Source organism: Vibrio sp. YT-15, from assembly GCF_033337445.1.
Taxonomy (GTDB): domain Bacteria; phylum Pseudomonadota; class Gammaproteobacteria; order Enterobacterales; family Vibrionaceae; genus Vibrio; species Vibrio alginolyticus.
Window position 1 is genome coordinate 1 of record NZ_JAWOQR010000010.1, and the last position, 115,343, is coordinate 115,343.

General features: G+C 45.9%; 99 protein-coding genes and 5 tRNA genes (1 of these 104 running past the window's edge). 65 read left to right on the forward strand and 39 right to left on the reverse strand.

The genetic code is table 11. The features are described 5' to 3' along the window. Window positions 1-162: 162 nt before the first annotated feature. On the reverse strand, window positions 163-1,053 hold the full coding sequence (ilvY, locus tag R7D93_RS17455; protein WP_005379097.1) for an HTH-type transcriptional activator IlvY: 891 nt from the start codon (window positions 1,051-1,053) through the stop codon (window positions 163-165). Between the two features lie 143 nt (window positions 1,054-1,196). Here ilvY and ilvC point away from each other — a divergent pair, with 143 nt between their 5' ends. Then, entirely contained in the window at window positions 1,197-2,681 is a 1,485-nt protein-coding gene (gene ilvC / locus R7D93_RS17460) for a ketol-acid reductoisomerase (protein ID WP_005379098.1), read from the forward strand. 278 nt (window positions 2,682-2,959) lie between these two features. Here ilvC and ubiK read toward each other — a convergent pair whose 3' ends face one another. From ubiK to R7D93_RS17480, 4 genes are all read right to left on the reverse strand, one after another. Continuing rightward, window positions 2,960-3,211, reverse strand: coding sequence for a ubiquinone biosynthesis accessory factor UbiK (gene ubiK, locus R7D93_RS17465; protein ID WP_005379099.1), 252 nt, complete (start codon window positions 3,209-3,211; stop codon window positions 2,960-2,962). Window positions 3,212-3,342: 131 nt separating this feature from the next. Next, window positions 3,343-6,465: a multidrug efflux RND transporter permease subunit VmeD gene (gene vmeD / locus R7D93_RS17470; RefSeq protein WP_005384257.1), complete on the reverse strand. Its 3,123-nt coding sequence runs from the start codon at window positions 6,463-6,465 to the stop codon at window positions 3,343-3,345. A 12-nt stretch (window positions 6,466-6,477) separates the two neighbouring features. Then, the gene (vmeC, locus tag R7D93_RS17475; protein WP_005379101.1) at window positions 6,478-7,584 is read right to left on the reverse strand and encodes a multidrug efflux RND transporter periplasmic adaptor subunit VmeC; all 1,107 of its coding nucleotides are present in this window, start codon (window positions 7,582-7,584) and stop codon (window positions 6,478-6,480) included. Window positions 7,585-7,602: 18 nt separating this feature from the next. Next, window positions 7,603-8,184, reverse strand: a complete 582-nt coding sequence (locus tag R7D93_RS17480) for a TetR/AcrR family transcriptional regulator (RefSeq protein ID WP_005384254.1) — start codon at window positions 8,182-8,184, stop codon at window positions 7,603-7,605. A 170-nt stretch (window positions 8,185-8,354) separates the two neighbouring features. Between R7D93_RS17480 and rep the strand changes: the two genes are divergently transcribed. Next, a complete protein-coding gene (gene rep / locus R7D93_RS17485; RefSeq protein ID WP_005379104.1) occupies window positions 8,355-10,370 on the forward strand; it encodes a DNA helicase Rep in 2,016 nt (671 codons plus the stop codon). 73 nt (window positions 10,371-10,443) lie between these two features. Here the strand turns inward: rep and R7D93_RS17490 are convergent, their stop codons facing one another. Further along, window positions 10,444-10,857 (reverse strand): c-type cytochrome, encoded by a 414-nt coding sequence (locus tag R7D93_RS17490; protein WP_005384252.1) that lies wholly within the window; start codon window positions 10,855-10,857, stop codon window positions 10,444-10,446. Between the two features lie 335 nt (window positions 10,858-11,192). Here R7D93_RS17490 and R7D93_RS17495 point away from each other — a divergent pair. From R7D93_RS17495 to R7D93_RS17515, 5 genes are all read left to right on the forward strand, one after another. Beyond that, window positions 11,193-11,269 (forward strand) — tRNA-Arg (locus tag R7D93_RS17495). 33 nt (window positions 11,270-11,302) lie between these two features. Continuing rightward, window positions 11,303-11,378 (forward strand) — tRNA-His (locus tag R7D93_RS17500). Window positions 11,379-11,447: 69 nt separating this feature from the next. Further along, window positions 11,448-11,524 (forward strand) — tRNA-Pro (locus tag R7D93_RS17505). A gap of 48 nt (window positions 11,525-11,572) precedes the next feature. Continuing rightward, a tRNA-His gene (locus R7D93_RS17510) sits at window positions 11,573-11,648 on the forward strand. Between the two features lie 64 nt (window positions 11,649-11,712). After that, window positions 11,713-11,789 (forward strand) — tRNA-Pro (locus R7D93_RS17515). Between the two features lie 197 nt (window positions 11,790-11,986). Here the strand turns inward: R7D93_RS17515 and R7D93_RS17520 are convergent. After that, a complete protein-coding gene (locus tag R7D93_RS17520; RefSeq protein WP_005379107.1) occupies window positions 11,987-12,712 on the reverse strand; it encodes an HAD family hydrolase in 726 nt (241 codons plus the stop codon). Window positions 12,713-13,373: 661 nt separating this feature from the next. Between R7D93_RS17520 and R7D93_RS17525 the strand changes: the two genes are divergently transcribed. The 5 genes from R7D93_RS17525 to R7D93_RS17545 all read left to right on the forward strand — a co-directional run bounded on the left by R7D93_RS17525 (window position 13,374) and on the right by R7D93_RS17545 (window position 19,984). Beyond that, entirely contained in the window at window positions 13,374-15,089 is a 1,716-nt protein-coding gene (locus R7D93_RS17525) for a dipeptide ABC transporter ATP-binding protein (RefSeq protein WP_005379108.1), read from the forward strand. Window positions 15,090-15,181: 92 nt separating this feature from the next. Next, on the forward strand, window positions 15,182-16,735 hold the full coding sequence (locus R7D93_RS17530; protein ID WP_005379109.1) for an ABC transporter substrate-binding protein: 1,554 nt from the start codon (window positions 15,182-15,184) through the stop codon (window positions 16,733-16,735). A 147-nt stretch (window positions 16,736-16,882) separates the two neighbouring features. Then, window positions 16,883-17,860, forward strand: coding sequence for an ABC transporter permease (locus R7D93_RS17535; RefSeq protein ID WP_005379110.1), 978 nt, complete (start codon window positions 16,883-16,885; stop codon window positions 17,858-17,860). A 2-nt stretch (window positions 17,861-17,862) separates the two neighbouring features. Continuing rightward, window positions 17,863-18,813: an ABC transporter permease gene (locus R7D93_RS17540; RefSeq protein ID WP_005384239.1), complete on the forward strand. Its 951-nt coding sequence runs from the start codon at window positions 17,863-17,865 to the stop codon at window positions 18,811-18,813. 157 nt (window positions 18,814-18,970) lie between these two features. Then, window positions 18,971-19,984 (forward strand): SPOR domain-containing protein, encoded by a 1,014-nt coding sequence (locus tag R7D93_RS17545; protein WP_186584562.1) that lies wholly within the window; start codon window positions 18,971-18,973, stop codon window positions 19,982-19,984. 74 nt (window positions 19,985-20,058) lie between these two features. Here R7D93_RS17545 and R7D93_RS17550 read toward each other — a convergent pair whose 3' ends face one another. From R7D93_RS17550 to R7D93_RS17575, 6 genes are all read right to left on the reverse strand, one after another. Beyond that, a complete protein-coding gene (locus R7D93_RS17550; RefSeq protein ID WP_012841245.1) occupies window positions 20,059-20,202 on the reverse strand; it encodes a hypothetical protein in 144 nt (47 codons plus the stop codon). Continuing rightward, entirely contained in the window at window positions 20,192-22,513 is a 2,322-nt protein-coding gene (locus R7D93_RS17555) for an acid phosphatase (RefSeq protein WP_225497006.1), read from the reverse strand. The genes R7D93_RS17550 and R7D93_RS17555 overlap by 11 nt, the downstream gene beginning before the upstream one ends. A gap of 262 nt (window positions 22,514-22,775) precedes the next feature. Further along, window positions 22,776-24,344: a hypothetical protein gene (locus tag R7D93_RS17560; protein ID WP_042523865.1), complete on the reverse strand. Its 1,569-nt coding sequence runs from the start codon at window positions 24,342-24,344 to the stop codon at window positions 22,776-22,778. 2 nt (window positions 24,345-24,346) lie between these two features. Beyond that, the gene (locus R7D93_RS17565) at window positions 24,347-24,919 is read right to left on the reverse strand and encodes a sigma-70 family RNA polymerase sigma factor (protein ID WP_005379118.1); all 573 of its coding nucleotides are present in this window, start codon (window positions 24,917-24,919) and stop codon (window positions 24,347-24,349) included. 2 nt (window positions 24,920-24,921) lie between these two features. Beyond that, complete coding sequence (locus R7D93_RS17570) at window positions 24,922-26,394, reverse strand: hypothetical protein (protein WP_042523863.1); 1,473 nt, start codon at window positions 26,392-26,394, stop codon at window positions 24,922-24,924. Between the two features lie 13 nt (window positions 26,395-26,407). Continuing rightward, window positions 26,408-27,760: a serine/threonine-protein kinase gene (locus R7D93_RS17575; protein ID WP_005384231.1), complete on the reverse strand. Its 1,353-nt coding sequence runs from the start codon at window positions 27,758-27,760 to the stop codon at window positions 26,408-26,410. A gap of 219 nt (window positions 27,761-27,979) precedes the next feature. On the opposite strand from R7D93_RS17575, the gene R7D93_RS17580 reads away from it, so the two are divergent. From R7D93_RS17580 to R7D93_RS17595, 4 genes are all read left to right on the forward strand, one after another. Continuing rightward, a complete protein-coding gene (locus tag R7D93_RS17580; protein ID WP_005379123.1) occupies window positions 27,980-28,987 on the forward strand; it encodes a substrate-binding domain-containing protein in 1,008 nt (335 codons plus the stop codon). Window positions 28,988-29,042: 55 nt separating this feature from the next. Next, window positions 29,043-29,978 carry a LysR family transcriptional regulator gene (locus R7D93_RS17585; protein WP_005379132.1) on the forward strand — a complete coding sequence of 312 codons (936 nt, stop codon included), beginning with the start codon at window positions 29,043-29,045 and terminating at the stop codon, window positions 29,976-29,978. A gap of 269 nt (window positions 29,979-30,247) precedes the next feature. Further along, complete coding sequence (locus tag R7D93_RS17590; protein WP_005379135.1) at window positions 30,248-30,652, forward strand: SMR family transporter; 405 nt, start codon at window positions 30,248-30,250, stop codon at window positions 30,650-30,652. Then, a complete protein-coding gene (locus R7D93_RS17595; protein WP_005478614.1) occupies window positions 30,649-30,978 on the forward strand; it encodes an SMR family transporter in 330 nt (109 codons plus the stop codon). Before R7D93_RS17590 ends, R7D93_RS17595 begins: the two co-directional genes overlap by 4 nt. Before the next feature lie 1,605 nt (window positions 30,979-32,583). On the opposite strand, the gene edd is transcribed toward R7D93_RS17595, so the two are convergent. Beyond that, window positions 32,584-34,380 (reverse strand): phosphogluconate dehydratase, encoded by a 1,797-nt coding sequence (edd, locus tag R7D93_RS17600; RefSeq protein WP_213877225.1) that lies wholly within the window; start codon window positions 34,378-34,380, stop codon window positions 32,584-32,586. Next, complete coding sequence (locus R7D93_RS17605; RefSeq protein WP_005467756.1) at window positions 34,380-34,904, reverse strand: gluconokinase; 525 nt, start codon at window positions 34,902-34,904, stop codon at window positions 34,380-34,382. The genes edd and R7D93_RS17605 overlap by 1 nt, the downstream gene beginning before the upstream one ends. Window positions 34,905-35,057: 153 nt before the next feature. Between R7D93_RS17605 and R7D93_RS17610 the strand changes: the two genes are divergently transcribed. Continuing rightward, window positions 35,058-36,434 (forward strand): GntP family permease, encoded by a 1,377-nt coding sequence (locus R7D93_RS17610; RefSeq protein WP_012841240.1) that lies wholly within the window; start codon window positions 35,058-35,060, stop codon window positions 36,432-36,434. Window positions 36,435-36,443: 9 nt separating this feature from the next. Further along, on the forward strand, window positions 36,444-37,055 hold the full coding sequence (locus R7D93_RS17615; protein ID WP_025624148.1) for a bifunctional 4-hydroxy-2-oxoglutarate aldolase/2-dehydro-3-deoxy-phosphogluconate aldolase: 612 nt from the start codon (window positions 36,444-36,446) through the stop codon (window positions 37,053-37,055). Window positions 37,056-37,160: 105 nt separating this feature from the next. On the opposite strand, the gene xapA is transcribed toward R7D93_RS17615, so the two are convergent. Continuing rightward, a complete protein-coding gene (gene xapA, locus R7D93_RS17620; RefSeq protein WP_064368884.1) occupies window positions 37,161-37,985 on the reverse strand; it encodes a xanthosine phosphorylase in 825 nt (274 codons plus the stop codon). A gap of 121 nt (window positions 37,986-38,106) precedes the next feature. Here xapA and R7D93_RS17625 point away from each other — a divergent pair, with 121 nt between their 5' ends. Continuing rightward, window positions 38,107-39,012, forward strand: coding sequence for a LysR family transcriptional regulator (locus R7D93_RS17625; protein ID WP_225497004.1), 906 nt, complete (start codon window positions 38,107-38,109; stop codon window positions 39,010-39,012). A gap of 81 nt (window positions 39,013-39,093) precedes the next feature. On the opposite strand, the gene gorA is transcribed toward R7D93_RS17625, so the two are convergent. Continuing rightward, window positions 39,094-40,449 (reverse strand): glutathione-disulfide reductase, encoded by a 1,356-nt coding sequence (gene gorA / locus R7D93_RS17630; RefSeq protein WP_225497002.1) that lies wholly within the window; start codon window positions 40,447-40,449, stop codon window positions 39,094-39,096. 259 nt (window positions 40,450-40,708) lie between these two features. Next, complete coding sequence (locus R7D93_RS17635; RefSeq protein ID WP_005379158.1) at window positions 40,709-41,548, reverse strand: 23S rRNA (adenine(2030)-N(6))-methyltransferase RlmJ; 840 nt, start codon at window positions 41,546-41,548, stop codon at window positions 40,709-40,711. A gap of 399 nt (window positions 41,549-41,947) precedes the next feature. Between R7D93_RS17635 and prlC the strand changes: the two genes are divergently transcribed. Next, complete coding sequence (gene prlC / locus R7D93_RS17640; RefSeq protein WP_017635033.1) at window positions 41,948-43,990, forward strand: oligopeptidase A; 2,043 nt, start codon at window positions 41,948-41,950, stop codon at window positions 43,988-43,990. Window positions 43,991-44,056: 66 nt separating this feature from the next. Here prlC and asnC read toward each other — a convergent pair whose 3' ends face one another. Next, window positions 44,057-44,521, reverse strand: a complete 465-nt coding sequence (gene asnC / locus R7D93_RS17645; RefSeq protein WP_005389595.1) for a transcriptional regulator AsnC — start codon at window positions 44,519-44,521, stop codon at window positions 44,057-44,059. A 113-nt stretch (window positions 44,522-44,634) separates the two neighbouring features. Between asnC and R7D93_RS17650 the strand changes: the two genes are divergently transcribed. From R7D93_RS17650 to R7D93_RS17660, 3 genes are all read left to right on the forward strand, one after another. Then, the gene (locus tag R7D93_RS17650) at window positions 44,635-47,760 is read left to right on the forward strand and encodes an EAL domain-containing protein (protein ID WP_225497000.1); all 3,126 of its coding nucleotides are present in this window, start codon (window positions 44,635-44,637) and stop codon (window positions 47,758-47,760) included. A gap of 89 nt (window positions 47,761-47,849) precedes the next feature. After that, window positions 47,850-48,629 carry a class I SAM-dependent methyltransferase gene (locus tag R7D93_RS17655; protein WP_025768285.1) on the forward strand — a complete coding sequence of 260 codons (780 nt, stop codon included), beginning with the start codon at window positions 47,850-47,852 and terminating at the stop codon, window positions 48,627-48,629. Window positions 48,630-48,815: 186 nt separating this feature from the next. Next, window positions 48,816-49,388, forward strand: a complete 573-nt coding sequence (locus R7D93_RS17660; protein ID WP_017821113.1) for a hypothetical protein — start codon at window positions 48,816-48,818, stop codon at window positions 49,386-49,388. A gap of 69 nt (window positions 49,389-49,457) precedes the next feature. On the opposite strand, the gene R7D93_RS17665 is transcribed toward R7D93_RS17660, so the two are convergent. Continuing rightward, on the reverse strand, window positions 49,458-50,336 hold the full coding sequence (locus R7D93_RS17665) for a carboxylate/amino acid/amine transporter (RefSeq protein WP_017635030.1): 879 nt from the start codon (window positions 50,334-50,336) through the stop codon (window positions 49,458-49,460). A gap of 64 nt (window positions 50,337-50,400) precedes the next feature. Next, window positions 50,401-50,826: a universal stress protein UspA gene (gene uspA, locus R7D93_RS17670; RefSeq protein ID WP_005379165.1), complete on the reverse strand. Its 426-nt coding sequence runs from the start codon at window positions 50,824-50,826 to the stop codon at window positions 50,401-50,403. Window positions 50,827-51,108: 282 nt separating this feature from the next. Here uspA and ftnA point away from each other — a divergent pair, with 282 nt between their 5' ends. From ftnA to R7D93_RS17685, 3 genes are all read left to right on the forward strand, one after another. Next, on the forward strand, window positions 51,109-51,636 hold the full coding sequence (gene ftnA, locus R7D93_RS17675) for a non-heme ferritin (protein ID WP_005379167.1): 528 nt from the start codon (window positions 51,109-51,111) through the stop codon (window positions 51,634-51,636). A gap of 91 nt (window positions 51,637-51,727) precedes the next feature. Further along, window positions 51,728-52,051, forward strand: coding sequence for a universal stress protein UspB (uspB, locus tag R7D93_RS17680; RefSeq protein ID WP_005379169.1), 324 nt, complete (start codon window positions 51,728-51,730; stop codon window positions 52,049-52,051). 180 nt (window positions 52,052-52,231) lie between these two features. Continuing rightward, window positions 52,232-53,425 carry an NAD(P)/FAD-dependent oxidoreductase gene (locus tag R7D93_RS17685; protein ID WP_225496997.1) on the forward strand — a complete coding sequence of 398 codons (1,194 nt, stop codon included), beginning with the start codon at window positions 52,232-52,234 and terminating at the stop codon, window positions 53,423-53,425. Between the two features lie 93 nt (window positions 53,426-53,518). Here the strand turns inward: R7D93_RS17685 and R7D93_RS17690 are convergent, their stop codons facing one another. Further along, entirely contained in the window at window positions 53,519-54,862 is a 1,344-nt protein-coding gene (locus tag R7D93_RS17690; protein WP_017821110.1) for a sigma-54 interaction domain-containing protein, read from the reverse strand. A 436-nt stretch (window positions 54,863-55,298) separates the two neighbouring features. Here R7D93_RS17690 and R7D93_RS17695 point away from each other — a divergent pair, with 436 nt between their 5' ends. From R7D93_RS17695 to R7D93_RS17715, 5 genes are all read left to right on the forward strand, one after another. Further along, window positions 55,299-55,850: a BON domain-containing protein gene (locus R7D93_RS17695; RefSeq protein ID WP_017821109.1), complete on the forward strand. Its 552-nt coding sequence runs from the start codon at window positions 55,299-55,301 to the stop codon at window positions 55,848-55,850. Window positions 55,851-55,895: 45 nt separating this feature from the next. Beyond that, a complete protein-coding gene (locus R7D93_RS17700; RefSeq protein WP_005379177.1) occupies window positions 55,896-56,072 on the forward strand; it encodes a DUF1328 family protein in 177 nt (58 codons plus the stop codon). 8 nt (window positions 56,073-56,080) lie between these two features. Next, complete coding sequence (locus R7D93_RS17705) at window positions 56,081-56,278, forward strand: hypothetical protein (protein WP_017821108.1); 198 nt, start codon at window positions 56,081-56,083, stop codon at window positions 56,276-56,278. Window positions 56,279-56,382: 104 nt separating this feature from the next. Then, window positions 56,383-56,814: a hemerythrin domain-containing protein gene (locus tag R7D93_RS17710; RefSeq protein ID WP_017821107.1), complete on the forward strand. Its 432-nt coding sequence runs from the start codon at window positions 56,383-56,385 to the stop codon at window positions 56,812-56,814. A 144-nt stretch (window positions 56,815-56,958) separates the two neighbouring features. Next, a complete protein-coding gene (locus R7D93_RS17715; protein ID WP_062730778.1) occupies window positions 56,959-58,623 on the forward strand; it encodes a diacylglycerol kinase family protein in 1,665 nt (554 codons plus the stop codon). 201 nt (window positions 58,624-58,824) lie between these two features. Here the strand turns inward: R7D93_RS17715 and R7D93_RS17720 are convergent, their stop codons facing one another. Then, on the reverse strand, window positions 58,825-59,223 hold the full coding sequence (locus R7D93_RS17720; protein ID WP_005379193.1) for a hypothetical protein: 399 nt from the start codon (window positions 59,221-59,223) through the stop codon (window positions 58,825-58,827). A 148-nt stretch (window positions 59,224-59,371) separates the two neighbouring features. Then, complete coding sequence (locus R7D93_RS17725) at window positions 59,372-59,809, reverse strand: DUF2383 domain-containing protein (protein ID WP_005379194.1); 438 nt, start codon at window positions 59,807-59,809, stop codon at window positions 59,372-59,374. Between the two features lie 360 nt (window positions 59,810-60,169). Here R7D93_RS17725 and R7D93_RS17730 point away from each other — a divergent pair, with 360 nt between their 5' ends. Genes R7D93_RS17730 through R7D93_RS17745 form a run of 4 tightly spaced genes read left to right on the forward strand, consistent with a single transcriptional unit; the run spans window position 60,170 to window position 62,411 of the window. Then, window positions 60,170-60,418: a hypothetical protein gene (locus tag R7D93_RS17730; protein WP_005379196.1), complete on the forward strand. Its 249-nt coding sequence runs from the start codon at window positions 60,170-60,172 to the stop codon at window positions 60,416-60,418. 48 nt (window positions 60,419-60,466) lie between these two features. Continuing rightward, a complete protein-coding gene (locus R7D93_RS17735; RefSeq protein WP_005379198.1) occupies window positions 60,467-60,979 on the forward strand; it encodes a phage holin family protein in 513 nt (170 codons plus the stop codon). Further along, on the forward strand, window positions 60,969-61,295 hold the full coding sequence (locus R7D93_RS17740) for a hypothetical protein (RefSeq protein ID WP_005379200.1): 327 nt from the start codon (window positions 60,969-60,971) through the stop codon (window positions 61,293-61,295). Before R7D93_RS17735 ends, R7D93_RS17740 begins: the two co-directional genes overlap by 11 nt. A 45-nt stretch (window positions 61,296-61,340) precedes the next feature. Continuing rightward, window positions 61,341-62,411 carry an AI-2E family transporter gene (locus R7D93_RS17745; protein ID WP_005379202.1) on the forward strand — a complete coding sequence of 357 codons (1,071 nt, stop codon included), beginning with the start codon at window positions 61,341-61,343 and terminating at the stop codon, window positions 62,409-62,411. 18 nt (window positions 62,412-62,429) lie between these two features. On the opposite strand, the gene R7D93_RS17750 is transcribed toward R7D93_RS17745, so the two are convergent. After that, window positions 62,430-64,877, reverse strand: a complete 2,448-nt coding sequence (locus R7D93_RS17750) for an EAL domain-containing protein (protein WP_258457220.1) — start codon at window positions 64,875-64,877, stop codon at window positions 62,430-62,432. 194 nt (window positions 64,878-65,071) lie between these two features. Beyond that, complete coding sequence (locus R7D93_RS17755) at window positions 65,072-65,977, reverse strand: DMT family transporter (RefSeq protein ID WP_225496993.1); 906 nt, start codon at window positions 65,975-65,977, stop codon at window positions 65,072-65,074. Window positions 65,978-66,145: 168 nt separating this feature from the next. Between R7D93_RS17755 and rmuC the strand changes: the two genes are divergently transcribed. The 7 genes from rmuC (at window position 66,146) to tatC (ending at window position 72,334) form a co-directional block, all read left to right on the forward strand. After that, a complete protein-coding gene (gene rmuC / locus R7D93_RS17760) occupies window positions 66,146-67,678 on the forward strand; it encodes a DNA recombination protein RmuC (RefSeq protein WP_033905890.1) in 1,533 nt (510 codons plus the stop codon). Window positions 67,679-67,755: 77 nt separating this feature from the next. Next, window positions 67,756-68,535 (forward strand): bifunctional demethylmenaquinone methyltransferase/2-methoxy-6-polyprenyl-1,4-benzoquinol methylase UbiE, encoded by a 780-nt coding sequence (gene ubiE / locus R7D93_RS17765; RefSeq protein ID WP_005379210.1) that lies wholly within the window; start codon window positions 67,756-67,758, stop codon window positions 68,533-68,535. 11 nt (window positions 68,536-68,546) lie between these two features. Further along, window positions 68,547-69,182 (forward strand): SCP2 domain-containing protein, encoded by a 636-nt coding sequence (locus tag R7D93_RS17770; protein ID WP_005379213.1) that lies wholly within the window; start codon window positions 68,547-68,549, stop codon window positions 69,180-69,182. Next, window positions 69,179-70,813 (forward strand): ubiquinone biosynthesis regulatory protein kinase UbiB, encoded by a 1,635-nt coding sequence (gene ubiB / locus R7D93_RS17775; protein WP_005379226.1) that lies wholly within the window; start codon window positions 69,179-69,181, stop codon window positions 70,811-70,813. Before R7D93_RS17770 ends, ubiB begins: the two co-directional genes overlap by 4 nt. A 52-nt stretch (window positions 70,814-70,865) precedes the next feature. After that, on the forward strand, window positions 70,866-71,111 hold the full coding sequence (gene tatA, locus R7D93_RS17780) for a Sec-independent protein translocase subunit TatA (RefSeq protein WP_005382958.1): 246 nt from the start codon (window positions 70,866-70,868) through the stop codon (window positions 71,109-71,111). Window positions 71,112-71,114: 3 nt separating this feature from the next. Then, window positions 71,115-71,513: a Sec-independent protein translocase protein TatB gene (gene tatB, locus R7D93_RS17785; RefSeq protein WP_033905892.1), complete on the forward strand. Its 399-nt coding sequence runs from the start codon at window positions 71,115-71,117 to the stop codon at window positions 71,511-71,513. A 68-nt stretch (window positions 71,514-71,581) separates the two neighbouring features. After that, on the forward strand, window positions 71,582-72,334 hold the full coding sequence (gene tatC / locus R7D93_RS17790) for a twin-arginine translocase subunit TatC (protein WP_005379234.1): 753 nt from the start codon (window positions 71,582-71,584) through the stop codon (window positions 72,332-72,334). Between the two features lie 460 nt (window positions 72,335-72,794). On the opposite strand, the gene R7D93_RS17795 is transcribed toward tatC, so the two are convergent. Next, the gene (locus tag R7D93_RS17795) at window positions 72,795-73,556 is read right to left on the reverse strand and encodes a TatD family hydrolase (RefSeq protein ID WP_115385649.1); all 762 of its coding nucleotides are present in this window, start codon (window positions 73,554-73,556) and stop codon (window positions 72,795-72,797) included. Between the two features lie 184 nt (window positions 73,557-73,740). Between R7D93_RS17795 and hemB the strand changes: the two genes are divergently transcribed. The 3 genes from hemB to polA all read left to right on the forward strand — a co-directional run bounded on the left by hemB (window position 73,741) and on the right by polA (window position 78,770). Beyond that, entirely contained in the window at window positions 73,741-74,802 is a 1,062-nt protein-coding gene (gene hemB / locus R7D93_RS17800) for a porphobilinogen synthase (RefSeq protein ID WP_031777176.1), read from the forward strand. A 127-nt stretch (window positions 74,803-74,929) separates the two neighbouring features. Next, window positions 74,930-75,364, forward strand: a complete 435-nt coding sequence (locus R7D93_RS17805; RefSeq protein WP_005379245.1) for a GNAT family N-acetyltransferase — start codon at window positions 74,930-74,932, stop codon at window positions 75,362-75,364. 619 nt (window positions 75,365-75,983) lie between these two features. After that, window positions 75,984-78,770, forward strand: a complete 2,787-nt coding sequence (gene polA / locus R7D93_RS17810; RefSeq protein WP_225477623.1) for a DNA polymerase I — start codon at window positions 75,984-75,986, stop codon at window positions 78,768-78,770. Window positions 78,771-79,517: 747 nt separating this feature from the next. Here polA and yihA read toward each other — a convergent pair. Next, window positions 79,518-80,177 (reverse strand): ribosome biogenesis GTP-binding protein YihA/YsxC, encoded by a 660-nt coding sequence (gene yihA, locus R7D93_RS17815; RefSeq protein ID WP_017635019.1) that lies wholly within the window; start codon window positions 80,175-80,177, stop codon window positions 79,518-79,520. Window positions 80,178-80,336: 159 nt separating this feature from the next. Between yihA and R7D93_RS17820 the strand changes: the two genes are divergently transcribed. The 5 genes from R7D93_RS17820 to hemN all read left to right on the forward strand — a co-directional run bounded on the left by R7D93_RS17820 (window position 80,337) and on the right by hemN (window position 85,045). After that, window positions 80,337-80,954, forward strand: a complete 618-nt coding sequence (locus R7D93_RS17820) for a c-type cytochrome (protein WP_005379248.1) — start codon at window positions 80,337-80,339, stop codon at window positions 80,952-80,954. A gap of 838 nt (window positions 80,955-81,792) precedes the next feature. Further along, a complete protein-coding gene (locus tag R7D93_RS17825; protein WP_005379250.1) occupies window positions 81,793-82,431 on the forward strand; it encodes a class I SAM-dependent methyltransferase in 639 nt (212 codons plus the stop codon). Beyond that, a complete protein-coding gene (gene yihI / locus R7D93_RS17830) occupies window positions 82,431-82,973 on the forward strand; it encodes a Der GTPase-activating protein YihI (protein WP_005379252.1) in 543 nt (180 codons plus the stop codon). The genes R7D93_RS17825 and yihI overlap by 1 nt, the downstream gene beginning before the upstream one ends. A gap of 7 nt (window positions 82,974-82,980) precedes the next feature. Then, the gene (locus tag R7D93_RS17835) at window positions 82,981-83,469 is read left to right on the forward strand and encodes a DUF2489 domain-containing protein (RefSeq protein WP_005379254.1); all 489 of its coding nucleotides are present in this window, start codon (window positions 82,981-82,983) and stop codon (window positions 83,467-83,469) included. Window positions 83,470-83,653: 184 nt separating this feature from the next. Next, on the forward strand, window positions 83,654-85,045 hold the full coding sequence (gene hemN / locus R7D93_RS17840) for an oxygen-independent coproporphyrinogen III oxidase (protein WP_017635016.1): 1,392 nt from the start codon (window positions 83,654-83,656) through the stop codon (window positions 85,043-85,045). A 69-nt stretch (window positions 85,046-85,114) separates the two neighbouring features. Here hemN and add read toward each other — a convergent pair whose 3' ends face one another. From add to glnA, 6 genes are all read right to left on the reverse strand, one after another. Further along, window positions 85,115-86,119 carry an adenosine deaminase gene (gene add, locus R7D93_RS17845; RefSeq protein ID WP_005382965.1) on the reverse strand — a complete coding sequence of 335 codons (1,005 nt, stop codon included), beginning with the start codon at window positions 86,117-86,119 and terminating at the stop codon, window positions 85,115-85,117. A 147-nt stretch (window positions 86,120-86,266) separates the two neighbouring features. Further along, window positions 86,267-88,813 carry an EAL domain-containing protein gene (locus tag R7D93_RS17850; protein WP_138939675.1) on the reverse strand — a complete coding sequence of 849 codons (2,547 nt, stop codon included), beginning with the start codon at window positions 88,811-88,813 and terminating at the stop codon, window positions 86,267-86,269. A gap of 102 nt (window positions 88,814-88,915) precedes the next feature. Then, a complete protein-coding gene (gene glnG, locus R7D93_RS17855; protein ID WP_005379267.1) occupies window positions 88,916-90,319 on the reverse strand; it encodes a nitrogen regulation protein NR(I) in 1,404 nt (467 codons plus the stop codon). A gap of 57 nt (window positions 90,320-90,376) precedes the next feature. Beyond that, window positions 90,377-91,423 carry a nitrogen regulation protein NR(II) gene (gene glnL, locus R7D93_RS17860; protein ID WP_017821940.1) on the reverse strand — a complete coding sequence of 349 codons (1,047 nt, stop codon included), beginning with the start codon at window positions 91,421-91,423 and terminating at the stop codon, window positions 90,377-90,379. Between the two features lie 132 nt (window positions 91,424-91,555). Continuing rightward, window positions 91,556-92,137, reverse strand: a complete 582-nt coding sequence (locus R7D93_RS17865; RefSeq protein ID WP_025768298.1) for a DUF4124 domain-containing protein — start codon at window positions 92,135-92,137, stop codon at window positions 91,556-91,558. A 195-nt stretch (window positions 92,138-92,332) separates the two neighbouring features. After that, on the reverse strand, window positions 92,333-93,742 hold the full coding sequence (gene glnA / locus R7D93_RS17870) for a glutamate--ammonia ligase (protein WP_005379275.1): 1,410 nt from the start codon (window positions 93,740-93,742) through the stop codon (window positions 92,333-92,335). A gap of 530 nt (window positions 93,743-94,272) precedes the next feature. On the opposite strand from glnA, the gene typA reads away from it, so the two are divergent. Both typA and R7D93_RS17880 read left to right on the forward strand, forming a co-directional pair. Beyond that, complete coding sequence (typA, locus tag R7D93_RS17875) at window positions 94,273-96,102, forward strand: translational GTPase TypA (RefSeq protein ID WP_005379276.1); 1,830 nt, start codon at window positions 94,273-94,275, stop codon at window positions 96,100-96,102. A 72-nt stretch (window positions 96,103-96,174) separates the two neighbouring features. Then, window positions 96,175-96,717 (forward strand): AAA family ATPase, encoded by a 543-nt coding sequence (locus R7D93_RS17880; protein WP_065275007.1) that lies wholly within the window; start codon window positions 96,175-96,177, stop codon window positions 96,715-96,717. Between the two features lie 31 nt (window positions 96,718-96,748). Here the strand turns inward: R7D93_RS17880 and R7D93_RS17885 are convergent, their stop codons facing one another. After that, the gene (locus R7D93_RS17885; RefSeq protein ID WP_005382972.1) at window positions 96,749-97,390 is read right to left on the reverse strand and encodes a DUF2959 domain-containing protein; all 642 of its coding nucleotides are present in this window, start codon (window positions 97,388-97,390) and stop codon (window positions 96,749-96,751) included. 34 nt (window positions 97,391-97,424) lie between these two features. Between R7D93_RS17885 and R7D93_RS17890 the strand changes: the two genes are divergently transcribed. From R7D93_RS17890 to R7D93_RS17900, 3 genes are all read left to right on the forward strand, one after another. Then, window positions 97,425-98,369: a virulence factor BrkB family protein gene (locus tag R7D93_RS17890; protein ID WP_033905908.1), complete on the forward strand. Its 945-nt coding sequence runs from the start codon at window positions 97,425-97,427 to the stop codon at window positions 98,367-98,369. Beyond that, window positions 98,341-98,775, forward strand: coding sequence for a D-aminoacyl-tRNA deacylase (dtd, locus tag R7D93_RS17895; protein ID WP_005379282.1), 435 nt, complete (start codon window positions 98,341-98,343; stop codon window positions 98,773-98,775). The genes R7D93_RS17890 and dtd overlap by 29 nt, the downstream gene beginning before the upstream one ends. Window positions 98,776-98,881: 106 nt before the next feature. Next, a complete protein-coding gene (locus R7D93_RS17900) occupies window positions 98,882-99,799 on the forward strand; it encodes a bifunctional GNAT family N-acetyltransferase/hotdog fold thioesterase (protein WP_005379283.1) in 918 nt (305 codons plus the stop codon). On the opposite strand, the gene R7D93_RS17905 is transcribed toward R7D93_RS17900, so the two are convergent. The 4 genes from R7D93_RS17905 to hslR all read right to left on the reverse strand — a co-directional run bounded on the left by R7D93_RS17905 (window position 99,785) and on the right by hslR (window position 105,351). Next, a complete protein-coding gene (locus R7D93_RS17905) occupies window positions 99,785-101,902 on the reverse strand; it encodes an AsmA family protein (protein ID WP_225496989.1) in 2,118 nt (705 codons plus the stop codon). The genes R7D93_RS17900 and R7D93_RS17905 overlap by 15 nt on opposite strands. A 190-nt stretch (window positions 101,903-102,092) precedes the next feature. Then, window positions 102,093-103,721, reverse strand: a complete 1,629-nt coding sequence (gene pckA, locus R7D93_RS17910; RefSeq protein WP_005379288.1) for a phosphoenolpyruvate carboxykinase (ATP) — start codon at window positions 103,719-103,721, stop codon at window positions 102,093-102,095. 336 nt (window positions 103,722-104,057) lie between these two features. Next, on the reverse strand, window positions 104,058-104,933 hold the full coding sequence (hslO, locus tag R7D93_RS17915; RefSeq protein WP_031780788.1) for an Hsp33 family molecular chaperone HslO: 876 nt from the start codon (window positions 104,931-104,933) through the stop codon (window positions 104,058-104,060). Between the two features lie 31 nt (window positions 104,934-104,964). After that, on the reverse strand, window positions 104,965-105,351 hold the full coding sequence (hslR, locus tag R7D93_RS17920) for a ribosome-associated heat shock protein Hsp15 (RefSeq protein ID WP_005379292.1): 387 nt from the start codon (window positions 105,349-105,351) through the stop codon (window positions 104,965-104,967). 253 nt (window positions 105,352-105,604) lie between these two features. On the opposite strand from hslR, the gene gspC reads away from it, so the two are divergent. The 10 genes in view from gspC to gspL are tightly spaced (at most 59 nt apart) and all read left to right on the forward strand, a layout consistent with a single transcriptional unit that may run on beyond the window. Beyond that, the gene (gspC, locus tag R7D93_RS17925) at window positions 105,605-106,531 is read left to right on the forward strand and encodes a type II secretion system protein GspC (protein ID WP_115385654.1); all 927 of its coding nucleotides are present in this window, start codon (window positions 105,605-105,607) and stop codon (window positions 106,529-106,531) included. Between the two features lie 36 nt (window positions 106,532-106,567). Continuing rightward, window positions 106,568-108,586, forward strand: a complete 2,019-nt coding sequence (gspD, locus tag R7D93_RS17930) for a type II secretion system secretin GspD (RefSeq protein ID WP_005379295.1) — start codon at window positions 106,568-106,570, stop codon at window positions 108,584-108,586. Next, window positions 108,586-110,088, forward strand: a complete 1,503-nt coding sequence (gene gspE / locus R7D93_RS17935) for a type II secretion system ATPase GspE (protein ID WP_005379296.1) — start codon at window positions 108,586-108,588, stop codon at window positions 110,086-110,088. The genes gspD and gspE overlap by 1 nt, the downstream gene beginning before the upstream one ends. Then, on the forward strand, window positions 110,088-111,305 hold the full coding sequence (gspF, locus tag R7D93_RS17940) for a type II secretion system inner membrane protein GspF (RefSeq protein WP_033905910.1): 1,218 nt from the start codon (window positions 110,088-110,090) through the stop codon (window positions 111,303-111,305). Before gspE ends, gspF begins: the two co-directional genes overlap by 1 nt. Before the next feature lie 59 nt (window positions 111,306-111,364). After that, on the forward strand, window positions 111,365-111,808 hold the full coding sequence (gspG, locus tag R7D93_RS17945; protein ID WP_005379298.1) for a type II secretion system major pseudopilin GspG: 444 nt from the start codon (window positions 111,365-111,367) through the stop codon (window positions 111,806-111,808). A 29-nt stretch (window positions 111,809-111,837) separates the two neighbouring features. Further along, window positions 111,838-112,437 carry a prepilin-type N-terminal cleavage/methylation domain-containing protein gene (locus tag R7D93_RS17950; protein WP_017635010.1) on the forward strand — a complete coding sequence of 200 codons (600 nt, stop codon included), beginning with the start codon at window positions 111,838-111,840 and terminating at the stop codon, window positions 112,435-112,437. Continuing rightward, entirely contained in the window at window positions 112,424-112,813 is a 390-nt protein-coding gene (gspI, locus tag R7D93_RS17955; RefSeq protein ID WP_017635009.1) for a type II secretion system minor pseudopilin GspI, read from the forward strand. Before R7D93_RS17950 ends, gspI begins: the two co-directional genes overlap by 14 nt. Continuing rightward, window positions 112,800-113,477, forward strand: coding sequence for a type II secretion system minor pseudopilin GspJ (gspJ, locus tag R7D93_RS17960; RefSeq protein WP_047103742.1), 678 nt, complete (start codon window positions 112,800-112,802; stop codon window positions 113,475-113,477). The genes gspI and gspJ overlap by 14 nt, the downstream gene beginning before the upstream one ends. Continuing rightward, window positions 113,470-114,480: a type II secretion system minor pseudopilin GspK gene (gene gspK / locus R7D93_RS17965; protein ID WP_005382999.1), complete on the forward strand. Its 1,011-nt coding sequence runs from the start codon at window positions 113,470-113,472 to the stop codon at window positions 114,478-114,480. Before gspJ ends, gspK begins: the two co-directional genes overlap by 8 nt. Beyond that, window positions 114,449-115,343 carry the 5' portion of a type II secretion system protein GspL gene (gene gspL / locus R7D93_RS17970; RefSeq protein WP_213867102.1) on the forward strand. 308 nt of this gene lie beyond the right edge of the window, so 895 of the gene's 1,203 nt are visible here — the first part of the coding sequence; it begins with the start codon at window positions 114,449-114,451; the stop codon falls past the right edge of the window. Before gspK ends, gspL begins: the two co-directional genes overlap by 32 nt.

The following is a 115,343-nucleotide window of genomic DNA, read 5'->3' on the forward strand; positions in this document are numbered from 1 at the left end:
TCAGAAGTGAAACGAAATAGCGCCGATGGTAGTGTGGGGCTTCCCCATGTGAGAGTAGGACATCGCCAGGCTTTAAATTTAAGAAGCCCGCTCGAAAGAGCGGGCTTTTTTGCATCTATAGAGTTTTAAAATTAGCTCACTTTATACCTAAAAAGTGTTCATCTAAGGTGCGATATACTTGCTCTCTGCAACCTTCCAAAAGGCTTTAACAAGCGGATTCTCCAGCTGAGTTTTGTTGCAGCAAACACCAAGTTTAAAAGGTTTAATTGGTAAGACTTTTAAACGATTTATCTTTTCTCTTACCGGACTGTTGTTGATTACAACATCAGGTGCGATACCTACTCCACACCCCAATGCAACCATACTTACGATGGCTTCATGTCCGGAGGTTTGTGCGTAGATCTTTGGCTTTATTTTCATTTGTTTGAGCCAAGTATTGGCCCTGTCCCTTGCCGTTCCTGCTTCTGGGAGTATGAATGGAATGACCGACCAGTCTGGTTTTTCTTTTTGTAGCTCTTCAGCAAACGCACTAACCCCAACAGGTACGATGACAGAAAGTGGGATTTCACTGATCGTTTCAAATGCGATTTTATTTGGCATCTGTTCTGACTTGGCTGATATGGCAATATCGGCTTCATCTGCTAGTATTTTGTCGATCGCTTGAGCTGGATCGCCGGTTGATAGTTTGAACTCAATGAAAGGGTTCTGAATACGAAAGTCAGAGATTAGCTCCGGAAGATGGCTGTAGCTTGCAGTAACAGAACAAAAGAGACGGATTTCTCCTTTCAATTCATCCTCGGTTCCCTTCAGGTGACTCTGATACTGCTGCCATTCGCCAAGAATCTTTAAGGCTACTGGGACTAGCTTTTTACCTTGGATAGTTAAATCAACGCTACGGTTGTCGCGTAAAAACAATTGTTGGCTGGTTTCCTCCTCTAATTTTTGTATCTGTCGGCTTAAGGCTGAAGGGCTAATATGCATTGCCGCTGCGGTCTTGGCGAAACTTTTACTCTCACAGAGATGAATGAAAAGTTGCAGGCTTTTGATATTCATTAAATTTTCATTTCCATGTTGCATAAATTGCAATAACTAATTGTGAATATATCACTTTAAGCAATCTCATGTCTGTTTTAGTATGAAGTTATTCGGTAAGGCAATTACTGACCTCAATGGAAGAATCTCAAAGGAGCACCCAGATGGCTAATTATTTCAATACCCTAAACTTGCGCGAGCAGTTGGACCAATTAGGTCGTTGTCGTTTTATGGACCGCAGTGAGTTCGCTTCAGAAGCGGATTATCTGAAAGGTAAGAAAGTAGTCATTGTAGGTTGTGGTGCTCAAGGTCTTAACCAAGGTCTGAACATGCGCGACTCTGGTCTAGACGTTGCTTATGCGCTTCGCCAAGCCGCGATTGATGAGCAACGCCAGTCATTCAAAAACGCAAAAGACAACGGTTTTGAGGTAGGTAGCTACGAAACGCTAATTCCACAAGCTGATCTAGTAGTAAACCTTACTCCAGATAAGCAGCACACAAACGTTGTTGAGACGGTAATGCCGTTGATGAAAGAAGGCGCAGCACTAGGTTACTCTCACGGTTTCAACGTTGTTGAAGAAGGCATGCAAATCCGTAAAGACCTAACGGTAGTAATGGTTGCACCTAAATGTCCAGGTACGGAAGTTCGTGAAGAATACAAGCGCGGTTTCGGTGTACCGACTCTTATCGCTGTTCACCCAGAGAACGACCCAAAAGGTGAAGGTTGGGATATCGCGAAAGCTTGGGCAGCAGCAACCGGTGGTCACCGTGCTGGCTGTCTAGAGTCTTCTTTCGTTGCTGAGGTGAAATCTGACCTAATGGGTGAGCAAACTATCCTTTGTGGTATGCTACAGGCTGGCTCTATCGTGTGTTACGAGAAGATGATTGCTGATGGTATCGATCCTGGCTACGCTGGTAAGCTTCTTCAATACGGTTGGGAAACCATCACTGAAGCACTGAAGTTTGGTGGTATCACTCACATGATGGATCGCCTAACTAACCCTGCAAAAGTGAAAGCATTTGAGCTTTCTGAAGAGCTAAAAGAACTGATGCGTCCGCTATACAACAAGCACATGGATGACATCATCACCGGTCACTTCTCTAGCACTATGATGGCTGACTGGGCAAACGACGATGCAAATCTACTAGGCTGGCGTGCAGAAACAGGTGAAACTGCTTTCGAAAACTACCCAGAAACTGACGTAGAAATCTCTGAGCAAGAGTACTTCGATAACGGTATCTTGATGGTTGCTATGGTTCGTGCGGGTGTTGAGCTAGCATTCGAAGCGATGACGGCATCTGGCATCATCGATGAGTCTGCTTACTACGAGTCTCTACACGAGCTGCCACTTATCGCAAACACTATCGCACGTAAGCGTTTATACGAGATGAACGTGGTTATCTCAGACACTGCGGAATACGGTAACTACCTGTTCGCTAACGTAGCAACGCCGCTTCTACGTGAGAAGTTTATGCCAGCCGTAAATACTGACGTAATTGGTAAAGGTTTAGGTGAAACGTCTAACCAAGTGGATAACGCGACTCTTATAGCTGTGAATGAAACAATCCGTAACCACCCTGTAGAGTACATCGGTGAAGAGCTACGTGGTTACATGACTGATATGAAGCGTATCGCGGTGGGCGGCTAAATGACTGGCCTTAAGGCTCCATTTCGGTGTCGAAGGTGCTCGTTTACTATCGTAAAGTCCGCGCCTTCTCCTAGAAATGAAACCTTAATACAGCGTAATTTACTTAGTCTCAAGTAACGCAGTAGATAAACTCCAGGCAGACTGGAGTGATAAATACAAAATAAAACACAACATCTAATCAAAAGGCTTGGTCGCCGTTGACCAAGCCTTTTTGTTTTTAGCCGATTTATCTGCGCGCCGATAAGAAAAACGCTCCTTTGTGAGGAGCGCTTTGATACTTATTTTTCAGCAAGCTTTTCTTCAAGTTGCGCCAACTTCTGTTCCATTTCTGTTAGCTTTTGACGTGTACGTAGTAAAACTTGAGTTTGAACATCAAACTCTTCGCGACTTACAACATCTAGCTTGTTTAGCTGGCCTTGGATTACTTGACGAACTTTCTGATCGACATCAGAGCCCAACTCTTTTACAGGTTGAGGCATTGAGTCGTGAATCTGTTTAGCAATTTGCTCTAATTTCTTTGGGTCAAACATAGTGGCTAAAACTCCTTTTGATTTGTCCTCATTTTAAGTAAATGATACGTGAAAGTCGCCACTTAGATGGCAAAAAAGAGAGCGGCAATAAAAAAGGCCACCGAAGTGACCTTTTTGAATGCCTTAATAGCTTATCTGTTATCCGCTAATTCACGATGAGCTGCTTTCGCTTCGTCAACTCGCGCTAACTTCTCCAAGTCTTTGTCTTCAACAAATACTGGCAGAGGTTTGTGTTTTTCAGCTAGGTAGCTGTAAATCACAGGTAGTACAAATAGTGTGAACAGTGTACCGATTGCAAGGCCAGCAACGATGACGATACCGATACTGAAACGTTGCGCGGCACCTGCACCTGTTGCGTACATCAGCGGGATAAGACCTGCGATCATCGCAGCAGTGGTCATTAGGATAGGGCGAAGACGCACTTTCGCAGCTTCCATCACCGCATCAATACGAGACCGTTTATTATGTAACTGCTCTTCTTTGGCTACTTCACAGATCAAGATACCGTGCTTGGTTATTAGGCCGACCAGCGTGATCAAACCAACCTGCGAGTAGATGTTCATCGAGGCTGTACCCCAGGCCAATGCGATCAAGGCACCACAGATTGCCAGAGGTACAGATACCATGATGACAATAGGGTCGCGGAGTGATTCAAATTGAATCGCCAGAACGAGGAAGATGATCGCAAGTGCAAGACCGAAGGTTGCATACAAGGCACTACCTTCCGTTACAAACTGACGAGATTCACCCATGTAATCGTGGTTATAGCCTGCAGGCAGCTTGGTTTGTGCAATATTCTCAAACCAGTCGATTGCGTCACCCATAGCAACACTAGGCGATGGTACTGCACCCACAGTCGCTGAGTTTAGCTGGTTGAAGTGTGGCAAAGAGCGAGGCTCAGCCACCACATCAATGGTAATCAGACTGCCTAATGGAACCGCTTTACCATCCACAGAGCGTACATAGTAGTTCTTCATCGATTCTGGGTTTAGACGCCATTTACGCTCAACTTGAGGGATCACCTCATACGAGCGGCCATTCAGGTCGATTCGGTTTACATAACCATCTGCCATCATCGTGCTGAGGGTGATGCCAATGTCTTGCATAGTCACACCGTAGGCACCCGCTTTGTCTTTATCGATCTTGATCTTCATCGTTGCTGAATCGTAGTTCAAATCCAGGTCGGAATAGACAAACATTGGGCTACTTGCAACATCGGTTAGAATATCGCTAGCGATAGTAAACAAGCTCTCGAAGCTATTTGGTGTTGTAATTACAAACTGAACAGGTAGACCTGAGCCTGCACCTGGAAGCTCTGGCATTTGGAATGCAGTGACAGACATACCAGGTACACTTGATACTAGGCCACCCACACGTTTCGTGATTTCAGATTGGCTTGCCTCTCGTTCACTCCAAGGCTTCAATGTTGCTAGGCCAAACGCTTGGTTTGAGTTTGGTACACCATTAAAAACCTGTGCGTATTCCACTTCCGGTTGATCTGAGAGTATTTGGTTTACGTCATCCATGGTATTTTGGATATAGTCCAAGTTCGCGTTTGATGGGGCGGTACCCATCAGCATGACCACACCTTTATCTTCAGATGGTGCTAGTTCGCTAGGAATAAACTTGAACAAGACCGGTAAGCTTGCAAATACAATGATTGCAAACGCAATAACAACCGGACGATGAGCCATTACCGCTTTCAACATGCCTTCGTAACGAGTGGTCATGCCATCAAGGATATGGTGAACTTTTTGCTCAAACTTGCTTGGCTTCTCGTTCGCTTTCAGCATCTTCGAACACATCATTGGTGATAGTGTCAAAGCGATGATGCCGGATACGAATACTGAACCTGCCAGTGTCAAAGCGAACTCTTTGAACAATGAACCGGTGATACCACCCATCAATGCGATTGGCGCGTACACTGCACCTAGCGTCAATGTCATCGCGATAACTGGAACCGCAATTTCACGCGTACCAATGATTGCAGCTCGGAATGGCGATTCCCCTTCTTTGATGTGACGGTCAACGTTTTCTAGTACAACGATCGCGTCATCCACCACTAGACCGATGGCAAGCACCATCGCCAGTAGCGTCATCAAGTTCCAAGAGAAACCCATTGCCTGCATCACCATTGCCACACCAATCAATGAAAGTGGGATGGTCACGATAGGAATGATTACCGCGCGGAATGAACCTAGGAACAGTGTGATAACCACAAGTACGATTACTGCTGCTTCAAGAATCGTTTTCACTACTTCATGAATCGATTCGTTGATGGCGATAGTTGAGTCGTACATTACGTTCATTTTGATGTTACTTGGTAGGTTGCGCTCGAGCTGAGGCAACAGTTCAAGTACGTCTGCTGCAATGTTGATTGGGTTAGCACTTGGCGCTGCGTTGATCGCTGCAACCACAGCTTCTTGACCGTTTGCACTTGCGCGATAAACGTCGTGACTCTTCTCTAGCGTTACTTTAGCGATATCACCTAGGCGGATGACATCCCCTTCACCAGTTTTCACGACCAATGCTTCAAGTTCAGCAACGTTTGATACCTGAGTATCTGCGCTACCGTTATAAAGCACGAACTCACCCGTCGCTTGACCGGTTGCAGATTGGTAGTTGTTGGCGTTAAGAACGCTCATCACATCGGTTGCGGTCAACTTCAAAGCGCCCATTTTGGCAGGATCTAGCCATACGCGCAGTGCGTACTTCATACCACCATACAGGTCAACTTTGGACACACCGTTTACGGTGAACAACTGCGGGTTGATTACACGCTCAAGGTAGTCAGTGATCTGGCTTGAAGATAACTCGTCACTCGTAAAGCCGATGTACAGTACCGCCGTTGTCGAACCTGTCGACATGGTTACGGTTGGGTCTTCGGCTTCTTTTGGTAGCTGTGAACGTACCGAGTTGGTTTTCGCCAGAATGTCAGACAACGCCGCATTTGGATCAGTATTCAACTTCATGTTGACAGTAATGGTCGATTTACCCAGTACCGATTGCGAAGTCATGTAATCAATATTATCGGCTTGCGCTACCGCTTGCTCCAATGGCTGAGTAATAAAGCCTTGGATCAAGTTGGCACTTGCACCGTAGTAACTGGTGGTCACGGTGACCACCGTATTCGTCATTTCAGGGTATTCACGAACCTGCATTTTGAACACCGCTTGCAAACCAAGCAATGCAATCAAAAAGCTGATCGATACCGCTAAAACTGGACGTTTTATAAAAACATCTGTAAAGCGCATGATGCCTCCAACTTAAAGCATTGGTGTTTCAGCAGGTGGGGTAGTTGCATCGCTTTCGACAATGCTTACTTTCGCATGGTTACTCAAACGGACTTGACCCGATGTCACCACTACATCACCTGGCTTCACGCCTTCTAGAATGTGTGCGATATCTTTAGAGCGTTCGCCAACTTTTACCACATGCTGCTTAACGCGTTTTTCGCCATCTTCTTCTGTTACGATGTAAACATTGTCGCCATACAGCGTAAATGTGATCGCGGTTTGAGGTAGCGTGACCTGATTTTCTAATTTAGGCAGAATGATGTTTGCACGCGCGAACATACCACTACGTAGTTTGCCGTCACTGTTAGGGATATCCGCTTGAACCTGAATCAAGCCACTTTGTACGTTTACAGCTGGTTCAATCGCAGAAATAGACCCTTTGAAAGGTTGGTCTGGATAAGCGTCAACAAAGATATCCACTTCTTGATCGATATTGATACGTGAAATATCGGTTTGTGGCACGGTGAAGCGCAAGCGCATCACGCTGGTATCTTCAAGGCGAACAATATCGGTGCCCGCCTGTAGGTACTGACCGAGGTACACGTTACGAATACCTACCACACCATCAAATGGCGCTTTGATTTCGCGTCGGTCGATGGTTGCTTTCAGGCTTTCAATATCCGCTTTTAAGGAGAAGTAGTTTGCTTCTGCTTCGTCATACGCTTCTTTAGAAATAGAGCCTTTTTTGAATAGGCCTTGGTAGCGTTTGTATTTCGCTTCTGCCGCTGGCAACTTAGCTTGCGAGCTCTTCAAATTTGCTTTTTCGACTTCAGAATCAAGCAACACTAATGGCTGACCCGATTTAACTTGAGTACCGGAATCAAACGCGATTTTATCGATAACACCGCTCGTTTCGTTCGCTACCGTCACGCCTTGGTTTGGCTCGATAAAACCAATTGCCTCGATGACTGGTACCCAATCCACCGCTTGCACTTCTGTCACGGTTACTGGGAACTCAGGTTCAGGACGGTTTGCCATGTATTCAGCGATCTTTTGTTGCTTAAATAAATTGAAACCTATCACGCTGCCGAACAAGAGAACGGCGATAAGTAACATAAAGAAAGTCCACTTTTTCATTCTATTAAGAACTCCAAGTTAGTGTTTAATAATTGCATCCCAACTGGCTTCAATAGCGGCCTCTAATGCCGTCTTATCCAGTTGATAAAATCCCAAAGCGTGTTTCCGAGCAAGTGCAACACTTGCCTCAAAACTTAATCCAGAAAGTACTTCGTTATCGAGAAGCTTGAATACTCCCTCGTCTTTACCCTGATTAAAAAGAAGATCTACTTGGGCAAACATTTGTCTCTCAAGTTCCCGAGCTTTGCTACTATTTGAACAGGGTAAAGATTCATATTGGACTCGGTTGCTGATCGCACTTAAGTTCGAGCTCGCTAGATTCCAAATATTGAGCCACATGGTTCGATAACGCTGTTTTAAAGGCATCTCTTCACTAACACCTAGTTGCACCGCAGTAGCAACACGCTTAGCAACGTTAAGGCGTAGTTCCTCTAAAAGATGTTCTTTATCTGAGAAATAACGGTAAATCGTCCCTGCTGCGACACCTGCCTCATTGGCGAGCTTTTGCATGGAAAGCCCTTGAAAGCCAGATTCAGCAATGAGTTGTTCAGCAGCGACTAAGATTTGTTCTCGTTTATCTACAGCAGGGTTATCCTTCATAATGTCACCCTTTAGTGAATGAACGTTCATTCATTATAGCTTAAATACCCGCCATTTATGCAACAGAATATTGCACTTAATTGGTGTGAAAATTACAAGAAATCAGCATAGCTTTCACGAGGCCACCCCTTTATCATAGGCGCCACATTCATCACCCGCAGAGAATTTCTATGAAGCTGAACCCTAGTCAAGATGAAGCCGTGAAATACGTGTCTGGTCCATGCCTAGTGCTAGCTGGTGCTGGCTCGGGCAAAACTCGTGTTATTACCAATAAAATCGCTTATCTGGTTCAGCAATGTGGTTACAAAGCGCGTAACATTGCGGCGGTGACGTTTACCAACAAAGCAGCACGTGAAATGAAGGAGCGTGTAGGTCAAACGTTAGGGAAAGGTGAGTCTAAAGGTTTGATGGTATCAACATTCCACACTTTAGGATTGAACATCATCAAGCGTGAGTACAAGCATTTAGGGTTGAAAGCGGGCTTCTCACTGTTTGATGACCAAGACCAGCTAGCGCTGCTCAAAGAACTTACCGAAAAGCAGCTTGATGGTGATAAAGATCTGCTACGTCAGCTTCTGAGTTGTATTTCCAACTGGAAAAACGACATGTTGACGCCAGAGCAAGCCAAAGCGCGTGCGCAAGGTGAACAGCAACAATTGTTTGCGTTCTGTTTTGATATGTACCAAAAGCAAATGAAAGCCTATAACGCGCTCGATTTTGATGACCTAATTTTGATGCCCGTTTTACTCTTACGTAATCATGAAGATGTTCGTCAGCGTTGGCAGAATCGTATCCGTTACCTACTGGTTGACGAGTATCAAGATACCAACACGAGTCAGTATGAGCTGGTCAAATTAATTGTCGGAGAACGTGGGCGATTGACTGTTGTAGGGGATGACGATCAGTCTATTTATTCATGGCGTGGTGCGAAACCTCAGAACCTCGTGTTGCTGGGTGAAGATTATCCGAATTTGCGTTTGATTAAGCTAGAGCAAAACTACCGTTCAACGAGTCGAATCCTGCGTGCGGCCAACATTTTGATAGCTAACAACCCTCACGTCTATGAGAAGTCCTTGTTCTCTGAAATTCCTGACGGTGAAAAACTCAAAGTGTTGTTGGCTAAAAATGAAGAGCACGAAGCGGAGCGAGTAACGGGTGAACTAATTGCGCATAAGTTCCTAAACCGTACCGAATATAAAGATTATGCGATTCTATATCGTGGTAACCACCAATCACGTTTGATTGAAAAGTCTCTGATGCAAAACCGCGTACCGTATAAAATTTCTGGCGGCACCTCGTTTTTTGCGCGCGCAGAGATTAAAGACATCATGGCGTATTTGCGCGTTTTGGTTAATCCGGATGACGACAATGCATTTTTGCGCATTGTGAATACTCCACGACGTGAAATTGGCCCAGTAACGTTAGAGAAGTTAGGCAGTTATGCCAATATGCGAGGGAAGAGCCTGTTTGAATCGAGCTTTGAAATGGGGCTCGAACAGCACCTAACGGGACGTGGTCTAGAAAACTTGCGTCGTTTCACCCAATGGCTAGTGGCGATTGCTGATCAAGCTGAGCGTGGTGATACCGTCGAAGCGGTTCGTTCGCTAGTTCGTGATATCCATTATGAAGATTGGCTATACGAAACTTCAGCAAGTCCAAAAGCCGCTGAAATGCGAATGAAGAACGTTTCTGACCTTTATTCATGGATAGTGGCGGACCTAGAGGGTGACAACTACGATCAAGAAGAGAAAACGTTAAAAGAAGTCGTTCAACGTTTGACCTTGCGTGACATGATGGAGCGCGGTGAAGAAGATGAAGACAGTGATGCAGTACAACTGATGACCTTGCACGCCTCAAAAGGCCTTGAGTTCCCATATGTATACTTAATTGGGTCCGAAGAAGGTATTTTACCGCACCAAACCAGTATTGATGAAGATAACGTGGAAGAAGAACGTCGCCTGATGTACGTTGGTATTACTCGCGCGCAACGTGAACTGACTTTCACTATGTGCAAAGAGCGTCGACAGTTCGGCGAGTTGATCAAACCGACTCAAAGCCGCTTTTTGGATGAGTTACCATTTGATGACGTTGAATGGGAAGTAAACAAAAAGCCAGTATCAGCGGAAGAACGTATGGCGAAAGGTCAAGCACACATTGCCAATATTCGAGCAATGTTTAAGAAGTAAAGTAACCTTGTTCTCACTGATTAAAAACAAAAAGGCTTGCCAACTGGCAAGCCTTTTTCGTTGATGTCTTTACTTATAGACCTTCAATCATGTGGTCAATTGCTGCGATGATTTCATCGTCAGAACAGTCCATACAGGTTCCTTTGGCTGGCATCGCATTGAAGCCTTCTAATGCGTGCTTCACTAACGTATCTTTGCCTTGTGCAATACGCGGTGCCCAATCATCGGCATTACCTGTTTTAGGTGCGCCGTTTACACCAGATGCGTGACAAGCAATACAAAAAGTACCATAAACTGTGGCGCCATCACGTGGACCGGTTGGTTCTTCTTTCACTGGCTCAGAACCTGCTAGATAAACATCACCGACAGGTTGGATGCGTTCTGCGATCGCATCGTATTCAGTTTGGCTGATGTCAGAAGCTAAAGCTGCCGTAGAAAACGTTAAGGCAGCGAACAAAACGCTAATCATTTGTCGAGACATATCCATTAAACCCACTTCACATTCCCGAGGTAAGTGACTTACCTATTTATATAGTTAGAGTATTAATGCCGAGCAGAGAAATCATTAAATTCCACTGAATGGCATAGAATGATTAGACAACTTGGTTGCAGCTGTTAAATCAATGTAAATAATGGGTGATTATATCCCGATAACTTGTTGCAATAAACAACAAGTTATCCATGACAGGGCGTGAATCACATCAAAAATCCACTTTAACGGAAGATAACTGTCGAAAAAGAGACCAAACGATAAAAAAAGTAAAAAAAGTACTAGACGGCATAGTGTGATATCCGTATTATTCCACTCCGCCGATAGGGCATGCGCCCGTAGCTCAGTTGGATAGAGCGTTGGCCTCCGGAGCCAAAGGTCGAAGGTTCGAATCCTTTCGGGCGTACCATTGCCTCGGAGGATACATCGGTAAAAATCAGTGGTGGCTATAGCTCAGTTGGTAGAGCCCCGGATTGTGATTCCGGTTGTCGCGAGTTCAAGTCTCGTTAGCCACCCCATTCTTTCTTTTTTAGATTGAATGCGGTAGCATTGCTCCCAATCTTGATTCAATCAAGATAAAACATCGTCGGTGAATAGCGCAGCTTGGTAGCGCATCTGGTTTGGGACCAGAGGGTCGGGGGTTCGAATCCCTCTTCACCGACCACTATTTAGTTTATGGCTCTAATAGAGCGGTAAACAGCAAAAATTGATGGTGGCTATAGCTCAGTTGGTAGAGCCCTGGATTGTGATTCCGGTGGTCGCGAGTTCGAATCTCGTTAGCCACCCCATTAATTAAGGTGACTTCTTAGTTGAAGTGTCCTGTCTGATTTGAGAAAATCAGCAAATACAGTTCGGTGAATAGCGCAGCTTGGTAGCGCATCTGGTTTGGGACCAGAGGGTCGGGGGTTCGAATCCCTCTTCACCGACCACTATTTTTAAAGCCTCAGTCGAAAGACTGGGGCTTTTTTGCATCTCTCCTGAAAAGAATCGGCATTCCATTTCAATTTTCCCCAAAAGTGTACAGCTCTAGGGGCTTTTGACCACCTATGATCCAAATGCTTTTCGAGCTGACAAAATAAACCCCAGAGCAGTGTCTGGGGTTTTGTAGTTTTCTAATCCGCTGCTTTTATTGGGCGAGTGTTTTAAGGATTTCTTTCAGTTCTACCGTTTCTTGGATTTCAAAACTTGGCGTTATATCCGTTGAGTTACTTGCGCCTGTCGCATTCACCCACACACTCAAAATACCCATATTGTTAGCGCCAGCAATGTCAGCAGGTAAAGAGTCGCCCACGTGTAGAGCCTCTTCTGGTTTTACTTCGACCAAGTCGAGCGCTTTTTGGAAAATACTTGTAGCAGGTTTCTCTTCTGGCTCTTCTCCTCCCACAATAATATGGTCCACCCAGTTGCTCATTTGTGTCGCGTTTAATTTAGGGTGTTGAGAAAAAATCGGACCGTTAGTGATCACGACGAGTTTGTAATGTTGACGAAGGTCGCTGAGCATTTCTTTTACACCAGGGAAGAAGGTGAACGCGCCCATACGTGCAGAGTCAAAGTAGTCTTGAGCTTGTTGAGCCTCTTTTGCAGTGATGCTGACGCCTTGCTCCGCCAAGATGTTTTGGATCAGGCCACAACGGAAGGCATTTTCATCGGGTAGCAGAGCCACAAGGTGAGGGAACTCAGCATTCAGCTTTTTGTATACACCCTGTAAGTAGCGCTGCAAAAACGCTTTTGGCTCAGTCACTTGTGGGTAGGTTTTATGAATCCAAGTTGTAAACGCTTGTCCTGCAACTTTATCGGCTTGTGACGTTGCACATAAAGTCTCGTCCATATCAAAAAAAATCGCTTTAAGCACAGGAGCTCCTTTTATTTACGGCTTGGCTTTGACACTGTTCATCTATTATCCCACTCTCAATTGTGTCGTAAAGGGTTAAAATCGGCGAGTTTTCTTATGACGTACGAATGAGGATAGCGGTACTTTCCTTTGCTTAGTCAATAAACCGCTTAAGTGGCGCATAATCTGCGTTGGAGCAGGATTTGTGTGGTTTTGCTGTTTTGTTCACGTTTTGACCTATCCTTTCTCTTCCTAAGTTTGGCTTTTTGTATTTGCCGACTATTTTATTAATAGTTTTTTATGTTGAAAAAACACTTTTTGCATATGATATTGTTTGTTAAATGTTAATAAATGCACATGAATAATATGGTTAATGATCTTGTTTAGCTCATGTTTACTTTTAGAGCATTTTTCTAGTTTTATTGGTGCATGACGCACAAAAATAGTGTGATATGAAAATGGTTAAATACTTGTTAATGCATTTTTATTCGCTAATTGTGCGTTTATTTAATGTTTTTTCGGCGGAATATACTTTAATTGTTGCTTTTTTGTGTGATTTTTGCCAAATTATTTCCGCATTAAGATTTCAGAGTATTATTCTGAATTTGAACGGATTCATTCAGGTGATGAATGGTGCCTTTGGCATGATTCGATACCACAGACAAGGCAGTAGAGGTCTGAAATGTCACTATTAGAAGTGAAAAACCTTCGTATTGAATACCCATCCCGACACGGCGTTCACGCTGCCGTGAAGTCACTTTCTTTTCATATTGAACGTGGTGAAATCGTGGGTGTTGTTGGCGAATCAGGTGCGGGTAAATCCACCGTTGGTAACGCTGTTATCGATTTGCTTAGCCCTCCAGGTCGCGTTGCTAGCGGTGATGTATTCCTGGATGGAGAAAAAATTTCTGGCCTATCACCAGAAGCGATGCGTAAGGTTCGCGGCTCGAAAATAGGTTTTATTTTCCAAGATCCGATGACCTCGCTCAATCCACTTTTTACTGTTGAGCAACAGCTGAAAGAGACGATCCACGCCAACATGAAGGTCTCTGATGAAGAGGCGTATCAGCGCGCGCTTTCTCTTATGCAGCAGGTTGGTATTCCTCAACCAGAAAACCGCTTAAAGCAGTACCCGCATCAATTCTCTGGTGGTATGCGTCAGCGTGTTGTCATTGCCATTGCTTTGGCTGGTGAGCCTGATCTCATCATTGCGGACGAACCAACTACGGCGTTAGACGTTTCTATCCAAGACCAAATCCTCAACTTGATCCGCGAGCTGTGTATCAAGAACAATGTCGGCTGTATGTTGGTTACTCACGATATGGGGGTAGTCTCCAACGTCACCGATCGCGTGGCGGTAATGTATCGTGGTGACTTGGTGGAGTTTGGACCAACAGCCAAAGTATTGGGCGATCCTGATCACTCTTACACTCGCAGTCTAATTTCAGCGGTACCACGTTCAGACAGAAAGTTAGATCGTTTCCCGTTAGTAAGCTATATCGAAGAAGCGGCGGAAATGGAGCCACTCGATATCAAGAACCACTGGTTAGGACAAAGCCAAGATGAGCGTGAGTACACTGGCCCGCTTTTGGACGTGAAGAACGTCAATCTTCGCTTTGTGACCAAAGACTCTTTGTTCGAGAGCCGCCGAGAATACGTGCAAGCATCTAATAATGTGAGCTTTGAAGTGCACGAAGGCGAAACCTTTGGTTTGGTGGGCGAGTCTGGTTCAGGTAAATCGACCATTGCACGTGTGATTGCTGGTTTATACCAACCTAATTCTGGTCAGGTGAAATTCGAGGGCATTGACCTGACCGCTTTAACCTCTGAGAAAGAGCGCCGCCCGATGCGTCGTCAAATGCAGATGGTGTTCCAAAACCCATATACTTCAATGAACCCTCGTATGAAGGTATTCGATATTATTGCTGAGCCAATCCGTTTCCATAAATTGACGAAAAACGAGTCGGAAACTCGCCAAATCGTGAATGACCTATTGGATCATGTTGGTTTGGGTCGAATGGCTGGGCTTAAGTACCCTCATGAATTCTCCGGTGGTCAGCGTCAGCGTATTTCTATTGCGCGTGCGTTGGCGACTCGTCCTCGACTTTTGATTTGTGATGAACCGACCTCAGCACTGGACGTATCGGTACAGGCACAAATTCTAAACTTGCTGAAAGATCTGCAAAGTGAGCTGAACTTGACTATGTTGTTTATCAGCCACGATTTACCTGTTATTCGTCAGATGTGTGACCGAGTAGGTGTGATGCAAATGGGTACACTTTTAGAAGTGGCACCAACAGAACAGTTATTCACGGCACCTCAACACGAATACAGCAAAAAATTGATTTCTCTGATGCCGGAGTTTACTGGCTTGCGAGAAGAGATCGAAACGGCATAAACCAAGCAATTCGCTTGGCTAACCTTTAGTCATAACAAAGACGCAAACACAACAACAAGGGATCCGTATCCCCGCATGAAGGAGTTATGCAAATGAAAACCATGAAAAGCAAATTAGCAGTGGCGCTAATGGCTGCGGGCCTAAGCTTTAACGCAATGGCAGCAGATATCAAAGTTGGCTATGCAGCTGACCCAGTATCGCTTGACCCACATGAGCAGCTATCAGGTGGCACACTGCAAATGTCACACATGGTATTTGATCCGTTGGTTCGCTTTACTCAAAAAATGGATTTCGAGCCTCGCCTAGCAGAAAGCTGGGAACGTATTAACGATACGACTGTTCGTTTCAAACTACGTGAAGGTGTGAAATTCCATTCTGGCAATACTCTAACGGCTGACGACGTCGTGTGGACGTTCCAGCGTTTACAAAGCTCTCCTGACTTTAAAAACATCTTCGACCCGTACGAAAAAATCGTCAAAGTTGACGACAACACGTTCGATCTTGTAACTAAAGGTCCTTACCCACTAGTGTTGCAAACCGCAACGTACATTTTCCCAATGGACAGCAAGTTCTACACTGGCAAAACTGCGGACGGCAAAGACAAGTCTGAGTTAGTGAAGCACGGTAACTCATTTGCATCGACTAACGTATCTGGCACGGGGCCATTCATTGTGACTTCACGTGAACAGGGCGTAAAAGTGGAATTTGAACGCTTTAAAGATTACTGGGACAAAGAGTCGAAAGGTAATGTTGATAAGCTAACACTTGTGCCAATCAAAGAAGACGCAACTCGTGTAGCAGCGCTGCTTTCTGGCGGTGTAGACATGATTCACCCTGTAGCGCCAAACGACCACAAACGCGTTGAAGATGCTGACGGCATCGACCTCGTCACGCTGCCTGGTACTCGTATCATCACGTTCCAACTAAACCAAAACAGCAACGAAGCATTGAAAGACGTTCGCGTTCGCCAAGCGATTGTTCACGCAATCAATAACGAAGGTATCGTGAAGAAAATCATGAAAGGCTTCGCAACGGCTGCTGGTCAGCAAAGCCCGGCAGGTTACGTAGGTCACGATGACAAGCTAGTACCTCGCTACGATTTGAAGAAAGCGAAAGAACTGATGAAAGAAGCGGGTTACGAAAACGGCCTGACGCTAACGATGATCGCACCAAACAACCGTTACGTGAACGATGCGAAAGTAGCACAAGCGGCGGCGGCAATGTTGTCTAAGATCGGTATCAAGGTTGATCTGAAGACCATGCCAAAAGCGCAGTACTGGCCTGAGTTCGACAAGTGTGCGGCAGACATGCTGATGATCGGTTGGCACTCAGATACAGAAGACTCAGCGAACTTCAACGAGTTCCTAACTATGACTCGTAACGAAGAAACCGGTCGTGGTCAGTACAACTGTGGTTACTACTCAAACCCAGAAATGGACAAAGTGGTTGAAGCTGCGAACGTAGAGACGGACCCTGCGAAACGTGCAGAAATGCTGAAGGGCGTAGAAGCGACACTATACAACGACGCAGCATTCGTACCGCTACACTGGCAAAGTGAAGCATGGGGCGCGAAGTCTAACGTGAAAGCGGCAGATATCGTTAACCCAATGGTAATGCCTTACTTCGGTGACCTAGTGGTTGAATAATCACGGTTAGTCTACTTTGAGGAGGGATGGATTTCCCTCCTCAACTTAAAGCACTCGACTCAATTTTGTTTCAGTCGGATTGAGTTGGTTATTTAGACTGAATTTTCTCTCTAATTTAGAGATCTATGGATAGTTAAGGGGCAAGGAATGTTTTCGTTTCTGGTCAAGCGCCTGTTTCAGGCACTGATAGTGATGTTTGTGATCAGTTTGGTGGCGTTTGCCATTCAGGACAACCTGGGTGATCCGCTGCGTGAGCTTGTAGGTCAGTCGGTTTCGGAATCGGAGCGTCAAGCGCTACGCGACGACTTAGGCCTGAACGATCCCTTTATCACAAAGTATACGCGCTTTGTGGGTAATGCACTGCAAGGTGATTTGGGTACCTCATATTTTTTCAAGCGACCTGCGGTTGAGGTGATTCTCGACAAGCTGGTGGCTACATTAGAGCTCGTGTTTGGCGCGACGCTTATCATCATTGTTTTCTCTATTCCGCTTGGGGTGTACTCTGCGATTCATCCTAAGAGTGTTTTTACCAAATTTGTCATGGCGATGAGCAGTGTCGGTATCTCGATTCCGGTGTTCTTAACCGCAATCATGCTGATGTATGTCTTCTCCATAGAACTCGGTTGGCTGCCTTCCTACGGGCGGGGCGAGACCGCTAATGTGCTCGGTTGGGAATCTGGCTTCTTTACCATTGATGGTATCAAGCACCTCATCCTACCTTGTATTGCGCTAGCGTCTATCATGTTGCCGTTGTTCATCCGCTTGGTGCGTTCAGAAATGCTGGAAGTTCTGAGTTCGGAATACATTAAGTTCGCCAAAGCAAAAGGTTTGAACTTACAAAAGATTTATTACCAACATGCACTTAAGAACACCATGCTACCAGTATTGACAGTAGGTGGTGTGCAGATTGGTACCATGGTGGCCTACACCATTCTTACTGAAACCGTGTTCCAATGGCCGGGCACTGGCTTCCTTTTCCTAGAGGCAATCAACCGTGTAGATACACCGCTGATCACTGCCTACGTTATCTTTGTTGGTCTGATCTTCGTGGTAACCAATACCATCGTTGACTTGCTATACGGCATCATCAACCCAACTGTGAACCTAACTGGAAAAGGAGCTTAATCATGAGCCAATCAAATTTAACACCAGCTCCTGCTCCATCAGCGTGGCAGCGTTTCAAAGAGTCAGATTTTCTGTATTATTTCAAACGCGACAAAGTGGCGATGGCGAGTTTTACCGTCTTTATGATGTTCTTAGTATTGGCATTGGCTGCACCGATTCTTGCGCCAACAGACCCGTACGATCTGACGTCTATCGACATCATGGATTCTGAGTTGCCACCTTCGTGGATGGAAGATGGCGATGAACGCTTTGTGTTGGGTACTGATGAGCAAGGCCGTGATATTTTATCGACCATTCTTTACGGTTCTCGTTTGTCTTTGACGATCGGCTTTTTAGCCGTCGGTCTTCAGTTGATTCTGGGTATCATCATTGGTTTGTCGGCGGGTTACTTCGGTGGTCGTATCGATAGCTTCTTGATGCGCTTTGCGGATGTTCAACTATCGTTCTCAACCATGATGGTGGCGATCATCGTATCGGCCATTTTCAAAGCCAGCTTTGGCAGCGATTTTTACAGCCAATACGCAGTGGTGATGCTGGTGGTGATCATCGGTGTGGCTGAATGGCCGCAATACGCACGGACTATTCGTGCCTCGGTATTGGCAGAGAAGAAGAAAGAATACGTCGAAGCGGCGCGTGTGATGGGCTTTAAAGCTCCGCGAATCATGTTCCGTCACATTCTGCCAAACTGTCTATCGCCAATCTTGGTTATCTCGACGGTACAGGTAGCGAATGCGATCATGTCGGAAGCGGCACTGTCATTCCTAGGTTTGGGTCTTCCTGTTGATCAGCCGTCACTGGGTGCGCTAATCAGCATCGGCTTTAACTACATCTTCTCTGGTGCATGGTGGATTACTGCTTTCCCTGGCATCGTGCTAGTAACATTGGTTTTGGTTATCAACCTGTTGGGCGACTGGCTACGTGATGTATTCAACCCGAAACTGTACAAAGGATAAGAATTTTCCCACCAAGCGTTGTAAATTCACTTAATTCCTTCCTAAACTGAGAGCCGGATGCAAATTCCGGCTCTTTTTTTGCTAGTTATTCTTTGTTCACATTTTTTTGGCGCTTTTCCGCCATGATGACCTTACCCACTAATTTAGAGTGAAGTGTATGGAAATGAAGAAGGCCCAACGCCCATCTAACGTCTTCCAAGCAAGCCTGGCTTTGGGTTTGTTGCTGGTATGCGCCCAGTTTTCTAATCCAGTTGAGGCGGAGGAGTTCCTTTGCCAAGCCACTCAAGCCAGCGAGAAAGAATTACCGATGCTTGAGAAAACATGCCCAATTGGTAACGGAGTATGGGGAAAGAAAGTGCCGCAAGGAGGCAACTACCTCTACTGGATTCAATGCGGATTACTACCAAAGCCTATGTCACTCGCGAAAGCAAAGCCGCTTTACAGCAAGATTACGACCGACGTGTGGATGAAGCCTGAATCCAAAGGTTATCGCTGTTTGATTGGGCCTTACAAAGATCTGTCTGATGCGAGGGGAGATTTGCGAGGAGTCAAAACCTTGTCGAATTACAAAGAGGCGTTCATCCGCGTGGTTGGAAAAGAGAATAAACAGTCTACGACACTATCTAAACCCGCTGTGCCGTCGAAATCAGCCGCATCTTCGGTTAAGCCAACACCGACGGTGACCCCGAAACCCGCGCCAGTTCCTGCTGTGCGAGCTGATACCGACGCCTTTAAAGCGCGGGCAGAGAAGCCAGATACCAATGCAAAAAGTTCGCGTGATAGCTCTTCGTCTAAGCCTGTTGCTAAGACCAAAGCGAAGCCAATTGTCACTGGAAATGATGACATTGAAGTTCGGTTGAGAACTTCAGTACAGGGCAAAACGTACGTGGTCCCATATTTACTCGATCACCATAATCAGTTTTACATGGAACATGGTAAGCCGTGGAACCGCCTCAACTACGAAAACTCGCACAAAGTATGTCAGCAACTGGGTATGAGCTTAGCCAACCCTGCAGAGTTTAAAGCGCTGAGGGCGTCTGGGGTGATGGAAAAAAATCAATGGCCACTGCAACTGCCGTATTGGGGCAAAGATAAGAAAGGTTTGTTCGCCGATCGTGAGCCCAATCAGCTCACCGGGACCTCATTATTGAACGTGGTGTGCGTGAAATAACGACTCAGATATTGCGGTCAAAATATAGAAGAAAGCCCCGAGTTCGGGGCTTTTTGCGGTCTCAAATATTATCGCTATTTGAGTGGCGTTTCTTTGTGACAGTTAGAGCAGATATACACTTCTTTGATGCCGACCAATCGTTCCCAAAGTGTTCTGCGTCTTCTACGCAAATGCACGCTATCACAGCAAGGGTTAACGATGGTTGCTTTAGTCATCATCACCAGGCTCCAAAATCGGTAGTGAACTCGCGATGCTTGTCATGGCTTCTTTGCTGTTAGAGTACAGACCATATTCCGGCGCGGATTCATGACCGTTTTGTTCTTTACTCCAACGAATACCGATATAAAAATCACCAAAATCGCGGTTAATGTAACGATGACGAGTTTTGTAATCTGACTCTGAGCCCGTTTCTTCTAGAATCAGCAGTTCACGGTCTTCAGCATTCTGGATTTCCCAATTACCTGGAGTTTGGAATCCTGTTGGCATGAACGAAGTGTAGTTGTAAGTATCAGTGTCGTATTCGTACGCACCTGACGAGTATTTCAGGACTGTGTCGTCGCCTGTGCCATTACTTTCTACCATCAAGTCATGCTCTACCGTGCCGTGTTTGATGTGTTCTGCAACCGAAAGTGATTCTGCAAATGGGGTATTGCTTGAGTCCATCCAGAACAGCTCATCATCTGATATTTTAACGATCATTTGAGTGCCGTTATGCTCGGTTTTGTGCTGGTACAACATTTCATACTCGTCGCCGTAGCTGTTGTATAGCTTACCGTCTTTCAGCTCAACGTCGTTACAGTCTTTATTGTTGTATTCCGTGTAACCAGTTTGTTGGTCCAGATCGGCAAGAATGGCGTAAGCATCGTGTTCCCATGTGTCTTTTAGGAAGTCACTGATGTTCGCTTTGTACTCTTGATTCATCTCATCGTGGTTTGAACCCCAGCAGAATAGTAGGCCTTCAGAATCTTGCATCAACATGGCGTAGCCAATTTCACCATCTTTCTGTGCAAAGCTACCCATTTTCCATTCTTGACCGTTGAAGTGCTCGTGAGTGAAGCCCAAAGTCGGTACTACTGGTGGTGGCGTGACGCCTTCGATAACCGTTGGCATGCTGAGCGCAATTTGTACCGCGGTATGGCCATCTGTTGCGCTAATCGCAAGTACTGCTCCAGCTTCACCTGCTTTTGTTGGTGTGCCTTTAATGGTGATAATTGCATTACCATCCTCAGATACTGTTAGACCTTCAATGTCTACATAGTCCGCTGAGTAGTCGGTAATTTGACCGTCTTTATCTTGGAACAAACCAGAAATATCGAGTGTTTGTTCAAACACTTCACCTTGTTGTAGGTACCAACCATCAACGATGGACTGCAGACGCGCTTGTTCTGTTTCTACAACCATTGGTGGTAAGTTTGCCGATTCGATTTCGAACTGAAATACGGTGCTTACTGTACCCAAAACCTTACCTGACGAATCAATGTCTTGCGCCGTTAGAACAATCTCAAAATCACCAGCTTTCTCTACGATTGCTGTTGGATGTAGAACAATCAGGTTGCCAGTTTGCACAACTTCAATGCCTGTGCCTGCAAAGTTGTGCGTCAGTTTGGTTGTCACAAGGTTTTGGTCTTTGTCTGCAAATAGACCTTCAATGTCTAGCTCTAAGCCATCAAAGTCCACGCCTTGTACGATTTTTGGTAGTTTTTCTAGCTTATCTTTAGCTGCCTTTTCGACGATTTTGTTTACGGTTAGCTTGTTATTAACTGCCGTTTCAGGTGCTAAGGTGTCGCTGTGTGGGGTCGCGTCAGTGATGATTGGACGTAGATTTGGGTCATTGATGTTTTCGCCAGATGTAACAAGACGTTCCACTTCTTGGTTTGCCGCTTGAGCAAACTCCGTGGCTTTTTTCTCGTAATTCGTTGGGTTTTGTGCTTTCGAGTCGGTCAGAATCTGAGCGGTTTTATGTAGTTCGGCGTTTTTTGTCGCACCTTCAACAAAATCACTGTACAGATCAATTGGTGCTTCTTCTGAGCCTCCTAGCGCTTGGTTTACTTTCGCTTTCGCGTCTTCTTCACTAATGGCTGGATCTTTTGCCATTTCAATCGCCACAAGATCCGTGATAGGTGAAATCACGTTTGATGATGTTGGTGCACGGAATACGATTTCGTGCGCCATAGCTTGGCCTGGATGATCCATATCTACCGTGTATTTGCCAGCGTACTCTTTCGCATCCAAGGCGATGAGCTGTTTCTGCTTTGAACCGTTTGGTGTGATGGTCTGTAGCGCTAGAGTGCTTTCTGGTTTTGCATCCAATTTCAGTTGACCTTTCTCATCGGTCAGACCAAGGAATGTTTCTTGAGTGTCCCATTGGCCGTTGTTGTTCGTATCTTCAAAAACAACGGCATGCTTGAAGTAGCCGTCAAAACCTGTGATCACAACGCCGTCGTTAGCACTGTTTGAACCACCATCTGAACCGCCACAGCCTGTAAGAGCGATAGCCACTGACGCTGCTAGTAAACTCACCTTATTCATTATTTATTTGTCCTTGTTTCGTTTCCGAATGAGAAAGTCGCTTTTTTTATTCTTTTTTTCTTTATATCTCACTAGTGAGATATAAGAGAGTGGTGTCTTTTTAATGACTATTGAGCTTAGGTTCAAGACACGAAAATCCGCACAAAACCCGTAAAATTTATTTCTATTTTTTGTCTATGATGGAAAATTTATAATTTGATCACGGTTCCAGTTTTATTTTGGAAATGATTGTTTTGTTAAAATAACCACCTGTAAAAAAGGTTTATTGGGTGTCGCTAAGGACAGGGGCGTGATAAATCATGTTGATCTTAAATTCCTCAACGCGATCAGCGAGCTCAGGTTTTGGACGTAAAATGTAGCTATACACCTCGCCATCAAGTAGCTCGTCGTAAGGGGAATAGTTAAGATCAAACGATAACGATTGTTGTCCAGTAGCGGGGGTGCTGATGAACTCGTGGCAATCAATTTGGTAAGTCGGATCGTCTGGGTTAGGGTCTGATATGATGTCGATTTGATAGTCTCCTTGACCAGCAATGACATGGCTGTGATACCAAATGGCGACATCGCTACAATACAGGTTAGGACCATAAGTGTGTAAATTGAAATCGGATTCGATGCTTTCACCATGAGGACCAATGACTTGAGTACCATAGTGATAAATATAATTGCCAACTTCAGCAACCAGATACCCCCCACTTGGGAGAGGTAGCAAATAATCAAAAAAGGAGATTTGATGCAGATATCGTCCTGTCGGTGCATTGATGCGCTTTTCCATGGACTGCTTGTTCTTTTGCATGGTATAGCTTTCGAATTGTTTACCATCAAACACGGTGGTGAAGTAGTTCCGAGTATCTTCATGAACCTGAGATGGGTATTCTTTTTTGATGGTCCAAATTTGGCGTACACCTTGGACATAAACGATCAACGAGTCATCACTGATTTTGTACTTGCCCACTTTTTTCAAGTCTCCCTTTTCAGGACACTGGCGTTTGTTGTGTGAGGCGGCATAACTTACTTCGCCCCCCTCAAACTGAAAGGCCTCGCAATACACCACTTCATACGCGTACGCGATACCGGCAAGATTTTGTGTCGTCTCTAGGCGATAAACTACATCGCCAACTAACGGATGTTCTGTGTCATTTTGATCGGGTGTGATAACGGGTAACTCAAAGCGCGTTGTGACCCATGCATGATCGCTATTACCGTGATAATCATCGCGCGCTGCTACCGCCAAATATGTGGTGGTTTTTATTTCCTCAGGCGCTCCTTGTACCATCATTTGTCCTTGGTTGAGGACTCTTAACCCATTGGCGTTTTCAAGCCAAATCTGAGTGGTGAGGAGATCGCCATCTGGGTCTTCAAAAAGCTGGTTAAGGTTGAGCGAATAACTCACCGGAGAGTTTTGTTTCAGCTCCCAAGCATAAATAATGGTTTGTAGCTGCTGTTCCACAGTGAGGTTGATGATGGGTTTATTATTCTCTGATGGGTCCTCTTGTGGTCGGCTGTTCTTATCACCCAATGCTGACTCGTAAAACGTGTTGTCTTCTGTGGTATGAAATGGATTCGTAACAGGGCCAGGTTGTCCTAAAAGGGCGGAGTTAAATGCGTCATCTCCCGTCTTTTTAGGAGTGCGATCCAACGCAGAACCTGTCAACGCTTGCTTTACTTCAACTAAAGATGTGCGCTCATATTGACGATGTGCTTGCTGGGTTGACTTGTCGGCGTTGTCTGACGAGTCTTTCACAGATGCCAAATTGTGTTTGTTTGAAATGAAGTAAATACCGAACAAACCGACGCATACTGCGCCGATTATCCAAAGCTTTTTGTTCATGATTACGTGTGCGCCATTCGTGATTGTAGCCAACTGCGAGAGAACTTGAGGTCTTTCTCTATCAGGCTTGCGCTGCACTCGAGTAGCTCACTGATTTCTTGGTTTTTCATGCCCATTAAATACTTGAGTTTGAGTGCGCTCGATTGGCGTGGATAGCGGCTACTGAAACTATCCAGAGCTTTATCCATGATAATCAATTGCTCGAAACGATCTTCTTCATCTCTCATCAATGTAATGTGTTGACGCTTTTGTGCTTGGTGCGAGCGTGCGTTGTCGATCAAGATTTGACGCATCACTTTGGCGGCCATCAAAAAGAAATCGCGCTTTGTTTCAATTTCACTCATGTCGCAGTTGGACATTTTCAGGTAAGCATCATGAATTAATGCCGTGGTGCTGTTGACGCTGTCTGCCAGTACTTTGTTGTCGGTGCCGTACTTTTCTGCATTTCGTTCACGCTCGTGCTGGGCGATCTTACGCAACTGTAAATAAGCAAACTGATAGAGCTCGCTCTCAGCTCGTTTATCACCAGATTGCCATTGTTGAATGATTTGTGTCAGTGCTACTGCTGTTGCCATGGTTATACATCCTCGCTCACTTTGACAAATTCAGAAATGGTGTGGGTTTCAATGCGATCGGAACCGTCTTGGTTGCGCAGAACATTTTGTTGATAGCGATATAAAATGCCTTGCTCCCAAGTTGCACCAGCTGGCAAGTATTCCCAGGTGGTGTAATTGATTTCAGATGGGGTTGTTGACCAACGTACCATGACGTTCATTTGCGCGAGTTCGGCTTTGGGGGCGCTATTGTTGACCCACCACATGTCGGCAAATTCGCGGGTAACATCTTGGGTGTACAGGCTTGTATCGGTTGGGCAGGTGTCCGTATTTTGCGGCAGTCGCATGACTTGTTGATGGCGCATCAATAGGCACGATTGTGTCATGGACTGTTGGTGGTATTCGGTTTGCTGCCACACACCGAGGTAGTCAATATCGTGTTCGCTAGTATTTGGATACGTAAACCAGAGCATTTCTGTGCGGTTATTGTGTTGGATGTTTTTTTTACGCCCGAGACCTTGTACTTTTTCCATCAATAACTCGGTGCTCGGATCAAAATTGAGGGCAACGGAGCGGTACTTCCAGTCACCTTCATCATCGAAGTCTTCGAGAGAGAAGCCATTCAAGTCGTTGCGGGTGCACCCTGTGATTGAACAACCAACGATATTAAACCAATCCGCAAACTTGCTTATCGGTTCGACGACATCTTCCGTGATAGGGCGCTTCATCGAGAGGAAGCAGCCTTGAAAATGGTCGCCAATGCTTGGGTGTTCAATCAATGAGTCTTTGGTGATAGTGAATCGAGTTTCACCAATAGGAGGACGATATTTGGGATGATGCTGATAGCGTAGATCGTAAGCACAAGCGCGGCCTTGCCAATCCTTCTTTTTGATGACGATGTTTTTGAACGTCATGTCGCGAGGTTCAAAAATGATCTCATCAGAGGAAAAGTTTTTTTCAATGTACTGCTGGCTTTCGTTTAGGTGCTCAATCGCCTCATTGACAGATACCCAATCGAGATTGAGGTAGCGTTTAGCGTCATCCAGGTAATTGAGATCAAGGCCTTTGAGCTGGCTTTGAAAGTGAGGATCAGAAAGCACACGGTTTGCTAGGACAATTTCCTCACGATTCTCAGGCGTGCTGTCGAGAGAAAGCAGCAGACGCGTCATATTGATGCTGCGGCTAGGTTTGGTTGTCGCCATCGTCGGCGTCAGCACTTCTTGGCTTGATAAGGTCGTCAGCAGATAACCTTTATCATCGTTACCAAGGAAGAAGCTAATTACATCACCGGGTTGGTAATGAAATGCACCTTGCTGAGTGACGCCAGTGATATTGGAACTGGTTTTGTAATACAGGCCAGTCACTGGGGCGTCGATAAAGTAGCCTTGCTTCAAGGTTGAAGCTGGTGGGTGTGAAGTGGCAACTGAAACGTCTGCTGCCAACGTGGACGTAGCCGTCAATGCAGACAGCCAAAATACCACTGAACGTGTATACATCTTGTTTTAAGCCTTATTGGTTGGTGCTGTCCTTAGACGCACAATTTGGCTGACAACTCATTGGTGTAGTTAGGTGCTTCTCTGGCACCGGTGTCATCATCGCCAACAACATTTTTTGTTTTATATGTTTGGGGATATCTGGGTTAGAGAGTATCCGCCTTCGTGTTAACTCCATCATGGAGTTCACTGAGAGATGTTCGACATTTTGCCCCTTCGCGTGGAAGATGAGGCGAGTCATTTCGTACATCATATCTTCTGCAATCTTCTTCTCTTGTTGCAGCTGGATATTCTTTTGCATCATGGCGCTGCCAAATAACACACCAGAGAGCACAATGATGCCTGACAATACCGAAGCAAGGGGACGTCGCTGTACCAAGCGAAAGGCGCTATACAATGGCCAGTTTTTTTTCTGCTCGATTGGGCGGCGTTCGATAATTCGTTCGATATCAATGCGCAATGCTCTAGCATCGGTATATCGCATTTGAGTGGCAGGACGCGTTGCGCGTCTTATCACCCAGTAAACATCAGACCAAATTGTTGGTGATGGAAACATCAAAGCGAGAATTTTGCCCAAGGAGTACACGTCGCTTTGCTCTGTTAGAACCTGTCCTGCTTGCTGCTCTGGGCTGGCAAAATTTTGGCTAAAAGCAATCAGCGCTGAGGGTGAGTCTTCTCGGTTGGAGTGCGCTTTTTGAGTCAAGTTGAAGTCAAGCAGCTTGGGACGCTTGCTACGATCAATCAGTATATTTTCTGGTTTTAGATCGGCATGCAAAACCTGGTGTTGGTGGGCGTGCTCCATCGCCTGACAGATCTGCTTAAACAGCAGCAGCTTCTCCGTTTTTTCTAGCTTATTTTCAGATAGGTACTCATCTAAAGTTTGACCAAACACCCGCTCCATCACGATGTAAACCGAATCTTGATGGAGACCGCCGTCAAACACTTTCGCGATGTAAGGATGGTTTAGACGCGCGAGCAGTTGAGCTTCATCGAAGAGTGCGCGTTGCCCTAACACATTACTCAAATTGCTTTGAATAAACTTGATAGCCAGATCTTGCTCGAACGTTTCATCTGCACGTAGAGCTGCGTATACGACACCCATGCCACCACGCCCCAACTCATGAGTTAGGCGGTACTTACTGATGATTTCTCCGCTTAGATCGACGTCTTGGTTCGTTGCCTGATGAGCACCAAAATAAAGTAACTGCGTTAGTTGTTCTTCCGGTGTCTCGTTGGCTAAAAGAGGAACGAGTTGTCGATACAGCTCAGGTTGACTTCGTTGCAATGCTTGGAGGTATTGCTGCTTTTGGGAGTCGTCCAGATCAAGCAGGTGGTAGTAAATCTGGGTTTCGCTAGAGCCTAACTGCACTGTGACTAATGTCTTATTCTTTTAGGTACGGCATTTTATAAGAACTTTGATATAAATGTCATTTATTTATTCGGTTTTGATTCACAATCCATGAAACGCAATTTGATGGCTAATGGAGTAATAACGTCATGATTTTGCGAATTATTTTCACTGAGCTTGTCGGCAGAGAGTCTATTCGTCATAATGTTACTTGTAACATTACTGATAAATCACATATTTATGGCTCAACAGAATAAGAAAACGCGTACGACATTGCAGGATGTCGCAGACCAGGTTGGCGTCACGAAGATGACCGTTTCACGCTATATGCGTAACCCTGAGTCGGTGGCAGAAAAGACTCGGGCTAAGATTGCGACTGCGATTGAAGAGATGGGTTACATCGAAAACCGTGCACCGGCGATGTTGTCAAAGTCCTCCAGTAAAGCCATTGGTATTTTACTGCCGTCTTTGTCCAACCAAATTTTTGCTTCCTTTGTTCAGGGCATAGAGATGGTGACCAAAGCCAATGGCTATGAGACGCTTTTAGCGCATTTTAGCTACGATGAGCTTGAAGAAGAGCGCAAGATCGCGTCATTACTCTCTTATCAAGTCGATGGACTTATTCTAACTGAAAGCCATCACACGCCGCGTACATTACAGATGATCAAAAATGCGGGCATTCCGGTGGTCGAAACCATGGAACTGCCATCGGAGCCGATTGATATGGCGGTTGGACTCGATCATGAAGATGCGTCGTACACCGTGGTTAAGCAGATGCTAGATACGGGGAAGCGTACAATCGTCTATTTTGGCGCGCGTCTGGATACGCGAACCAAATTGCGGATGCAAGGTTACGATCGCGCGATGACAGAAGCAGGGCTAGAACCCAAACATGTATTAACTGGTGATCATTCTAGTTTTTCTTTAGCGCATGATTTGCTCGAACGCGCACTGGAAATGCACCCAACGCTCGATGGGGTGTTCTGTACCAACGATGACATCGCAATTGGCACCATGCTGAGTGCGCAGCAACGTGGCATTCAAGTTCCACAGCAATTGGCAGTGGCGGGCTATAACGCGCTGGATATCGGTCAAACCATCAGCCCGAAACTGACCAGCGTTGATACGCCGCGTTTCCAAATTGGTGTAAAGAGCGCAGAGCTATTAATTGCGCGCCTGAAAGGCGAAACACAAGAAGAAAAAGTCTTCGATATGGGTTATCAGATCACGTCGGGAGAGAGTGTTTAACTAATTGTTAACTGCTCTTTGTATTCGCTCATCAATGGTATTGGTAGGTTAGGGTATGGCACATCAGCTGGATGCATTGGATCTCAACTTAATGCGTTTATTAAAAGCTGTGGTGGAAAACCGCAGCATCAAGCTGGCCGCAATGCAGCTTGGCATTTCTCAACCGAGCGCCAGCCGCGGCGTGATGAAGTTGAAGCAAGTGTTTGATGACCCGCTTTTTGTGCGTAAAGCACATGGGGTAGAGCCATCACCCATGGCGATTCGTCTCGCCGCCGAGTTCGACAATATGGTTGCACCACTGGAAAAAGTGGTGCAAGAATTTGAAGTGTTCGACCCACTGCAATACCAAGGGCAGATTGCGATTGTAACTGACCCTTATTTGATGGATGAGCAAGGGCAGCGACTGCTCACTGGTTGTCATCGAGCCTTTCCCAAAGCGCACTTTGCCTTTTCCAGCTGGAATACTTACTCGCACGATGAAATGTTAGAAGGTGAGCACGATTACTGCATTCTTGACCAAGAGACCGAGCTGTCGAAAGACATTTACATGCGCCCGTTATTCGTTGAAAAACGAGTGATTTTGGCGCGCAAAAACCACCCAACGTTGTCGAAAGTCAGCAATGATTGGGACACGGTGTCCAAACTACCACTTGTCTCTTTGCCTGCGCCCGCGTCATATAAACCGCTTTGTACCGTGGAGTCCGAGTATCGACGCATGGGTTATGAGCCAGTAGTGTTACTGAAGTCCTATAATTTGCGTTTGGCTTGCCAAATGTTGCAAGAAACCGACGCGATTATGTATGCCAGTCAAAGCTCGGCATTGTTGATGCCAGAACTCGCCTCTTACGCAATGCCACCCGTTAATCGTGAGTTCAGTCAGTTTGTTGTCTCTGGCGGTTTCCTTCAAACCAACCGCAACCATCCTTTGCACAGACACCTACATAAAGTGGTGCGACAAACCCTCAATACGCCGCTGATTTTTACGCAGTGACGTCACCTGATGGCATCAGCTGAATGAGAGAGCAGATGCTTTAACCTTATCAATGTTGTGTGATTACATAGACAACTTATTTCTTAAGATATTCAAAAATGAATATCTCAATTACCTGTCTCTTTTTCCTACCCAGCGCTAACCTTATCTCAAATAGTCAGGAGAAGTGGCTCATTTTTATCTTTTTAACTTTTTGAATGTCGATACAGGTACGCGGCATTCACCATTCTCCGTTATGCATTTTTTTAATTTCTGATGGAGGATTAATCATGCTAGTTGCACGTCTATTTTTATTGCTCGCCATCGTTGCCGAAGTGGCTGGCACCAGCACTATGTCTCTTATCGGACAAGGGCACGGGTGGTGGGGCTACATCGTAATGTATGTGCTGATCGCAATCTCTTACTACTTCCTCGCATTTGCCGCGAAGAAAATATCTATCGGTGTGGCATACGCTGTCTGGGAAGGGTTGGGTATCTCGTTGATCACCGTGGTGTCGATCATCGCCTTTGATGCCAACTTAAACCATCAAGAGTTGTTTGGTTTGATGTTAGCCGTTGTTGGCATTGTGTGTGTGACCTTAGGGGAATCACATGGTCAGCCTAACGCCAAGAAAAATGCCGATAAACCGGCAAAAGAACGTTCATTTTCTACTAGTACAAGGTGCGAATCATGAGTCAATTTTTTACGATGTCATTTGGATTTGTCGTGATGGCTGCCTTGGTCGATATCATGGCCAATATGGCGCTGACACGCTCAAAAGGTTTTAAATATAAAGGCTGGGGCATTGCGGCGATTGTGTTGGTACTGACAGCATTCACGCTGTTGGCACAAGCGGTGAAAGAGATCGACTTAGCCATTGCTTATGCCTCTTGGGGTGCGATCGGTATCTTGGGTACCGCAGTAGGTGGAGCCTTGCTGTTTAAGCAGAAACTCAAACCAATCGGCTGGTTTGGTATCTTTGTGGTGATTGCTGCGGTCGTAGTGATGAAGACCGCTTGATGTAATTTACTGAATGCTAGATATCGTCATTCTGAGCAGCAAGAGACGAGTGTGATTCAGAATCTACCAACACAAAAGTGTTTCGGCAGAGGTGTTTTCTCTGGATTCACAGCACCTTGATATTAGATTCCTGATCTCGCCTAGGCTCGTCGGAATGACGGATTCATTCGTTTTTTAGAAAGAACTGAGGCCAATCCCAAAGCTTGCCATTTTGAAAAGCGAGGGATGAGCGTGATTCAGAATCTACCAACAAAAAGTGCTGTGGCAGAAGTGTTTTTTCTGGCTTCACAGCTCGTTGATATTAAATTCCTGATCTTGCTTAGGCTCGTCGGAATGACGGATTCATTCGTTTAAAAAGAACCGAGGCCAATCCCAACGCTCGTCATTCTGAACAGCGAGGGACGAGCGTGATTCAGAATCTACCAACAAAAAGTGCTGTGGCAGAGGTGTTTTCTCTGGCTTCACAGCTCGTTGATATTAGATTCCCGATCTCGCTTAGGCTCGTCGGAATGACGGATTCATTCGTTTTTAGAAAGAGCGGTGGCCAATCCCAAAGCTCGTCATTCTGAACTGCGAGGGACGAGCGTGATTCAGAATCTACAAACAAAAAGTGCTGTGGTAGAGGGGGTTTCTCTGGCTTCACAGCACGTTGATAGTGGATTCCTGAGCTCGCCTAGGCTCGTCGGAATGACGGACTCATTCATTTTTAAAAAGAACCGAGGCCAACTCCAAAGCTTGCCATTCTGAATAGCGAGGGACGAGTGTGATTCAGAATCTACCAACACAAAAGTGTTTCGGCAAAGGGGGGTTTCTCTGGCTTCACAGCACGTTGATATTAAATTCCTGATCTTGCTTGGGCTCTTCGGAGCGACGGATTCATTCGTTTTTAGAAAGAACTGAGGCCAATTCCAACGCTCGTCATTCTGAACAGCGAGGGACGGGCGTGATTTAGAATCTACCAACAAAAAGTGCTGTGGCAGAGGTGTTTTCTCTGGCTTCACAGCTCGTTGATATTAGATTCCCGATCTCGCTTAGGCTCGTCGGAATGACGGATTCATTCGTTTTTAGAAAGAGCGGTGGCCAATCCCAAAGCTCGTCATTCTGAACAGCGAGGGACGAGCGTGATTCAGAATCTACTAACAAAAAAGTGCTGTGGCAGAGGAGTTTTCTCTGACGTCATAGCATGTCGATATTAGATTCCTGATCTCGCCTAGGCTCGTCGGAATGACGGATTCATTCGTTTTTAGAAATAGCGGTGGCCAATCTCAAAGCTCGTCATTCTTAATAGTGAGGGACGAGCGTGATTCAGAATCTACCAACAAAAAGTGCTGTAACAGAGGGGGATTTTCTCTTGCTTCACAGCACGTTGATAGTAGATTCCTAATCTTGCTTAGGCTCGTCGGAATGACGGACTCATTCATTTTTAAAAAGAACCGAGGCCAATCCCAACGCTCGTCATTCTGAACAGCGAGGGACGAGCGTGATTCAGAATCTACCAACAAAAAGTGCTGTGGCAGAGGAGTTTTCTCTGGCTTCACAGCACGTTGATATTAAATTCCTGATCTTGCTTGGGCTCGTCGGAACGACGAGGTCTTTCTTCTCGCCTTAAACAATAAAGCTTGCGCCTTCTTCTGCACTCGATACGTTTTGGCGGATCACGCTAAACAGACCTCGTCCCCAAGTTTGTTGGGTCGATTCGGTATCGAAATGAATCAACTCGCGACCAGTGGTGTCGCTTAAGTTGTTCAGTTCACCCGTTTGGCAATCCAGACGAATCAAATCACCGTTGCGCACCAAACCAATCGCGCCACCACGAATGGCTTCTGGAGAAACGTGAATCGCAGACGGAATTTTACCGGATGCACCAGATAAACGACCGTCCGTCACTAGCGCGACTTTAAAGCCCGCTTTTTGCACGTTCCCTAAAATTGGCATCAGCTTGTGCAGTTCAGGCATGCCGTTTGCCGCTGGGCCGTTGTGTGTGACCACAACGATGCAGTCTTTGTTCAGGTCGCCACGTTTGTACGCGGCCTCCACTTCGTGTTGGCATTGGAATACGATCGCTGGTGCCACAATCACGCGTTGCTCTTCTTTCACCGCAGACACTTTCACCACGGCTTTGCCTAAGTTGCCAGTCAATACGCGAGTGCCGCCAGTATTTTGGAATGTGGCGTCTGGTTTGGCGATCACGTCACCGTCTTGGCTGCCTTGGCACGATGTCCAGGTCAGTTGGCCATCGACAAGGCTCGGTAGCGTCATTTGGTCTTCAAATTCACCAAACACGGGTCTCACATCGCGATGCAAAAGCTCGGATTGGTTCAAGCGGTGCAATAACGCTGGCACGCCCCCCGCGTCTTGGAACGCGTTCATATCGGCTGGGCCGTTCGGGTAAACGCGAGCTAACAAAGGAACCACATCCGACAGATCGCTGATGTCTTGCCAGGTGAGCAAGATGCCAGCAGCACGCGCCACGGCGATCATATGAATGGTGTGATTGGTGCTGCCGCCAGATGCAAGTAGAGCGATGATGCCGTTGACCAAGCTCTTTTCTGTGACCACCTCGGCCAGCGGACGGAAGTGTGCAGAACCCGCCGTCATTGAGGCGATTTTCAGAGCCGAGTGATTGGTTAACGCTTTACGCAGTTGGGTATGGGGATGAATGAATGCTGAACCTGGCAGCATCAAGCCCATGGCTTCGAACACCAACTGGTTGGTATTGGCGGTGCCGTAAAATGTACACGTACCCGCAGAGTGGTAAGCGCGACACTCCATATCCAGCAGAGCGTCTTTGCCGACTTCTCCCGCTGCGTATTTTTGGCGCACGTCGACTTTCTCTTCGTTGCTGATGCCTGTTGCCATCAGACCCGCTGGCACAAACGCCGTTGGTAGGTGTGCGTAAGACAGCGCGCCCATCAGTTGCCCCGGTGCGATTTTGTCACAGATGCCAAGCAGTAATGTGGCATCAAAGACATTGTGACTCAAAGACAACGCCGTTGATTGCGCAATTAAGTCACGCGAAAACAGTGACATATCCATGCCTGCTTGACCTTGAGTCACCCCATCGCACATCGCTGGCACACAACCTGCGACTTGCGCTGTATGGCCGTAGTCCGCCAGCACTTTTTTGATTTGTGCTGGGTAGTCTTGGTACGGCTGGTGGGCGCTCAACATGTCGTTGTAGGCGCTGATCAGCGCGACATTGGCATGAGTAAAATCGAGAATATTTTTCTTTTCAGAAGAGCAAGATGCGGCGACTGCATGAGCTAAGTTACCACAAGATAAACCAACACGGCCTTTGCCAGCTTCGGCTTGCACTTCGGTGCGAGCAAGAAACGCAGCGCGCGCTTCACGGCTGCGCTCGGTCAAACGTTGTGTGACCTCAAGAACAACAGAGTGAGTCATTACGCCACCTCGATCGCTTGCATTTTGATTAGCTCAGCGGCAGAGCGTTCCACCACGTCGCTGATGTCTCCGTCGATACTGACGATCAGAGTTTGAGGCTCGTTGTCTGGGCGCTCTAGCGTCTCGAATTGGCTCTTCACCATGTTTTCTTTCATGAAGTGGCCTTTGCGCATACGCATGCGATTAAGGATCAACTCCATGTCGCCATCAAGGAACAGGAAGGTCACGTTGTCGTTGCCTTCGCGGATCTGATCGCGGTAAATCTTTTTCAGTGCTGAACAGACAATAATGCCGTGTTCGTTTTTGCTTTCTAGGCTGTACGCCGCATCACGAATGCGTTCTAGCCATGGCTTGCGATCATCATCGTTCAGAGGCTGGCCCGATGCCATTTTCTGAATGTTCGCTCGTGGATGAAGATCATCACCATCAATGAATTTACGCCCTAGCTTTTTCGCTAGATGCTCACCAATTGTGCTTTTACCACTAGCACAAACGCCCATAACGATGACACTACTACCAGCCATAACTTATCCTCATAACCAAATTTGCGCGTGATCTCAATTTTTGAATTCACTTTAAAATATGGGTTTATCTTATTCATGTTATCGGTAACATGTTACCGGTAACTGAAATAAATGTGAACCATAACACAAACAATAATTCTTAAAGGTGAACCTATGGAGCAATTAACCCAAGCCCCAGATCCTACGTTCCTACTGACGATTGCAGGCCTTGCCATTGCAGCGTTACTCGTTCTGATCATTAAACTGAAAGTCCATGCTTTTGCTTCCCTTACTATGGTGAGTTTAGGCACAGCAATCGCCACTGGCGTTCCTTCAGAGAAAGTCGTATCGACCATGATGGGCGGCTTCGGCGGCACACTGGCTTCCGTGGCATTGCTGGTTGGTCTTGGTGCGATGATCGGTAAAATTCTTGAAGTGACTGGCGGTGCGAAAGTGCTGGCAGACACTTTGATTGGTCGCTTTGGTAAAGAGCGCGCACCATTTGCTTTGGGCGTCGCTTCATTACTGTTTGGCTTCCCAATCTTCTTCGATGCTGGCCTTGTAGTGATGATGCCTATCATCCTAAGTGTGGCGGCTCGTTTTGGTGGCTCACCAATTAAATACGCGTTGCCTGCAGCTGGTGCTTTTGCGGTTATGCACGCGTTTGTTCCACCACACCCAGGTCCGGTTGCAGCGGCAGAATTCCTTGGCGCAAACATCGGTCTGCTATTGGTGGTGGGTATTTTGGTTGCTATTCCAACTTGGTACCTTGGCGCTTACCTATTTGGTTTGTACGCGGGCAAAAAATTCGATATCCCACTATCTAAAGCCTTCTTTAATGGCGAAGCGATGGTGGATGAGCGCAACGCACCAAAATTTGGCACGGTTATGACCATCCTTGTGCTGCCAGTCCTGCTAATCTGTTTGGATACGGTATTGAACACACTGGCGGTTGCGGGTGTGATTGATGGCAAAACGGCACTGGTTGAGTTCCTACGCATGCTAGGTAAAACCCCAGTTGCGTTGCTGATCACTTTGATTGTCTGTCTGGCTGTGTTTGCCAAAGACTACGGCATGGCAAAACTAGAAAAATTATGTGGTGAGTCATTGGCTCCTATCTGTGGTGTTATCCTAGTAACGGGTGCAGGTGGCATGTTTGGCGGCGTACTGCGTTCAAGTGGTATCGGTGATGCACTGGCTGACGTTCTTACAGATACAGGTATGCCTGTGATTGTGGCGGCGTTTGTTATTTCAACCTGTCTGCGTGTTGCTCAAGGCTCGGCAACGGTAGCGCTCACCACTACGGCAGCTCTTATCGCGCCAGTTGTGGCTGCATCAACAGGTTTGAGTGAACTAGACCTTTGCTTTATCGTAATCGCGATTGCGGGTGGTGCAACGGTACTGTCTCACTTCAATGACTCTGGTTTCTGGTTGGTATCTCGTTTGCTTGAGATGGATGAGAAAACCACATTAAAAACTTGGACGGTAATGGAAACGTTACTTGGCGGTATCGCGTTTATTATCGTCGCAACATTAAGCTTTATTCTTTAGAGGTTCCCCATGACAACACTTGAACAACGATTAAGAGATATCAAAATCGTCCCAGTTATCGCAATCAACGACGTAGCACACGCTCTGCCACTGGCAAAAGTGTTGGTAGAAAACGGTTTACCATGTGCGGAAGTGACATTCCGCACCGAAGCGGCGGCGGAGTCGATTCGCATCATGCGTGAAGCGTACCCAGAATTGTTGATTGGCGCGGGCACCGTTCTGACCACAGAACAAGTGGATATCGCGATCGAAGCGGGCGTGGACTTTATCGTTAGCCCAGGCTTCAACCCCACCACAGTGAAATACTGTCAGCAACGTGGTGTGACTATCGTACCGGGTGTAAACAACCCAAGCTTGGTTGAGCAAGCGATGGAAATGGGTCTGCGTACGTTGAAGTTCTTCCCTGCTGAGCCATCAGGCGGCGTAAACATGCTGAAAGCACTCACGGCGGTTTACCCAGTGGAATTCATGCCAACAGGTGGCGTGAGCCCATCCAACGTGGAAGATTACCTAGCGCTGAAATCGGTTGTAGCTTGTGGCGGTACGTGGATGGTGCCAACCGCAATGATGGACAACGGCGATTGGGAAGGCATTGCTGAATTGGTTCGCGCAGTTAAGTAAAACGCACAAACGGCTCCGAAATACCCCCGAACGTTAGAAAACGTGATACGAAAAAGGGTCATCAAGTTACTTGATGACCCTTTTGCTTTTGGGAATGAAACGGTTTTAGAAGTGATGCTTCATAAAGCGCTTAATAAAGCGAATGAAATCTGCTTCGGCTAGCTTCGCGCACTTCAATGTTTGGGCGTGAGACAATTCTACATCTCCCAAGCCTTCTGCCATGTTGGTGATCGCACATACTGCCAATACGGGTAAGCCGCAATGCGCCGCAGAAATCACTTCTGGCACGACCGACATGCCCACTACGTCACCACCGATGATTTGCATCATGCGGATTTCGGCTGCGGTCTCAAAGTTGGGGCCCGTGTAAGAGACAAACACACCTTCATTCAGGTGAATGCCATTGGCTTTGCCTACTTCAAACGCTTCTGCGCGCAGGTCTTTGTCGTACGCATTGGCGAGGCTGAAGAACCTCGGGCCGTACTCTTCATCATTCGGACCGATCATTGGCGATTCAGGCATGGTGTTGATGTGGTCATGAAATACCACCAGAGAACCGACATCAATACGCTCAGGGCGAAGGGAGCCTGCCGCGTTGGTGACGAGCAGAAACTCACAGCCCAGCTTTTTAAAGGTGCGCACGGGCGTTGTCATGACCTTCATTGAGCCGTGTTCGTAGTAGTGGCCGCGACCTTTCATGCACACTACGTCTACGCCGTCCATGGTGCCAATTACCAACTCACCAGAGTGTCCTTGCACGGTGCTAACCGGAAAGCCTTCGAGCTCTTCGTATGGAATGACCACTTTGTCTTGTAGCTCGTCTGCCAATACGCCTAAGCCAGAGCCTAAAATAAACGCCGCTTTAGGTTGGAAGTTTGGTTTGCGTTCGCGAATGGTTTGTAGCGCGTCGATTACTGGATCGTGATTCATGTTAGTCACCTTCTGGTTGTGTGTTGATTCCATTGTGTGACTTTCTGCGCTGGTTATCTTTGCTTTATTCTCTACTATCATCCTTAAAAAGAGGATAATGAAACTCGCTAGGACTCAATGCATGAAGTCAGAACCATTTGAGCGCGTGACGCTGAAGATGCTGCGTTACTTTTACGAGGTCGCACAAACCAAGCATTTCACTAAGGCCGCCGAGAACCTTAATATCACCAATTCGCCGTTGAGCAATCGCATCAAAGAGTTGGAAGAAGTGCTTAACGTCAAACTGTTTGAGCGTGATTCAAGAAACGTCATGCTGACGGAGGCCGGGCGATTGTTGGAGTCCAAATGCCAACTGATTTTTCAGACCTTGGATGTCTCACTCAATCAAGTGCAGCAAGTGGGTTTGAACCAGAGAAATATCTTGCGAGTTGGTGTGGTAAGTAGTGCATTTTGGGGCGGATTTGATCGTTTGTTACAGCGCTTCCATGCTGAGCATAGCACTTATCACGCCGACATTTTTGACCTTAACCCAGAGACGCAAAAGAAGCATCTGAGTGAGAAGAAAATCGACGTGGGCATTGTGCGTTTTGCTGATGCACTCAACATTTATCCGTATCAGTCGGTATCTTTGGGCAAAGATGTGTTTGTGGTGGCGGTGTCGGAGCAACATGAGTTAGCCAGCAAATCTTTGCTGCGGCTCCAAGATTTAAAGACGTGTGAGTTTGCGTTTATGAGTTTGGCGAATTCTGCCTCGGCAAACTTCATCATCAATGCCTGTCTGCAAGAAGGCTTTTCACCCCATCTTGGCAAACAAGTGGTGGAGCCAAGCACCTTGATGGCGTATGTGGCAAACAGCAATACCGTGACGTTGGTGCCGTCGACGTTTTCTCAGCATCATTGGCATGGGATTCGTTTTATCAAGCTGAAAGAGTCACTGCGTGCAGACTTGTGTCTGATTCATGACGGTAAGCAGGAGAGTGCTATCAAAGCCGAGTTTATTCGCACGTTATTGGAGAATGCGAGTTAAGCATGGTCTAACAAAAAAAGGTCATCCTAAGATGACCTTTTCAAATGATTCGCTGAAATCAGCAATGCGATTAGCGCGCAATTAACGCATCGTCACAAACTCTTCCGAGCCTGTTGGGTGGATCGCGACCACTGAGTCGAAGTCCGCTTTGGTTGCGCCCATCTTCATTGCAACGCCGAAGCCTTGGATCATTTCATCTACAGTGAAACCGATGCCGTGTAGACCCACCACCGTTTCTTCTTCGCCCGCGCAGACTAGCTTCATCTTACATGGTTGACGGTGCTTAGTGACGGCGGTGTACATCGCGGTAAAGCCAGAGGTGTAGACTTTGATGTTGTCTTTGCCGTACTTCTCTTCTGCTTCTTGCGTCGTTAGACCGATAGTGCCAATTGGTGGGTGGCTGAATACCACAGTTGGTACCAAATCGTAGTCCATTTTCGCGTTTGGCTTGTTGTTGAACAGACGCTCAGACAATTGACGACCCGCTTTCACTGCCACTGGCGTTAGCTCGATACCGCCTTCCATGATGTCACCCACACAGTAGATGCCGTTCACGTTAGTTTGCTGGTATTCATCGACCTTGATGTAGCCTTTTTCGTTCGTTGCCACGCCGGTTGACGCTAGGTTGATTGCGTCTGTCGCAGGGTGACGACCGATTGCCCAAATCAGTTGGTCAACGTTTTGGCTTCCACCGTTTTCTAGGTGCAGAGTTAGGCTGCCATCGGCTTCTTTTACCACTTCTTTTGGTACAGAGTGGGTGTGCAGTTTTGGACCTTCTGCGTCCATCACTTCAACCAACGTATCGATGATCATTGGATCGAAGCTACGCAGTGGTGACTCTTTACGTACGAACAGGTGCGTTTCTGTACCTAGCGCGTGCAGTACGCCAGCAATTTCAACTGCGATGTAGCCAGCACCCACAACCGCAACGCGTTTTGGTTGCTCTGCTAGGTCGAAGAAGCCGTTTGAATCGATGCCGTATTCAGCGCCTGGAATGTTTGGAATAGTAGGACGACCACCAACCGCGATCAGGATGTGATCTGCTGTGTAGTGTTCACCGTTTACTTCGACAGTTTTTTCGTCAACAAACTTAGCAAAGCCTTTAATCACGTTTACTTTGTTGTTGCCAAGAACGCGATCGTAAGATTGGTGAATACGACCGATGTATGCCTGACGGCTCTCAACCAGTTTGCTCCAGTCGAAACCTTTCACGTCGACATCAAAACCGTAATCTTCTGCGTACAGGTTCATCGCTTCTGCGATTTGCGCGCCATGCCACATCACTTTTTTCGGTACACAACCTACGTTTACACAGGTACCGCCAAGGTCTTGAGCTTCGATTAGCGCAACTTTCGCGCCGTACATCGCCGCACGGTTTGCAGATGCGATGCCGCCACTGCCGCCACCGATACAGATATAGTCAAAATGAGTCGCCATTACTTTCTCCAAGAGCTTATAAATTTTATCTGGTACATAGATAGATTGGGATGACCTTGCCCGAACTCAATGCCACCGTTATCCCACTATCATAAATCGAATTCGACTAATTCCTAAATGGGAAAAAGCGACAATACTTATGACAAATAGCGATGAGAGGCACAAAAAGAAGAATAAGCACGACTGGAGGGAGAAGGTGAGAGCATAAAAAAGCGCAACGAGAATATCGTTGCGCTTGAAGATAGCAGTACTGAAGTGCTTACTCTGGCACAATCCAGTCCACTTTCCAGTGGCCAGTTGCTGGTGCGATCGCGTCTTGCAGGAATGGCAGAATCTCTTTCATCTGGCTTTCCAGTTTCCATGGCGGGTTAATCACAATCATGCCGGATGCCGTCATGCCGCGCTCGTTGGTATCTGGTGCAACACCTAACTCGATTTGCAGAATTTTACGAATACCCAGTGCTTCCAAGCCTTCGATCATATCTTCGATGTCGTGGCGGTTTACCACTGGGTACCAAATTGCGTAGATACCGGTTGCCCAACGTTTATGGCTCTGATGAATCGCTCGTACCACATCGCGATACTCTTTCGCGAGTTCGTATGGTGGGTCAATCAGCACCAAACCACGACGTTCTTGTGGCGGTAAGCTTGCTTTGAGGCGTTGGAACCCGTCCTCTTTGAAGATGCTCACTTGGCGATCACGATGGAATTCTTGCTCTAACAATGGGTGATCGGCCGGGTGCAACTCGGTCAGCACCATGCGATCTTGTGGGCGGATTTGCGCGCGCGCTACACGTGGTGAGCCTGGGTAGTAACGCAGCTTCTCGCCGTTGTTGAGCACTTTAATGGCATCGATGTAGCTTTTGATGTCTTCGGGAATGCTTGGGTTATCCCAAATACGTGCGATGCCTTGTTTGTATTCGCCCGTTTTTTCAGACCATTCGTGAGTCAGATCGTAACGGCCCACACCCGAGTGGGTATCGTGATAAACGAATGGCTTATCTTTTTGTTTCAGCGCATCAAGAATGAGGCTTTGAACGATGTGTTTGACCACGTCGGCATGGTTGCCAGCGTGGAAGCTGTGGCGGTAACTTAACAAATTAAACTCTCGAAACACTCTTTGGTTGAGTGTGGTCTGTGATTTTCACTCTATGGCGGTATTATACTCAAGTAACTTAAAGATGTAGAACTTCCAATCAAATCTGTTCCTCTGATAAGGGGACGCTATTGAAATTTCTTTAAGTCACCCACACTTACTATTGGTAATCGAATTGAACTAGGTGAGTTTCTCGCACTCAAAAGGGTGTGAAATTTCATTTAGGTATAACAAGACTCAAGGACAGAGTAGCGCTGGTTGACTATATGATGGTCATCGCGGCATAGAGAAAGGGAACGGAGCTCCCCCAATCCATGTTGCTGGCTCGTCTGTACATTGAGTTGGCCTATCTACACAAAATAGACAGGCAATCACAGAGTCAAAACACAAAAGGAATTATTCATGTCTAATCCTCTTCTGACGTTTACGGACCTACCTCCGTTTTCTCAAATTAAACCAGAACACATCAAGCCTGCCGTTGAGCAAGCGATTGCTGACTGCCGAGCAAAAATCGATGAAGTTCTACAAGACAACGCTCACCCAACTTGGGACAGTGTGATTGCGCCAATTGAAGAAGCGGATGATCGCTTAAGCCGCATCTGGTCGCCAGTGGGTCACATGAACTCGGTAGTGAACAGCGAAGAGCTACGTGAAGCTTACGAAAGTTGCCTACCAATTTTGTCAGAGTACGGCACTTGGGTTGGTCAGCACAAAGGGTTGTACGAAGCGTACAAAACCATCAAAGCGAGCGAAGAATTTGCAACGTTAACTCGTGCCCAGCAGAAAACCATCACTGATGCACTGCGTGATTTCGAGTTATCAGGCATTGGTTTGCCATCCGATGAGCAGCACCGTTACGGCGAGATCAGCAAACGTATGTCTGAGCTGAGCTCTAAATTCTCTAACAATGTGCTGGATGCCACCATGGGTTGGACCAAGCACATCACAGACGAGAAAGACCTAGCAGGTATGCCAGAATCGGCGCTGGCAGCAGCGAAAGCTGCCGCAGAAGCAAAAGAGTTAGATGGTTACCTCATTACGCTAGATATCCCATCTTACCTACCTGTCATGACGTACTGCGATAACCAAGAGTTGCGTAAAGAAGTGTACGAAGCGTACGTGACGCGCGCTTCTGATCGAGGTCCAAACGCAGGCAAATGGGATAACTCAGAAATCATTACTGAGCAGCTAAAACTGCGCCATGAAATTTCACGTATGCTAGGTTTCAATACTTATAGTGAAAAGTCGTTAGCAACAAAGATGGCTGAAACGCCGGATCAAGTGCTGGGCTTCCTGAATGACCTAGCGACACGAGCGAAACCGCAAGGTGAACGTGAAGTCGAAGAGTTACGTCAGTTTGCGAAAAGTGAGTTTGGTGTTGAAGAGCTGAACGTTTGGGATATCGCTTACTACAGCGAGAAACAAAAGCAGCACCTGTTCCAAATTTCGGATGAAGAACTGCGCCCATACTTCCCAGAGTCAAAAGTCGTGAGCGGTCTGTTTGAAGTGCTAAACCGCGTGTTTGGCATGACCGTTACTGAGCGCGAAGGCGTAGACACTTGGCATGAGTCCGTGCGCTTTTTCGATATCTTTGATGCTGAAGGCACACTCCGTGGCAGTTTCTACCTAGATCTCTACGCTCGTGAACACAAACGTGGCGGCGCGTGGATGGATGATTGTCGTGGCCGTCGCGTTACGCTATCTGGCGAGCTGCAAACGCCGGTTGCGTATTTAACGTGTAACTTCAACCGTCCAGTGGGCGACAAACCAGCACTGTTCACGCACGATGAAGTCGTGACGCTATTCCATGAGTTTGGTCATGGAATCCACCACATGTTGACGCAAGTTGATACAGGTGCTGTTTCAGGTATTAATGGCGTGCCTTGGGATGCGGTTGAGCTACCAAGTCAGTTCCTAGAAAACTGGTGTTGGGAAGAGGATGCGCTGGCGTTCATTTCTGGTCACTATGAGACAGGTGAGCCGCTACCTAAAGCGATGCTAGACAAAATGCTCGCAGCGAAAAACTTCCAATCTGCGATGGGTATTTTGCGTCAGCTAGAATTCGGCTTGTTCGACTTCACGCTTCACACCGAATATGACCCTGAAGTGGGTGCGCGTGTACTGGAAACTCTGGCGAAAGTGAAAGAGAAAGTCGCGGTAGTTCCTGCGGTTGAGTGGGCGCGTTTCTCACACAGCTTCGGCCATATTTTTGCTGGTGGCTACAGTGCGGGTTACTACAGCTACCTATGGGCTGAAGTGCTGTCGTCAGACGCGTATTCTCGCTTTGAAGAAGAAGGCATCTTCAACAAAGAGACGGGCCTAAGCTTCCTGAACAACATTCTAGAAATGGGGGGCAGTGAAGAGCCAATGGAGCTGTTCAAGCGCTTCCGTGGCCGCGAGCCACAAATCGATGCACTGTTGCGCCATTCGGGTATTGCGGCGTAAATTGAGCAAAAAACATCAAGGCCAACCGTTCAGTTGGCCTTTTTTGTACATTTTTTATAAAAAATTTTACGGATTTACGTTGCGGTTGATCGGGTTCTGCAACGATATCAATGTCTCTGTGGACTGAACCTCATCAATGGCTTGCAGCTTGTCGATCAGTACAAATTGCAGCTCTTCAATCGATTTGCACATCAATTTGACGAATATGTTATACGCGCCCGTGGTGTAGTAAGCTTCAACGACTTCGTCGAGCGCGTTGAGTTTTTCTAACGCGGAGTGGTAATCACGAGCTGCATTGAGGTTAATACCAATAAAGCAGCACACATCGTAGCCAAGCTTTTTGGTATTGATGATCACCTCCGTTCCTTCGATGATGTCAGCCGACTTCATCTTCTCGATACGCACATGGATAGTGGCAGGGCTGACATCGAACTGCTTTGCCATTTCTGCGTAGGGCGTTCTGGCGTCAGCCATCAGTGTTTTTAATATTGCGCGGTCAAGGTCGTCGAGTTTCGGCAGGCTCGCATTCATACTATGATTTCCGTTAGGGATAGAGTTTTACCTCCCTTTTATACTCATAGCGGATAGGATTCACAAGGTTTGGCAGGAGTAACTGCGGGTTAACTCCGAGCTATGGAGATAATGTGCAGCGTTTTCTGGTTATTGCCGCGCTATGTTGGAGCGCGTTTGCTACGGCCTCAGATCCGAAGGTGTTGGTCGTGCACTCCTATCATCAGGGTTTTTTCTGGACGGACTCCATACAGCGAGGCATCGAGCAACAGCTGGGCGATCGAGCGCTGGACATGCGTGTGCTCTATCTAGACTCGAAACGTAACCAGAGTGAGCAGTTTTTTGCGCAACTAAAATCCTTGTATCTTACGAAATTACGCAAAGAGCGATTCGATGCCATTTTAGTGAGCGATAACAATGCACTTGAACTCATGCAGCGTTTAGCCCCAATCATCAAAGACACCCCAGTTATATTTAACGGCATTAATAACTACCATCCTTCTTTACATCGTTCTCTGAATGCAACCGGAGTCATGGAAGATGTCGATTTGGAAGCGAATCTCGCTCTTATTGAGCGCTTACATCCGAACTACACACAAGTTCTCATCGTCAGTGACCACTCGGTGACCGGTGAGGTGTTGCGTTATCAAATCGACAATTTTGTCCTCAAGTTCCCGCAATATCGAGACAAAATCGTACAACTTGTCCCAGACAGCATCATCGATCTAAAACAACAAGTCGCAAAACTGAGTTCCGATAAAGTCGTCTTGTTCTGGACCTATTACCGAGATAAACAAGGTATGGTAGGCAGCGAGCGTGACTGGGTTGGTGTCAACAAAGTCTCAAACGCGCCGCTGTTTATGGTGCATGACATTGGTTTGGGTCATGGCGCAGTTGGAGGGGTTATTCAAAGTGGTTATCGGCATGGTATTGAGAGTGCAGAGATGCTTGAATTCGTTTTGGATAACCCTGATCAGCCTCTGCCTGAGGTGAAAAAAAGTGATTCTGAAATAAAGCTCGATTACCAAGCGGTAGCGCGTTGGGGATTGGGGGCTGAACAAGAGGTTTCTGCGGTATTTTTTAATAAGCCAATGAAGCTTTCTGAACGTTTTGCCAAGGAAATTCGCCTGTTTGGTAGTCTGTTTGTGGTGATGTCGGTGGTCATTTTGCTGATGGGTTATTATTTACAGCGGATGCGTCGCAGTGAGAGCGCTGCGCGAGAAAGCCAGGCTATTCTAGAATCGATTTTCGATCAGAGCATGCAGTATATGGGCATTTTGGATGCCAACGGTGTGCTTAAATCGGGCAACGATCACCTTCAATCCTTACTTTATCACCAAGGACTGCGCTTAGACCGACCACTTTGGTTTCACCCCAACTGGAGTGAAAAAGCACAAGCGTTGCTAGAGGAGTATTTCCACGCGCCTCACCATCAAGTGTCGACGTTTGAAGCTGAAATTTGGAGTAAAGAACACGGCGCATTGGTGTTAGAAGTTTCGCTCAAGCCTTTTTCTCAGCAAGTAGGGAATCATAAGCAATACTTGTTTGAAGCGCGCGATATTACCACTCGTAAATTGATGGAGGACAAGCTCTACCAACGTGAGTCAACCCTACGCAACTATTACGAGCAGCAGCCCGTGATGATGGTGACGCTTGATAGTAATAACCGAATTCAAGAAGTGAATCGATTTGCTCAACTACTTCTTGGCTACAAACCGATGGACATGCTCGGACATCGCCTGAGGGAGTTCTATTTTGATGACAAAGTGCTGTTCCCTCGCCAAGTGTTATTGCAACCCAACCAGCAAGTGCATGGTGTTTGGCGACGTGAAGTCGAGTATCGTCATGCAAATGGTCATCGTGTTTGGGTGCGCGAGAATATTCGTCCGCTGAGTGAATCTGAGCAACTGCTGATTGTGGGCGAAGATATTACCGAAACCAAACTGCTCTCCGAGAAATTGGAATACCAAGCTCGCTATGACTTACTGACGGGGACTTACAACAGAAACCATTTTGAACTAGAGCTTAAGACCGCACTGTGCGAAGTGGACAGCCATCGTCGAGTCCACGCCATGCTGTACCTCGACTTAGATCAGCTAAAAGTCCTCAATGATACGGTTGGGCATGATGCAGGTGATGCGGCGATTCAATTCTGCGCCAGTATGCTGGAAGGCGTTCTGCCGCACAATTCCATCTTGGCTCGAATGGGAGGCGATGAGTTTGCGGTGTTACTCAAAGACTGTGACGAATATGGCGCCATCAATATTGCCAAACTGATCATCTCGACACTAAGCGAACACCTCTTTATTTGGGAAGACACACGCCTGTTCATCAGTTGCTCAATTGGTATCCGTATCATCGATCATACCGCTGATACGCCACAAATGGTGCACGCTCAAGCAGACTCTGCTTGTCACGCCGCTAAAGAGCAAGGCCGTAACCGCTATAATCTATTCAGCTTAGATAACGAAGAGTTGCAGCGTCGTCAGATGGAAATGCAGAGCGTCAATTTGGTGCATGAGGCATTGTCGAATCAACGTTTAGAACTGTTTGCTCAACCGATAAAAAGCTTACAAAAGCACGAGACTCAAATGTATTTTGAGATTTTGGTGCGTATTCGCAATGGGTACGGTGATTATGTTTCTCCTGCGCTGTTTATCCCTGCTTCCGAGCGCTACAACATTGCCCATTGGATTGATAAGCAGGTTATTACTCAAACGCTAGAGTGGTTTGAACAGCGTCCTGAGGTGATTGAACAGCTTGGTCGCTGTTCGATAAACCTTTCAGGTCAATCTATGGGGAATCAAGAGTTTATTGACTTCTTATTGGAGCGATTGGAAAGTTCGACTCTGCCGTGTGAAAAAATCTGCTTAGAAATCACCGAGACAGCGGCGATGAGCAATCTGGATCAAGCCATTGAGCTGTTTACCAAGCTAAAGGCTTTGGGTTGCATGATTGCATTGGATGATTTCGGATCTGGATTGTCTTCATTTGGTTACTTAAAGAAACTTCCTGTCGATATCGTGAAAATTGATGGTCTTTTCGTGCAAGATATCAACGTAAATGAAATGGACCGCGTGATGGTTCGTTCAATCAATGACTTGGCGAAACAACTAGGCAAAGTGACGGTGGCGGAGTTTGTCGAAAATGACCAGGTCATGCAGCATTTGATAGACCTCGGTGTGGACTACGGCCAAGGCTACGGTATTGGTCATCCTAAGCCGCTTTCTGAGCTAGTGGAGCAACTGACGGTTGTATAACCTCTGCGTAGCAAGCTCAACCTAGCATTAATAGGTAACTTAGGTATACACTCAGCGCCAGTTACCTCGATTTTTATTGGAGCCTCCTTTTGCAACTGCAATTGATCTGTGAAAACCTGTCTCAACAATCTCATCTTGATGAACTCGCTGCGCGTTGGCGGCTTTCTCATACTGACGATAGCGATTTTGCTTTGGTGCTAACCACCGAGCGTTTGGAGCTACGTAAAGTGGATGAGCCAAAGCTGGGTGCAATCTTTGTGGATTTGATTGGTGGTGCGGTCGGTCATCGTCGCAAGTTCGGTGGTGGTAAAGGTCAGGCAATTGCGAAAGCTGCGGGGTTGAACAAAGGGGCAACGCCAACCGTGTTAGACGGCACGGCAGGTCTTGGTCGTGATGCGTTTGTGCTCGCCTCACTAGGTTGTAAAGTGCAGATGGTCGAGCGTCATCCAGTCGTCGCGGCTTTGTTAGATGATGGCTTGGATCGAGCGAAACAAGACCCAGAAATCGGCACCTGGGTATCTGAGCGCATGTCGCTAATCCATGCTTCTAGCCATGATGCGTTGGAACAATTGGCGCAAGATAAAGACTTTGTCCAGCCAGATGTGGTGTATCTTGACCCGATGTATCCGCACCCAGAAAATAAAAAGAAGTCGGCGCTCGTGAAAAAAGAAATGCGCGTTTTCCAATCGTTGGTTGGCGCCGATTTGGACGCCGATGGCCTACTAGAACCAGCCATGGCGTTAGCCACAAAGCGTGTAGTAGTTAAACGCCCAGACTATGCTAACTGGCTGAACGAGAAAAAACCGACCATGGCGATTGAAACGAAAAAAAATCGCTTCGATGTCTATGTTAAAGCATCGATGGCATAACTTCCTGACGGCTCAACTTTTCTTGTCACAGTACGGTGTATCGTGCTGTGACTCAGCTTCTCTTTCCTCGTCTCTATTGATAGTTTTCTCTTGCTAATTCCCTTTCCTGACTGTATATCTAACTAAGAATTATTATTATTTCACTTGTTGTGATGCGGTCGATAACTGGGAAGCTGGAGTAGTAGAATGGCTAAACGTTTATGTAAAATGAGTCGCAAACAGATCGCGGCAGAACTTGGTGATATCCATCGTTTAGTTGTCGCACCAAAATTCGTTTGTCGTTCTTGCGCACGCTCTTCATCGGCCAAAGATACCCTTTGTAAGCCAGCCGCAATTCCTCCACAAAAATGCCAAGACAAGCCATTGAGTGAGCAACAAGCATGTGGCTTATTGGTTGAAGCTCTGCCATCACAAGCGATTCCAGTGACCACTAAACAAAGCAACGAAAAAGCCGCGATTGTGAAGCGTGTTGTTGAGCGCGTGAAAGAGAAAAAACAAGCCGAAAAATCTCCGGAGCCAGTAAGAGCCGACGCATCAGTATGGTTTGATTTAGCGGATAAAAAATCGCTCAAGAAAGCGAAAAAAGCACTGAAAAAGCACTATAAGCAGCAAAAGAAGTTGCTAAAAGTGGCGAAAAAACAACAAAAGTTACTTAAGCGTCAGCGTAAACTGGAAGCGCGTAATGCGAAACTAGAAGTGTTGCTGCCAACGCCACCTAATGCTTTGATGAACGCAATCTCACAAGCCAAAGTGCATTAATCAAATAAAAAAACGCTCTCCAGTCGGAGAGCGTTTTTTATTGTCGAAATGTTTATAGGATTAGCTGCGTTACTTATTGGCGTAGCTCATCTCTACGCGCTTTTTCACCCAGGTTTCGTTAATCCATAGGGATAGCATGATGATCGCACCGCCAATGGCGAGTCGCATGACATCAACATCGCGGTTCCAAATCACAATGTTTACAATCAAGCCCGCCGGAACCAATGCATTGTTCATTACTGCCAGTGCACCTGCGTTCACCATAGTCGCGCCTTTGTTCCAAGCAAAGTAACCAAAACCAGAAGCAATCAACCCAAGGTATGTCAGAATGCCCCATTGTGTTGCAGTGGTAGGTAGTTTGTCGAGGTTACCCATGAGCGCGAAAGCCACGGTTGCTACACAAAGTGCACCTAAGTAGAAGTAGCCAAACACGGTGTGTTGTGGCAAATCGACGGGTTCACTCTCCATGATATATTTGTAGCCCACCTGACCGATGGCAAAGCAGAGGTTTGCTCCTTGTACGACCAAAAAGCCCAGTAGGAAATCTTCATTAATGCCTGCAAATTTAATCCAGGCGGCACCAAATACGGCTATTGCAGCGGTAACTAAGTACCAAGGTGAAAAGCGACCTTTCAAGAAGTCATAGATTAGCGTGACGTAAATGGGTGTGAATACGGTGAACAGCAATACTTCTGGCACGGAAAGGAGCAAAAAAGATTGGTAGTAGAAGCAATACATCAAGCCGAGCTGGAAGCCACCGACGGTCATCAGTTTCGCGATCAGGGGTTTGCTAACGCCACGGAATTTCAAAAAGGGAATGAAAACCAGGCTCGCCAGTGCCACGCGCATGAACACCGAGAACCAAGAATCAACCTGACCGGCGAGGTAAACGCCGATCAGGCTAAATGAGAATGCCCAAAGTAGGGTAACTGCGGATAGATAAGCCATGGATGAGAATCTTTATCAACAACAAATGTGCCCGCAGTCTAACCAAGTTTTATCGCTGCGCCAATCAGTCTTTTAGCGGTACGACCAGCATATCGACTGGTGAGCAGTTAATCAGCTGTCGAGTCGAAGATAGAATCTTGCTCCAGAAATCTTGGTGATGACCACAAACCACCAAATCAATACTGTAATCTTGAATGGTATCGCACAGCTCATTACTCAAATCGCCACTACCGACTAAAGTATGGGCAATTGGGTATTGCGCATATTCAGCGAAGTTTGCCAATTGTGTGCGCGATGCTTCCATTGCTTGATGTTGCGCTTCTGCCATATTGATATCGATAAGCCCGGTGTAGAGTTCTGCGTAGTTCACGTCGATGTGAATAAAAGAGACTTTCGCATCCAGAGGTTTAGCCAGTGATACGGCTTTCTTAATCAACACTTTACTGTCGTCTGAAAGGTCGACTGCCACAAGTATGTGTTTGTAACTCATATTACTATCTCCTTGTAAGGTCATAGTTTTAGATTAGCACCAACCCCAAAAAAAATTTGCTGAAGTGATCTCATATCGGTGCCGTAGGTACAAAGTCTTGTCTCAGTAATCATGTTATAGTGGCGTTATACCCAAGTGACTTTGATATGCTGAAATAAGCGTAGTGTTACTGACTAGAGTTGAAGTGAAACTTCGCCGTGTCTGCCAGACCAAGCTATTCTCGCAGCGTCATTTATTTCGAGGTTACTTGGGTATATTGCATGCACAATAATAGGAGTTAACATGCTGTCTCAAACTATGGTCGAACAATTGAATGAGCAAATTAACCTAGAATTTTTCTCATCCAATCTATACTTACAAATGAGTGCTTGGTGTGAAGACAAAGGTTTTGAAGGTGCGGCTGAATTTTTACGCGCTCACGCCGTAGAAGAAATGGAGCACATGCAACGCCTATTCACTTACGTGAGTGAAACTGGCTCAATGCCAATCTTAGGCGCTATTGATGCGCCAAAGCATGACTTTGCGAGCCTAGGTGACGTTTTCCGCGAGACATTTGAACATGAGCAAATGATCACGGAAAAAATCAACAAACTGGCGCACGTTGCATTTACTAGCCAAGACTACTCAACGTTTAACTTCCTACAGTGGTACGTGTCAGAACAGCACGAAGAAGAGAAGTTGTTTAAAGGGATTTTAGATAAGATCGAACTGGTAGGTGAAGACGGTAAAGCGTTGTTCTTCATTGACAAAGATCTAGCACAAATGGCGAAAGAAGGTTCATCTTCAATCATGGATGCTCCAGCTGCGTAAACGCGTTTTGGGACGTTGTAAGTAGCGGGTAAAGACGAAGTGTTGATCGTCTTTTTCTCTTGAGCATTGTTGAAGATGTAGGGAGGAAAAGATGATCAGTGGAGACACAATCTTATTTGCGCTAATGGTGGTAACTGGAGTTAATATGGTCCGGTATCTCACCGCTCTTCGTTCTCTAATTTATATCATGCGTGAAGCGCATCCGCTGTTATATCAGCAAGTTGATGGTAATGGTTTTTTTACCACTCATGGAAATGTCACCAAGCAGGTGAGGTTGTATCACTACATTAAAAGTAAAGAATATCATCATCACCACGATGAAATTTTTACTGGTAAGTGTGAAAGAGTGCGTGAATTGTTTGTTCTATCGACCGCGTTGCTCGGCGTGACGCTACTTGCAGCCTTCATTCTCTAAGAGTCAATAATCTAGATAGTTGTTCTGTCTGAGATTTTGCGGACATACAGAGCGCTTAGAGTTTAAGCGCTTTTCCCTTTCGGTATTTGTCGGTAGAATGTCGCGCCTAGAAAGCAAGGATGTGCAATGTGCACATCCTTTTTTATTTTGATTCGATACCAATCAGTCTAAGAGCTACCGATGAGTAAGAAATTTGATGTTGTTGTAATTGGCGCAGGCGCAGCAGGTTTAATGTGTGCTGCAGAAGCAGGCAAGCGAGGCCGCCGTGTTTTGGTGCTCGATCATGCTAAAAAGCCAGGACGTAAAATCCTTATCTCGGGCGGTGGTCGTTGTAACTTCACTAACTACGACGTTTCAGCTAATCACTATTTGTGTCAAAACCCGCACTTTGTTAAGTCGGCGCTCTCCCAATACACTAACTGGGATTTCATCTCGATGGTGTGTAAACATGGCATTGAGTTCGAAGAGCGTGATCACGGCCAGTTGTTTTGTGTCGATGCATTTACGGCCAAAGATATCGTGAAGATGTTGTTAGTTGAGTGTGACATGCCGAACATCGAGCAGCGTTACCAATGCGATGTTCATTCGATTGAAAAAATTGATGAAGGCTTTCGTTTGCATGCTGGTACTGAGATTGTCGAATGTGAGTCTTTAGTTATCGCAACAGGTGGCTTGTCGATGCCAAAACTGGGAGCGACACCATTTGGTTATAAAGTCGCGGAACAATTTGGTCTTCGAGTTATCCCAACCACGGCAGGTCTTGTACCATTTACTCTGCATAAAGAAGACAAAGAAGACTTTGCTGAGTTATCCGGTATCGCGGTACCTGCGGAAATTACGGCTGAAGATGGCACCATGTTCAAAGAAGCCCTGTTGTTCACACATCGTGGGTTATCTGGTCCAGCAGTGTTACAGATTTCTTCATTCTGGCGGGCCGGACAAAAGGTGTTGATCAATCTTGTGCCAAACGATGATGTTGCTGAGTTATTAGAACGCAGTCGTGAGAAGCATCCAAATCAGTCACTCAAGAATACGCTTGCCAAAGTGCTGCCTAAGCGTCTGGTTGAAGTCTTAATTGAACGTAAAGAGCTAGTCGATAAACCGCTAAAACAGTTCAATCAAAAGGAGCTTGCGGCGATTGTGGAGCGCCTAGAGCATTGGGATATCGCCCCGAATGGCACTGAAGGCTACCGAACTGCGGAAGTGACACTCGGCGGTGTCGATACTGATCACTTATCCTCGAAAACCATGGAATGCAAAGACATTAAAGGGCTTTATTTTATTGGTGAGGTGATGGATGTGACTGGTTGGCTAGGGGGCTACAATTTTCAGTGGTGCTGGTCGAGCGGTTTTGTTGCGGGGCAGTGGGTTTAATCAAACACCAAACGCAGCCTAACTGCATAAAAGATAAGATACAAAAAGAGCACTGAGTTTTATTCAGTACTCTTTTTGTATTCCCATAGCGAGTTACTCGTCTTGATACTTTTCGAGTTTGTTATAGAGCGTTTTCACGCTAATGCCTAACTCCTGCGCTGATTCCGTTTTATTGCCTTGATTCTCTTCAAGGGTATTGAGAATGGCGGCTTTTTCTAGCTCTTCTAGCGAAACGCCCGCCGGAACAAGGTCTTCGATGCTGGTGCCTGTTTCCAATGGTGGTGTGTCGAAGATCAGGTGTTCATCTCGGATGGTGTCATCAGCCAAAATAAATGCACGCTCGATCGTGTGTTTGAGCTCACGGACATTACCTGGCCAGTCGTGTGCAGCGATTTTTTGGATCGCAGAGTCAAGAATCGTTTTGGTTTTTGCCTCATTGGCGTTGCGGTGCGCAATAAAGTGCTTGGCCAGACCGACGATATCACCGCCTCGTTCTCGCAGTGGCGGTATCGTTAATGGGAAATGCGATAAGCGGAAAAACAGATCTTCACGCAGGAACTGCTCCTCAATGGCGATTTTAGGATCACGGTTTGTAGCAGCAATGATGCGAGTATTAGCGATATGAACTGTATTACTGCCAACTGGGCGATACTCTCCGGTTTCTAGCACCCGCAATAGCTTCACTTGATGCTCGATAGGCATCTCGGTGATTTCATCTAAAAATAGGGTGCCGCCCTCTGCCTGCTTAAATACACCTTTGTGAGTTTTATTTGCTCCGGTAAAAGCGCCTTTCTCATGGCCAAACAGTTCACTATCAACCAATTCAGGGCTAATGGCACCACAGTTAATCGCTATAAAGGGCTGTTGTTTACGCTCACTCGCTAAGTGGATGGTCTGCGCCACCAGTTCTTTGCCTGATCCACTTTCACCGACAATAAGGACGTTGGCTTCGGTTTTTGCAACGCGCCTGATCATACGATAGAGCTGATGCATCGGAGAGGAAGAGCCGACCAAAAGACCAAATTGGTCAAGATCGCTGGTGGACACTTTACGCCCTTGATCTTGTTTGTGTTGATAGTACTGGCTGACTTCGCCCAGGGTGTCCGTCAGAATGGCAATATCAACGGGCTTTCTGTAGTGAAAAATAGCACCCAAGTTCATCAGCTTATCCAAGTTCTCATTTGGAGCGCCTGAGCTAATGATGATCAAGTCCATATCGTAGATGTCTTCGATATTAGAAAGACGTTGATAATCTGCACTAGTAAAGTGGGCGACTTCAACAATCGCAACTTCCGGTTTGAGTTGTAGAAAATCTTCAATCCATTGGTCTGCGGCATCGATGTCATGCAGACGAAATTTGTTCAGTTCCTGGCAAGAAGCGATGGCATTTTTAAGTGATGGATCTTGTATTCTTAGAAACAGGCTTGGCATCGACATAGAAATGTCCTCTTTACTATGACAGAAACAATGTACGTGGATTATTCTCACTTCACAAGACAAAATATTGTCAGCATAGATTTAAGGATTTGTTCGATATTTTTATGTTGTTAGCCCCTTTTTGATATATATCGGTGAGAGCCATCAGTAGATATTTCCTTTTGTTCTGATTTTTTTATTTAAAATAATAATTTTGCTATTAATTGATTCTGGAGAAATAGCCTTTCTGTTTTATCAGGTTATTTAGGCACAAGTGACGGAGGCTTTATCACCGATTAAAAATTACATTTATTACGTGTAAATAATTCATGCTTATACTTTATTGCTCATCTCATTTTTACCTCTTTCCCTTATTAGTTGCTTAAAAACAATAAGTTATAAAGTTGGCACATGGTTTGCTCCTAGGGAAGTGCAACGTCAATAAAGGAGAATTACCATGAATAACATCGCAGCTAAAATTGTACTTACGTCAGTTCTTGCTACTTCATCTACAGCAGTCTTAGCGAGTGATAAATGGCAAAAAGAATCCATGGACGCTTGGCTAGATGGTAAAGCTGAAACCACGCTACTGCTAAACAGCAATCTCAACTCTTTTGATATCAATACCGATGTTGAGAATCAGGTCGTTACCCTTTCTGGTTCGGTAAACAATGATCTTGAAAAATCACTTGCCGAAGAGCTTGTTACTGGTCTTGATGGTGTGAAAAAAGTAAACAACGAATTGTCAGTAGTGAATGAAGGCAAGAAAGAAACTGATTCAGAAGCTTTAGCTACACTGACCGATTCTAAAATCACGACTATAGTTAAAACGCGCCTACTAATGGATACCAATGTGAGTGGTACGGATATTGATGTAACGACAGAACGCAAAACGGTAACGTTGGCAGGTAAAGTTAATTCAGATGCGGAGCATGATCTTGCAATTTCAATTGCAAATAACACCAATGACGTAAATAAGGTGATTGATAAGCTAGAAGTGGTTCAATAATAGCGAGCTGAGTGATTTAACCCACTTTTATTAGGAGGTAACACTATGGTTCGTTGGATGTTTATTTTTCTGGCACTGGCACTAATTTCTGCACTATTAGGCTTTACCGGTATTGCAGGAGCTGCTGCCTCTATCGCGCAAGTGATATTTTACCTATTCCTATTGTCATTAATTGTATCAATAGTGATTGTTCTGCTGGGAAGAAAAAACGTAAATAGATAGGAGATTCCATGCGACTTACGTCATTTGTTTACCGTATCGCCGCAGTATTCGGTTTGGTGTTTGCGTTGGCAGCTTGTAGTGAAGAAGGGCCAATGGAACAGGCCGGCAAAAAGATAGATGAAGCCGCCGAAGAAACCCAAAATGCGATTGAAGATGAATGTGAAAACATTAAAGAAAATCTAAACGCTGAAGACCAAGACTGTTAGCCGAATCAGGTTAGGTTTTTTACGCATAGCTATGTAAGAGAGGGGCGGTCAATCACCGCCCTTCCTTTTGTCCCAATTGTTTACAATCAGATAAGGAGTCAAAGATGAAAAACATATTTGATGTACTGAAAGAGAGTCATGAAAAGCAACGCCTTTTACTCGATGCTCTGATGGAAACGTCTGGAGATTCCCCCGCTCGTGAAGAGTTTTATCACAACCTTAAAGAGGAACTCGAACAGCACGCAGCGGCAGAAGAGCGGTTTTTCTACGCGCCTTTAATAGATAGCGATAAGACCATTGATCTCACTCGCCATGGCATCGCAGAGCATCATGAAATTGATAAAGTGATTGCACAGCTTGATGCAACCGATATGAGCTCGCCAGCGTGGCTCAACCTAATGAAAACCTTGCGTCACAAAGTGTTGCACCATCTTGAGGAAGAAGAGCAGCGTTTCTTCCAGTTAGCCGGTAAGGTAATGACCGATAAGCAGAAAATGAAACTAGCGGATGGTTATGTTGAAGAGATGGTAAGCTAGGTAGAGTGTTGGACCTTTTCGTGCCATTTCGGCACGGGAAGGCACTCAATCAAGGCGTTTACTCAAGTTCATGTATCCAAGCTCAATCCCCCGCGTATTCTAACTTCCACTAAAAAGTGCACTCGCTGAAGGCAAGGAGAGCGAATGTTTATCATCAAATATTATATTCTTGGCGCTCTGATCAGTTTATTGGCCGCTATCTATACGCCTCAAATTATCGTTAGTCTGCTGTTCTTGTGGATATCGCTTTCTTTAGCGTTGGTCAGCGTAGCCTACGTATTCGACATTCCCTCTATTTTTAGAAAAAACCAAGATGGCAAGATTGTCAGGTGGATTCGCTGGGCATTCATCCCATTTCTATTGGGGGCTAGAGCGTATAACGCCTGGGAAAGACGGCGTGATACAGTGCCTCCAATCCAAAAAGTCAGTGACAATTTATACCTATCTCGCCGTTTGTTTCAGAGTGACTTAGATTTTCTCGAATCCAATGAGATCTCTTGTATTGTCGATGTCACCGCAGAATTTGCAGGCCTTGAAAGCGCGATGACCGACAAGCAGTTTCATTACCTTTCGATTCCGGTACTCGACCACAAAGCCCCAACGCTAGAGCGTCTTCGCCATGCGATTAACTGGATTGATACTCAAATCTCGTGCTCGCGGGCCGTGGTTGTGCATTGTGCGTTAGGGCGTGGTCGTTCAGTGTTTGTTGTGGCGGCGTATTTACTGAGCAAAGACCCGTCACTGACGGTTGAATCCGTGATGAAAAAAATCAATGACGTACGCAGTACCGCGAGATTGAATAAATTACAGATTAGAACGTTACGAGCGATCAGTGAAAAAGGCGTGCTAGGGCTGGATCAATCCACTTGGATGGTGGTTAACCCTGTTGCAGGTGGCGGAAAATGGGAGGAAAACGAACAGCACTTGATTCGTGAACTAACCAAAAAATATCGCTTGAGTATTCATCAAACCACCACAAACCTCAGCGCCGAGCAGCTAACACAACAGGCAAAAGAAAGTGGAGCTAAGCAAATCATCGTAGCTGGTGGCGATGGCACAGTAACAGAGGTGGCGAGCCAATTGGTGGATACCGACCTAAAACTCGGTATTGTTCCGCTCGGAACTGCCAATGCGTTATGTCATGTGCTCTATGGCGTTGGCGCAAAATTCTCACCGGTCGAAAAAGCGTGTGAAGCGTTGCTTGGCGGACACTGCCAACGTATTGATACTGCGGAATGTAATCAGCGGCTTATTTTGTTGGTCTTAGGTATTGGGCTAGAACAGAAGATGATCGAGCACGCTCAGCGAGAAGAGAAAAATGTTTTTGGACAACTCGCTTACCTCACCGGCTTTTTTAATGCTGTAGTGGCGGAAGAAACGCAAGCTTTAACCGTTTCGTTAGACGCTCCAACTGAAGATGGAAACCACGACAATAATACACAAACGCTTGAAGTCCATAGTTTTGTCGTTGCGAATATCGCTCCATTTAGTACGTTGCTTGCCCAAGGTGGTGATGCGCCGCAGCCTGATGATGGCAAGCTGCATATCACATATTTAGATAACACCGAGTCTTTAGGCGGACGTCTTATCGCCTTGTCGGATCTGACATTAACGAGCGTAGGCGCACAGGAAGAATCGACACATTTTCAATACGCGACGGCTCAGAGCGTCACTATTTCTGCGAATAAACCGATTGAGTATGTGATTGATGGTGAACTGTATTCTGATGAGCAACTAGCAATCAAGCTGCGTCCAAAGTCATTGAACGTATTTGTTCCAAGCCAGAGACGTAAATCAGCTTCGCTTTAACACTGTAATCCGCGGATAACGCGCCATTTGCTTCGTATTCTACATGGCGCTTTTTCTGTGTTGTTTGATGATTTGGTGTGCGTCGTAAAAAGGCTCTCAAGGTCGCTGCGTAGTAGATGCAGCGGCTTTTTTTCTACCTGCACCTTTTACTAGGTTGATTGGGGATGTGGTTTAAACAAAGTGAAAGAAGGGCGAGTACAATTACTCACCCTGAGGTAAGTGCTTTTCAATTTCATCGTTTTCAACTTGTAAAGCAGCTAACCAATAAGAAACAAGTGCGGTTAAGTTGGTGTCGTCAATGGCTCTAAGCAGGGCTTTTAAATCATCTAACAGTAATTTATTCATAAAATGCATTTCTTTGTAATTGCCTAACTCGGCAACGCCGTATTCGGTGGCGTTTTCTGCAATGAATTGTTCACCATCTTGATCGAAGAACAGCTTCGCCATCTTTTTGATCATCACTTTTTCTATTTTCACGAATCGATATGCCGCTCTTGCGAGTGTCATATGTGATTGCGGGTTAACGAGAGGCAAACACGTTTGGCGATGGTGTGTCATTTTTACGAGTAGCTCCCTTACTCGATTGTTATCCAATGTCATAGTGACCTCTTTATTTATGACTATTGTCGTGGGACATTTCTCGTGATGGTTATGTTAATGAGCCTGTGGGCTTGTCAGAAATGGCCAAAGCAAGTTGGCCATTTCTTTGATCAATACCGAGCTTTATTGCAAAGGCGACCACCAGGTTTTAGCTAATAAGGCTGATGCTGCTGAGTTTTTCTTTGCAGCTTTTTATATCGCTACGAACTTTCAGCAGAACCGAGTTATCCGCCTGCTCTGGGTGGGAAGTAATCAAATTCTCAATCTCTTTGAGTACCTTGCTTTCGACACCTTCAAGCTGTTCTAAATACATTGACTCTTTGTCAGAGGACACTTCCTTCATCACGTCGCTGTAAACCTCACGCGCCTTGATGGTGTAGGAAACCGGAGTGTCGTCGGCAGATTCTTCATTGTTACTTGCTAGAGAGTAGGGAGTGAGCTCAATGACTGCACGCTCACGTACTCTGAGCAGTTCTACCAACACATTATTCAAAGAAGTGTTGTCGATGTTCTCGATGGCCTTGTTGTAAATTTCATTTCCGCTTTCGATAAGCTCAATGATTGAGGCGATGTTTTCATTTTTCATATGCCACTCCTTATTTACTGGTGATAGGGGTGTTTGAGCGTATGGAATACAAACACGATGTTCATCTTCAAATGCAGGTTGTATGCCAATGAGTTTTAAGTCTTATTAATCAGTGACTTAATGTCTTGTTTTGCAATAAATTGCTAACAGTCGGTAAGGCGCTAAGAAAAAATTACAAGAATGGCGGGGAAAGCCTGGAAAGAATTACACGTACAGATACGGCTTTTTATCGAAATAAAAATAAAATCAATAAAAAACAACAACTTAAAATTCTGGCATGGATATGGCTTTGTAGGGAGTAAGTGAGGTCAAACATTGTTTCACTTGATTCACTATTCAACTCATTAATGGAGGCTAGTTATGGCTACTACAAAAGAAAGCACAGTAAAACCTCAAGAGCAGTTAGAAGAAGCATATCACTTAGCGGAACAAGCCACGACGGAAGCCGTTGGCGCGATGAAAGATCAAGCCAAAGAGAAGCTGGATGTCGGTGCACAGCAAGTTCAGCAGGCGACTAAGTCGGCAGAAAATGTAATCAAGGAGCGCCCATTGCTGAGCATAGGCTGTGCCTTCCTTGCTGGTTGGGCGGTTTCGAAGCTGATCAAATAATAGTGGTCACCAAGGATTAAGCCACACAACAGAAAGGCGAGGCTTCACATGAATAACTCAGGGCAAGTTACCAATCAGCAATCAGGCTCGGCGGCTTCAGACAGCGGCCGAGCCCCTGATGGGGCAGAAGAACAGGATATCCAACAAACCATTAATGGTTTGAGCAGCATTCTTGCGCAATTGGACCAACTGACGAAATCGCTAAAAGCATGGTCAGGTTCAACGTTGGATTTGTTCCTCTTGGAGATGAAAGTTAACGTGTCCGCAGTGCGTCAGATTTTGCTGTGTACCGTTGTTTTTACTCTATTGTCGGTATTGTTCGTATTCAGTTTGTGCCTTGCCTCTGGGGTGGTGGCTTATCAGTTAACTGCCAACGTGTATGTTGCCGTGGGTGTATTTATCACATCATTAGGCTTGGCATTATTTGCTTTAGCCTGGTGGCAGAAGCGTTTAGTTGGATTTCTTGGATTCAAAAATACGACAGAACAATTACAGGAGGGGTGGGATGCGCTCGCTACAAAAGCTCAATCGAGCCATGCGGATCAAGCGGATGGAAGGTAAAGCGTCTCTAGAGCAATGCTGTTTGTCGATGGAAATGTTCACGTTTACCACCAAGAAGTTTGTGAGAGAAAACCCTTGGACGACATTAGGCATTAGTGCTGTCGTTGCCGTTACCGCAGCAAAAGCAGGTCGATTGTCTCGACTGACTTCTTCTATTTCGTCAATGGGGCTATTGGTTAGCAGCGTGTCTGATATTACCGATTCGCTCACAAAGCCGGTCGCGGCAGCTTCTCTGGATGAGTCAGATGCGGAGCAAAATGGAAATGCAGCAACACAAGTAAGCAACGCTGCGACGACAGAGGGCGAACCACTCTAATAGCGGATTTCACCGCAAAATTTTCTTACCGATTCTGAGCTTATTATGACAGCGAAATTGAACATTCCTGCCAACACTGCGATTGGTGCAACGCTTCTCGTCCTGTTACTCGTCCCAGGGCTGTATTTTGCCAAGCCAATATTGTTACCTATTGTGCTTAGCACCTTTATTTCTCTGCTGTGCAGCCCTTTCATTAATTATCTTGAAGACAAAGGTTTACCACGTGCTATTACCGTCGTGTTGACGCTGTCATTCCTCGTTGGCGCCTCAATTATTGGTCTTGCCGCCATGTCGGAGCCCGCCAAGCAATGGTGGTCTGAGCTGCCCAGTATCGTGAAAAATGTGTCGCAAGAAGTAAGCGAAGTTACTAAAGCTTCGGCTGATCACCTTAATACTCCATTGAATATCGCCAACGATATGAGTATGGATGAGGTCGGGAACAACACCGTATTTTCTTTGGTAAAAACGCTCGCGACCACTACGCCGACGATTTTGACACAAGCGATGATCGTGCTGTTTATGGTTTACTTTATGCTCAATCATGGACGAAGCTTATTTCGAAAGTCAGTGTCTTACTTACATGGGTTCGCCAAACAGCGCCAAGCGATTGAGTTGGTCAAAGCGCTACAGAAAGACCTGTCTCGATACATTGGCACCATCACTTTAGTGAATGCGGGGCTGGGGTTGAGTGTTGGGGCCGTGTTTTTTGTTCTAGGCCTTGAAGATCCATTTCTATGGGGCGCATTTGCAGGCGTGATGAATTTTGCGCCGTACCTCGGCCCTGTCATATCCATGGTGAGCTTTGGCTTTGTTGCTTATCTTCAGTTGGAGTCGGTCAGTTTTATGCTGACGGTGGTGTCTATCTATTTACTGCTCAATTTGATTGAAAGTCAGTTTGTTACACCAACACTATTGGGGAAAAGGTTTAACTTAAACCCATTAGTGATTTTTGTTTGGCTTGTTTTTTGGGGCTGGCTTTGGGGCGGAATGGGACTATTGATCGGCGTGCCGTTACTGGTTTGTATCAATATTTTGGTTGATCGCCTAGAGCTATGCCAATCAACCCAAAATCAAGCAAAGCAAATCACCTCCGCGGACGTGGCACCGCGAGAGTGACTTGAGGGTCAAGCTGGTTCAACGAAACAGTTTTCCAGCGCTCACTGGCTGACTAAATAAATATCCCTGACCATAAATACAGCCTTTTTCGAATAAATAATCGGCTTGTTTCCGAGTTTCTATCCCTTCCGCGACGACTTTCAACGACAGCGTTTTTCCCATGGCAATAATGGCATTCACAATCGCGTTGCTGTCACTATTACTTGGGACATCACTGACAAATGAGCGGTCAATTTTCAGTTTGTTGATTGGCAAACCTTTCAAGTAAGACAAAGACGAATAGCCAGTTCCAAAGTCATCCAGAGAAATCTCAATACCCAGTTCTCGTAATTGATTTAACGATGCAATGGCTTGTTGAGGGTCGATCAGTAAAAAGCTCTCTGTGATCTCCAAATCTAACCGTTGGGCAGGGTATCCGGTGTTATCGAGGATAGTACTTAATCGCTGAATGAAATTTGACTGCTGAAGCTGCAACGCAGAAACATTGACGGCGATTTTGCCAAACTCGATGCCTTGGTCCAGCCAAGCATTACCTTGCAAACAAGCTTGTTGTAACACCCACTCACCAATGCTTTGAATCAGCCCTGTTTTTTCTGCAATTGGAATAAAGTCTGCTGGTGGTACAAGGCCAAACTCTGGATGCTGCCAGCGTAATAAAGCTTCCACGCCGACAATCGAATTTTGTTCCAAGTTGTATTGCGGTTGGAATTCTAACCGGAGTTGTTGTTTTTCTATTGCTTGATGCAAAGCGGATTGAATGCGTACATGGGATACGGATTTATCGGTCAAATCCGGTGAGTAAAACGCGTAGCCGTTGCGTCCATTTTTCTTCGCTAAGTACATCGCGGTGTCTGCGTTTTTCAGTAAGGTTTCACTGTCTTGACCGTCTCTTGGGTACAAGGCAATACCAATACTGGTCGAGACACGAAGTGAGTCGTGATTTGCCAAGTCGAATGGTTGCTGGAATACGCTTAGAATATCGCCGACGGTTTCCAATAAGGCAACATCACTATGGATGTCTGGCAAAATAATCACAAATTCATCGCCGCCAATGCGAGCCACATGCGCATTGAGGTGAAGCACATCTTGCAAACGAATCGCTAACTTAGACAGCAATTGGTCACCACAGAAGTGGCCCATGCTATCGTTGATGTGTTTGAAATGGTCGATATCTAAGAATAGGGTGGCAAACGTCTGCTGGTTTTTGTGTCCGGTTTCGATGTGTTGCTCGAGTAAGCTAAGTAAATGGGTGCGATTAGGTAGATTGGTTAATGGATCGTAAAAAGCCATGCGCTGCAGCTTTTCTTCGTGTGCCTTACGCACAGAGATATCTTCAAACACACAAATGTAGTTAATAAGGTGGTTTTTATCGTCCATTACGGCGCTAATGGTCGCTAATTGCGGATAAATGCTGCCATCTTTCTTTCTGTTGATGAATTCGCCTTTCCATTGGCCTTTGTTTTCGAGTTGATGCCACAACTGTTGATAGAAACCTTGATCATGATGGCCTGAGCGCAGAATTCGTGGGTTTTTTCCTATCACCTCTTCAGAGCGGTAGCCTGTAATTTGGGTAAAAGCCGTGTTTACATCAATGATGTTGGCATTGCGGTCTGTAATGACCATGCCTTCTTGCGAATTGTTGAAAATTTGGGACGCTAAGGAGAGCTGCGTTTCTACCATTTTTCGGCGGGTGATGTTACGTGTCATCCCCAGAATGCCGATTAAGTTTCCCGCATGATCACGGACAGGAGACTTAATGGTTTCTAGCCAAGTGGGGTTATTGTTTTCATCAATTTGACGGCATTCTTCAACAATATTTTGCGTGCCAGTGGCTACCACCAATTTATCGGCATCAATGAATTTTTCCGCACGTTCATGGCTAAACAGGGCAAAATCGTCTTTGCCAATGATTTCACTGTTGGTTTTTTGCCACGCATTTTCTACGCTTCGGTTGGTCATCGAATAAAGACCATCCATGCCTTTTATCCATACGTGGTCTTCAAGGCAGTCGATAAACTCTTGTAGTGTTGGTGTTGGCTTTATTTCCGCGCTTTGATGTCGCGTTTGTTCTTGCTGCCAGTGCAAGTTGATATCAAAGCTGATCCGCCCCGCGATTGCGCTTAGCCATGCCGAAACAACCGTTGATTGATCATTAGGGTGAGTCAGTGTCAGTACGGCAAGCAATTCGCCATTAGGTAGCCAAATCGGTCCAATGCTCAAGGTTTGCTCTTCAAAGGGGGTATGGCTAACTGTAAAATCTGTCGGCGTAAAGTGATCGACAACTTGCGTTATCACATCGATGATAGCACGATGATTTTGGGTTGAGGTGGACACCTCAGTCGATAGCCACTGCTGAGTATCGCTCAGAGTATAAAGCTGTCCCTGAGCTTGAGTTACATCACAGCATTGTCGCAGAACGTGTTGCCAGTCTGCCATCAAAGGCGAAGGAATAGCGAAGCGAAACATAATTAATAACGAGTCCTAAATCGCCCAAAGGTAATTATATTGGAATCTAGCGTAAGCTATTGGGCTTTGTGAGTATCGTATCCAACGCGTAGCTAAATCCTAGCAGCGTAAAGTGCTTTCTATCATTAAAATGTTATCTATATCTCTTTTTTATCCAACTTATTGCATCGTTTTTTAGGGCTTTTGATAGGTGATTAAGAAGCGTTTACCGCTTTGGTTTTCTTGCCCCATGAGACTTGCTGAATGACTAAGCCACTGATGATCAATACCAGGCCAATCAAGGTTGAAGGATGAATTTCTTCGCCGATGATGGTAGCTAACAACATGAGTGAGATAAATGGAGAAGCAAAGATCAGATTACTGATACGCGCGGTGTTTTGCGTTGATTTGAGTGCGCTCAGCCACAAAACGAAAGTGATCCCCATTTCAAACAGTCCGACATACGTCACCGCTGCCCAGCCTTTAATTGAGATTGCCTGCCAGCTCGCACCTTCATAAAGACTTAAACCAATGGCGAATGGAATAGCGACCAAAAAGCCGAGCAGAACGCCAACCACAGGGTCCGCCTTATTTTTGGTATTTAAAATCCAGTAACCGGCCCACAGCAGTGTTGATAGCAGCGCAAGACCAACACCCAACGGGCTCTCAAATTCCATGCCTAAAAGATTGCCTTGTGTGGCAATCACTATCACGCCGACATAACTAAAACCGCAAGCCAGCCAGTCCTTACCACGGATCTTTTGTCCTAAGAAAACAGCGGCCATTAGCGTTAAGGTGATGGCCCAGCTGTAGTTGATCGCTTGAGCCTGAGATGCGGGCAGCAAGTCATATGCTTTGAACAGAATAACGTAATACGCCAAAGGGTTAATCAACCCAAGCAGTAGGTAATACCAAGGGTTTGAGAAAAATGTAGCGCTTAACTGGCCCAGTTTACATTGCACATCACAGATTACTGTTAGTGCAATCGCAGAGACGATGCTGGCAATGCATAGCATTTGAATCGGCGTAAATTCTGCCAGCGTGAGTTTAAATGCGGTTGCAACGGTAGACCAAAGTAATACTGCTGAGAGCCCAAATCCTAGGGCGCGACGCTCGTTCATGATGCCTCTGCGTGATGATGTGCCGCTCGGTTTGGATAATTTGAGCGGAAGAAAGAATATTATAGGAAGGCCTAGTGTATGCGAGGATTTTTCATCCAACAAACTGGACATTTATCCAGTGTCTAAATACCATTGTTATAGATACAAAACACAGGCTAACTCGCTATTATGCAATGGATTCTTGAGTACCAATCTCTCATTCTCTCTTCTCTTTGTGCTGCCACGCTTAGTGGTGTCGCTGCCGGTTGGTGGGTGAAACAGCGTTTTATCACCCAAACTCAGCTTCTCGAGCAACAACTTTTTTCAGAAAAACAGCTTCATCAACAGCAACTTGAACAGGTCAAGCAAAGCCTTGCCGATGCTCAGCAAGAGTTGGATGAATTAGATGATGAGCGCGATAAAGCCGCGTTTGAAGTACGCCAAACACATGGAAAGCTGATGGCAGCAATGGAAAAACTACGTTACTTCGAGGCTGTAAAGCAAGAGCGCCAGCAATACTTTGATGAGCTTGGCCAAATGCGTGAACACAAATCACGTCTAGAAACGCAGCTGCGTGAACAGCAAGCTCGCCATGAGCAAATTAACCAAGCTAATGCCGAAAAACTGCAAATTTTAGAACAAGCGGAAGCACGCTTGAAACAACAATTTGAGCACTTGGCCAATCAACTGTTTGAAGAAAAAACCGCGAAGGTCGATTTGCAAAACCGTCAGAGTTTAGAAGGCTTGTTGTCACCGCTTAGAGAACAGTTAGAAGGGTTCAAAAAGCACGTTAATGACAGCTTTAGTCAAGAAGCTAAAGAGCGCCATACCTTAGTGCATGAGCTGAAAAACCTGCAACGTTTGAACGAGCAAATGACGCGCGAAGCGGTTAATTTGACCCAAGCGTTGAAAGGGGACAACAAACAGCAAGGTAACTGGGGCGAAGTGGTGCTCGCTAGGGTACTTGCCGAATCTGGCTTGCGTGAAGGGCACGAATATCAGACTCAGGTGAACTTACAAAATGAAGCAGGTAAGCGTTACCAACCTGATGTCATTGTGCATCTCCCACAAAACAAACAAGTGGTTGTGGATTCTAAAATGGCGCTGGTTGCCTATGAGCGCTACTTCAACGCCGAAACTGATGCTGAGCGCGATCAGGCTTTGAATGCGCACTTAGCTGCTCTACGTGCACATATCAAAGGGTTAAGCATGAAGGACTACCACAAACTCAAAGGTATTCAGAGTTTGGACTATGTTCTGATGTTTATCCCGGTTGAGCCGGCGTTCCAAGTCGCGATTCAAGCCGATCCGAGCTTGATTAAAGACGCGATGGAGCAAAACATCATTTTGGTGAGCCCAACAACGTTGCTGGTGGCATTGCGCACCATTGATAATCTATGGCGCAATGAACGCCAAAATGAAAACGCCAAAATGATTGCGCAGCGTGCGACAAAACTCTACGACAAATTACGATTGTTTGTAGACGACATGGAGGGGCTCGGCGGTGCGCTGGATAAGGCGAATCAAAGCTATCAAGGTGCGATGAACAAGCTTGCCACAGGGCGCGGAAATGTGATTCGCCAAGCCGAAAGCTTTAAACACTTGGGAGTTGAAATTAAACGACCGATTTCTTCCGACCTCGCGCAGTTAGCGCAGAGTGATGCATTTTCAGAAAATGACCCGTTAGTAGAAAGACATCCGGCTGAGGATAAAGTAAACTAATCGCCCGCAGTGCAGTGGGCGATTTTATTTGTCAACAAACGCCCCGTAGAGGAAAGCGCTGCCTAAGAGGAATTAGAATGACGGACACAAGTTTGCAATCCAATACAGCGTTAGAGAATGAAACCACTCACTTTGGTTTCTCTACAGTGGCAAAAGACGAAAAAGTGACTAAGGTTGCCGAAGTATTCCACTCCGTGGCAACAAAATACGACATCATGAATGACCTGATGTCTGGTGGTATTCACCGCCTTTGGAAGCGCTTCACTATCGATTGTAGTGGTGCTCGCCCTGGCCAACGTATTCTTGACCTAGGTGGTGGTACGGGTGATTTGACGGCGAAATTCTCGCGCATTGTTGGCGATGAAGGCCATGTCATCCTTGCCGATATCAATAACTCAATGCTTAACGTTGGTCGCGATAAACTGCGTGACAACGGTATTGTGGGTAACGTGCATTATGTTCAAGCCAACGCAGAAGAACTGCCGTTCCCTGATGATTATTTTGATGTTATCACCATCAGTTTTTGTTTGCGTAATGTGACAGACAAAGACAAAGCGCTTCGTTCAATGTTCCGCGTACTGAAGCCTGGCGGCCGTCTATTGGTGTTGGAATTTTCAAAACCAGTGCTAGAGCCGTTATCTAAAGTATACGACGCATATTCATTCCACTTGTTGCCGAGAATCGGTGAGCTAGTTGCGAATGACTCAGAGAGTTACCGCTACCTAGCGGAGTCAATCCGTATGCATCCAGACCAAGAAACGCTGGAAGGCATGATGCAAGACGCAGGTTTTGAAAACACCAAATACTACAACTTAACTGGTGGTATTGTGGCTTTGCATCGCGGTTATAAATTCTAAGGGTTAACGGCATGCCATTTGAACCACTTATCACCGCTGTGATTGAAACGTCACTGAATACACTGATCAAAGACGACCCTGCATTGGGCCGTCGTTTAGCGCGTCTAAAAGGTCAAGTTATTCAAGTTCACCTGAAAGAGATCAATAAAACACTGACATTCGTTTTTAGTCAGCAAATTGATGTGCTTGGTCATTACGAAGGGCAGCCTAACTGCTATCTATCGCTCAACTTGAGTGTGTTACCAGAGCTGCGCGATCAGGCCAACATCACTCGTCTTATTAAACAAGATAAACTTGAACTCGAAGGCGATATTCAATTGGCGCAGAAATTCTCTCAGTTGATGGTGGATTGCAAACCAGATGTTGAAGAGTGGTTGTCTCGCGTGACTGGCGATGTCGCCGCACATACCTTTGTGCAAGGTTCAAAAAACATCGGCAACTTTCTTGCGTCTCAAGCAGAAAAACACCAACGTCATCTTGCGCAAGTAGTGACTGAAGAATGGAAACTGGCTCCCGCTCCGTTAGAAGTGGCCTATTTCTGCGACCAAGTTGATGAGGTTCGCAGCCAGGCTTCTCGCATTGAAGCTCGTTTAACGGCTTTGCTGAATAAGCTGGATGCAGATAAGCCTGCATTGGAGAAACCATGACGCCAGCAGAACTAAAGCGCTTATACCACATCGCCAAAGTACAACTGGAATACGGCTTAGATGAGCTGCTTCCCGATCACCAACTGACCAAAGCGCCGCTTTTACTGCGCAAAAGCTTGTTTTGGATTAAGAACAAGCACCCAGAAAAACCACTCGGTGAACGTCTGCGTTTAGCACTGCAAGAGCTGGGGCCGGTTTGGATTAAGTTCGGTCAGATGATGTCGACGCGCCGTGACTTATTTCCTCCGCATATCGCTGATCCCCTAGCTTTACTTCAAGACCAAGTCGCGCCTTTTGATGGCGAGTTGGCAAAAAAGCAGATGGAGCAAGCATTAGGTGGTCCGTTAGAAAAATGGTTTACCGAGTTTGATATCAAACCACTGGCGTCTGCGTCGATTGCTCAGGTACATACTGCGCGCATAAAAGACACTAACCAAGAAGTGGTATTAAAGGTTATCCGCCCAGATATTCGCCCAGTCATTGATTCAGATCTAAAACTGATGCACCGAATGGCGCGTATAGTCGCCGGAGCGATGCCTGAAGCACGTCGTTTAAAACCAGTTGAAGTCGTGCGTGAGTACGAGAAAACCCTGCTTGATGAACTCGACTTGCGACGTGAGGCGGCGAATGCCATTCAGTTGCGCCGCAACTTTGAGGGCAGCGAAGAATTGTATGTTCCTGAAGTTTTTCCCGACTTCAGTAATGAAACTGTCATGGTTTCTGAGCGAATATATGGCATTCAAGTCTCTGATATTGAAGGCTTGAAAGCAAATGGCACCAATATGAAATTGCTCGCGGAACGCGGTGTGAGTGTGTTCTTCACTCAGGTGTTCCGAGACAGCTTTTTCCATGCCGATATGCATCCGGGTAATGTGTTCGTCAAACCCGAACATCCAGAGAACCCAATGTGGATAGGGCTAGATTGCGGAATCGTTGGTACACTTAATAGCGAAGACAAGCGTTATCTGGCGGAAAACTTCCTGGCGTTTTTCAATCGTGACTACCGCCGAGTGGCTGAGTTACATGTGGATTCAGGGTGGGTGCCTGCGGATACCAATGTCGATGAGTTTGAGTTCGCGATTCGCATTGTGTGTGAGCCTATTTTTGCTAAGCCATTGTGCGAAATCTCCTTTGGTCATGTGTTGTTGAATTTGTTCAACACGGCACGTCGATTCAATATGGAGGTTCAGCCACAACTTGTACTGTTGCAAAAAACGCTGTTGTACGTGGAAGGGCTTGGTAGGCAGCTATATCCTCAACTTGATTTGTGGGAGACCGCAAAACCATTCCTGGAAGAATGGATGATGAATCAAGTTGGGCCGCAAGCTCTAGTGAATGCGATTAAAGACCGCGCACCATTTTGGGCAGAGAAATTACCTGAACTGCCAGAGCTACTTTACGATAGCCTGAAACAAGGTAAAGCGATGAATCAACGTATGGATCAGCTTTATCAAGGGTATCGCCAGAGCAAGCGCCAGCAGGCGACAGGAAAGTTTTTGTTTGGCGTTGGCGCGACTTTAGTCGTATGCTCGGCAATATTGGTGAACGATGCTTTTGAGCAGCTTTCGTTGGCCTGCGGTATCGCAGGTGTCACATTTTGGCTGCTTAGTTGGCGAGCTTATCGTCAATAGACGTTAAACTCTTGAAATATTTTTGTTTGTTTAAAGACCCGAGGTAAAGAGAATGGGTGGTATCAGTGTTTGGCAACTTCTAATCATTGCTGTAATTGTTGTATTGCTATTCGGAACAAAGAAACTACGCGGTATCGGTGGCGATCTGGGTGGTGCCGTTAAGGGCTTCAAAAAAGCGATGAGCGAAGATGAACCTGCGAAAAATGACAAAGACGCAGACTTCGAACCAAAAAGTCTAGAAGAGCAGCAGAAAAAAGAAGCTGCTCCTGAAACGAAAAAAGACAAAGAGCAGGCGTAAAACGTGTTTGATATCGGTTTTTGGGAACTGGTATTAATATCTGTTGTTGGTCTGGTCGTTCTTGGGCCGGAGCGTTTGCCTCATGCTATTCGCAGCGTGTCTCGCTTTATCGGTGCCGCTAAGAGTATGGCAAATAGCGTCAAAGACGAATTGTCACACGAGCTGAAAGTCCAAGAGCTGCAAGAAAACTTGCGCAAAGCAGAACAAATGGGGATGGATGATTTGTCCCCTGAGTTGAAATCTTCAGTTGAAGAGTTGAAGAAGGCAGCGCAATCTGTAAATCGTCCTTACGCAAAGAACACCGATTCAGAGGCTGAGCCTGTAAAAACAGAGCCAGCAGCAGAAAAGGTAGAGAAAGCGCAAGAGAGCAAGGTTACAGCGGCAGATAAGAAAGCCGAATAGTCTCATTAGGAGGAGCTACTAGTGATTGGTAGCTCCTTTTTGATCTGGTTTTTAATAAGAGGTTTGCCATGTCTACCGTCGAGCAGACACAACCTTTAATTAGTCATTTGTTGGAGCTTCGCAACCGACTACTGCGCTCAATCCTCGCAGTGTTGGTCGTGTTTGTCGGACTAATTTATTTCTCTAACCACATTTACGAGTTTGTTTCCGCACCTTTAGTAGAACGTCTACCTGAAGGCGCGACCATGATTGCTACGGATGTAGCGTCACCTTTTTTTACGCCACTTAAGCTGACGTTAATTGCTTCGGTATTTATTGCGGTGCCGTTTATCTTGTATCAAGTGTGGGCATTTGTAGCGCCAGGTTTGTACAAGCATGAACGTCGATTGATCATGCCACTGCTGTTCTCTAGTTCGCTATTGTTCTACTGTGGAGTGGCATTTGCCTACTTCGTGGTATTTCCATTGGTGTTTGGCTTCTTTACCGCCATCTCTCTTGGTGGAGTAGAGTTTGCAACTGATATCTCGAGTTATCTCGACTTTGTGCTGGCGCTATTTATGGCGTTTGGTATCGCATTCGAGGTGCCTGTTGCGATTATTTTGTTGTGTTGGACTGGGGCCACTACACCAGAAGATTTAAGACAGAAACGTCCTTATATTATAGTGGCTGCGTTTGTCGTAGGTATGGTGTTAACGCCACCAGACATGATCTCGCAAACCTTACTCGCTATTCCGATGTGTTTACTGTTTGAAGTCGGTTTGTTCTTCGCGCGTTTTTATACTCGTCGAAGCGAAGAAGTAGAAGCGGAAACCGAAGAATAAGGCTAATCTAGATGTGAAAAGCGGCTCAATTGAGCCGCTTTTTTTTGCGGTTGGTTTTTTCTTGGGCTAATTACTTAACTTTCATGACGTAACCACATTTTGTGCATACGTATACTTCCTTGATGCCCAGCAGCTTTTGAAAAAAACTGCGCGGTACGCGTTGTAAGTAAGCACCATGTGTACACACTTCAACTTCCATATTCATGCTGTTTTACATTTGTGCTAATTAATGGGCGTAAATCAGTATAGAAAAATAATGTGTCGAGTTGTCGACAGTTTTGCAAAGCGGACGAAGTAAAGTGACGATATGAGAAGTAAGTAGAGTTGCTAGTTAATTATTATGTTTATCAATAATTTTGTATGGATTGTTCTACTATTTCAACGGGTTGAATCGTCCATTCAATAGTTTAGGTGATAAAAAAGCGACGTTGATTTCGTCGCTTTTTTCAATTCTCGTGAACTAAATATTAAACAGCTTTTTGGCATTCTCAGTCGTTATGGCATCGATGGTTGCGATGTCGACATCACGCAAGTCGGCAACACGTTGTGCAACGAGAGAAGTGTAGGCTGGTTCATTACGTTTACCACGGTGTGGCACCGGCGCTAAATATGGACAGTCGGTTTCTAAAATGACCCACTGCATATCCAAATGTGGAATGACTTTATCCATCCCGCCATTCTTAAAGGTTGATACGCCACCTAAGCCTAAGTGGAAGCCTAGCTCATTGATTGCTTGTGCTTCTTCTAAGCTGCCTCCAAAACAGTGGAATACACCACGCAGACGACCATCTTGCTCTTGTCGCAGCAAAGTGAGTGTTTCTTCAATCGAATCACGAGTGTGGATAACGACCGGTAAATCCATCTCTTTTGCCCAGTTAAGTTGAGCTACGAACGCCATTTCTTGCTCAGCACGATAGGTTTTATCCCAATATAGGTCGATACCAATTTCGCCCACCGCAATAAACTTGTGTTTCTCAAACCAACCGCGGATGATCTCCAACGTTTGTTCAACATTGCTGTCCACATAACAAGGGTGCAGCCCCATCATTGAGTGGCATACGTCAGGATATGCCGCTTCGGTTTTTAGCATGGGCTCAATTGAGTCCAGATCGATGTTTGGCAACAGGATTTTATTAATGCCTTGCGTTAAGGCGCGTTGTACTACTTCATCGCGGTCGTTATCAAATTCGCTGGCATAGATGTGCGCGTGGGTATCGATCATCGTTACTCTCTGTGCTTCATGGTTGGTTTCGTATTCGAAGTATACTTGAGTGTGAGTGCTGGGTCATTTTCAGTTTTTTTCATTACCTTTTTCCAGATTGTCACTCGCAACATGCATCAAGAGTGATATGATTTTGTTCACCAGATGATTTGATCATCATAACCGTCCAGACAAGGAGAAAATGGTGTCTGTATCAATTCAAGGTCCATTCCCTGCACGCCGTATGCGTCGTTTACGTAAGCACGATTTTAGTCGTCGTTTGATGGCTGAGAACCAACTTTCAGTTAATGATCTGATTTACCCAATGTTCATTCTTATGGGTAAAGATCGTCGTGAGAGCGTGGAGTCCATGCCGGGTGTAGAGCGTTTGTCGATTGATTTAATGCTAGAAGAAGCACAATACCTTGCAAATCTAGGCGTTCCAGCAATCGCGCTTTTCCCTGTCGTAAACCAAGACGCTAAAAGCTTATGTGCTACTGAAGCCTACAACCCAGAAGGTTTGGTTCAGCGAGCAGTACGAGCGCTTAAAGAACACATTCCTCAAATTGGTGTAATCACAGACGTGGCACTCGACCCATTCACGACACATGGCCAAGACGGCATCATCGATGAAGATGGCTACGTAATGAATGATGAAACCACAGAAGTATTGGTTAAGCAGGCTTTGTCTCATGCAGAAGCGGGTGCTGACGTAGTTGCGCCTTCAGACATGATGGATGGCCGAATTGGTAAGATCCGCGAAGCATTAGAAAACGCGGGCTACATTCATACTCAAATCATGGCTTACTCGGCTAAGTACGCATCGAACTACTACGGACCATTCCGTGATGCGGTTGGCTCTTCTTCAAATCTAAAAGGCGGCAACAAGAAAAACTACCAAATGGACCCAGCAAACATTGATGAAGCGATTCACGAAGTGGCGCTAGACATCAATGAAGGTGCGGACATGGTGATGGTTAAACCTGGTATGCCATACTTAGATGTAGTTCGCCGAGTAAAAACTGAACTTCAAGTACCGACATTTGCTTATCAAGTCTCTGGCGAGTACGCGATGCATAAAGCGGCGATCATGAATGGCTGGCTCAAAGAGCGTGAAATTGTGATGGAATCACTATTGTGCTTCAAACGTGCAGGTGCAGATGGCATCTTAACGTACTTTGCGAAAGACGTTGCTGAGTGGTTGGCAGAAGAGAATGCACAAACTGCTCAACACCTAAATCGTACTCCGGAAGCGACAGAAGAGTAATTATCGCTCAGTGAGAAATACCAGACCAACAAGAGTTGTTCGTCTGTATATACCCAAGTAACCTCAGGCGGATTACAACAGTAACAATCCAAGGTGCTTGGGTATTTTTATTTTGGAGAAGAGAACAATGACAATGCTGATTCGTGAAGGCACATTGGAAGAAGCACTTCAAGTTGTGGCGCGTGTTACCGAGTTTTCGAAAGGAGAAACGGTAGACTCCATGACTCAACGTTTAGAAGAGAAAAACAGTTTAATCCTCGTTGCAGAAAAAAATGGCACGATTGTCGGCTTCAAAATAGGTTACGAATTAGAGGATGGTGTTTTCTATAGCTGGTTAGGTGGTGTTGTCCCTGAAGCTCGAAATGAAGGCGTGGCACAACTGCTTTTGGAAGCTCAAGAGGATTGGGTGGCAGAACAAGGCTACAACACATTAAAAGTGAAATCTCGAAACCAGTTTCCGGCTATGCTTCGCTTGTTATTAAGAAATGGCTATATAATTGAAAAGTTTGAAGAAAAAGTAAATCTTCGAGAATCTCGAGTGCATTTCATTAAAGCAATGTGAAAATAAATGAGATTTTTTCTCATTTAACTGTTGACTACGAAATGAGAATCATTATTATTAAACCTGTCTTAGGGAATGAGGAAAGTTCACAAGGACGTTGAGTGACTTATTAACAGAAGTTAATTAACTGAAAGTTGAGAAGTGATGAAACATTTTTCCGAGAACTTGCACGAATTCTTTTTGACACGACATTGCTCACATTGCTTCCAGTGTAATTTATAGCTTCTTGGTTAAGCTGCTCTATTTACAGAATTTGCTTTACCACTTCTGCTAGGCGACCCCATTCGGGTCGCTTTTTTCTTTTCTACGATTTCTATTTGACGTCACTATTAATATCTTTTCCACATGCGATGATCATTTTAGGATCGTTGATCTTCTCGCCGTTATGCGAATTTGTTGTTATTAATCAATGGTTTGTGTTGGTGTTTTCTTGTGTTTTTTGTTATTGGATAACCAGTGGATAATTTCTATAAACAGAGTTATCCACAGGAGGTGGTGTTTTCGTGAATAAAGTCGGAAAAATTTACGCGACCTAGATCGAGCGAACAAGATAGATTCAGATCAGCAGTCATGGCATCCTAGGCAGATCTCTCAAGTACTGAATTGGATACAGACAATTATGGCAAGTATTCCTGAAAATCCGTTGATCCTTATCGACGGCTCTTCTTACCTATATCGCGCTTTTCACGCCTACCCGGGCACCATGAGCAATGGTGAAATTCCAACTAATGCCGTTTACGGCGTCGTGAACATGTTACGCAGCATGATGCGTCAGTTTGCGTCTGAGCGCATCGCGGTGGTTTTCGATGCAAAGGGAAAAACCTTTCGTGATGATATGTATGCAGAATACAAAGCGAATCGTCCGCCAATGCCGGATGACCTGCGTTGTCAAATTGAACCATTACACAATGTTATTCGTGCAATGGGTTTGCCGCTGATCTGTGTTCCTGGCGTCGAGGCGGATGACGTCATCGGTACGTTAGCATACCAAGCATCACAAAAGGGCATGCCTGTATTGATCAGTACTGGTGATAAAGACATGGCGCAGCTAGTGGATGATAACATTACCTTGATCAACACCATGACGAACGTCGTAATGGATCGTGAAGGTGTGGTTGAAAAGTTTGGCATTCCACCTGAGTTGATCATCGACTACTTAGCACTGATGGGCGATAAAGTAGATAACATTCCTGGTGTACCGGGTGTCGGTGATAAAACAGCGACCGCACTACTGCAAGGTATTGGTGGTCTGACGAAGTTGTATGAAAACCTCGATGATATTGCAGGGCTTGGTTTCCGTGGTTCTAAAACCATGGCGAAAAAGCTCATCGACAACAAAGAAAATGCCATGCTTTCGTATGAGCTCGCGACCATCAAATTGGATGTTGAGCTTGAGGAAACGCCAGAATCATTGCTGAAAGCGGAACCAAATAAAGACGAATTAGTGAAGCTGTATGGCCAACTGACGTTTAAATCTTGGTTGAATGAACTACTTGAAGGCGGTTCTGGATCTGTGGAGGCCGTAGAGCTTGCAGGATCTTCACAAGCTTCTTCTTCTCAAGCCGAGATGGAAACTTCTGCGGTAACAATCGATCGCAGCCAATATGAAACAATTCTGGATAAAGAAACCTTCAATGCTTGGCTAGATAAACTTCAAACGGCTGAGCTGTTTGCATTTGATACGGAGACCGATAACCTAGATTACATGCTAGCGAATCTAGTTGGTTTGTCATTCGCTGTCGATGAAGGTATTGCGGCTTATGTGCCAGTTGCACATGACTATTTAGATGCGCCTGAACAGCTTGATCGTGATTGGGTACTAGAACAGCTGAAGCCAATTCTTGAAGATGCAGCGAAAGCAAAAGTCGGTCAAAACTTAAAGTATGATGCGTCTGTACTCGCTCGTTACGACATTGAGCTAAAAGGTATTAAGCACGACACGATGTTGGAATCGTATATCTACAACAGTGTCGGCGGTAAACACGATATGGACAGCTTGGCGCTTCGCTTCCTACAGCACAGCTGCATTTCTTTTGAGCAAATTGCAGGTAAAGGCAAAAATCAGCTTACGTTTAACCAAATCAAACTGGAACAAGCATCGCCATACGCGGCAGAAGATGCGGATGTGACCCTTCGTCTGCACAATCGCTTGTTTGCTAATATCGAGCAGGATGAAAGCCTGAAGACAGTTTACGAAGAGATTGAAATGCCGTTGGTGCCAGTTCTTTCGCGCATTGAACGCACTGGGGTCTTTATCGATGAAATGAAGCTGAGTGCGCAGTCGGTCGAGATTACCGCTCGCCTTGATGAGCTTGAAAAGAAAGCGTACGAAATTGCAGAGCAAGAGTTTAACATGAACTCGCCAAAGCAATTACAAGCCATCCTATTTGAAAAAATGGGTTTACCGGTTGTGAAGAAAACGCCATCAGGCACACCATCGACGAATGAAGAAGTTCTGCAAGAACTCGCGCTAGACTACCCACTACCAAAACTGATTTTGGAATACCGTGGTTTGGCGAAGCTAAAATCAACTTACACCGACAAACTGCCGAAGATGATCAACCCATCAACGGGGCGCGTGCATACTTCTTACCACCAAGCAGTGACTGCAACGGGTCGTCTATCTTCTACTGATCCGAACTTACAGAACATTCCAATTCGTAACGAAGCTGGCCGTCGTATTCGTCAAGCGTTTGTCGCGCCATCAGGGCATAAAATCTTAGCGGTCGACTACTCGCAAATCGAACTTCGCATCATGGCGCACCTTTCTGGTGACCAAGCGTTATTGGATGCATTCCGTGATGGCAAAGATATCCACGCGGCAACCGCAGCAGAAATCATGGGTGTTTCTATTGAAGACGTTTCAAGTGAGCAACGTCGTCGTGCGAAAGCGGTTAATTTCGGTCTTATTTACGGCATGAGTGCGTTTGGTTTGGCGAAGCAATTAGGCATTCCTCGTGGTGAGGCTCAAGCGTACATGGATACATACTTTGAACGTTACCCAGGCGTGATGCAGTACATGGAAGACACACGCAGCACGGCAGCAGATAAAGGGTATGTTGAAACGATTTTTGGTCGACGTTTGCATTTACCAGAAATCAAATCACGCAACGGGATGCGTCGTAAAGCTGCTGAACGTGCGGCAATCAACGCACCAATGCAAGGTACGGCTGCGGACATCATTAAGAAAGCGATGCTGTTGGTTGATCAGTGGATTCAGGAAGAAGGCAATGGTCGTGTGAAGTTATTAATGCAAGTACACGATGAATTGGTCTTTGAAGTTGAAGAGTCATCATTGTCCGAAATTGAAAGTAAAGTACAGAAATTGATGGAATCTGCAGCAGAGCTAAAAGTACCGTTGGTTGCAGAAGCAGGTCACGGTGATAACTGGGATCAAGCTCATTAGTCACTTTTAGACCAAAATAACCAATTAATTATGAGCCAGCGCACAAACGCTGGCTTTTTTTTGAGATTAAAAAAGCTAGCGCAAAGTTAACTTTGATGTTGCTTAATAAAAATTTCATGAAAAAAAACTACAAAAATTCTTTGCAATTCTGACCAATTGTTGTACATTAATACTCGTAGGGTACAGAGGTAAGATGTTCTATCTTTCAGACCTTTTGTTTCACGTTATTGGATTGGGCTGATTCAGCCGCCCCAGTCAGTTTTTGACTGGGGCGTTTTTTATTGGGCGAAAGAAAATTATTCTTTTGGATCAGCAGCTTAAAGTTAGCCTTCAAAAACCTTCTTTTTTGACCTTTCTAAGTCACTGCAAAATCTCGATTTTTCCTTCAAATTTATTGCGTTATTCATCCTGTAAATTTACGCCAGTCACACTATTATTTTTTCTTGAAAGAAACTAAGTTACATCTTTTTGAAGATTTGCTTGGCTTAACTGTCTGAATTGTAACGCTATTGGGTGTTTTTGGAGTGAATGTTTGGTGATACACAGGAAACAAGAGCGCTTTTTAACCTATTGAAATCGAATCTCAGTTCAGCAATGCTTCGTCACATAACAATAATTACCAATTTTTCTCTCCCGTTATCCCTGCCAGGAAGGCGGGGATTTTTATTGCCTGTTATTTAGTTCAGATAAACAAAAGCCCCACCAAATGGCAGGGCCGTGTCGAAGAAATTTAACAAATATTGTTAATTATTCTTCATCGCTCGCTGGTATCTCTTGTTCGTCTTCTTCTATCAGGTGTGCTAGTGCTGGTGCAAACCAGGTATCCAGTTTTGCACGTAGCTGATCGACACCTAATCCTTTCAGTGAAGAGAACACATCAACAGAAACGTCACCACCGAAAGTTTCTACTTGCTTACGAACTTTCAGTAGAGTTTGTTTGCGTGCACCACTTTTTAGTTTATCTGCTTTGGTTAGCAAAACTTGCACAGGAATGTGGCTATCGATGGCCCAGAAAATCATTTGTTGGTCGAGATCTTTCATTGGATGACGAATGTCCATTAGAACCACTAAGCCTTTTAGGCACTCGCGTTTCTGTAGGTATTCACCCAAAGATTTCTGCCATTTGTTTTTCATCTCTACCGGTACTTGAGCAAAACCGTATCCAGGTAGATCGACAATGTGACAACCTTCTTCTACTTTGAAAAGGTTGATTAATTGCGTACGACCAGGTGTCTTTGATGTCTTGGCTAAGCTTTTTTGATTAGTTAGACGGTTAAGTGCACTCGATTTACCAGCGTTTGAGCGTCCTGCAAACGCAATTTCGACACCTTCGTCTTCCGGCAGGTGACGAATATCGGGTGCGCTGGTGATGAAATGCGTATTTTGGTAATGAATTTTTACGCTCACTGTTAACTCCATCTCGACTTTGTGTAGTCGATTGATTACTTTTTTGTGAAAATGTGTAAAATAACCGTGCTCGGCATAAGGTCGCCTATTGTACCATGAGTGTACGCGGTATGTTCACATTCCGTGGTACTGGAAGCTTGATAATTATAATGGAATGTCATGAAGAAATTAGCGCTAATTTTGAGTCTTTTAGCCAGTTGCTCAGTATGGGCCCAAGGTAATATTGAGGCTGGTAAAGCAAAATCACAAACCTGTGTCGCCTGTCACGGAGCAGATGGCAACAGTGCAATAACAACGTACCCGAAACTCGCAGGCCAACACGCTAAGTATCTTGAGAAGCAGTTAAAAGAACTTAAGCTAGGCATGACAAGTGGTGGTAAACAAGGTCGTTACGATCCTGTAATGAGTGGTATGGCAATGCCACTGAGCGATGAAGATATCGCAGACCTATCTGCTTACTACGCTTCGCTACCAGTTTCAGAAAACTCAACACCTGAAGATGTAGTAGCAAAAGGCAAAACGCTTTATACCGCTGGTGATGCCGAGCGTGGCCTAACCGCATGTATTGCATGTCATGGTCCTCGTGGCAATGGTACTGAGCTTTCAGGTTTCCCGAAAATTTCTGGTCAGCATGCTGACTACATCAAAGCTCAGCTAGAAAAATTCCGTGATGGCGACCGTGGTAATGATATGAATGCCATGATGCGCGACATCGCGAAGAAAATGACAGACGAAGATATCGAAGTGCTGTCTAAATACGTTGGCGGTCTGCACTAATATACCTAAATCGCTCAAGATCCTGCATCTTGAGCTGGTTGGGTAGATGTCCCTACATCGTTCGAGCAACTTGTACAAAAATGCCCTAGTGAATCCACTAGGGCATTTTTGTTCGTGACAGATATCACAGTCGAGTTTGGATACGAAAGCGATAGTTGGCTCGGCAGTTTGTGAGACATTTGCCATACTTGATGTTGGCTTTTTCTTGTTAATGTTTTTAAGTTTTTGATTAAATGATAATTTTGATTTTTTAGAAAAATAGGCGGATTATTTTTTCAATCCATTACTTGTGAGCATAACGGGATGGCGTAAAGTAGAAGTCGTTCACAGGGGGTGAATGTAAGGATTTAAGACCACGGTTTAGGTCTCCAAGGATGTAGCTCGGATGCTTGGTGATTTAGAAAGGGATTTAGATAGGTAGGGAGCCTATCAGATAAGGATGGTCATCTCGTCTGACGGTTAAGACAGTGAAACGGATCAGGCACAGGAAGTTGCTCAGTAGACAGGAAGTAAACGGATAGCCAAAACTCATCAGGAAGATGAAAAACAACTCTTTTTGGCAGGGAAAGCTCTAAAAACAAAGGGATCATTGGTGCACCAAATGTGTGCAACACAGTTTCGCCAATTGATGGCACTTAGAAAGCGACAGTCTGACTGTCGCTTTTTTTATATCCGTTGACTTGCTCAGTCGTAACTTGAATTGAGATTACTGCACTTATTTAGCTTTATAGGTTGTAAACAAAGTTTTTTAACAAAAATTGCTGAAAAAATACTCAACAACACTCCAATCCGAGTTCACTTTCTGGTATGTTTCGCATCCCTGTTTGAGGAAGTCAGCATGCATACCTGTCCTTTATGCCAAAATCAGCGCACTCACCATTATTTTGAAGATAAGCGTCGTGAATATCTTCAATGTGAGCAGTGCAGCTTGGTATTCGTAAATCCAGACCAACGTTTGGATGCGGAAAGCGAAAAAGCTCACTATGATTTGCATGAGAACAACCCCGATGATTTGGGTTACCGACGCTTTTTGTCGCGTATTGCTGACCCGATCACAGAGCGAATTTCTCCACAATCAAATGGTATCGACTTTGGTTGTGGTCCTGGCCCAACGCTCTCCTTGATGCTGGAAGAGGCGGGGCACAACATGGCGTTGTACGATCTCTATTACCACCCTGATACGTCGGTTTTAGAAAAAACGTACGACTTCATGACAGCAACAGAGGTGATAGAGCACCTCTACCACCCAGATTTGGTGTGGAAGCAATGGTTGAATTTAGTTAAGCCAGGGGGCTGGATAGGCCTGATGACGAAAATGGTCATCGACGTGGAGGCTTTCAAATCATGGCATTATAAGAACGATCTCACTCACGTAGTGTTCTTTAGTCGTGACACGTTCCAGTTCCTAGCAGAGCGGGATAAGCTCGAACTCGAATTTATTGGTAATGATGTAATTTTACTGAGGAAACCCCAGTAATGAGCCGTAGTAAAAAATCTAGAAAGCCGGGTGCCGCTGGTGCGCCTGAGTTTGTTGTAACTCGTAACCGTACAGAATCTGATGTGGAAGGCCGCTTACGCAAGCGTGCTAAAAAGCGTAAAGGTCTGAAAACGGGTAACCGTAACTCAGAAGTTAACGAGCAGAAAAAGCAAGCTGCTGCACAAAATCGCGACCCGCGCTTAGGCAGCAAAAAGAAAATACCTCTGATTGTTGAACCTGCGAAGAAAATGACGAAGCAAGAGCGTCGTTTGTCGGCAGAGCAAGAACTAGAGATGCTAGAAAATGACGCGCAATTGAACGTGTTGCTAGACCGTATTGAAGCGGGTGAAAACCTGGGCACAGGTCTACAGAAATTCGTCGATGAGAAACTCGATCGCATTGAGAAACTAATGGACCAACTAGGTTTGTTGGAACCTGAAGAAGAGGAAGACTTCACTGCACCTGCTGAGAAAAGCACGCGCAACGATGATGACTTGCTGGCAGATTTCGACGACATTAATTTCGACGACTATAAAGGATAATTAAGCTATGAATGTAACCTTATTAGCTATTGCTGGTGTTGTGATTATCATCGCACTCGCTTCTTATGCAGGTTACCTTCTGCTTCAATTGAAAAAGCAAAAGGAATTGCAGCTGAAGCATCAAAAATTGGCGATAGACAAACGTAACGCCAACATTTTTGAGAATGTGCATACCTTGTGTCAGGCGGGCATTCAAGGCCAGTGCGATTTATCTGAAATCAGTATCCGTGTGTATAACATCATGGATTATGTACAAGGTGAAGACCGCGTTGATTTCGATAAAACGTACCCTGCGATTTCTGAGCTTTACCACATCGTGAAAGATATGGCGCGTGGCGAAGAACGCCAACAACTTGCCAAGAAAGAGCGTATGCAACAGAACTTGACGCGTCATAAAGCGGAAAGCCGCCTCACTGATGCGATTATTGAGGAGCTCAAAGTGTTGCAGAAAAACGTCCAGCCACTGAATAATCAAATCAATATTCAGATGATTTAAGCGCGACCCCCAATAGTCTCCTTATGGCTAATGGGGGTATCGTGATCACGCTAGCACTTCTTTAGTTTTATACTTAAAAAGCCAGTCGGCGTTGCCACGCTTGTCATCGTCGTATGGCAAAATAGCGGCTCTGAATATCGGGTGACGGCTTTCGTTGCCCTAGCATTTAACGGAAAGTACCACCATGTCGAATCAACACACTGAATCGAAACAGCAAATCGTCTGGGATCAAGCGGTATTGGATAAGTACAACTATTCCGGGCCTCGTTATACGTCGTACCCAACGGCGCTGGAGTTTCATGAAGCGTTCACCATTTCTGATTATGATATGGCATGCACTCAATACCCAGAACGCCCATTATCGCTGTACGTACACATTCCGTTCTGTCACAAGCTTTGTTACTACTGTGGATGTAATAAAGTCATTACGCGCCACTCGCACAAAGCGGATGAATACCTCGACGTGCTTGAACACGAAATTCGTCAACGTGCTGCATTACTTGTTGGTCGCACCGTGACGCAATTGCATTTTGGTGGTGGTACACCGACGTTTCTCTCTGAAAAGCAAATCACGCGTGTAATGAGCCTGCTACGCCAAGAGTTTACTTTTAGCAGCGATGCTGAAATCAGTATCGAGGTTGACCCGCGTGAAATCGAGCTGACCATGCTGGATCATCTGCGTAGTGAAGGCTTCAATCGCTTGAGCATCGGTGTTCAGGACTTCAACAAAGAAGTGCAAAAACTGGTGAATCGTGAGCAAGATGAAGAGTTCATCGTTGCGATGGTTGCGCGCGCAAAAGAGTTAGGCTTTCGTTCGACGAACCTAGATTTGATTTACGGTTTACCGAAGCAGACCAAAGAATCTTTTGCCAAGACTCTAGAACAAGTGTTAGAGATGCAGCCGGGCCGTCTATCCGTGTTTAACTACGCGCACATGCCACAGCTATTTGCAGCGCAGCGTAAGATTAAAGACGAAGACCTGCCAAAAGCAGAAGAGAAGATGGCGATTCTGCAAGACACCATCGCGACACTGACTGGTGCTGGCTACCAATTTATCGGTATGGACCACTTTGCTTTGCCGGACGATGAACTTGCTGTTGCCCAGCGCGAAGGTATTTTGCATCGCAATTTCCAAGGCTACACCACACAAGGTGAATGTGACTTGGTTGGCTTTGGTGTTTCTGCAATCTCGATGATCGGCGATGCGTACGCGCAAAACCAGAAAGAGCTGAAGAAATACTACGCTCAAGTCAACGAACTTCGTCACGCTCTATGGAAAGGGGTCTCTCTGGACTCCGATGATTTGCTCCGTCGTGAAGTGATTAAGCAGCTGATTTGTAACTTCAAGTTAGACAAGAAAGCCATTGAGTCTGAGTTTAAAGTGAAGTTTGATCAGTACTTTAAAGAAGACTTACAGCTACTTCAGACCTTCATCAACGATGAGCTGGTGGAAGTGGATGACAATGAAATTCGTGTGACGCTGCGAGGTCGTTTGCTGATCCGTAATATTTGTATGAGCTTCGATAAGTACCTGCGAGCAAAGGCACGTCAGCAACAATTCTCTCGTGTTATTTAATCAGAGATACAGATTCAAGATATAAAAAATGCCAGCAGATGCTGGCATTTTTTTATGTTTTCGCTGGATTTAAGCGCGATCTTTTACTTTTTCTCTCAGTTCCGATTTTTCTGCTTCTGAAAGGAACGCAATCTCAAGGCCATTGATTTGCGCTTGGCGAATCTGGTCTTGGCTCAGGCCAGCGGCTGGTGCCGCTACTTCGTATTCGTATGGCAGTTCGATGCCTTCAACCGCTGGATCGTCAGTGTTCAAACACGCAAGAACGCCATGCTCTAGGAACTGCTTGAGAGGGTGGTTTTCTAGCGTTTCTACCGTACTTGTTTGGTAGTTTGACGTCAGGCAAGATTCAATACCAATGCGGTTTTCTGCTAGGTAATCCATCAGTTTTGGATCGTGAATCGCTTTTACGCCGTGACCGATACGAGTTGCGCCCAGCTCATTGATTGCTTGCCACATGCTCTCTGCACCTGCTGCTTCACCAGCATGGACCGTTACCCCAAGGCCAGCATCGCGTACTTGCTTGAAGTGAGACACAAAGCGATCACCCGGTTGGCCTAGCTCGTCACCCGCAAGGTCGACGGCAACGATGTGATCTTTCTGGCTCAGAATGCCGTCCAGTTCTTGTTGACATGCGTCAGTGCCAAATGTACGACTCATGATACCGATCAGGTTGGCTTTCACGCCAAAATCGCGCATACCCGCTTGCACACCGTCCACGACGGCTTCAACAACCCCCGCTACTGGTAGTTTGTGTTTCATCGCCATGTAGTAAGGAGAGAAACGCAGCTCTGCGTAATCGATTTGTGCGTTTAGCGCGTCTTCTACGTTTTCGTACGCGACACGACGACACGCATCTAGATCGCCCAGTACAGCAACACCCCAGTCGAGCTTAGAAAGGAAAGCAACAAGAGAGGGTTCCGCTTCGACAATTTGAACGTGAGGAGTGAGAGACTCAATATCGTACGCTGGTAGGGCAATGCCAAACTTTTGGCCTAGCTCAAGAATCGTTTTAGTACGAATGTTACCGTCGAGGTGACGGTGCAAATCAGTAAGAGGAAGGTTCTTCGTTATCATTTTGTCGATCCGGATAGTTATGAACTGGAACAGGGCCCAAACATCATCTGTGACAATACATGGGTAAGATTTGCAGTTAAGTATAAATAACAGTTGGGTAGATTGTCAGTAGAGGATGACTAGGAAATCAACGATTCTCGCTCTTTTCTACTTCATGTTCACCAAATGTGTTGGCCATTCTTCTAGTGGCATAGGGCGGCTGTAGTAGAAGCCTTGCACCTGATTACAGCCTAAAGAGCGCAGTAATTGTGCTTGATTGCTATCCTCGACACCTTCCGCGACGACATTAGTTTTGAGACCTGCTGTGATATTGATGACGGCAGCGACGACTGAACTGTTTAAGTTTTCTTGTGTGAGTTGATTGATGAAGGTGCGATCAATCTTCAAGCAAGTAAACGGTAGAGAGTGGAGGTAACCCAGTGATGAGTAACCGGTGCCAAAGTCATCTATCGCGATACCAATACCCATTTCACGCAGTTTAGTCATGTTTTCTAGTGTGGTCGGTGCGCTATCAATGATGCGTGATTCTGTGATCTCTAGTGTGAGGTTACTTGCTGGTAATTTCGTGATATCCAATACGCTTGTCACCGTATCAACAAAACTTGGGCAAGATAGTTGATTAACGGAGATATTCACATGCAGTTGGAAGTCCGACGGCCACTGTTTGCTTTCGATCGCTTGGTAAGTGTCGCGACAAGCTTGTAACAGAATCTGTTGGCCGATGGCTTTGATCATGCCGCTTTCTTCCGCGATTGGGATAAAATCTAATGGTGACACCATACCTGAGTCGCTATGCCAACGCGCCAGTGCTTCGGCGCCACACACTGTGCCACTGACGAGATCCACAATCGGTTGGTAATGAGGAATAAACTCTCGGTTTTCAATGCCAGTTTGGATCTTGGTCAGCATTTGCGTACGAAACTTTGAAGCGCTCGCTAGTTCTGGGCTGTAGTGACAAACACCAGTCAGTGAGTCTTGTTTAGCGTAACTTAATGCGATGCTGGCGTTGCGTAACCATAAAGGCATGGTTTCGTTTGGCTGGGTTTGTACAATACCAAGTGAAATCTTCATCACTACATTCTCGCCTTCCACCATAAATGGGGTGGAAAAGAGTTGCTGTAATCGACGCTCGGTTTGTTTAATTTTGGTTTCAGTGTCGACATTTGAGAGAAACACCGCGAACTCATCACCACCAATCCGAGCCAATAATGCGTTGTCACGAAACTGCTGTTTTAGCCTTTCAGCGATGCTGACCAACAACTGGTCGCCGTTGTGATGACCCACACTGTCGTTGATATCTCTAAATTTGTTGATACCAAGTAAAAATAAACTGCCGTGACAAAGATGAGACTGATTTTCACAGATTTCGACCAAACCCTGACGGCTATATAAGCGTGTTAGAGAGTCATAAACTAACTGTTCACGCAATGCTTTGAATGAAGCTCTTAGATTGTTCGCCATTTCATTAAAAGCATGAACTAGTACGGTTGTCTCATACACATAACCAGGCTTTGGCATGCCGCTATCCCAATCCCCATTTGCCAGGTGCTGAGCGGCGGCGGCCGTCGCGTTAATTGGTCTGGTAACTCGGTTGAAAATGATCCAACTGATGGCGATCCCAAATAGGCTTACAATAATGCCAACGAGCCAACTCTCTTGCTGGCTTTTTGGTAACAGGCCGAGAAGCTCGGACTCCGAAATGGAGGTGCCAATAAACCATGTTAAGCCATTTTGGTCTCGATACGGGGTTAGCCGACTGAAAATACGTTGTCCATCATGTTCAAATGAAAAAGTATAAGGTTGCTTGGTGTTGTTGAGATCGAAAGACCGGACGCGGCTCGCACTGATTTTGATGATCGGGTCTGCGTTTTCAGCGGCAAGCAAACGCTGCCCTTTATCCGAAAATTTTGTGCCCCATGAGATGACGCTTCCCGGGCCTGAGTGAGCGATTAAACGATGATCTGGGTCCATGATGTAGACCGACGCTTTAGTGTTGTATTTTAACTCGCGCAGGAACTCGTTGAATGTATTGATACGAATGTCTGTCACCAAAACACCAGCAAATTGGTCGTGTTTGTACACCGGCGTCATGGCTGATAGCGTAATATCCTGGCGTTCATCAGCGTTGGTATAAATTTCAGACCAAGTGGCGTTTTGGCTCTCTGCAACGGGCTTATACCATGGGCGAGTGCGAGGATCGTATTGGGAGATAACCGTTCGAATGTTGTTACTCACATGGTTGGTTCCATAAATAACCAGATCACCATCGGTGTAGCGATCTTGCACCATTAAGGTGTAATCGTCGGAAAGCTCGCGGCGAAAGCCTGCAAAGTCGCCGTTTTCTGAACCAAATGCGATTACATCCAACTGCGGTATCGATTGGTAAAGATTTTTGAATGCACTCAGCAGGTAGTTTTGAATGTCTGAGGTATCGTGAGGGCGATAAAGGTTGTGATAGCTGACGTTGTGCGCGAGAGCCATAACCGCAGTAAAAGGCTTACGTAGATAGCTATTGAGGTGGTCGTGGACACTTTCGGTTAACACGGAAAGTTGCTTGTCACTGATATCCGTGACCACTTCTTCGTAACTTTGTTTTTGGACGTAGACAATGACACCGATCGCCAGTAAGAAGATCATGACAAATGGAATCAGAACAGCAGTACGCAGTGTAATTTGAGTCGTAGCAGTAGACATCGCCTAATCACATAGATGGTGGTGCGCCACAATTGTACTGATGTTTTTATTAATATCGAGTGACAAACGACGCTCGTTGTTAACGCACCACGTAAGTGATTGTCAGTACAATTCTTTTAATTTTCTGGTGAGTGTATTTCGCCCCCAGCCTAATACTTTAGCGGCATCTTGCTTATGACCTTTAGTGTGCTCTAAGGCTGCTTCTAATAAAATGCGTTCAAATTCTGGTAAAGCGTAAGAAAGTAGTTCTTTATCTCCTGCTGCGAGTGAATGCCGTGCCCAATCCGCCAATTGTTCTTGCCAACTACCATGTGCAGAGTCTGAAATGGATTTTTTCTCTTCGAGTAGTTCGCTTGGCAAGTCATTTGGTAACACCTCGCTACCACTGGCCATAACGGTTAACCAACGGCAAATATTCTCTAATTGACGCACGTTGCCAGGCCAATCAAGGCGGTTAAGAATCTCTACGGTTGACGGGTGGAGAGTTTTTGTTTCCACACCAAGCTCATCAGCTGCACGGATAAGAAAATGCTGTGTAAGCTTTTCAATGTCTTGCTTACGCTCACGCAGTGCCGGGATCTGAACGCGAATCACGTTTAAGCGATGAAATAGGTCCTCACGGAAGTCACCTTCGTGCACCAGCTTTTCTAAGTTCTGGTGTGTTGCCGCGACAATTCGTACATCGACACTGATCGGAGAGTGACCGCCCACTCGATAAAACTGCCCGTCAGCTAGAACGCGTAGTAAACGAGTTTGAATGTCTAATGGCATGTCGCCGATTTCGTCTAAAAATAGAGTGCCGCCATTGGCTTGTTCGAATCGTCCTTGACGAACATTGTTTGCTCCCGTAAACGCGCCTTTTTCGTGGCCAAACAGTTCTGATTCAATCAAGTCTTTGGGAATCGCCGCCATATTGAGCGCAATGAAAGGTTTGTTAGCACGTGGACTGTGACGGTGCAGTGCATGAGCAACGAGTTCTTTACCCGTGCCCGATTCACCGTTAATCAAGACTGAAATAGAGGAGCGAGAAAGACGACCAATGGCGCGAAACACCTCTTGCATCGCTGGTGCTTCACCGATAATTTCAGGCGTTTCTGCTGGAATGTCTTCTGGAGAGAGCTGCTCGCGTTTGTTTTCGTGGCTGTGTGCAATGGCTCGTTCAACCAGAGTTAAAGTTTCATCAATATCAAAAGGTTTTGGTAAATATTCAAAAGCACCTTTTTGGTACGCATTCACTGCCGCATCTAAATCTGAATGCGCGGTCATGATAATCACGGGAAGGTCTGGGTAATCGCGCTGTACTTGCTTTAGTAGCTCCAACCCATCAATACCTGGCATGCGAATGTCTGATACTAGAACATCCGGCACTTCGCGTTCGAGCGCCATTAACACGCTTTCTCCATCGGCATAGGTTTCACATTTGATGTTGGCAGAGGAGAGCGTTTTCTCCATTACCCAGCGAATTGAACTGTCGTCATCAACGACCCAAACATATCCTTTACTCATGTAGTAATCCTTGCAGCAAACCGAAAAACTGACGCGACTTGAAGTCCATTAGCGCACTCAGATCGGCAGATAAATAGTAAATGTTGTGTGACCAGGCCAGCTTTCTACGTCTATTTTTCCATTGTGCTGGTCGATCAAATTTTGCGAAATAGATAGCCCTAATCCAGTTCCTCCCTCGCGGCCACTGACCATGGGATAGAACAGCGTGTCTTGTAGTTCCGGTGGAATACCTGGGCCGTTGTCTGTGATTTCGACACGAGCAGCGAGTTTACAGCGTTTGCCGTGAATATTGGCTTGATGCACCGTTCTGGTGCGAATGGTTATTTTCCCGTGTTCTTGATGGCTAAGAATTTGTGCGGCGTTGCTGACGATATTAAGCATTGCCTGCTCGATTTGGTCTGTATCCATCAAAATCTCTGGCAAGCTTGGGTCATAATCTCGTTCAATGATGATTGAGCGTTGTGACTCTAATTCAACCAGTTGGCGAACCTTTTCAAGAATTTGGTGCAGATTCTCTTGTGTCTTCTTACCTGGCTTTTGCGGTCCTAGTAATCGATCCACGAGCGCCCTTAAACGGTCTGCTTGCTCAATGATGATGTGTGTATATTCGGTGAGAGAGGGCTCTGGCAGCATTTTTTCTAGCAATTGCGCCGCACCGCGTAAGCCGCCAAGCGGATTTTTAATCTCATGTGCAAGCCCTCGGACTAACAGCTTCGCTGCTTGTTGTTGGGCGTGTTGGTTCAGTTCTTGAGAGAGTCGGCGCTGCTGATCAATTTTGCGCATCTCGACCAGAAGCATCAACTGCTTTTGCCAAGTGATAGGGCTAACCGTCACCTCTAGCATTAAAGGGCGGCCATCAACAACGAAAGTGACGTCACTGTCGGTGATGCTTTGGCCACTTTGCAACGGTTGAGTGAGCAGCGCGAGATCCAGCGACGCATGCTGAATCAATTGAGAAAGTGATTGTTCAATAATTCGTTTGGCGCTTTGAGAAAACAGCAATTCGGCAGCCGGATTGGCATAACGGATGGCCAATCCATCATCAAGAATCAGCGTTGCTGTCACCATATTGTTGAGAATGGCACTAGGAAGACTGGTATCCACATTACGTCCTTGTTTTGCTTTAAGATTGTGCGATGCACAATAATGGTGCAATTGAACGTTAAGTATGGCGAATAAATCTTAGAAGAAAAAGTGAAAAGCATCGCTGTGATGTGATTTTTTTCACCAGATATTCTATTTTGCCCCTTTTACGGTCGGCTTAACACTTGCTCTATGTAAATGCACCGTTATAGGGCTAGTAGATGCAATAAGCTTGCCGCTTCTTTTCGCGTGCACAGCAAGTGTGTGAGTGCCTCGGTCAATATTGTTTAACTGCCACACTATATGGTTTTGTGGTGCACCATAAGGTTTTCCATCGAGTAACAATTGCAATTGCTCACCGATACCAAGCTTGCGATTGGTTTCTAATTGAATATTGATGATGCCTCGATTGCTGCGGATGGTCTCGTTGTGCTTGGGGGTCTGCATTGAAAGTTTTAATGGAAGAGGCTTCTCGGTTGTTTTCTCTGGCTTGTTTTGTGATGCAGTAGATGGCGTAGTCTGAGGTGCGAGCGATTCAGTACTTTCTACCTCAGGAGCTGGTGCGCTGGCTTCAAGGTTTGGCAGTGCGATCGCTTTTGCTCCTTTGTTTGGCGTATCACTAAAGTGAACCACGCCATTTTCATCTACCCATGTATACGCGACCTGCGCAAAGGCGGTAGAGGCGATTAACAATCCGCTGAGTGCACACAGTGATGGAATAAGCTGAACTTTCATTGCTCACCTTCTCTTGTTCGATGATTTCACGTTTCAATGGCTTAGCTCTTTGACATGTAAGGAAAAATTCTAAGCGTGTTTTTATTATCCCCTCATGTTAAACGGCGAAGCTTGACTGGCGAATACAAAAAAGGCCCGCCTGCGAGGCGAGCCTAATATTTTATTGCTGTGTTTACATTTTACACAGTGTCGACCTTACACAGAGTAGTAAAGTTCGAACTCAACAGGGTGAGTTGTCATGTTCACACGCTCTACGTCCTGAGACTTAAGGTCGATGTATGAATCGATGAAGTCGTCAGAGAATACGCCGCCCGCTGTTAAGAACTCACGATCAGCATCTAGCTCTGCTAGCGCGTCTTTTAGTGAGTATGCAACAGTTGGGATTTCTGCTGCTTCTTCAGCTGGAAGATCGTAAAGGTCTTTATCCATCGCTTCGCCCGGGTGGATCTTATTCTTGATACCGTCAAGACCAGCCATAAGCATTGCTGCGAAACATAGGTATGGGTTCGCCGCTGGGTCACCGAAACGAACTTCGATACGACGTGCTTTCGGGCTTGGTACCACTGGGATACGGATTGAAGCAGAGCGATTACGCGCTGAGTAAGCTAGCATTACTGGTGCTTCGAAGCCTGGTACAAGACGTTTGTACGAGTTTGTTGATGGGTTAGCGAATGCGTTGATTGCACGAGCGTGTTTGATGATACCACCGATGTAGTAAAGCGCCATTTCAGATAGACCGCCGTACTTGTCACCAGCAAATAGGTTTACGCCATCTTTTGCTAGAGACTGGTGAACGTGCATACCGCTGCCGTTGTCGCCAACAAGTGGTTTAGGCATAAACGTCGCTGTTTTACCAAACGCGTGAGCAACGTTGTGTACAACGTACTTGTAGATTTGGATTTCGTCAGCTTTGGTTGTTAGCGTGTTGAAACGAGTTGCGATTTCGTTTTGACCCGCCGTTGCCACTTCGTGGTGGTGCGCTTCAACAACAAGACCCATTTCTTCCATCACTAGACACATAGCAGAACGGATGTCTTGAGATGAATCTACTGGAGCTACTGGGAAGTAACCACCTTTAACGCCTGGACGGTGACCTTTGTTACCTTCTTCGTAGTCAGAACCTGTGTTCCATGCCGCTTCTACGTCGTCGATTTTGAAGAAAGAGCCTGACATGTCTGTCGAGAACTTCACGTCATCAAATAGGAAGAATTCTGGCTCAGGACCGATAAGTACAGTATCTGCAACACCTGTAGAACGCATGAAGTCTTCAGCGCGTTTTGCGATAGAGCGTGGGTCACGGTCGTAGCCTTGCATTGTTGCAGGCTCTAAGATGTCACAACGGATATTTAGTGTTGCGTCTTCCGTGAATGGGTCAAGCACAGCAGAAGATGCGTCAGGCATCATTACCATGTCTGATTCGTTGATACCTTTCCAGCCAGCAACTGATGAACCATCGAACATTTTACCTTCTTCGAAGAAGTCTGCGTCGATTTGGTGAGCAGGGATCGAAATGTGCTGCTCTTTACCTTTTGTATCAGTGAAGCGTAGGTCAACAAACTTAACTTCGTTTTCTTGGATCAGCGATAGAACGTTTTCTACTGACATCTTGGATAACCTCCAGTGTTAATAAGCGGTAAAAGCTCGATTTATGAATTATTCATGAAACCTGGCATTGATTAATCAATTTGACTTTTCATTAATCGATGCTGTTTTAACTAAAGCCAAAACCGTGCCAAAAAAAATATTCCATTAATTTCAAGCAATTGTGTTTTTGAATGCTAGTTTGGTGCACTTGCTTGCACCAAAATGATCTTTGTTTGCACTATTATGGTGCCAAAAATCATTGTTGCACCATAATGTGACAGGTACATTGCGTATTCAGCCCAGTTTTTGAGCAAGAGTCAATTTGAATTATGCATCGATTAGAATAAAGTTGCGTTTAATCAATTCGTTCTGAGGAAGAAAATGGGCATTAAGCGTAAAAATCGCAGAAATGCTCGGGAGTAGATCACATATTTCTAGGCTTTTTGCTAAAATCTGGTACATTATGGCCGTTTTTTTAATCAGCAAATGTCGCCAGAGAGCACCCGTTCTCAGCGTGGGGGCATTTCATCTATCTAAGTGAATCAATATCCATGGCTACTCCACAGATTGATAAATTAAGAAATATCGCGATCATCGCGCACGTTGACCACGGTAAAACCACGTTGGTTGACAAGCTGCTACAACAATCAGGCACGCTTGAGTCTCGCGGTGAAGCTGAAGAGCGAGTCATGGACTCGAACGACATCGAGAAAGAGCGCGGTATTACCATTCTTGCTAAAAACACAGCAATCGACTGGAACGATTACCGTATCAACATCGTAGATACTCCGGGACACGCGGACTTCGGTGGTGAAGTTGAGCGTATCATGTCGATGGTAGACTCTGTACTACTTATCGTTGACGCAGTTGATGGTCCAATGCCTCAAACGCGTTTCGTAACACAAAAAGCATTTGCTCACGGTTTAAAACCAATCGTTGTAATCAACAAGATTGACCGCCCTGGTGCACGTCCTGATTGGGTTATGGACCAAGTGTTCGATCTATTTGACAACCTAGGTGCAACTGATGACCAGCTAGACTTTAAAGTAGTTTACGCATCTGCACTTAACGGTTGGGCTTCTCTAGAAGAAGGCGAAACTGGCGAGAACATGGAACCACTATTCCAAACTATCGTTGATGTTGTTGACGCGCCAAATGTTGACCTTGATGGTCCACTACAGATGCAAGTTTCTCAGCTAGACTACAGCTCTTACGTTGGTGTTATCGGCGTGGCTCGCGTAACTCGTGGTAGCGTTAAACCAAACCAGCAGGTAACCATTATTGGTGCTGACGGTAAAACTCGCAACGGTAAAGTGGGTACAGTAATGGGCTACCTTGGCCTAGAGCGTCACGAAGTGGAACAAGCTAACGCGGGTGATATCATCGCAATCACTGGTCTTGGCGAGCTGAAAATTTCTGACACTATCTGTGCACAAAACGCAGTAGAAGCATTACCACCATTGTCTGTTGATGAACCAACAGTAACAATGACGTTCCAAGTAAACACGTCTCCATTCGCGGGTAAAGAAGGTAAGTTCGTAACGTCACGTAACATCCTTGAGCGTCTTGAGAAGGAACTGGTACACAACGTTGCACTACGCGTTGAGCAAACAGACGATCCAGATAAATTCCGCGTATCAGGTCGTGGTGAACTTCACCTTTCTATCCTGATCGAAAACATGCGTCGTGAAGGCTTCGAGCTAGCAGTATCTCGTCCAGAAGTAATCATCAAAGAAGAAGATGGTCAGTTGATGGAACCGTTCGAAACGGTAACTATCGACGTAATGGAAGAGCACCAAGGCGGCATCATGGAGAACATCGGCCTACGTAAAGGTGAGCTGAAAGACATGTCTCCAGACGGTAAAGGTCGTGTGCGTATGGACTTCGTTATGCCATCACGTGGTCTGATCGGTTTCCAAACGGAATTCATGACACTGACTTCAGGTTCAGGTCTTCTTTACCATACGTTTGATCACTACGGCCCTCACAAAGGCGGTAACATCGGTCAACGTGTAAACGGTGTACTAATCGCGAACGCGATGGGTAAAGCGCTAACTAACGCACTGTTCAACCTTCAAGAGCGTGGTCGTCTATTTATCGGTCACGGTGTTGAAGTTTACGAAGGTATGGTTATCGGTATTCACAGCCGTGACAACGACCTAACGGTAAACGCACTGAAAGGTAAGCAGCTAACCAACGTTCGTGCATCAGGTACCGATGACGCACAGGTTCTTACTCCGCCAATCAAGATGACTCTTGAGCAAGCACTAGAATTCATCGATGACGACGAGCTAGTAGAAGTAACGCCTGAAAGTATCCGTATCCGTAAGAAGTTCCTAACGGAAAGCGACCGTAAGCGTGCTTCTCGTGGCGCGAAATAATTTTCGTTAAGCGATTCAATTAAGAAGAAGCCTCGAGTTATGCTCGGGGCTTTTTGTTTTCTGGAGTTGAATATGAACCCGATTATTATCACCGGTGGGCCTGGTGCGGGAAAAACAACACTGCTGAATGCGCTAGACGCGTGTGGTTACGCCACGTTTCCTGAAGGGTCTCGCGACTTGATTGAGCAGCAAAGCCAGTTAGAAAATGGTATTTTGCCGTGGACGAATTTACCTGAGTTTGCCAAGTTATGCCTTGGGTTGATGGACAAACAAAAGAGTGATGCGCGTTGTCATGATGTTGCGTTTGTTGATCGCGCCATCCCCGACATCATTGCATACCTACAAGTGGGCGGCTGTAAGGTTGACCAAGCTTTCTTAACCGAAAGCGCTGGGTACCATAGTCAGGTGTTTACTTGTCGACCTGAAGCATCCATTTACGTACAAGATGAAGTGCGTCCGCACAGCTTTGAAGAAGCATTGGAGATTCATCAGTCGTTAGTGAGTGTCTATACTGAGTTGGGTTATGAAGTGGTAGAAGTGCCATGGGGAACTGTGCCAGAGAGGGTAGGCTTTGTTCGAAGAGTCATCGGTTTACTCGGTAAGGTCGCCGACTAAAACCTCCTCACTAGGAGGAGGTCTGAATCATTTACTTTTGATTGAGCTTTTGTAGGAATTTATCGGACTCTGCAATCGCTTCGTTCATTTGTTTGATCGCAAACTGAATGTCTTTCTCTAAGCTAGAGAACTCACCTTGCAAAGAACCAATCGCACTGGCGTTAAGGTTGTGTTTTAAGTACAACGTGTTGTCACGTAGCGTGTCCAGTACCGGTGTCATCTTTTTCTCTGCACGCTTCATAGCGCTAAGCATGGTTTTGTACGAGGCTTTGGTTTCACGTAGCTTTTGCTCGCTTGAACGACGCAGTTTCGCACTCGAGTACAGCTCTAGCTCATCTTGCCACTCATCAAACAGTGCGCCAGATACGTCTTCAATCGCAGCAATACGGTCACGTACGTCTTGAGCCGCTTTTTCGCTATCTTCGTATTTGTCATTGATGTTGTTGTAGACATTTTCTAGCTCACCACCATCAAAGTTGGTGATCGCAGATAAGGCTTCAAGTGCACTGGTGAATTCTTCTTGTGCATCTTGTTGAGATTCTTTGGCATCTTCGACGCGGTCGACCATAATATCTCGTTTATGATACCCAACCTGCTCCATTGCTGAGTAATAAGCAGATTGACACCCTGTTAAAGTGAAAATTGATAGTACAATTGCTAATAAATAAGGCATTCTTATGTCCTCGGCGCTAATTATGGGATGAACTATGAACCAGTTATCAGAGAGTTACAAGGCGAGATTAATCAATCTACTGCCAAGTTGCGTCGCGTTTTTTACGTACCTTCTTAAGCGATTAACGCATGACCGTGTGAATGTGAACGCGGGCTATCTTGCCTACATTACCTTGTTGTCTATTGTGCCAATGCTGACGGTATTGTTATCAATATTGTCGAAATTTCCCGTTTTTGCGAACGTTGGTGAGGTGCTGCAAGGCTACATTATTGAGAATTTTGTGCCGGCTTCTGGAGAAGCTGTACATACGGCATTACAGGAATTTGTGGCGAATACGGGCAAAATGAGCGCGGTTGGCGGTGGGTTTTTATTCATCGCAGCGGTCATGCTGATTTCCAACATTGATAAGAACTTAAACTACATTTGGCGAGTTAAAGACAAGCGCCGTTTAGTCTTTTCATTCTCTATGTATTGGATGGTACTCACGTTAGGGCCGATCATGGTCGGTGCGAGTATTGCGGCGACGTCGTACGTGACTTCGCTGCAAATTTTAGAGAATGAGACATTATCTGGTGCGTTTAATCTATTTCTGCGTTGGCTACCGTTGTTGCTGTCCTTTTTTGCTTTTCTTGGCTTGTATATTCTAGTGCCGAATAAAAAAGTACACCTCGCTCATGGTGCCATGGGGGCAGCAGTCGCCGCGATACTGTTCGAGTTGAGTAAAAAAGGCTTTGCACTCTACATCACTCAGTTTCCGTCTTATCAGCTCATCTACGGCGCGTTAGCGGCGATTCCTATCTTATTTGTTTGGGTGTATTTATGCTGGATGATCGTGTTATTGGGGGCGGAAGTTACGGCTGCGCTTGGTGAGCGAGAGCACTGGAGTGAAGATTTAGACATGATACACTCGACCGCTGAATCTCAGTTAACAGATGAAGGAAGCGAGAGTAGTGATAGCGCTAATTCAACGAGTCAGTGAAGCAGCCGTCCGTGTGGATGGTGAAGTCGTAGGAGAAATTGATCGTGGTCTGCTGGTCTTATTGGGCGTAGAGAAGGACGACGATGAAGCTAAAGCAAAGCGTTTAATGGAGCGTGTTACAACCTACCGTGTGTTCGAAGATGACGAAGGCAAGATGAACCTGAACGTTAAACAGGTGGAAGGTAAAGTGCTGGTGGTTTCTCAATTTACGCTGCCTGCGGATACAAAAAAAGGCACGCGAGCTGGCTTTTCTCGCGGTGCGCATCCTGTTGATGCAGAGCGCTTGTATGATTACTTTTCTGACTTGTGTGAAGAAGTCTTACCCACACAGCGTGGCCGCTTCGCTGCCGATATGAAAGTGTCCTTGGTGAATGACGGTCCTGTGACGTTTTGGTTGCAGGTCTAATCTGGTAACACAGGCGCCATAGTCTAAGCTTTAACTCCAAGCTCATGGAATTGGCTTGGAGTAATTTTTCCGACACTGATTAGTGTTGTGCTTTCAAAGGATTGATATGTTCAAACTCATTACTCCCAAAACCGATAATCAGATAAACAAGTATTATCAGTTTCGCTGGCAACTGCTTCGTGAGCCATGGCGTATGCCGATCGGCTCAGAGCGCGATGAATACGACGAAATGAGTCATCACCGCATGATTGTTGATGGTCGAGGTCGTCCTATGGCGATTGGCCGTTTATACATTACGCCGGACAATGATGGCCAGATCCGCTATATGGCGGTTAAAAATAATCGCCGTAGCAAAGGGATGGGTTCGCTGGTTTTGGTTGCACTAGAGTCGTTAGCACGCCAGGAAGGAGCGAAACGCTTGGTGTGTAATGCCCGTGAAGATGCCATCGCCTTTTATGAAAAAAATGGCTTTGAGCGTCGAGGCGAGCTAACCGATGAGCGTGGCCCTGTGCGCCATCAGCAAATGGTGAAGCAACTGGATCCGATGGCCAATGTGTTACGTCGCCCTGAATGGTGTACTGAGCTTCAACAGCGCTGGGAGCAACAAATCCCAATTAGCGACAAAATGGGGATCAAAATTAATCAGTACACGGGTTACCAGTTTGAATGCTGTGCGCAGCTTAATCCTAACCTTAATCCGCATAACACCATGTTCGCCGGGTCAGCTTTTACCTTAGCAACCTTGACAGGGTGGGGGATGACGTGGCTGCTGCTTAAAGAGCGTGGGTTGCACGGTGATATTGTGTTGGCCGACAGCTCTATTCGTTATCGTCAACCAGTCGAACAAAACCCCGTGGCGAGTACTTCGTTGGATGGGATCAGTGGTGACCTAGACCGATTGGAGTCGGGACGCAAAGCACGCATCGTTATTCACGTAGTGATTTATAGTGGTGACACGCCAGCTGTGGATTTTGTCGGTACCTATATGCTGATACCGAACTACTCGCAGTTACTCAGTTGCTGATGGGGTAAGCGCCGACTGATCTGCTGGGCGCTTATCTGTTTCACCTTCTTGCTCTGTCGGTGAGAGGGTTTGTTCTGCTGCGGAATTCGTGTCGGGTACTTCATCTTCTTCGATAACTTCTTCGTAAAGCTCTTCCTCTTGAGTCTCCAAATTGATGTTATCAATTACGATTGGCTGCTCGATGGAAGGTTCATTTTTCTGTGGAGTCTCAATATCAGTAGGCTCGGCCAGTTTTGATGCGTTCACGCACTCATTACGGTGGGTTTCGCCACTTAGTAGATCGCCTTCAATGTTTCCGCACGACTCTTCCAATTGATAAGTAATGCCACTTAGCGGGTTGTTGGCCATATCAAATGTTCCCCAAACCTTACCACTTATGGCTTTTCCTGAGATGGTGACCGGCGTTATGGCAACTTCCCCTCGTTGCGCGCTTAAACGCAGTGGACTTAAGGTAATGGCTTTGAGCGAATGATCCGCTTGGGACTTCAAGCGGGTATCTCGGAGATTGGCTTCCACTTCACCCGATAAGCTGTAGGCCAGCATGTTGCGATCACCTGATAACCCTTGTAGATCGAGGCTGAGATCGGAAAAACCATCAATAGCCAGTGTGTCGGGTAAAAAATAATCGTGGAAGAGCGATAAGGGAATACCATCAGCATTGACGTTGAGCGCCCAAGGTTGGCTCGGGGTACTCAAATCTATTTGTCCGATGCCTTCTACGTAGCCTTGCTCGAGTGGCGCAAAAAGGCGAGTCAATTGCCAAAAGCCATCTTTGCTTTGCATGGCAAGTGCTGCGTGAGACGTGAGTATTTGGTCATAGCTGGCGTTGACAACGCTGACTTCCAATTCGCCTTGCCAAAGGCCCCAACGTTGAGCAGACTGTTTAATATCAAGCTGTTGCCCTTCGATATTTAAACCGGAAAGTTGCCAATAAGGTTCGTGAGATAGCTGGATAATTTGGCTGCGCTCAATGTCGAGTCGTTCGATTGCAACATGCTCTAACTCGCTGGTGGCGGCGTGCCACCAATTTAGGTTGTCTTCTGGCTGTGTTGCCCACTTGAGGCCTTGAATAGAGGCTTCTTTGAGCTTCCATTGTGTTGGCGTGAACAATCCAGAAACTTGCACTCGACCTTGCTGCCAATCTAAGCTGAGCTCGTTGAGCTGGATTACTCCTGGCTCGATAGCGGCACTCAAACGTGGCTCTATTGCGGTTTGCTGCTGGAATCGAACGCTATCCGCCTGCAATGACACTTGAGCTTTTGTCTTCCAGAGAGACAGTGGCAGTGTGGCGTTTTCCACAGAAAGATCCAAGTTCTGCCAGTGCCAGTCGCCCCATTCAATATCGGCGTTAAGCAAATCTAAGCTATTAATATGATTAATGTTAAATGGTAGATCGTGCCAAGGTTTTGCAAGCAGTGATTGGCGCTGCGTATTACTCAGTTTCAGCTTGTTGATGGTCACATTTACTAAAGACCAACCTTGAGGATACTGCTCCCCTTGCCCAGATATTTGACTGTTACGCCAGTTAAAAGAGGTGCCATAAAGCGTACTGTCTTGCGGTTTGTAGTCTATATCGACTAAGACTTGATTAAAGGCTTCGCCATTCCAATAGAGTTGGTCGGCCGCAAGTTGAACTTCGCCATATGGTATTAATTGACCATTCCATTGTGGTGATTGAATTTGAAGATCAATGCCATTGGCAGAGAAATGCTCGTCGGCGTAATCAATATTTTTGAGCGCGATTTGATGGAATAATACGTTCTCTAAAGCTGGGAGCTTTGGTGCGCCATACTGCAAGCTCATACCATCAATCAATAAACTATCAACGATCCATTTACCATCGCGATAAACATCGGGATTCATCCATAAATCGACTTGCTCGATGTAAGACGCATCGTCTCCGCTGGTGTTCACGCGTTGTAAAGTTAGGTGATAGGGAAAGTCATAACGCACGCTTCCGGCCCGGAAGGGAAGAGAAAAGGTGTTTGACAGCAAGCGCCAGGTTGCGTCCGCGTAAGATGTTGTTAGCAGCGCAATCGTAGCGGCCGGAATGGCAACTAAGATAACCAGTAACAGAAGTAGAACTCGACGCGCTGTTTTCATCTTTGCTAGAACCTACGTGTGTTATTAAATAAAACTAGATAGGCTTTAGCTTGTATCAATATTCTGTGGTATTCAATAAAAAGCCCCTCAAAAGAGGGGCTTGAAGCAATTTTTGTAACTTGGCCTACGTAAAGGTGATAAGTTAATGCCAACTTTTCACTGAGCTTACGCGACGTCGCTGTTACTCGATTTAATCAATCTGAGGACCAGCCGCAACCAGAGATTTACCTTCAGCGTTGTCTGTGTACTTATCAAAGTTATTGATAAAGCGCGCTGCTAAATCTTTCGCTTTGCTTTCCCACTGAAGTGGGTCAACGTACGTGTCGCGAGGGTCTAGAATGCTAGGATCCACACCTGGTAGTGACGTTGGTACTTCAAGGTTGAAGATTGGAATGTGCTTAGTTGGTGCTTCTTCAATCGAACCATCAAGAATGGCATCAATAATTCCGCGTGTATCTTGAATAGAGATACGTTTGCCAGTGCCGTTCCAACCAGTATTCACTAGGTAAGCCTCAGCGCCCGCTGCTTCCATGCGTTTTACCAGTACTTCCGCGTATTTTGTTGGGTGGAGCGTTAGGAACGCCGCGCCGAAACAAGCAGAGAAAGTTGGTGTTGGCTCAGTAATACCGCGCTCTGTTCCCGCTAGTTTGGCGGTAAAGCCAGACAGGAAGTGGTACTTAGTTTGCTCAGGTGTCAATTTAGATACTGGAGGCAGTACGCCAAATGCATCGGCTGATAGGAAGATCACTTTATTCGCGTGACCGCCTTTTGATACTGGCTTAACGATATTATCGATATGGTAGATAGGGTAAGAAACACGTGTGTTTTCTGTTTTCGAACCATCATCAAAGTCGATAGAGCCATCGCCACGTACTGTTACGTTTTCTAGCAGTGCATCACGACGAATTGCATTGTAGATGTCCGGCTCCGCTTCTTTCGAAAGTTTGATGGTTTTTGCGTAACAACCACCTTCGAAGTTGAAGACACCGTCATCATCCCAGCCGTGCTCATCATCACCAATTAGCGCACGTTTAGGATCAGTCGACAGGGTCGTTTTACCCGTACCAGATAGACCGAAGAATACCGCTACATCGCCATCTTTGCCCATGTTAGCGCTACAGTGCATTGATGCGATGTCTTTTAGTGGAAGGAAGTAGTTCATCATGGCGAACATACCTTTCTTCATTTCACCGCCGTACCAAGTACCACCGATAAGTTGCATGCGCTCGGTTAGGTTAAATACGGTGAAGTTTTCTGAGTTCAGGCCTTGCTCTTCCCATTTTGGATTAGTGCATTTTGCGCCATTCATCACTACGAAGTCTGGTTCAAATGTCGCTAACTCTTCTTCTGTCGGGCGAATAAACATGTTTTTAACGAAGTGCGCTTGCCATGCGACTTCTGTGATAACACGAATGCTCAAACGTGTATCTGGGTTTGCACCACAGTAACCGTCAACAACAAACAAGCGTTTGTTAGAAAGCTGGTTTGTGACCAGTTCTTTTAGCTCGTCCCACACTTCAGGAGTGATTGGCTTGTTATCATTTTTCACTTGATCAGACGTCCACCACATATGTTCTTCTGTCGTAGCGTCTTTGACGATGTATTTATCTTTTGGTGAGCGACCAGTAAAGATGCCAGTGTCAACGGCAACCGCACCTAGTTCAGTAACCACGCCGCGCTCATAACCGGTTAGGTCTTCACGCGTTTCTTCCTCAAACAACATTTCGTAGCTTGGGTTGCGAATAACCTCTTTTACGTTATGCAGTCCGTGCTTGGTTAGATCAAGTGTTGCAGCCTTAGTATGTTCCATAACGGTCATAGGTGCTCCTTATAAGGATTTTGTAGGGATTTTGTAAGAATGTTTTAATTTTAATCTGCTCACCATGCTAGCAACGGGGCGGGGAGAAAACAGGGAGATAGCTCAAAATTTACCCATGATTTCAATGAGGTTTTAGGTAACCCGTCACATATTGGTGGGAATAGTCTATCGTGCACGCAATCCTTTGCGCTAGGGCAAAATCATTATTAATTGTTTAAAATTAAGCAGTTGTTTTATTACGCTTGAGGCTAGTTATTACGAGGGGTTGATCACAAAAAGGCCAGCATTAAGCTGGCCTTTTGTAGGGTAAATTACGTGCTTGATAAGCTATGTAAATTAATGCAGGGTTTTCTTGTCCGTAGAAGCTTGTGCATACAGTTCAGTGACTTCAGATTCGTCGAACGTATAAGTTGTGCCACAGTAATCACAATGTAAAGAAACTGATCCAACTTCTGCCAAAATGTCATAAATTTCAGCTTTCTCAACGGTGATGATTGCGGCACCGCTACGCTCACGAGAACAGCCACAATGGAACTCGACAGGTTGCGGCTCGTACAGACGTACTTTGTCTTGGTTATATAGTCGATACAATAACTCGTTCGCTTCTAAACCAAACAATTCTTCATCTTTTACTGTATCAGTGAGCTGCTCTAGATGTTCGAAATCATCTGGAGAGCCAGTGCCGTCAGGGATCACTTGAATCAACATACCTGCTGCGTGTGCTTTGCCCTCATGCTCACCAGTGCGGATCCATAGGCGCGTTTTTAACTGCTCTGAGTTTGCAAAGTAGCCTTCTAGCACTTCTGCTAAAGTGTCACCTTCTAATCCAACGACACCTTGGTAACGCTCGCCGTTTTTCGGTTCGATAGTGATCACAAGGTAGCCCTTACCCATTAGATCGTGAATGTTTGCGTCATCGGCAATATCGCCTTCCCAGCGAGCTACGCCACGAACACGTTGGTTATGGTCACCGTTGATAACGGCAAGAGACACAGGACCGTCGCCTTGTAGCTGGATGGTGATCGAACCTTCGAACTTAAGAGTGGCAGTTAAAAGAGTAGTTGAAACGAGTAGCTCACCCAGCAGTTTCTCTATTGCTGCCGGATATTCCTTGCTGGAGATAACACGTTGGTACGCTTCATCTAATTGTACCAACTCGCCACGTACTGAAAGATCTTCGAATAGGTAGCGGTTTAAAACATTATTTGCCATGGAGTGCTTTCCTCGTTGGTAATTCCGGCTTTTATTGGTGTTTGAACTTAATGATGTCTCGGCGCTGCTTTTTATCTGGGCGGCGTTCCGGACTTGGGTTGTGGGCATTAAGCTTACGTTGAGTCGCGTGTTCCTCACGTTTCGCTATACTTTCATTAGTTTCGCGATATAAGGTTTGTGCGATGGGAGCGCCTCGGCGTTGATCTGAGATTTGTTCGATGATCACGATTTTTTCTTCGTTGCCTTGACGAAGTCTTACTTCAGCGCCCACTTCAACGATTTTACTCGGCTTGCTTCGTTGGCCATTATAGTGGACTTTACCGCCATCGACCATGTTACGCGCGATGGAGCGGGTTTTGTAAAATCTTGCGGCCCATAGCCATTTATCTAGCCTAACGGCTTCATTTAGGGAACTCATAGAACACTACGCTATCTAATCACTGCCCGAATACGGCAATGAGTGATGGATTATTCACCTACAGATGGAGTCAAGGCGTATTTTTTTCAAGGGAGTTGGCAAAAACTGCATAAGAAAAAGGTATGAAAGACAACTTGTGATATAGTTCACTGCTCTTTGTTGAGTAATAATTTTATTGCAAATTTAGCAATTTAAAGTCGATAGCTATCGTTATAGCTTAAATGACGGACGTTAGAATAAAGGAATCCATTCAGTGAAACGTTTAGAGCTAAGTGCAGGATTATCAAGCAGACCGCTACTGGCTCAGATCAAGTCCAATCATTATACCATTCAAGCCAAACTTAGCTTGTTGCTTACCTGTCTGTTTATTGCGATAACCGGATGGATACTTGGCAAAATTGTGTGGTTAGCCATACCTCAATCGTCGGAAGTGCCGCAATGGCGTCCATCGGCGAGTAGCGTTACTGCGAGTAATAAAGGCGACGCGATAGATTTTAATGCCCTTCAGAATGCCAACCTATTCGGTAAATTCACTGAGCAAAAAGCGGCAGTTGTAGAACAGCCCATTGTTAAAGACGCCCCTAAGACGCGCCTTAACCTCACGCTAGTCGGTGCGGTTGCCAGCAGTGATGCCAATACCAGCCTTGCTGTTATTGCTAACCGAGGTAAGCAAGCTACGTACGGTTTGGGTGAAGAAATCGAAGGGACACGTGCGACGCTAAAAGCGGTATTGGTGGATCGCGTCATCATTGATAACCAAGGTCGAGACGAGACCTTAATGATGCAAGGTATAGAATATAAGAAGCTATCTGAATCGCCGCAGGTAGCTAGGGCGCAAGCTCAGCGAGCAGAAGCAGCGACGTCTGACGTTGGAGAGAAATTAGAGCAAATCCGCGAGGAAATTGCGAAAGATCCACAAAGCGTTTTTAAATACATCACCATTTCACCCGTCAAAAAAGACGGAGACATTGTTGGTTATCGAGTATCACCTGGTCGTGATGCCGCATTATTTAATGATGTAGGGCTACAACCCGGTGATATTGCGGTTCAACTGAACGGGATCGATTTAAGTGATCCGTCTTCTTCAGTACAACTGATGCAAGTGATGAGCGATCCGCAAGAATTAAATTTAACTGTTGAGCGAGACGGCCAACAGTACGATATCTATATCCAATTGTAAGACTTAGGCAACCGGCGTAAGTTCAGGGAGACATACGTGAAACATTGGTTCAGCAAAAGTGCTTGGCTACTAGCAGGAAGTTTACTCTGCGTACCAGGTGCAATGGCAAACGAATTTAGTGCGAGCTTTAAAGGCACTGATATTCAAGAATTCATCAACATTGTGGGTCGTAACCTCGAAAAGACCATCATTGTTGATCCTTCAGTACGCGGTAAGATCGATGTCCGCAGCTATGACGTACTTAACGAAGAGCAATATTACAGCTTTTTCCTTAATGTCCTTGAAGTATACGGTTACGCAGTCGTAGAGATGGACAATGGGGTACTTAAGGTTATCAAAGCAAAAGACTCAAAAACCTCAGCAATCCCTGTGTTAGGTGATGGCAGCGCGCAAGGCGATAGTGTTATCACTCGAGTTGTCGCGGTGCGTAATGTGTCGGTCCGTGAGTTGTCTCCTCTACTTCGTCAGCTGATTGATAACGCCGGTGCCGGTAACGTGGTTCATTATGATCCAGCGAATATTATCTTGATTACTGGTCGTGCGGCAGTAGTGAATCGCTTAGCAGAGATCATCAAGCGTGTTGACCAAGCCGGCGATAAAGAAATTGAATTGGTGGAGCTGCGTAATGCATCTGCTGCTGAAATGGTACGCATTGTCGAAGCACTGAATAAAAGTGCGAATCAGAAAAGCACGCCAGAGTTCCTTGAACCTAAAATTGTGGCCGATGAACGTACTAACGCGATTTTAATTTCTGGTGATCCAAAAGTAAGAGCCCGCTTGAAACGTTTGATTCGCCAACTTGATGTTGAAATGGCGACAAAAGGTAACAACCGAGTTGTGTACCTGAAAAATGCGAAAGCTGAAGACTTGGTGGATGTATTGAAAGGTGTTTCCGATAACCTGCAAGCTGAAAAGCAAGCCGGTCAGAAAACATCAGGCGCATCGCGTGGTGAGGTCGTCATTGCTGCTCACGCTGCAACTAACTCGTTAGTTTTAACAGCGCCACCAGATATTATGATGGCATTACAAGACGTCATTTCTCAACTCGATATTCGTCGTGCTCAGGTTCTTATTGAAGCGTTAATTGTCGAAATGTCTGAAGGTGATGGTATTAACCTAGGTGTTCAGTGGGGTTCATTAGAAACGGGTGCTGTAATTCAGTACGGTAACTCAGGAGCCCCGATTGGTCAGGTGATGGTTGGTCTAGAAGAAGCAAAAGATCAAACCCGAACTGAATACTATACCAACTCTAATGGCGAACGAACGCCATATGATGTTACTGAATCAGGTGACTACTCTACGCTAGCGTCAGCACTTAGCGGAGTAAATGGTGCGGCAATGAGTATTGTCATGGGTGACTGGACAGCGCTAATTAGTGCTGTTGCTTCTGACTCCAACTCAAACATTCTATCTTCTCCAAGTATCACTGTAATGGATAATGGCGAAGCATCATTTATTGTGGGTGAAGAGGTTCCGGTTATTACGGGCTCTACGGCTGGCTCAAACAACGACAACCCATTCCAAACGGTTGACCGTAAAGAAGTCGGTATCAAACTCAAAGTAGTGCCACAAATTAACGAAGGTGACTCTGTACAGTTAAACATTGAACAAGAAGTTTCCAACGTATTAGGCGCGAACGGTGCGGTTGACGTTCGCTTTGCTAAACGACAGTTAAACACCTCTGTCATGATCCAAGATGGTCAGATGTTGGTTCTTGGTGGTTTGGTCGATGAACGCGCACTTGAAAGTGAGTCTAAAGTGCCGCTATTGGGTGACATTCCGGTACTGGGTCACCTGTTCAAGTCAACTAGCACGCAAACAGAAAAACGTAACTTGATGGTGTTCATCAAGCCGACGATTATTCGCGATGGTGTGACGGCTGACGGTATTACGCAGCGTAAATACAACTTTATTCGCGCAGAACAGCTTTATAAAGCGGATCAAGGGTTGAAGTTGATGGCAGACGAGAAGATCCCGGTTATGCCAGCCTTTGGCCAGGAGCGTCAGCACCCAACAGAGATTCAAGCGTTTATTGATCAAATGGAAAACAACTAATGGTTGATATGTTAGACACAGCGCCAAGTATGCGTCGTCTGCCATTCAGTTTTGCCAACCGCTTTAAACTGGTGCTGGAGACAGAGCATCCTGAGCGTCCACCTATTCTTTACTATGTCGAGCCGCTTAACCCTGCGGCTCTGGTTGAAGTCCGTCGTGTATTAAAGAAAAGCTTCGTACCGCAACCTATCGATAAAGAAGCCTTTGATAAAAAGCTGACCGAAGCATATCAACGCGACTCGTCTGAAGCGCGTCAGTTGATGGAAGATATTGGTGCTGATAGCGATGATTTCTTCTCTTTGGCTGAAGAACTGCCGCACGATGAAGACTTATTAGAATCGGAAGACGATGCGCCAATCATCAAATTGATCAACGCCATGTTGGGCGAAGCGATCAAAGAAGGTGCGTCGGATATTCATATTGAGACGTTCGAGAAAACCCTTTCGATTCGTTTCCGTGTCGATGGCGTATTGCGTGAAGTCCTGACTCCAAGCCGTAAGCTAGCGCCTTTGCTAGTTTCTCGTGTGAAGGTTATGGCTAAACTAGATATCGCAGAAAAGCGTGTGCCTCAAGATGGCCGTATTTCGTTGCGTATCGGTGGTCGTGCGGTGGACGTGCGTGTATCTACGATGCCGTCCTCACATGGTGAGCGCGTGGTAATGCGTTTGTTGGATAAAAACGCGACTCGTCTTGATTTACATAGTTTGGGCATGACACCTTCAGTGCATGACAACTTCCGTCACTTGATTGGCCGCCCTCACGGTATCATCTTGGTGACGGGCCCGACAGGTTCTGGTAAATCCACCACCTTGTACGCTGGCTTGCAAGAGATCAATAGCAACGAACGCAACATTCTAACGGTTGAAGACCCGATCGAATTTGATATTGATGGCATCGGTCAAACTCAGGTGAACCCAAAGGTCGACATGACGTTTGCGCGCGGCTTGCGTGCCATTCTGCGTCAGGACCCGGATGTGGTGATGGTCGGTGAGATCCGTGACTTAGAAACCGCACAAATTGCAGTGCAAGCGTCCTTAACGGGTCACTTGGTAATGTCTACTCTCCACACCAACACCGCAGTGGGTGCGATTACGCGTCTACGTGATATGGGTATTGAGCCATTCCTTATTTCTTCTTCGTTATTAGGGGTGCTAGCGCAGCGCTTAGTTCGAACGCTTTGTCCAAGCTGTAAAGAGCCGTATGAAGCCGATGCGGAACAGAAAAAACTGTTTGGTATGGAAGCGCATGAACCGTTAGAACTGCACCGAGCAAAAGGCTGTGAAGCGTGCAACCAAAAAGGCTACCGAGGTCGAACAGGTATCCACGAGCTCATTATGGTTGATGAGCAAGTGCAAGAGTTGATTCATCGAGAGTCTGGTGAACAAGAAATTGAGAGAGCCGTTCGCGCCCATACGCCAAGTATTCGCAGTGATGGTTTAAGCAAAGTACGTCGTGGTATTACGTCACTTGAAGAAGTGATGCGAGTGACGAAGGAAACCTAATGGCGGCATTTGAGTACAAAGCGCTAGATGCAAAAGGCAAGCATAAAAAAGGCACGATAGAAGGGGACAACGCCCGACAAGTGCGCCAGCGACTCAAAGAGCAAGGGATGATCCCGATTGAAGTGGTCGAGACGAAAGCTAAATCGGCTAAGTCTTCAGGTTCAGTCAGCTTTAAGCGCGGTATCTCAACATCTGAGCTGGCACTCATCACACGGCAATTGTCTACGCTAGTCCAATCAGGAATGCCTTTGGAAGAGTGTTTGCGTGCGGTCTCTGAGCAGGCTGAAAAGCCGAGGATTCGTTCTATGTTGGCTGCGGTTCGCTCGAAAGTAACAGAGGGTTATCCGCTTGCCGACAGTTTTGCCGATTACCCACACGTGTTTGATGAACTGTACCGCTCCATGGTTGCGGCGGGTGAAAAATCAGGTCACCTCGATACCGTATTAGAGCGTTTGGCAGACTATGTCGAAAACCGCCAAAAGATGCGATCTAAATTGCTTCAAGCCATGATTTATCCTGTAGTTTTGGTGGTATTCGCGGTTGTCATCGTTTCGTTCTTATTGGCGACAGTGGTTCCTAAAATCATTGAACCCATCATTCAGATGGGCCAAGAGTTACCTCAATCGACGCAATTTTTACTGGCAGCCAGTGAGTTTGTGCAAGATTGGGGGCTGATTATTTTCGTTGTGCTGGTGGTGCTTTTCTATGGCCTCAAACTGGCGTTGCAAAAGCCAGACTTTCGCTTAGCTTGGGACAGAAAAATCTTGAGCTTACCGCTAATAGGTAAGATCTCTCGAGGTTTGAATACCGCACGATTCGCACGAACGCTTTCGATCTGTACTTCCAGTGCGATTCCAATTCTAGAGGGTATGCGCGTTGCGGTAGATGTTATGTCTAACCGTTATGTGAAGCAGCAAGTGTTGCTTGCAGCGGATAACGTTCGAGAGGGCGCTAGTCTGCGTAAGGCGTTGGACCAAACCCGCTTGTTTCCACCAATGATGCTACACATGATCGCCAGTGGTGAGCAAAGTGGTGAATTAGAGAGCATGTTGACGCGGGCAGCCGATAACCAAGATCAAAACTTTGAATCAACAGTCAATATTGCTCTGGGTGTGTTTACTCCTGCGCTGATTGCATTAATGGCTGGATTAGTGTTGTTCATTGTGATGGCGACCTTGATGCCAATGCTAGAAATGAATAACTTGATGAGCGGATAATTTCGAATTAAGACGTGTCTACTAACGGCATGGCTTTAATCTAACTTTCGGAGAAAAAAATGAAGTTTAAGCGTAGTAAACAACAGGGTTTTACACTTTTAGAAGTGATGGTTGTTGTAGTTATCCTGGGTATTTTGGCAAGTTTTGTTGTTCCAAACCTATTGGGTAACAAAGAGAAGGCAGACCAACAAAAAGCGATTACGGACATTGTCGCGTTGGAAAATGCCTTAGATATGTACAAGTTGGACAACAGCGTTTACCCAACAACGGACCAAGGTCTAGAAGCATTGGTTAGCAAGCCATCTAACCCAGAGCCACGCAACTACCGTGATGGTGGTTACATCAAACGTCTTCCTAATGACCCTTGGGGCAACCAGTACCAATACTTAAGCCCAGGTGATAACGGTACAATCGATATCTTCACTCTAGGCGCAGATGGCCAAGAGGGTGGAGAAGGTCCAGCTGCAGATATTGGCAACTGGAACATGCAAGACTTCCAATAATTGAGCCTAAGCCAGCACTAATGAAACAAATGCGAAAACATAACGGTTTTACATTGATAGAAATTCTATTGGTGCTGGTTTTGCTATCTCTTACGGCTGTGGCCGTGATCTCGACGTTACCGACTAGCCAAAAAGATCTTTCCAAACAGTATGCTCAAAGCTTTTTTCAGCGTTTACAGCTGCTCAATGAAGAAGCGGTGCTGAGCGGTAAAGATTTTGGTGTTCGAGTGGATGATGCCAAATCGACCTACGCTCTACTGAGTTTAACCTCAGAAGGTTGGCAGCCTCTGAAATTAAAGCAGATTCCGAGCAAAACCAAGCTAGAAGAAGATATTACGCTACAACTCGAGCTCGGAGGTGGTGCTTGGGATAATGATGAGCGCTTATTCAAACCAGGTTCTCTTTTTGATGAAGACATGTTCGCAGAAGAAGAGGACGAAAAGAAAATTGAGCCACCGCAAGTGTTTATATTTTCCAGCGCCGAAGTCACGCCATTTACCCTGTCTTTTTTTCCGCAAAATGGTGATGCCTTTAATGACGGTTGGCGAGTTATTGGCAAAGAAAGTGGACAAATTTTGTTATTAGCTCCGGGCGAAGAAGTGAAAGAGGATGAGAATGCGCAATTTTAAGCAAGCTCGCCCAAATTTGAGTCATCGCCGGACGAGAGGCATGACCTTACTGGAAGTATTGGTCGCACTGGCAATTTTCGCCACCGCTGCCATCAGTGTCATTCGCTCCGTGAGCCAGCATATTAATACAATCAGTTATTTAGAAGAAAAAATGTTTGCAGCCATGGTTGTGGATAATCAGATGGCAAATGTGATGTTGAATACCGGAGAACTCAAAGCGAAAAACGGCACAGAAGAGCTGGCAGGACGCACTTGGTTCTGGAAAGTCACGCCAGTCGCCACGACGCAGCCATTGCTGAAAGCATTTGATGTGAGCGTCTCGGTAGAGAAAAGCGCGAGCCCTGTAGTAACGGTACGAAGCTATGTGGCGCAATAATAATCCCCGCGCAAATACGCGCCAAAGGGTAAAAGGTTTTACACTTATTGAAGTGTTGGTATCGATTGCCATCTTTGCCAGTTTAAGTGTCGCTGCGTACCAAGTGGTATCGCAAGTACAGCGTAGCAATGCGCTATCACAAGAACGAACCCAACGCTTAAACGAAATTCAGCGTGCCATGGTTATGATGGATAACGATTTTCGTCAAATGGCGATGCGTCAAACACGTACTAATGGTGAAGAGCCTGCTAGCCGGCTAATTTTTTGGTCCGATTACCTGTTGGACTCCGATACTAAAGGGCTGATGTTTGCCCGTTTAGGTTGGCACAACCCTCAGCAACAGTTCCCTCGTGGAGAAGTAACCAAGGTTGGCTATCGCTTAAAAGAAGAAACACTGCAGCGAGTATGGTGGCGCTACCCTGATACGCCGGTTGGGCAACAAGGCACTGTTACTCCATTGCTAACGCAGGTCGAGTCATTTGATATGCGTTTTTATGATGGTAAGCAATGGAAAAAAGAGTGGGCTGAAGAAAAAGCGCTGCCGAAAGCGGTTTCTGTTGTTCTCACTCTCAAAGACTATGGAGAAATTGCCCGCACTTATCTCACTCCTGATGGCACATTGAGTCAGAAAGAGGAAAGTTCAGGAGACAGCAATAATGGTTAACCGTCAGCGCGGTGTTGCTTTGATTATAGTGTTGATGTTGCTGGCGATTATGGCGACGGTTGCCGCCAGCATGTCGGAACGTTTGTTCTTGCAGTTTCAGCGAGGCGCTAATCAAATCAATTATCAGCAAGCGTACTGGTACAGCCTTGGCGTCGAGGCGCTAGCAAAAGTGGGTATCGAACAAAGTTATAAAGACACCGACACGATTAATATGAGTCAACCGTGGGCGATAAAAGAGCAAGTCTATCCGTTAGATTATGGTCAAGCGGCGGGACGAATTAGAGACAAGCAAGCGTGCTTTAATCTAAATGTATTGAGTCGTGTGCAACCAACGGGTCAGCAAATTACAAGACCATATTTAGTGAATGTATTGCAGCGCCTATTAGAAGAGCTGGATGTCGAGCCATATCAAGCAGAAATCATTGCAGACTCTACTTGGGAATACATTGATGCTGACGACTCTGTCCGTTCGACTACTGGGGTTGAAGACAGCACATATGAAGCGATGAAGCCTTCCTATTTAGCATCAAATGGTTGGATGGCAGATGCTTCCGAGTTACGGGCTGTCTATCAGGTGAGTGGTGAAATTTTCCAAAAATTGGAGCCGCTGGTCTGTGCATTACCAAGTGATGACTGGCGTTTAAACGTGAATACGATTGATGTTGAGCAAACTCCGATTTTGGTGGCAATGTTCTCACCAAACTTAAGCAGTAGTGATGCGATTCAGCTAATTGAAAAACGCCCATTTGATGGGTGGGATAGCATTGATGAATTTTTAGCAGAGTCAGAAATGGCTGGCTTAAGTGAAGATGTAAAGAAAAACGCCAAAGGCTATTTGGGTGTGGATAGCGCCTTTTTTGAATTGGATGCACAAGTGTTGGTGGATGAATCACGTGTACGTATCCGAAGCCTTTTACAAAGTACAAATAGAGAAACGGTGACCGTAGTTCGCCGTCGTTTTGGAGGGATCAGTGAGCGAGTTTCTGACCGTTCGGCTGAGTAGCGAACAACAAAGTACCATTCCTTGGGTGGTGTGGTCGACAGATCAACAGGAAGTGATTGCTAGCGGTGAAATCGCCGGATGGGAACACTTAGATGAGTTGGTCTCATATGCTGGTCAGCGCCAAGTTGTGGCGCTGCTGGCGAGTAATGATGTAGTCCTGACGCAAGTGGATATACCACCTGGTGCAACACGCCAATTCGAGGCTATGTTACCGTACTTAGTGGAAGACGAAGTTGCTCAGGACGTTGATGGCCTGCACTTTAGCGTGTTGGGTAAACAAGCGGATAAAGCGCAGATTTGCGCAGTTGAACGTGCTTGGATTCAGACTGTACTGCAACGTTTCTCAAGCCAAGGTATCGCCATTAAACGCATTTTACCCGATGTGCTTGCGTTACCGGTTCGTGGAGATCACAGCAGTGCTGCAATGATTGGCGAGCAATGGCTAATTCGTCACTCTGCGACAGAGGGCGCGGTTGTCGACGCTTCTTGGTTAGACCTTTACCTCTCTTCTTATCTACAAAATCATGAAGGTTGGAAGCTCGATTGCTATAGCTCGGTCCCGGAATCTGCGTTACCTGAAATATGGGATCCGCAACCAGAAGAAATGACGATGGCTTTACTGGCGAAGGGGGTGACAGAAAGCAAAGTCAATTTGCTGACTGGGAGCTTCAAGCCGAAATCTTCTTGGGGTAAATACTGGAAGCTCTGGCAAAAAGCCACCATTGCTGCGGGGATGCTTATCGTCGTTATGGTTGCGCAGCAGTTGCTCGTGGTCCATAAGTACGAAGCACAAGCTCAAGCGTATCGTGAGGAGAGTGAGCGTATTTTCCGCCAGGTGTTCCCAAATAAACGACGCATTCCTA

Coding starts and splice junctions, on each gene's coding strand:
- ilvY (WP_005379097.1), bottom strand. CDS start 1,053: ATGAATATCAAAAGCCTGCAACTTTTCATTCATCTCTGTGAGAGTAAA.
- ilvC (WP_005379098.1), top strand. CDS start 1,197: ATGGCTAATTATTTCAATACCCTAAACTTGCGCGAGCAGTTGGACCAA.
- ubiK (WP_005379099.1), bottom strand. CDS start 3,211: ATGTTTGACCCAAAGAAATTAGAGCAAATTGCTAAACAGATTCACGAC.
- vmeD (WP_005384257.1), bottom strand. CDS start 6,465: ATGCGCTTTACAGATGTTTTTATAAAACGTCCAGTTTTAGCGGTATCG.
- vmeC (WP_005379101.1), bottom strand. CDS start 7,584: ATGAAAAAGTGGACTTTCTTTATGTTACTTATCGCCGTTCTCTTGTTC.
- R7D93_RS17480 (WP_005384254.1), bottom strand. CDS start 8,184: ATGAAGGATAACCCTGCTGTAGATAAACGAGAACAAATCTTAGTCGCT.
- rep (WP_005379104.1), top strand. CDS start 8,355: ATGAAGCTGAACCCTAGTCAAGATGAAGCCGTGAAATACGTGTCTGGT.
- R7D93_RS17490 (WP_005384252.1), bottom strand. CDS start 10,857: ATGGATATGTCTCGACAAATGATTAGCGTTTTGTTCGCTGCCTTAACG.
- R7D93_RS17525 (WP_005379108.1), top strand. CDS start 13,374: ATGTCACTATTAGAAGTGAAAAACCTTCGTATTGAATACCCATCCCGA.
- R7D93_RS17530 (WP_005379109.1), top strand. CDS start 15,182: ATGAAAACCATGAAAAGCAAATTAGCAGTGGCGCTAATGGCTGCGGGC.
- R7D93_RS17535 (WP_005379110.1), top strand. CDS start 16,883: ATGTTTTCGTTTCTGGTCAAGCGCCTGTTTCAGGCACTGATAGTGATG.
- R7D93_RS17540 (WP_005384239.1), top strand. CDS start 17,863: ATGAGCCAATCAAATTTAACACCAGCTCCTGCTCCATCAGCGTGGCAG.
- R7D93_RS17545 (WP_186584562.1), top strand. CDS start 18,971: ATGGAAATGAAGAAGGCCCAACGCCCATCTAACGTCTTCCAAGCAAGC.
- R7D93_RS17550 (WP_012841245.1), bottom strand. CDS start 20,202: ATGATGACTAAAGCAACCATCGTTAACCCTTGCTGTGATAGCGTGCAT.
- R7D93_RS17555 (WP_225497006.1), bottom strand. CDS start 22,513: ATGAATAAGGTGAGTTTACTAGCAGCGTCAGTGGCTATCGCTCTTACA.
- R7D93_RS17560 (WP_042523865.1), bottom strand. CDS start 24,344: ATGAACAAAAAGCTTTGGATAATCGGCGCAGTATGCGTCGGTTTGTTC.
- R7D93_RS17565 (WP_005379118.1), bottom strand. CDS start 24,919: ATGGCAACAGCAGTAGCACTGACACAAATCATTCAACAATGGCAATCT.
- R7D93_RS17570 (WP_042523863.1), bottom strand. CDS start 26,394: ATGTATACACGTTCAGTGGTATTTTGGCTGTCTGCATTGACGGCTACG.
- R7D93_RS17580 (WP_005379123.1), top strand. CDS start 27,980: ATGGCTCAACAGAATAAGAAAACGCGTACGACATTGCAGGATGTCGCA.
- R7D93_RS17585 (WP_005379132.1), top strand. CDS start 29,043: ATGGCACATCAGCTGGATGCATTGGATCTCAACTTAATGCGTTTATTA.
- R7D93_RS17590 (WP_005379135.1), top strand. CDS start 30,248: ATGCTAGTTGCACGTCTATTTTTATTGCTCGCCATCGTTGCCGAAGTG.
- R7D93_RS17595 (WP_005478614.1), top strand. CDS start 30,649: ATGAGTCAATTTTTTACGATGTCATTTGGATTTGTCGTGATGGCTGCC.
- edd (WP_213877225.1), bottom strand. CDS start 34,380: ATGACTCACTCTGTTGTTCTTGAGGTCACACAACGTTTGACCGAGCGC.
- R7D93_RS17605 (WP_005467756.1), bottom strand. CDS start 34,904: ATGGCTGGTAGTAGTGTCATCGTTATGGGCGTTTGTGCTAGTGGTAAA.
- R7D93_RS17610 (WP_012841240.1), top strand. CDS start 35,058: ATGGAGCAATTAACCCAAGCCCCAGATCCTACGTTCCTACTGACGATT.
- R7D93_RS17615 (WP_025624148.1), top strand. CDS start 36,444: ATGACAACACTTGAACAACGATTAAGAGATATCAAAATCGTCCCAGTT.
- xapA (WP_064368884.1), bottom strand. CDS start 37,985: ATGAATCACGATCCAGTAATCGACGCGCTACAAACCATTCGCGAACGC.
- R7D93_RS17625 (WP_225497004.1), top strand. CDS start 38,107: ATGAAGTCAGAACCATTTGAGCGCGTGACGCTGAAGATGCTGCGTTAC.
- gorA (WP_225497002.1), bottom strand. CDS start 40,449: ATGGCGACTCATTTTGACTATATCTGTATCGGTGGCGGCAGTGGCGGC.
- prlC (WP_017635033.1), top strand. CDS start 41,948: ATGTCTAATCCTCTTCTGACGTTTACGGACCTACCTCCGTTTTCTCAA.
- asnC (WP_005389595.1), bottom strand. CDS start 44,521: ATGAATGCGAGCCTGCCGAAACTCGACGACCTTGACCGCGCAATATTA.
- R7D93_RS17660 (WP_017821113.1), top strand. CDS start 48,816: ATGGCTAAACGTTTATGTAAAATGAGTCGCAAACAGATCGCGGCAGAA.
- R7D93_RS17665 (WP_017635030.1), bottom strand. CDS start 50,336: ATGGCTTATCTATCCGCAGTTACCCTACTTTGGGCATTCTCATTTAGC.
- uspA (WP_005379165.1), bottom strand. CDS start 50,826: ATGAGTTACAAACACATACTTGTGGCAGTCGACCTTTCAGACGACAGT.
- ftnA (WP_005379167.1), top strand. CDS start 51,109: ATGCTGTCTCAAACTATGGTCGAACAATTGAATGAGCAAATTAACCTA.
- uspB (WP_005379169.1), top strand. CDS start 51,728: ATGATCAGTGGAGACACAATCTTATTTGCGCTAATGGTGGTAACTGGA.
- R7D93_RS17685 (WP_225496997.1), top strand. CDS start 52,232: ATGAGTAAGAAATTTGATGTTGTTGTAATTGGCGCAGGCGCAGCAGGT.
- R7D93_RS17690 (WP_017821110.1), bottom strand. CDS start 54,862: ATGTCGATGCCAAGCCTGTTTCTAAGAATACAAGATCCATCACTTAAA.
- R7D93_RS17695 (WP_017821109.1), top strand. CDS start 55,299: ATGAATAACATCGCAGCTAAAATTGTACTTACGTCAGTTCTTGCTACT.
- R7D93_RS17700 (WP_005379177.1), top strand. CDS start 55,896: ATGGTTCGTTGGATGTTTATTTTTCTGGCACTGGCACTAATTTCTGCA.
- R7D93_RS17705 (WP_017821108.1), top strand. CDS start 56,081: ATGCGACTTACGTCATTTGTTTACCGTATCGCCGCAGTATTCGGTTTG.
- R7D93_RS17710 (WP_017821107.1), top strand. CDS start 56,383: ATGAAAAACATATTTGATGTACTGAAAGAGAGTCATGAAAAGCAACGC.
- R7D93_RS17715 (WP_062730778.1), top strand. CDS start 56,959: ATGTTTATCATCAAATATTATATTCTTGGCGCTCTGATCAGTTTATTG.
- R7D93_RS17720 (WP_005379193.1), bottom strand. CDS start 59,223: ATGACATTGGATAACAATCGAGTAAGGGAGCTACTCGTAAAAATGACA.
- R7D93_RS17725 (WP_005379194.1), bottom strand. CDS start 59,809: ATGAAAAATGAAAACATCGCCTCAATCATTGAGCTTATCGAAAGCGGA.
- R7D93_RS17730 (WP_005379196.1), top strand. CDS start 60,170: ATGGCTACTACAAAAGAAAGCACAGTAAAACCTCAAGAGCAGTTAGAA.
- R7D93_RS17735 (WP_005379198.1), top strand. CDS start 60,467: ATGAATAACTCAGGGCAAGTTACCAATCAGCAATCAGGCTCGGCGGCT.
- R7D93_RS17740 (WP_005379200.1), top strand. CDS start 60,969: ATGGAAGGTAAAGCGTCTCTAGAGCAATGCTGTTTGTCGATGGAAATG.
- R7D93_RS17745 (WP_005379202.1), top strand. CDS start 61,341: ATGACAGCGAAATTGAACATTCCTGCCAACACTGCGATTGGTGCAACG.
- R7D93_RS17750 (WP_258457220.1), bottom strand. CDS start 64,877: ATGTTTCGCTTCGCTATTCCTTCGCCTTTGATGGCAGACTGGCAACAC.
- R7D93_RS17755 (WP_225496993.1), bottom strand. CDS start 65,977: ATGAACGAGCGTCGCGCCCTAGGATTTGGGCTCTCAGCAGTATTACTT.
- rmuC (WP_033905890.1), top strand. CDS start 66,146: ATGCAATGGATTCTTGAGTACCAATCTCTCATTCTCTCTTCTCTTTGT.
- ubiE (WP_005379210.1), top strand. CDS start 67,756: ATGACGGACACAAGTTTGCAATCCAATACAGCGTTAGAGAATGAAACC.
- R7D93_RS17770 (WP_005379213.1), top strand. CDS start 68,547: ATGCCATTTGAACCACTTATCACCGCTGTGATTGAAACGTCACTGAAT.
- ubiB (WP_005379226.1), top strand. CDS start 69,179: ATGACGCCAGCAGAACTAAAGCGCTTATACCACATCGCCAAAGTACAA.
- tatA (WP_005382958.1), top strand. CDS start 70,866: ATGGGTGGTATCAGTGTTTGGCAACTTCTAATCATTGCTGTAATTGTT.
- tatC (WP_005379234.1), top strand. CDS start 71,582: ATGTCTACCGTCGAGCAGACACAACCTTTAATTAGTCATTTGTTGGAG.
- R7D93_RS17795 (WP_115385649.1), bottom strand. CDS start 73,556: ATGATCGATACCCACGCGCACATCTATGCCAGCGAATTTGATAACGAC.
- R7D93_RS17805 (WP_005379245.1), top strand. CDS start 74,930: ATGACAATGCTGATTCGTGAAGGCACATTGGAAGAAGCACTTCAAGTT.
- polA (WP_225477623.1), top strand. CDS start 75,984: ATGGCAAGTATTCCTGAAAATCCGTTGATCCTTATCGACGGCTCTTCT.
- R7D93_RS17820 (WP_005379248.1), top strand. CDS start 80,337: ATGAAGAAATTAGCGCTAATTTTGAGTCTTTTAGCCAGTTGCTCAGTA.
- R7D93_RS17825 (WP_005379250.1), top strand. CDS start 81,793: ATGCATACCTGTCCTTTATGCCAAAATCAGCGCACTCACCATTATTTT.
- yihI (WP_005379252.1), top strand. CDS start 82,431: ATGAGCCGTAGTAAAAAATCTAGAAAGCCGGGTGCCGCTGGTGCGCCT.
- R7D93_RS17835 (WP_005379254.1), top strand. CDS start 82,981: ATGAATGTAACCTTATTAGCTATTGCTGGTGTTGTGATTATCATCGCA.
- hemN (WP_017635016.1), top strand. CDS start 83,654: ATGTCGAATCAACACACTGAATCGAAACAGCAAATCGTCTGGGATCAA.
- add (WP_005382965.1), bottom strand. CDS start 86,119: ATGATAACGAAGAACCTTCCTCTTACTGATTTGCACCGTCACCTCGAC.
- R7D93_RS17850 (WP_138939675.1), bottom strand. CDS start 88,813: ATGTCTACTGCTACGACTCAAATTACACTGCGTACTGCTGTTCTGATT.
- glnG (WP_005379267.1), bottom strand. CDS start 90,319: ATGAGTAAAGGATATGTTTGGGTCGTTGATGACGACAGTTCAATTCGC.
- R7D93_RS17865 (WP_025768298.1), bottom strand. CDS start 92,137: ATGAAAGTTCAGCTTATTCCATCACTGTGTGCACTCAGCGGATTGTTA.
- glnA (WP_005379275.1), bottom strand. CDS start 93,742: ATGTCAGTAGAAAACGTTCTATCGCTGATCCAAGAAAACGAAGTTAAG.
- typA (WP_005379276.1), top strand. CDS start 94,273: ATGGCTACTCCACAGATTGATAAATTAAGAAATATCGCGATCATCGCG.
- R7D93_RS17880 (WP_065275007.1), top strand. CDS start 96,175: ATGAACCCGATTATTATCACCGGTGGGCCTGGTGCGGGAAAAACAACA.
- R7D93_RS17885 (WP_005382972.1), bottom strand. CDS start 97,390: ATGCCTTATTTATTAGCAATTGTACTATCAATTTTCACTTTAACAGGG.
- R7D93_RS17890 (WP_033905908.1), top strand. CDS start 97,425: ATGAACCAGTTATCAGAGAGTTACAAGGCGAGATTAATCAATCTACTG.
- R7D93_RS17900 (WP_005379283.1), top strand. CDS start 98,882: ATGTTCAAACTCATTACTCCCAAAACCGATAATCAGATAAACAAGTAT.
- R7D93_RS17905 (WP_225496989.1), bottom strand. CDS start 101,902: ATGAAAACAGCGCGTCGAGTTCTACTTCTGTTACTGGTTATCTTAGTT.
- pckA (WP_005379288.1), bottom strand. CDS start 103,721: ATGACCGTTATGGAACATACTAAGGCTGCAACACTTGATCTAACCAAG.
- hslO (WP_031780788.1), bottom strand. CDS start 104,933: ATGGCAAATAATGTTTTAAACCGCTACCTATTCGAAGATCTTTCAGTA.
- hslR (WP_005379292.1), bottom strand. CDS start 105,351: ATGAGTTCCCTAAATGAAGCCGTTAGGCTAGATAAATGGCTATGGGCC.
- gspE (WP_005379296.1), top strand. CDS start 108,586: ATGGTTGATATGTTAGACACAGCGCCAAGTATGCGTCGTCTGCCATTC.
- gspF (WP_033905910.1), top strand. CDS start 110,088: ATGGCGGCATTTGAGTACAAAGCGCTAGATGCAAAAGGCAAGCATAAA.
- gspG (WP_005379298.1), top strand. CDS start 111,365: ATGAAGTTTAAGCGTAGTAAACAACAGGGTTTTACACTTTTAGAAGTG.
- R7D93_RS17950 (WP_017635010.1), top strand. CDS start 111,838: ATGCGAAAACATAACGGTTTTACATTGATAGAAATTCTATTGGTGCTG.
- gspI (WP_017635009.1), top strand. CDS start 112,424: ATGCGCAATTTTAAGCAAGCTCGCCCAAATTTGAGTCATCGCCGGACG.
- gspJ (WP_047103742.1), top strand. CDS start 112,800: ATGTGGCGCAATAATAATCCCCGCGCAAATACGCGCCAAAGGGTAAAA.
- gspK (WP_005382999.1), top strand. CDS start 113,470: ATGGTTAACCGTCAGCGCGGTGTTGCTTTGATTATAGTGTTGATGTTG.